We start from the raw sequence: 114068 nt of genomic DNA on the forward strand, positions 1-114068 counted from the left end.
TCGTCCGTCCGTTGCGAACAGGAGCGTCCCCGCATGCCGACGTGGTTCCCGAGGAGCGGTGCCGCGGCGCTGCGCCCCCTGCGTCTGCTGGTCCGGAGGTCGCCTGCGGCCGTCTCGGTCGTCCTGGTCCTCCTGGCCGCGAGCGCGATCACGGGGACGCTCGTCGCCCCCGCGGGAGCCGAGACGACGGCCTGGTGGGCGGCGGGCCCGATGACGACCCTCGACGGCCGTCCGTGGACGGCGGTGACCGCCCTCCTGATCGCGGCGGACCCGCTGCAGCTGCTCCTGGACGTCGTGCTGGTGCTCCCGATGCTCCTCGCCGCGGAGCGCCGCCTCGGCTCGGCCCGCACCCTCCTCGCCTTCCTCGTGACCGGCGCCGTCGGGATCGTCGTCGGGTCCTCCGTGCAGTCGATCGGCGCTCTCGCCGGCGAGTGGTGGGCGGGCGACACCGTCGGCGACCACACCTTCGACCCGCTGATCGGCGCGGTCGGCGCCCTCATCGCCTCGACCGCCTTCATGGGCGCTCTGTGGCGTCGCCGGCTCCGGGTGACCGTCTTCGCCGTCGTGCTGATGTTCGTGCTCTACGCGGGCGACTCCGCCGACGCGTACCGGCTCCTCGCGGGCGGCGCGGGGCTCGTGCTCGGCGCGGTGCTCGCGCGGGGAGCGTCGGGACTGCGTCCGCAGCGTCCGGCCCCGAGCTCGCACCGCGAGTCCCGGGGGCTGCTGGCGGCGGTCGTCGTCGTCACCGCCATCGGTCCGCTCGTCGCCGTCCTCTCGGACTCGGGCTACGGTCCGTTCTCGTTCCTCGGCCGACTGCTGCAGAGCGCCTTCACGGGGACGACGGACCTCGAGGACCCGTGCAGCCGCGCCCTCCGGCACTGCGCGCACCACGTGAAGCTGAGCCTGGTCGCCCCCGGGCCGATCCTGCTGACGTTCGTCCCGCTCCTCCTCCTGCTCGTCGCCGCCTACGGCCTGCGCTCCGGGCGCCGCCTGGGCCTGCTGCTGGCGGTCGGGGTGAACATCGCGATCGCGATCCTGGAGGTCTTCTCCCTCCAGCGCGCCGCCCGTCACCCCGAGTTCCTGTACTACGCCGAGTACCTGCTCTGGGTGGCGACGACGGTGCTGGTGCCGCTGGCCGTCGTGGCGATGCTCGTGATCGGGAGGAGGCACTTCCGCATCCGCGCGCCCCGTGCCGCTGCGAGGCTCTGGACGCGGGTCGTCGCCATCGCCTTCGTCGTGTCCCTCGGCGGCTACCTGGCGCTCTCGGCCGGCGTGCGCACGAGCTTCGAGCCGCTCCTGGGCCTCGGGAGACTCCTCCTGGACGGGCTGCTGCGCTTCGTCCCGGTGAGCTTCCTCGGCGGCGCCGGACTGCTCGCCGTGCCGCGGGAGCCCGTCGCGCGGATCGTCTTCGAGTGGGTCGGCCCGGTGTTCTGGCTCGTGGTCGTCGTCGCGGTGGTCGCCCTGCTCCGGGCCACCGACGTGCAGCGGAACCGCGGCGACGAGGCGCGGTACCGCGCGCTCCTGTCCCTGCACGGCGCCGGCAGCCTCGGCCATCAGGGGACCTGGGAGGGCAACGCGCACTGGATCTCGGCCGACGGGACCGGCGGAGTCGCCTACCGGGTGATCGGCGGCGTGGCGATCACCCTCTCCGACCCGGCCTGCGCTCCCGAGCGGCGGGAGGACGTCGTGGCCGAGTTCGTGCGTTTCTGCGACGAGCGCAGCTGGACGCCCGTCTTCTACAGCATCCACGACGAGCTCCTCCCCGTCTTCGACCGGCTCGGCTGGTCGCGCCTCTCGGTCGGCGAGGAGACGATCATCGAGCTCTCCTCCTTCGAGCTCACCGGCAAGCGGTGGCAGAAGGTGCGCTACCCGCTCACGCGCGGCATCAAGCTGGGCATCGAGGCGCAGTGGACCAGCTGGCCCGAGCTCTCCCTCGGCATGGCCAACCAGATCGTCGACCTGTCGGAGCGCTGGGTCGCCGAGAAGGCGCTGCCCGAGATGGGCTTCACCCTAGGCGGCATCGACGAGGTCCGCGATCCCGACGTCGCCCTCCTGCTCGCGGTCGGACCGGACGGCGTGCTGCAGGGAGTGACGAGCTGGCTGCCCGTGCATCGGGAGGGGCGCGTGGTCGGCTGGACCCTCGACTTCATGCGCCGCTCCGACGACTCGATGCCCGGCATCATGGAGTTCCTCATCGCCTCCGCGGCGCTGCGCGTCAAGGAGGAGGGCGCCGAGTTCCTCTCGCTCTCGGGCGCACCGCTCGCCACCGCACCGGTCGAGGAGGGGGAGGAGCCTCCGGAGCCGACGGTCCTCTCGCGCCTGCTCGAGTTCCTCTCGCGGACGCTCGAGCCGGCCTACGGCTTCACGTCGCTGTTCCGCTTCAAGGCCAAGTTCCACCCGCGCTACGCGGGCCTCTGGATGACCTACCCCGACGCGCTGCAGCTGCCCCGGATCGGAGCCGCGCTGGGTCGCGCCTATCTGCCCGACCTCTCCGCCGCGCAGGCGCTGGCGTTCGCGCGGGTGGTCGGGGCGAAGCCGGAGGAGAAGTCGTCCGAGGCGTCCGCGGCGAAGCCGGATGCTCCGGCCGCGAAGGCAGGCGCTCCAGCGGTGAAGGCGGGTGCTCCGACAGCCGAGCCGGACGGTCCTGGGGTGAACGCGGGTGGTCCTGCGGTGAAGGCGGGTGCTCCGGCTGCGAGGGCGGATGCCCGGGAAGCGGAGCCCGATTCCGCGACAGGGAAGCCGGACGCTCCGGCCGCGGAGCCGGACGCTCCCGTCGTGCGGCCCGATGCTCCCGCGGAGTCCGCTGCCCGACGGACCGGCCCCGGCTCCTCCGACTGATCGTTCCGCCCCTCCGCCCCGTGAGGAGGTGGGCGCAGCGGAACGCCGCGGCACGGACGGTCTCCCGTCTCCTGCCGCGGCGTCCGAGCAGGCCGGGTCAGAGCGGGATGTTGCCGTGCTTCTTCGCGGGCAGGTTGGCGCGCTTGGTGCGCAGCGCCCGCAGCGCCTTGATGACGGAGACACGCGTCGCCGAGGGCTCGATCACGCCGTCGAGCTCGCCGCGCTCGGCCGCGAGGAACGGGCTCGCGACGTTGTAGGTGTACTCGTTCGCCAGGCGCGTCCGGACGGCTGCGACGTCCTCGCCGGCCTCCTCCGCCTTGCGGATCTCGTTGCGGTAGAGGATGTTCACCGCGCCCTGGCCACCCATGACGGCGATCTCGGCGGTCGGCCACGCGAGGTTGATGTCGGCTCCCAGCTGCTTGGACCCCATCACGATGTACGCGCCGCCGTAGGCCTTGCGCAGGATGACCGTGACCAGCGGCACGGTCGCCTCGGCGTAGGCGTAGAGCAGCTTCGCGCCGCGGCGGATGACGCCGGTCCACTCCTGGTCGGTGCCGGGCAGGTAGCCCGGGACGTCGACCAGGGTCAGGATCGGCAGCGAGAACGCGTCGCAGAAGCGGACGAAGCGGGACGCCTTCTCGCCCGCCTCGATGTTCAGCGTGCCCGCCATGGCGCTCGGCTGGTTCGCGATGATGCCGACGGAGCGGCCCTCGACGCGGCCGAAGCCGATCACGATGTTCGGCGCGAACAGCGGCTGCACCTCGAGGAAGTCGCCCTCGTCGACGATGTGCTCGATGACGGCGCGCATGTCGTACGGCTGGTTCGGGCTGTCCGGGATGACCGTGTCGAGGAAGCGGTCCGCGTCGGTCGTCTCGAGGTCGACCTCGGTCTCGAAGACGGGGACAGGCGACAGGTTGTTGTCCGGGAGGAAGGAGAGAAGCGTCCGCGCGTAGTCGAGCGCGTCGTTCTCGTCGCTCGCGAGGTAGTGCGAGACGCCCGAGATCTTGTTGTGGGTCAGCGCACCGCCGAGCTCCTCCATGCCGACGTCCTCGCCGGTGACGGTCTTGATCACGTCGGGCCCGGTGACGAACATCTGGCTGGTCTTGTCGACCATGATCACGAAGTCGGTCAGGGCGGGGGAGTAGACCGCGCCTCCCGCGGCCGGGCCGCAGATGATCGAGATCTGGGGGATCACGCCGCTCGCCGCGGTGTTGCGGCGGAAGATCTCGCCGTACTTGCCGAGGGCGACCACGCCCTCCTGGATCCGTGCTCCGCCGGAGTCGAGGATGCCGATGATCGGGACGCCGGTCTTCAGGGCGAGGTCCATCACCTTGATGATCTTCTCGCCGGCCACCTCGCCGAGCGAGCCGCCGAAGATCGTGAAGTCCTGCGAGTACACGGCGACCTGGCGGCCGTGGATGGTGCCGGTCCCGGTGACGACGGCGTCGCCGTAGGGGCGCTTCTTCTCCATGCCGAAGGCGTGGGTGCGGTGGCGCACGAACTCGTCCAGCTCGACGAACGAGCCCGGGTCGAGGAGGGTGTCGATCCGCTCCCGTGCGGTCATCTTGCCCTTGGCGTGCTGCTTCTCGATCGCCGCCTCGCCACTGGCCGTGACGGCCTCGTGGTAGCGGTTCCTGAGGTCCGCGATCTTCCCCGCGGTCGTGTACAGATCGGGCGCGGGACGTTCGGTGTTCGCGGTCACCCGCTCACCCTACCGGCGGGGCGGACGCCTCCTCTTGTCGCACTCGCACAGGGAGGGCCGCTCCCGACGGGAGGATCCGGACAAGGGCGGGCCGTCGCGCGCGGCGCTCGGAGCGGCCTCGCGGGAGCCGCCGCTACCGTGGCGGCATGCTCCTCCCGCTCTCCTCCGCCGTCTCCCCCCGCGTCCTCGCGCTCGAGTCGGCGGGGTCGACGAACGACGAGCTCCGCGAGCGGGCTGCCGCCGACCCCGCCGTGTGGCCGCACCTCTCCGTCGTCGCCACCGGCGACCAGCGCGCCGGGCGCGGCCGGCTGGGGCGCGTCTGGCAGGCGCCCGCGGGCCGCACGCTCGCGGCCTCGACTCTGGTCGACGCCTCCGCCCTCGGCGCCGAGGCCTCCGGCTGGCTGCCGCTCGTGGCCGGCGCCGCTCTCGCCCGGGCCCTCGCACCCCTCGTCGACGGGGACGTCGCCGTCAAGTGGCCCAACGACGTCCTGATCGACGGCCGGAAGGTCGCGGGGATCCTCGCCGAGCGTCTGCCGGACGGACGGGTCGTCGTCGGCACCGGCGTGAACCTGCTGCTGACGGAGGCGGAGCTGCCGGTCCCGACCGCCACCTCGCTCGCCCTCGCCGGAGCACGGACGACGAGCGCCGACGAGGTGCTCGCCGCGTTCCTGACCGAATTCCAGGGGCTGCTGGCTCCGCTGCTCGCCCAGGGCGACGCCGAGGCCTCCGGAGCGGCCGCCGCCGTCCGCGCCTCTTGCGGCACCCTCGGAACGCGCGTCCGGCTCGAGCTGCCCGACGGCACGCAGGAGGAGGGGACCGCCGCCGCACTCGCCCCGGACGGCTCGCTCCTGCTCGAGCAGGGCGGCGCGCTGCGCTCGTTCACGGCCGGCGACGTCACGCACCTGCGCTCCTGATGGCCAGGACCGACCCCGCCGACCGCGAGCTGGCGCGGCTGACCCCGCGCGCCCGCCGGGCGGTCGCACCGGTCGTCGGCCTCCTCCTGCTCACCTGGACGGGCTTCTACTTCGCCGCGCAGTTCGAGCTCGCCCTGCAGCGCTGGATCATCGGGCTCGGCACCGCACTTCTGGTGCTGCTCCTCTGCGCTCCCGGGATCGCGGGCTGGGCGAGCGTGCGCTACCGCGTCACCGCCTCCGGCCTCAGCGCGCGCCGGGGCGTGGCGTCGATCCGGCGGGCCGAGGTGGTCTTCGATCGGAGGATGGAGGTCGTGGTCGAGCGCTCCCTCGGCCAGCGCCTCGCCCGGTGCGGGGACGTCCGGATCCTGCAGGCGGGAGCCGAGGTGTTCGTGCTGCGGGACCTGCCGGATCCGGAGCTAACGGCCGACCTGCTGCGGGAGGCGATCGGCGCGGCTCCCGCTCTCGAGCCGGAGTGGCCGCCGCCCGCGTGAGCGCGTCGGGGCCTCGGTAGCATGGAGCCGCCCCGCGCCAGCGGGCGGAGACGGAGGAGCGCCATGCGCGTCGGCGTGATCGGGGGCGGCCAGCTCGCCCGGATGATGATCCCCGCGGCGGTGGAGCTCGGCATCGAGATCGCCGTGCTCGCCGAGAGCGAGGGCGCCCCGGCGGGGCTCGCCGCGACACGGGTCGGCGACCACCGCGACGAGGCGACCGTGCTCGCCTTCGCCGAGACCGTGGACGTGGTGACGTTCGACCACGAGCACGTTCCCCAGCCGATCCTCCGCGAGCTCGTCGCCCGCGGCGTCGCCGTGCACCCCGGCCCCGACGCCCTGCTGTTCGCCCAGGACAAGCTGATGATGCGGCGCCGCCTGACCGAGCTCGGCGTGCCCGTGCCCGAGTGGGCCGAGGTCTCCTCCGCCGAGGAGCTGGGGGAGTTCCTGGCTGAGCACGGCGGCAGCGCCGTGGTGAAGACCGCGCGCGGCGGCTACGACGGCAAGGGCGTGCGCGTGGTGCGCGGCGCCCACGAGGCGGACGACTGGTTCACCGCCCTCGCCGAGGACGGCCGGGGCGGCTCGCTCCTGGTCGAGGAGCTGGTGGGCTTCCGCCGCGAGCTCGCGCAGCTCGTCGCCCGGCGTCCCTCCGGCGAGAGCATCCTCTGGCCGGTGGTGGAGTCGGTGCAGCGCGACGGCGTCTGCGCCGAGGTGATCGCTCCGGCCCCCGCGTCCGCCGGCCGGCTCGCATCAGCCGCGGCCGAGATCGCGCAGACGATCGCCGACAGCCTCGGGGTCACCGGCGTCCTGGCCGTCGAGCTGTTCGAGACGACGGACGACCGCATCCTGGTCAACGAGCTGGCCATGCGCCCGCACAACAGCGGCCACTGGACGATGGACGGATCGACCACGTCGCAGTTCGAGCAGCACCTGCGCGCGGTCCTCGACCTGCCGCTCGGCGCGACGGGCTGCCGCGATCCGTGGACCGTGATGGTCAACGTGCTCGGCGGCCCGGTGGGGGAGTCGCTGACCGACCGCTATCCGCGGGTGCTCGCCGATCACCCGGGCGTGAAGGTGCACAACTACGGCAAGGAGCCGCGACCGGGCCGCAAGGTCGGGCACGTGAACGCCACCGGCGACGACCTCGACCTCGTGGTCTACGAGGCTCGCGCGGCGGCGGCCGTTCTCACGGACTGACCCGTACGATGGTCGCCGTGACGAGCCAGCCGACCTCCCCGACCCCTGCCGGAGCCCTCTCGTGAGCGCGGACGCGCTCGTGAACGGGCCCGCGCCGCTCGTCGGCGTCGTGATGGGGTCGGACTCGGACTGGTCCGTCATGCAGGCGGCGTCCGCCGTCCTCGCCGAGTTCGGCGTGGCGCACGAGGTCCGGGTCGTCTCCGCGCACCGCACCCCGGAGGCGATGATCGCGTACGGCCGCGAGGCCCGCGGCCGCGGCCTGAAGGTCGTCATCGCCGGAGCGGGCGGAGCCGCCCACCTCCCCGGCATGCTCGCCGCCGTGACCTCGCTCCCCGTCGTCGGAGTGCCGGTCCCGCTCGCCCGACTCGACGGGCTCGACTCCCTCCTCTCGATCGTGCAGATGCCCGCGGGCGTCCCCGTCGCCACCGTCTCCATCGGCGGAGCGCGGAACGCCGGACTGCTCGCGGTGAAGATCCTCGCGACCGCGGACGACGCCCTCTCCGCAGCGCTCGACGCCTTCGCCGCCGACCTCGAGGTGCAGGTCGCCGCGAAGAACGACGCCCTGGTGGCGGGCCTGTGACGGCCGTCGCCCTGCCGCTGCGGCACCCGGACGTCGCCTCCCGCGCCTTCATGACGCGGCGGGCGTGGTGGCTGCTGATCGTCAACCTGCTGGTGCCCGGGTCCGCTCAGGTCCTCGCGGGCAACCGCCGGCTCGGGCGCCTGGGGCTCGGCTTCACCCTCGGGCTCTGGGTCGCCCTCCTGGTCGCGGTGCTCCTCTACTTCGTCTTCCCGACCGGCCTCTACACGCTCGCGACCTTCGACGTCTCGATGCTCGCGCTCCAGGCCGCGCTCGTCGTCTACGGGGTGGTCTGGGCCGTGCTGACGCTCGACACCCTCCGCCTGATCCGCGTCGTCCGGGTGCGCCCGCGGATGCGCGGCGTGCTCGCGTTCGCGACGATCGCGCTGATGGCGATCTCGGTCGGCACCACCGCCTACGGCACCTACCTGCTCGGCGTGACACGGGGGACGCTGTCGTCGATCTTCGGCGGCGGAGCGATCGAGCAGCCGATCGACGGCCGCTACAACGTGATGCTCCTCGGCGGCGACGCGGGAGAGGACCGCGACGGTCTGCGCCCCGACAGCATCTCGGTGGTCAGCATCGACGCGTCGAGCGGCAAGGCCTCGATCATCGGCGTCTCGCGCGAGTTCGTCGACTTCCCGTTCCCCGAGACCAGCCCGATGCACGAGCTCTACCCCGACGGCTACGACACCGACAACTGCGCCGTCGACGTCTGCAAGCTCAACTCGGTCTACACCGAGGTCGAGCTGAAGCACCCGGAGCTCTACCCCGACGCCGTCGACCACGGCAGCGAGCCCGGCATCGAGGCGATGCGCGACGCGGTCGAGGGCATCCTCGACCTGAGGATCCAGTACTACGCGCTGATCGACATGGAGGGCTTCGCCCAGCTGATCGACGCGCTCGGCGGCATCGACATCGACTACGTGGCCGACGAGCCGCTGCCCCTGGGCGGGCTGCCCGACTCCGACGGCGTGATGCAGGGCGTCAACCAGTGGATCGATCCCGGGCACTGGCACTTCAACGGCGAGCAGGCCCTCGCCTACGCCCGCTCGCGCTACACCACGAGCGACTACGACCGGATGGCGCGCCAGCGGCAGGTGCAGGAGGCGCTGCTCGCCCAGTTCGAGCCGGGCAACGTCCTCGCCAAGTTCCAGGACGTGGCGTCCGCCGGGTCCCAGGTCATCAAGACGGACGTCCCGCAGGGGATGCTCGGCTACTTCGTCCAGCTGGGGCTCAAGACGAAGTCGCAGCCGGTGGACCCGATCGAGCTGGTCCCGCCGGCCGTCGACCCGGAGGATCCGGACTACGACGTCGTGCACTCGCTGGTGAGCGCCGGACTGTCGGGCGACTCCGCGCCGTAGACGGCCGGGTGCCGCACGCCTCAGAGGTCGGCGTGCAGCGCCCAGACGCGCTCGGCGGAGTCGCGCCAGCTGAAGGCGCGGGAGCGGTCGCGGCCGGCCACCGACATCCGCTCGCGCAGCCCGGTGTCGGCGAGCACGCTGCTCATGGCGAGGGCGAGGCGGTCCGGGTAGTCCTTCGCGTCGCCGCGCTCGACGGCGACGCCGGCGTCCGCGGCGACCTCCATCAGCGCGGGGTCGTCGGAGTGCACCACCGGCACTCCGAAGTGCATCGCCTCGAGCACGGGCAGGCCGAAGCCCTCGGCGATGCTCGGGTAGACGAAGAGGGTGGCCCGCGAGAGGACGACAGCGAGGTCGGCGTCGCTGAGGACTCCCAGGGCGCGCACGCGCGTCTCGTCGAGGCCCTGCTCGTCGGCGACGGAGGCCACGTCCAGGTCGCCCCAGCCGGTCGGGCCGACCAGGAGCAGCGGGATCGCCGGCGCGGACGCTCCTCCGAAGGCCGCGATCAGCGAGACCAGGCCCTTGCGCGGCTCCAGCGTGCCGACGCTCAGCACGTACTCCGGGGGGAGGCCCAGCGCCGTGGCGCGCTCGTCGGCGTCCTCCGGGACGACCAGGCCGGAGCCGACGGCTCCGCCGATCACGCGCAGTCGATCACCGAAGTCCATCAGCTGGGAGAGCTGGTGGGCGACGGCGTGGGTGGGGACGACGACGGCGTCCGCGTGCTTGCGGGCGCGCTTGGCCATCGCCCGGTGCCATTTCGCGCCGTGCGGGGTGAGGGTCTCGGGATGCGTCCACGGCACCGTGTCGTGGATCGTGACGGCGATCTGCTCGCCCTCGCTCCCGTCGTGGCTGCGCAACGGGGCGAAGAGGCTCGGGGCGTGGATCATGCCGCCGCCGGCCGGGATGGCGATCCCGTACTGCCAGGCGCGCGAGAGCTCGCGGCGCCCGAGCGGCAGCCGGTGGATGCGCGCGAGGCCGGGCAGGCGCAGGCGCAGCTCCTCCTCCTTCTCGGGCGGGTGGGCGGAGACGACGGCCTCCACCTCGCAGTCGCGGGGAGCCGTCGCGATCAGCTCGCGGGTGAGCTCCTCGGTGTAGCGGCCGATGCCGCCGGGCACGCGGGCGAGCATCTGGTCGACGACGACGCGGAGAGTGGTGGTCACGGGGTCACCGCCTCGAGGGGTGCGGCGGCGAGCGCGTCCTGCCAGGAGCGCAGCGGCGGCAGGCCCGCCCGGCTCCAGCCGTCGTGTCCGAGGACCGAGTAGGCCGGACGCGGAGCGGGGCGGACGAACGAGCCGCTGTCGGTCGGGCGCAGGCGCTCGGGATCCAGGCCCGCCTTGGCGAAGACGGCACGGGCGAAGCCGAGCCAGGTCGTCTCGCCGGAGCTGGTGCCGTGGTAGACGCCGGCCGGGGCCTCCGCGTCGACCAGCTCGATCAGGCGCGCGGCGAGGTCGGCGGTCCAGGTGGGCTGGCCGTGCTGGTCGTCGACCACGGTCAGCGTCTCGTGCGCGCCCGCCAGTCGCACCATCGTCTTAGCGAAGTTGCCGCCGTGCTCGCCGTAGAGCCAGGCCGTGCGGACGACGTACCCGCGGTCCGGGTTGGCATCGAGCACCAGGCGCTCGCCCTCGGCCTTCGTGCGGCCGTAGGCCGAGATCGGGTTCCGGGGGTGGTCCTCGGAGTAGGGGGTCGTCGCGGAGCCGTCGAAGACGTAGTCGGTGGAGACCTGCACGAGTGCGGCTCCCGTCTCGGCGGTGGCGAGGGCGAGGTTGCGCGCTCCGACGGCGTTGACGCGGTGCGCCTCCTCCTCGTCGGTCTCGGCGTCGTCGACGCGGGTGTACGCGGCGCAGTTCACCACGGCGTCGTGTCCCGCGACGGCGGCGCGCACGGCGTCGAGGTCGGTCACGTCGAGGTCGGAGCGGCCGAGGGCGGTGCTGGGGCGGGAGCCGAGGGCCGCGCGCAGGTCGGTGCCGAGCATGCCGGAGGCGCCCGTGATGAGGAAGGTCACCTCCTCATCATGCCCGAGCGGTCCGTCGGCCGACGGTCGGCGCTCCGGCACGCCGCCGGGTGGCGCAGAGAGGCGTCGCGGGCCCGTGACACGCCGTCGTTAAACTGGCGACCGTGCAGATCCGAGAGCTCGACATCCCCGACGTCTACGAAGTGACTCCGCGCCAGTTCCCCGACGATCGCGGGGTCTTCTACGAGTTCTACCGCTTCGACCGCCTGGCCGAGAAGGTCGGGCACCCGCTCTCGCTCCGGCAGGGCAACACCTCCGTCTCGCGGCGCGGCACCGTCCGCGGCATCCACTTCGCGCAGATCCCGCCGTCGCAGGCCAAGTACGTCTCGTGCTTCTCCGGTGCGGTCCTCGACTACGTGATCGATGTGCGCGTCGGGTCGCCGACCTTCGGGCGCTGGGAGTCGATCCTGCTCGACGACGTCGACCGCCGCTCCGTCTACATCGCCGAGGGGGTCGCGCACGCCTTCGTGGCGCTGACCGAGGGCGCCGTGGTCTCGTACCTCGTGAACGCCACCTTCGACCCGGTGCGGGAGAAGGGTATCGACCCGCTCGACGAGCAGATCGGCCTGCGCTTCCCGGAGGAGGCCGGCGAGCTGCTCCTCTCGCCGAAGGACACCGACGCACCGACGCTGGCCGAGGCCGAGGCGCAGGGCCTGCTGCCGACCTGGGACGAGGCGCGGGCCTTATACACGGAGCTCGACTCCGCGTCCTGACCGCCGATCCGGTGGGCGGGCCGCCCGGCGCCGGCCAGGCGGCCCGCCCGATCGGAGCGGATCAGCTCTTCGAGCGCAGGCGCATCAGCGCGACCCGGGCGCCCAGCCCGGCGCGGACCGCCGCGCGGATCGGCGCCTGATACCAGGCGCCGTACTTCTGCGCGAGGTAGAGGTAGGCGCTGCGGTGGTGGACCGCGAGCATCCGCGCCGAGGCCAGGCGGGTGGAGTGCCCGCCGAGGTGGGAGACGACCGCGTCGGCGAGGTAGACGTTGGTCCAGCCGCGCTGTCCGAGCGAGTCGCCCAGCTGGACGTCCTCGAAGTACATGAAGTAGCGGTCGTCGAACCCGCCGATCTCCTCGAAGGCCGTGCGGCGCACCATCACGCAGGCGCCGGAGAGCCAGCCCGCCTCCATCCGGCCGTGGCGGAGGGTCTCGACCGCGCGCGAGCGCCGGTAGGTCGCCGACCACGGGTTGCCGGGCCAGACGTGGGCGAAGACGGCGTGCCCGACGCCCGTGCCGAGCGAGGGCAGAGCGCGGGCGGAGGGGTAGATCGTGCCGTCGGAGTCGAGGATCCGCGGCCCGATCGAGCCGATCCGGTCGTCCGCCGTCGCGGCGGCGTAGAGGGCGTCGATCGAGCCGGGGAGGAAGACCGTGTCCGGGTTGGTCACCAGGATCCACTCCACTTCGGGCCCGAGGCGGTCGACCGCGTAGTTGACGGCCCGGCCGTAGCCGAGGTTCTGCCCGGTCTCGTGGAACTCGACGTGGGGCAGGCGCTCGACGACGCTGCGGACGGAGTCGTCCGTGGTCAGGTTGTCGACCACCACGATGCGCACGTCGTGCTCCGTCGCCTCCGGCACGGACTCGAGGCACGCGCGGAGGACCTCACCCGAGAAGTGGGTGACGACGACGACCGCGATGGGCAACGTCGAGCGGGCGATGGGAGCCTCCGGGTGGTGCGGCGTCGACGGGAGGAGTGCCCCGTCGGAAGAACTCGACGAGGCTAGCACGCGGCTCGAGCGGGGCCCGGGAGCCTGCGGCCCTCAGCGGACGATGTCGACGGGCTCGGTGCTGACGGCCACGGCGGCGGGGGAGACCGTCTCGATCGCGGGCAGCGCATCGTGCGCCGGACGGCGGAAGACGACGAACTTGTACATGCAGAAGTTCCACACCAGTCCCACGAGGACGGCGACGGCCTTGGCGATGTTGATCGCGAGGAAGGCGTTCTCGCCGGAGCTGGGGAGGAAGAGCAGCGAGTTGCCGAAGCGGGTGTCGAAGAAGACCTCGAAGCCGTAGATGATGGCCGACTGCAGGACCAGCGAGCTGAACCCGGTGACGAGGAAGAACTTCGCGAACGTGGCGACCGAGACCCTGCCCGGGTGGCGGAAGACGAAGAAGTGGTTCAGCGCGTACGAGATCGTGATGCCGACCAGGACGGAGAAGACGTTGGCGACGAGGGTCGGCAGACCGAGCAGGAGCACGAGCGTGTTGAGGATGAGGAAGTCGATCGCCGTGTTGGTGCAGCCCGCGATGAGGAAGCGGACCTTCTGCGATTCGAGGAGTCTCTTCATCTGCGGTGCTCTTTCCCGTCCCCCTCTGGCGTCGATGCCCGACCGTCGGGCTCCGACGGGCGTCCATCGGGGCAGGCGAACAAGGGGTGAACCGCCGTGCACTGTCGTCCATCGTAACCGCGGACCCCTGCCGGGCGGTCGAACGGCCGGTGCCATGTTCCTGAGAGAGTGCGCGGGCGGGGCGGCGGGCTGCGGGGCGCGCTCGGAGGCTCGCGAGCACCGCCTCGTTATACTCGCAGGGCTCTCACCGGTCAGCCGGTGCACCGGAAGAACGGATCCTCCCCGCCTCATGCGCTCCCTCGCCGTCGTCGTCCCCACCTACAACGAAGTCGCGAACATCGCGACGGCGCTGCCGCGGGTCGCGCTCGCGGCGTCCCGCAACCCCGACTTCCACGTGACCGTCGCCGTCATCGACGACAGCTCCCCCGACGGCACCGCGGACCGCGCGCGCGAGCTCGCGGCCGAGCTCGGATCCGACACCTTCGAGGTCCTCGTGCTGTCGCGCGAGAAGAAGGAGGGGCTCGGCGCGGCGTACATCTGGGCCTTCCAGCACCTCCTCGCGGCCGAGCGCCGCTACGACTACCTGCTGCAGATGGACGCCGACCTCTCGCACGACCCGGACTACATCGACGCCTTCCTCCGCGAGGTGCGCGCGGGCGCCGACTTCGTGGTCGCCTCCCGCTACATCGCGGGCGGGGGCACTCCCGACTGGACGCTCGACCGCAAGCTGCTGAGCGGTGGCGGCAACCTCTACACGCGCCTCTTCCTCGGCTCGAAGATCACCGACTGGACCGGCGGCTTCAACCTCTTCAGCGCGGACCTCCTGCGCACCCTCCACCTCGAGACGATCCGCGCAGCCGGCTACGGCTTCCAGATCGTGCTCAAGTACCGGGCGCTGCGCCGGGCCCGCGGAGTGAAGGAGATCCCGATCGTCTTCCTCGACCGCACGGTCGGCAACTCCAAGATCCCGAGCGACACCCTCCTGAAGAACCTCCTGCTCGTCCTGGCCATCCGGTTCGGCGGGAAGCACCGGTGACGGCGGGTCCGACGGGATCCCCTCGGACCCGGAGGGCCCTCCTCGAGCTCGCCGCCCTCGCCGTCGTCGTCAGCGGGACCCTGCTCGTGCTCGGATTCATGGTCGGCACGCCGTGGCGGCCGCTGCTCTTCCGCGACGGCGACTCGCTGGCGCTGCCGCTGATCCTGCAGTCCTTCGCCGAGGGCCGCCCGGCGGCGTGGGTGATGACGAGCCAGCTCTTCCTCTTCCCCGAGCTCCCCGTCTTCGGCGTCGCGTGGCTGCTGACCGGTGGCGATCCCGCGGCGGCGCTCGCGGTCAACGCCGTGCTCAACGTCGTCCTCCTCTACGGCGTGCTCCGGATGCTCGCGCGACGGCTCGTCGCGGACCGGCACCGCCGGCTGCGGCCCGCGGCCGCGCTCGCCGGCACCGCCGTGCTGCTGGTGCTCTGCTTGACGGAGGGCCGCGCGCTCAACAACGAGGGGGCCCTGGCGACCACCTTCCTCCTCACGACCTACTACTACGGCGCGGTGCTCACAGGCCTCGCCGGGCTCGCCGTCGCTCTGGGCGCACTGCGCGAGCGCCGTCCGGCCGCGCGTCCGCTGCTCCTGGTCGGGGCGGCCGTCGCCGCGACGACTCTCTCCGATCCGCTCCTCCTGGTGCAGTTCGTCGGCCCCCTGCTGGTGGTCCTCGTCGTGCTGCTGGTGCTCGCTCTCGCTGCTCCCCGAGCGGTCCTGATCGTCGCGGGCACGGTCCTCGGGGCCGCCGCGCTCGGAGCCGCGCTGCGGGTCCCGCTCGGCTTCCTGATCGGGACCGACGCCGGCGGGTACCTCCGGCTGCCGCTCGCCGGGACGGCACTGGACGACCTGATCGTGCAGTTCCTGGTGCTGAAGGCGCCGCTGATCGGCAAGCTCGAGGTGGCGCTGCTGGGTCTGCTGCTGCTGGCGGCCCTCGCCGTCGTCGTGGCCGGTGCCGCCCGACTGGCGCGGGGAGCCGCCCTCGACGAGGCGGCCCGTGCGCGCTTCGCGGTGTGCGCGTTCCTGCCGGCGCAGACGGCGGTGCTCCTGGTGGTGCAGGTCTTCACCGGCAGCTCGGTCAGCCGCTACCTGATGCCGATCCCGGTGACCGCGACCGTGGTCGTGATCGCCCTGATCGGCGCCGCGGCGGCGCACCGGCGTGCTGCGGGCGCGCGGCTGGCGCCGGTCGTCCGCGTCGTCGCTCCGCTGGCTGCGGCAGGCCTCGTCGTGGCCGCCGTGCCGGCCACAACGGCGGTCGCCTCGGCGGCGGCCGAGGCGCGATCGGACCCGGACGCCGACTGCCTGGAGCGCTGGATCGACGGCCGCGAGCTCGCGGGCGTCGGCTCGTTCTGGTCCACGCGGCCGCTGGACCTCTACGGACCGGCCTCGCTGCACGTCCAGCAGGTCAACTTCGACTTCACGGTGCAGCTGTGGATGAACAACCTGAGCGACTACCGCGACCGGCAGTACAGCTTCGTCCTGGCCGACCGCTCGCCCGACTGGGCGGGGCTCGCGCGCGGGACGCTCGGCGCTCCCTCCGATATCGTCGCCTGCGGGGGGTTCGACATCTACGACTACGCGGGCACCGACGGCGAGACCGAGCTGAACCGGATCGTCCAGACCAGCGTGGAGGAGCAGCGCCGTGAGCGCGGCTACTGACGTGCGCGGCCCGCGGACGGCGAGTCGGCGGCGCCGGACGCTCGTCGAGCTCGGATGGGCCCTCGTCGCCGCCCTCGTCTCGGTCGTCGCCGCCGTGCTCGCGCTCGGGATCGGGCCGCAGGACCTGACGGGCCGCTGGACCGTGGGCGGCGACGACCAGATCCTGCACTACACGCTCTTCACCAGCGCCACGCAGGCGTTCCCGTTCGACGGCAACGCGGCGCTCGGCTTCCCCGACGGGTTCAACGCCTTCTTCAGCGCGCAGTTCGACGTCGCCTCCGCCCTCGCCGTGTCGGTCCTGGCCCTCGTGGTGCGCGACGGGACGACGCTCCTGAACGTCTTCTACCTGGGCACGTTCGCGACGGTCGCCGTCACCGGCTACGTGTTCTTCCGCGCCCTCCGCACGCGGCCCTGGGTCGCGGCGTTCTCCGCGGTCCTGCTGTCGCTGCTGCCGTACCACTTCCTCCGGATCGGATTCGGCCACGCGTTCCTCGCCAACTACTGGGCGATCCCGCTCCTGGGCGTGATGGTGCTGATGGTCGCCGGACCGCGCACCGATCCTCTCCGAGCCTGGGCCGAGCGGGGCGCGACGCGGAGGAGCCGCGTACTGCGCTCCGTCGTCCCGGGAGTCGTGCTCGGGCTCCTGGTGGCGAGCACGGGCGGCTACTACTACGTCTTCGCGGTCCTGGTCCTCGGAGCGACCTGGGCGGTGAGCACGGCCGCCGGGCTCCTCTCCCGCGAGCGGCTGCGCGTGCTCGCGGTCTCGTCGGTGCCGATCCTCGCGCTCGGCGTGTTCGTCGGGCTCTCGCTGCTGCTGCTCTCGCTCGACTTCGGGGAGCGCTACAGCCCGTACTTCACGTCGCGGACCGTGGGGGAGTCGGAGGCCTACGCCGGCAAGCTCGTGCTGCTGGGCCTGCCCTGGTCGGGGACCGGGCTGCCGCAGGGGTACGGCCTGCTCAACACCTACGCGGGCCAGTCCGGCGTGGCGCCGACGACGGAGCCGCCCGGGTTCTCGATCCTCGCCAGCGTCGCGCTCCTGATCACGCTCGTGGCGCTCCCGATCTCCGCGCTCGGCGGCGGACGGGCGCTCCGTGCGACCGCGGTCGGCCGGTTCTTCTCGGACGCCCGCGTGCGCGTCCTCGCCGTGGCGACACTGGCCGCGCTCCTCTTCTACACGGTGACGGGCCTGGGCGTCGTGGTCTCGCTGGTGGCGGGGCCGACGATCCGTGCGTGGGCGCGGATGTCGATCGTCATCGCGGTCCTCGTCCTCGGCGTGCTCGCGCTCCTGCTCGATCGGATCACGGCCCGTGGCGGTGTCCGGATCCTCGTGGCGGCGCTGCTCGCCGCCGTCGCCGTCATCGATCAGCTGGCCGGAGTATCGGCCGCGGTGCCGATCGCTCCGACCGACGACTCCGAGATGCGCTCGTTCGTGTCGGAGGCCGACGCGCAGCTGGACGACGGCTGCGGAGTAGTGGAGCTCCCCCTGAAGAGCTTCCCCGACAGCGGGCGGATCGGAGCGCTCTCCGACTACGACGAGGCGCTGCCCTACCTCGCGACCGAGGAGGGACGCCTCCGCTGGAGCTACGGGGCGGTGGAGGGCACCTACGGCTGGGACGTCTGGGGCGACGTCGACGACCCCGCGGAGTTCGCCGACGCCGTGGCGGGCAGCGGCGCCTGCGCCGTCTACGTGGACACCGCCGGCTACACCGACGACCCCGACGGCTGGCGGGCCTACGTCGAGGCGGCGACGGGGGACGTCGAGCCCGAGGTCGCCTCCGTCTCCGGGCGCTGGCTGCTGTTCACGACCCGGCGCTGATCAGCGGTCGTCGAAGGCCAGCTCGAGCAGGCGCCGGGCGGTGCGGTCCCACCCCGGGATGGGCTCCGGTGCGAGTCGCCGGGGACGGCGCAGCGCCTCTCCGATCGCGGCCGACCACCCGGTGCGGTCCGCCGGGTCGATGAAGACGGCGGTGGACTCCCGCCCGGCGAGCGCGTCGCGGAGGCCGGGGATGTCTGCCGCGAGCACCGGAGTGCCGCAGGCGACGGCCTCGAGGGCGGGCAGGCCGAAGCCCTCGTGCCAGGAGGGCATGGCGACGGCGTCGGCCCCCGTGAGCAGGGCCGGCAGATCCTCGTCGGCGACGTAGGAGGAGGCGAAGCGCACGTCGGCTCCTGCGGCCACCGCGCGGGCGACGGCGGAGTGGACGTCCTCGTTGTCCCAGCCGTCCCCGCCCACCAGGAGCAGGGTGTGGTTCTCCGGCCGCTCGGCCTGCCGGTACGCGTCCACCAGGGTGACGAGGTTCTTGCGGCGCTCGATCGATCCGACGAAGAGCAGGTAGGACCCGAGCCCGTGCTGCGCGCGGACCCGCGCCACCTCCTCCTCCCCACGGGCATGGAAGAGGTCGGCGTCGATCGTGGTCGGCAGCACGCGGACGCGCTCGAGAGCGACGCCCAGAGCGCTCTCGACCTCGGCTGCGGACGACGGGGTGCCGGTCAGGACCAGATCGCTGCGCCGGATCCACCGGGGCACCGACCGCGACAGCAGCTCTCGGCGCTCGCGAGGAACGAGCTCGGGCATCACAGCGAAGCAGACGTCGTGCACGAAGGTGAGCGAGCGGGAGCGGGCGAGCGGCCAGCTCCGGAAGTTCGGGAAGAAGTAGGCGCCACGGCCGAGCAGGAGGTCGATCCCCGGCGCGGGCAGTCGGGTCAGTGCGCTCCACACCGGCCGGGGCAGCGGCACCGGTCGGACGCGCAGCGTACGGAAGCCGAAGCGCTCGAGCGAGCCGGCCTCGCTCGCCGGCACGACGAGGAGCACCTCGACGTCTGCGGCGGTCGCGTCGGTGTCCAGGGCGTGCAGCAGGCCGAGCAGGACGCGGCCGACCCCGGTCAGGCGCGGCGCCGCGAGGGCGGTCGCGTCGACCAGGAGGCGGCGGCGCCGCGCGGTCACGGCCTGCTGAGGCGGACGGTGGAGTCGATGTCGACGACGCCGTCGTGCACGGAGGCCCGCTCGACCGTGAAGGTCGCGGCGACCGGGATCCGCATGGTCTCGCCCTGCGAGAAGGTGGCCGAGGAGGCGTGCACGGCGTAGTTGCCGGCGCCGAGGTGCAGGTCGGGGAGGGTGAACGTGACCGTCATCTCTCCGTCGACCGCGCTCAGCGGCGTGCCGATGCGCTCGGTGTTCGTCCCGAAGACGCGCTGGCCGAGGGGGGTGTCGATGCCCATGCCGATGTTCCAGTCGTCGACCGGGCGGCTGGTGCGCACCGTGACGTCGAACTCGAGGGTCTCGCCGCTGCGGACGACCGTGCCGCCGTGCTCGATCGATCCGCCGCGCAGTCGGCAGCCCAGGATCTCGATGAGCTGGGGGGCGGGCTCGTCCGCGGCCTCGGCGGCCTCGGCCTCGCGCTCCTGGCGGGCGGCCCGACGGTCCTCGAAGCTCTCGCGGAGGACCTGGAGTCCCTCGGAGGTCTCGCCGTCGAAGACGACGGTGCCCTTCTCGAGGACGATGGTGCGGTCGCAGAGCTCGCCGACCTGCTCGAGCGAGTGGGTGACCAGCACGATGGTCTTCCCCGCGCGCTGGAAGGCGCGGATGCGGTCCATGCACTTGCGCTGGAACGGCTCGTCGCCGACGGCGAGCACCTCGTCGACCAGCAGCAGGTCGGGATCGGTGTGGATCGCGATAGCGAAGGCGAGCCGCACGTACATGCCCGACGAGTAGAACTTGACCTGGGTGTCGATGAACTCGGCGATCTCGGAGAAGTCGACGATCGAGTCGAACTTGCTGTCCAGCTCGCTGCGCGAGAGTCCGAGGATCGCGCCGTTGAGGTAGACGTTCTCGCGCCCGGTGAGGTCGGGGTGGAAGCCCGCTCCGAGCTCGAGGAGCGCGGCGAGGCGTCCGCGGCGCTCCACGGTGCCGGTCGTCGGCTGCACGATGCCGCCGATGAGCTTGAGGAGCGTGCTCTTGCCCGATCCGTTCGCGCCGATGAGGCCGACGGTCGAGCCCAGTGGGATCTCGAGGTCGACGTCGCGGAGTGCCCAGAACTCGTCGCGGTGCTTGCGCCCGCGGCCGAAGTTGACGATCCGCTCCTTGAACGACTTGTCCTTGCGGATGACGAAGCGCTTGGAGGCGTTGCGCACCCGGACGACGGTCGGGGTGCCGGAGGAGGCGGGCACGGACTCCTGCTTGCTGGTGAGGGTCACGATCAGATCTCCTGGGCGAAGTTGCCCTCGAGGCGGCGGAAGATCCGGTGGCCGATCCACACGAACACCAGCCCGACGACGAGGACGATGAGAAGGCGCAGCTCCATGTCCGGCGGCCACACCTGGGGGGCGATCTCGTTGCCGTCGATGATGCTGACGCGCGAGCCGTCTCCCCAGATCGCGCGCTGGAAGGCGAGGATCGCGTTCGAGATCGGGTTGATGAGGTAGAGCTGCTCGGCCCAGCCGTGGCCCGCTCCGGTGGAGGCGGCGACGACGAAGTTCCACGCGTAGACGATGGGGGAGAGCCAGAAGAAGATCTGCAGCCCGACCTCGACGAGGAACTGGACGTCGCGGAGGTAGACGTTGAGGGCCGAGAGGGCCAGGGCCAGCGCGAGGCCGTACACGAGCACGATCGCCAGCGCGGGCACGATGTAGAGGAGCTGGACGCCGAAGATCAGCGAGCCCGTGAGGACGGCTCCCGCGATCAGGACGACGAACTGCACACCGAAGTTGAAGAGGGCCGAGCCGATGGCCGCCACCGGGAAGATCTCCCGCGGCAGGTACACCTTCTTGATCAGTCCGCCGTTGCCGAGGATCGACGTGGTGCCCGCGGTCACGATCTCGCTGAACAGGCCCCAGAGGGTGAGCCCCGAGAAGACGAAGATCGCGAAGTTCGGGACGCCGCGCGAGGCCCCGAGGATCTGGCCGATCGCCACGTAGTAGATGAGGAGCATGATCAGCGGCCGGACGAGGCTCCAGACGAAGCCCAGGCTGCTGTCCTTGTAGCGCGACTTCAGCTCGCGCCCCACGAGCAGGCGGAGCAGCTCGCGGTGCCGCAGGATCTCGGCGAGGGAGGCGACGAAGCCGCCCGAGCCGCCGCCGACGGCCGACGTGGTGCCGGCGATCTGGAACGGCTCGTCGGCGATCGCGCGCGCGCGATCCACAGCTTTGCTGGGCATGGAACTCCAAGCTCTCGGCCTCCGCCGGGCGACGGACCGCATCATTATACGTGCGGCCCACCCTGGAGCCCCCTGGCTGGCGTGCCGGTGCGCGGCGCATGGCGGGTAGTCTTGCTCCCGCTCGCCGACTGAACGACACGAACGAGGTGTTCGCCATGCCCACGCAGCCTTCCGACGTCCCCCTGGACCCGGCGCCGCAGAGCGCTGGGGACCCCGCCCCCGTCCTCGGCGGCACGGGCGAGGACGCTCCTCCCGCTCCCGACCCGAGCCTCGAGTCGGCCGTCGGCGACGCCGCTCCCGCAGCCGTCCCGGCGGAGCCCGCGCGCACATCCGGGGTTCCGGTGGAGCCCCGTCTCGCCGAGCCCGAGTCCCCGGACGAGGAGCTCGCCCGCCTGCGCGCGCAGGTCGACTCCCTCCTCAACGACCCCTTCGACGAGTGGGTCGAGCGGATCCAGGTGGGCGGAGTGACCGCCTCCGGCTTCGAGCGCACCCTCTCCTGGCGGGTGACGAAGCCGCTCCGCCTGGTGCGCACCTTCCAGATCCGCGTCGAGCAGCTCGGGCTGTCGGGCGCCGTCGGCCACAGCGCGCGCTTCGTGAAGCGCCGCCTGTCCGGTCGGGCGCGATGAGCGACCGGTCGCAGGTCTCGGCCGCCGGCGCGGCCGCCGCGCGCGCCCACCGCACGGAGGCGATGCTGCAGCGCCTGGAGCAGATCGGCGCGCTCCTCTTCGACGAGGAGCGCCGCGCCTCGCTGCGCACCCGCGGGCCCGGCCCGTACCTCGACGAGGTGGCCCGCGAGATCCGCTCGCGCCAGGACGACGAGTTGACCTGGGTCGCGCTGGTGTCGTTCACGGCCGCGTACCCGACGAGCGAGCTGTTCGACTGGTTCCGCCGCGCCCTCGAGCTCGCCCCCGAGGAGGCGGCGCTGCGCATCTTCCTCGAGGCGGGCTCCCGCACCGCGACCGGGTTCGCCGATCTGGACGCCCGTGTCGAGGTCGTCACCGGGGCCGTCCTGATCGACGTCGACTTCCCCGCCCGCCACGGTCACAACACCGGCGTCCAGCGGGTCGTGCGCCAGACCGTGTCCCGCTGGGACGCCGAGCACGAGATCGTCCCGGTCGCCTGGGTCCACGGATCGATGTCCTTCCGGCGCCTGAGCGCGATCGAGCACGAGCGCGTCGTCGACTGGTCCTCCGCCGGGCGGCGCGACTGGGAGCACGGCGATCCGGAGCGCATCGAGTTCGTCGTGCCCTACCGCAGCGTCGTCGTCATCCCCTCGGTGCCCGACTACAACCAGTGCGGGCCGCTCGCGGCCCTCGCCGAGTACTCCGGCAACGAGGTCGTCGTCCTCGGCCACGACGCCATCCCCGTCGTCAGCGCCGACACGGTGCCGCCGGAGGAGACGGTGCGCTTCGTCAACTTCCTCTCCGTGGTCAAGCACGCCGAGCGCGTCGCCACGGTGAGCGCCGCGGCCGCGCTGGAGTTCGAGGGCTTCGTGCGAGCGCTCCCCGCTCAGGGCCTCACCGGCCCGACCGTCGTCCCGGTCCCGCTGCCCGTGGAGCTCCCGGACGGCCTGCGCTCCGAGGGCCGGAGCGCGTCCGGCCTGCCGCTCGTGCTCTGCGTCGGCAGCCAGGAGCCCCGCAAGAACCATCTCGCGGTGCTGCACGCCGCCGAGGTCCTCTGGCGCGAGGGCCTGCGCTTCCGCGTCCGCTTCATCGGCGGGGCCAACCCCTGGGCGCACCAGGTCTTCGATCCCCGCGTGCGCGAGCTGGTCGCCGCCGGACGCCCGGTCGAGGTGCTCCGCGGAGCCGACGACGACGTCCTGATCGCGAGCTACCGGGAGGCGCTGTTCCTGGCGTTCCCGTCGCTGCACGAGGGGTACGGCCTGCCGGTCGCCGAGGCGCTGTCGATCGGGCTCCCCGTGCTGACCTCGCGCTACGGCAGCACGGCGCAGATCGCCGAGCACGGCGGATGCGTCCTGATCGACCCGGAGTCCGACGAGGAGATCACCGACGGCATGCGCCGCCTGCTGACGTCGCCGGAAGTCGTCGACGAGCTCCGCCTCGAGGCGGCAGAGCGGCCCGAGCGCACCTGGGACGACTACGCCCGGGAGCTGTGGGCCGCCCTGATCGGCCCCTCGGCCCTCATCGAGCACGAGGAGGCGCCCCGTGCGCTCTAAGCAGTACCTGGTCGACCGTCTCGCCACCCTGGTGCGCACCCTGGCCCCCTCCGTGGAGCCGCTGGGCAGCGTCGACGCCCTCACCGGACAGCTGAGCGTTCTGCTGCCCGCCCCCACCGACCGCGAGGTCTGGCTGGTGCTCGCCGTCCTCCGCGGCACGCTCCCGCGCCGGGAGGACGTCGTCGACGGCCGCCGCCGGGCCCGGCTGGACGGCACCGCCGGTCTGCTCACCCACGCCGCGTCCACCATCGCCTCGAACCGGGTCTTCGCCCGCTTCCACCACCCCGAGGTCGAGGTGGTCGTCGGCGCGGTCGTCGTCGACGTGCACCACACCGCGCGCACGGGGCTGGCCACGGGCATCCAGCGCGTGGTGCGCCAGAGCCTCGTCCGATGGACGCGCGACCACGAGATCCTGCTCGCCGGCTGGGACTCGACCCACGAGTCGCTCGTCATGCTCACCCCGGAGCAGAGCCGGAACGCCGTCTCGGGCGACGTGCCCGACGCCGCCGAGGACCGCTCCCGCGTGATCGTCCCGTGGCAGGGCACCTACCTCCTGCCCGAGCTCGCCGTGGAGGACGAGCGGACGTCGCGCCTCTCCGCTCTGGCCGAGTTCAGCGGCAACCGCACGGGCACCATCGGCTTCGACTGCGTGCCGGTCACCACCGCCGAGACGGCGAGCACCGGCATCAGCGCCGCCTTCTCGCGCACGCTCGTCGCCGTGTCGCACATGGACCGCATCGCGACCATCTCCGAGGCGGCCGCGACCGAGTACTCCGGCTGGCGCCACATGCTCGGCAGCGTCGGGATGCAGGGGCCGGACATCCGGCCGATCCTGCTGCCCTCGCAGCCGGAGAGCGTCTCGGACGAGGAGCTGGCCACCGCCGCGCGCTCGCTGGTGACCGGTGACCTCCCGCTCGTCGTCTGCGTCGGCAGCCACGAGCCGCGGAAGAACCACCTGGCTGTGCTCCAGGCGGCCGAGCTGCTCTGGCGCCGGGGCGTGCGCTTCAGCCTGGTCTTCATCGGCGGCAACGCCTGGAGCAGCGCCGAGTTCGAGTACCGACTCGAGGTCCTCGAGGGCCAGGGCCGTCCGGTCCGCTCGCTCTCCAAGATCACCGACGCGCTGCTCTGGAGCGCCTACCGCCTGGCCCGGTGCACGGTGTTCCCCTCGATCAACGAGGGCTACGGTCTCCCGATCGTGGAGTCGATCTCGGTCGGCACCCCGGTCGTGACCTCCGGCTTCGGCAGCATGCACGAGGTCTCCGCCTCGGGCGGCGCGCTGTTCGTCGATCCGCACGACGACCACGACATCGCCGCGGCCCTCGAGCGGCTGCTGACCGACGACGAGCTGCACGCGCGGCTCTCGGCGGAAGCGCTCGCGATCGACGGCGGCACCTGGGACGAGTACGCCGCCCGCGTCTGGTCGTACCTCGTCGAGGGCGAGGGCGTCGACGAGCGGGGCCGGGCCGAGCAGTCGGACGCGACCGCCTAGGCGTCCTCGACCCACCGCGTGCAGAAGGCCCCCGCTCCAGGAGCGGGGGCCTTCTGCACGCGGTGCGCGCGGCTCAGTTGGAGCGGCGCGCCAGCTCGAGGTCGTTCTCGACCATGCGGGCGACGATCTCCTCGAAGCCGACGGTCGGCGCCCAGCCGAGCACTTCGCGGGCCCGGGAGGCGTCCCCGCGCATCTCGGGGGCGTCCACGGGGCGCGCGAACCGCGGGTCGATCGTGACCCGCTGCTCCCAGTCGTCGATGCCGGCCGCGGTGAAGGCGGCACGGACGAAGTCGCGGACCGAGTGCGCGACTCCGGTCGCCACGACGTAGTCGCCCGCCTCCTCGGCGCGCGAGGCGCGCACGAGGGCGTCCACGTAGTCGGGAGCCCAGCCCCAGTCGCGGCGCGCGTCGAGATTGCCGAGCGAGAGCTCCGACTCGGCGCCCGTCGCGATCGCCGCGACTCCGGAGGTGATCTTGCGGGTGACGAAGCCGAGCGGCCGACGCGGCGACTCGTGGTTGTAGAGGATGCCGGACGAGGCGTGGAGCCCTCGGCCGCGGTAGACCGCGACGAGGTGGTGCGCGAACGCCTTCGCGGCTCCGTAAGGGGAGACGGGGCGGATCGGGGTCCGCTCGGTCTGCGGGTTCTCGGTCGCGGCCCCGAAGATCTCGGAGGAGGAGGCCTGGACGAAGCGGACCTCCCGGCCCGCCGACTCCTGGAGCGCCAGCGAGGCCTCCAGGAGCGCGGCGACCGCGGTGCCGGTCACCTCGGCCGTGAGCACGGGCTCCTTCCACGAGAGCGCGACGGAGGAGAGGCCGGCGAGGTGGAAGACCGTGTCCGGCTGCGCCTCCGCGACGATACGGCCGAGGCCGGAGGCGTCGCGGAGATCGCCCTCGAAGGCGCGGACGGCGGCGGGAAGAGCGGCGTCGTCGGTCCCGCGCACGAGCGCGGAGACCTCCCAGCCGTCGGCGAGCAGGCGCTCGACGAGGTAGCCCCCGTCCTGACCGCTCGCTCCGGTGACGAGAGCGGCAGGCATGACTACTTGATCAGCGCGGACTGCTCGGCGAGGTCGTTCTCGACCATCATCGCCACGAGCTCGGAGAACGAGACCTTCGGCTCCCAGCCGAGGACGTCGCGCGCCTTCGCCGGGTCGCCGATCAGCAGGTCCACCTCGGCGGGACGCATGAACGCGGGGTTCTGGGTCACGTACGGGGTCCAGTCCTCGATGCCGACGTGGTTGAAGGCGATGTCGAGGTACTCGCGGATCTCGTGGGTCTCGCCGGTCGCGACCACGTAGTCGTCGCCCTCGGGCTGCTGCAGCATGCGCCACATCGCGTCGACGTAGTCGCCGGCGAAGCCCCAGTCGCGCTTCGCGTCGAGGTTGCCGAGCTCCAGCGTCTCCTGGAGGCCGAGCTTGATGCGGGCGACCGCGAGGCTGATCTTGCGGGTGACGAACTCCGGGCCGCGGCGGGGCGACTCGTGGTTGAAGAGGATGCCGGAGGAGGCGTGCATGCCGTACGACTCGCGGTAGTTGATGGTCATGTAGTGGCCGAAGACCTTGGCCACTCCGTAGGGCGAGCGCGGCCAGAGCAGCGTCTCCTCGCTCTGCGGGACCTGCTGGACCTTGCCGAACATCTCGGAGGAGGAGGCCTGGTAGAACTTCACGCGCGACATGTCGGAGCCGGCGTAGAGGCGGGTCGCCTCGAGGATGTTGAGCACGCCCTTGCCGGTCACATCGGTGGTGAGCGACGCGTTCTCCCACGAGTAGGCGACGAACGAGATCGCACCGAGGTTGTAGACCTCGTCGGGCTGGGCGGCGGCGAGCACGCGCACGAGGCTCGACACGTCGGTCAGGTCGCCGGTGAGCAGGGTCACCTCGGGCACGGTGCGGCGGACCAGCTCGTACTTGGGGTTGTTCTGCCCGCGGACGAGCCCGAAGACCTCGTAGCCCTTCGAGAGGAGGAGCTCGGCGAGGTAGAGGCCGTCCTGGCCGGTGATTCCGGTGATCAAAGCGCGGGGCACGTGGTGGTCCAATTCGTCGGGGTCGATGACAGCGGGACACATACTACCCACGGGCACGGCCGGGCGCCGGGAGCGGTGCGGCCCGCCGGTATCCTGGCCGGGCTTCGGACCGATTGGACGCCATGCCGGAACTCCGCCCCGTCACGCTCGCCGTGCTCACCGTCGACCCGGGCGGGATGGGCGGCGGCGAGACCTACGCGCGCGCGCTCACGCGCCTCCTGGCGCCGCGGCCGGGGGAGGAGGGGCCCGCCGTGCAGGTGCTCGTCCCCGAGAACGCGCGCGGCTTCAGCGAGGGCGTGCCCGAGGTCGTGGCCGAGGGGGTCGTCAGCGGGGCGGGCCACCGCCGCCGGGCCGTGGGGATGCTCCAGGCGCTCCTGCGCACGCCGCGCCTGCGCCGGCGCCTCGGCCGGGACGCGGTGCTCTACTTCCCGTTCACGGTCCCGCTCCCGTGGCCGTCGCGGCGGCAGGGGCACGTGCAGATGCTGTTCGATCTGCAGCACCGCGACCTCCCGCACCTCTTCCCCCGCGTCGAGCGCGTCTTCCGCCGGCTCGCCTACGAGGCGACCGCTCGCCGCGCCGACGCGGTCATCACCATCAGCGCCTTCACCAAGGGGCGGATCGTCGAGCTGCTGGGCATCCCGGAGGAGCGGATCCACGTGTCGCATCTCGGCGTGGACACCCGGCGCTTCGTCGCGAATCTGGGCACACGCGAGGACTTCGTCTTCTACCCGGCGCGCGCCTGGCCGCACAAGAACCACGCCCGCCTGTTCGAGGCGGTGCGCCTGCTGCGGGAGGAGGGGCACGCCCTCCGGCTCGTGCTGACGGGAGGGGACCTGGACCGCCTCGGCCCGCTGCCGGACTTCGTCGAGTGGCGCGGCCACGTCACTCCGGAGGAGCTCGCCGACCTCTACCGCCGAGCCGCGGTGCTGGCGTTCCCGAGCCTCTACGAGGGCTTCGGCCTCCCGCCGATCGAGGCGATGGCGTCGGGATGCCCGGTGGCCGCCTCCGACGCGGGCTCGCTCCCGGAGATCTGCGGGGACGCCGCGGTCTACGTCGATCCGCTCGAGCCGCGCTCGATCGCGGACGGGATCCTCGAGGCGATCGAGCGGACCGGCGAGCTCGGCCCGCTCGGCGTCGAGCGTGCCCGGTCCTTCAGCTGGGAGCGCTGCCGGGAGGAGCACCTCGCCGTGCTCCGCCAGGTGGCGCGGCGGCGCGGGCGCTGAGGAGTCCGGTCAGTCCCGCGGGTGCAGGAGCCGGCGCCAGCTCAGTCCCTGGGCCGCGCGCATCGCGCAGAGCACCACGAGCAGCCAGCCGGCGTCGAGCAGGATCGAGCTCTCGGCCAGTGCGGTGACCATCAGCACGGTCAGCACCAGCACCGGCCAGACGTGCACGACCGCCTTGCGCTCGGAGGCGATCAGCCAGGAGCGCCAGAGCGCGAGGCCGATCAGCACGACGAAGAGGACCACCCCGACCGCGCCGACCTGCAGGGCCACGTCGAAGAGCGCGTTGAGGCTCGACGAGTGCGGGCGGCCCGAGAGGTAGTCGATGGCGGTGAAGGGGTAGAGGTCGGGCCGCCAGTAGCCCACCCAGCCCCAGCCGACGATCGGAGCGAGGTCCGTGAAGCGCCAGACCTGCTGCCAGAGCCGCAGCCGGAACTCGAACTCGCTGCCCGCGTTCAGCAGCTCGATCACCCGGTAGCGCAGGAGCCACACGGTGAGGGCGGCCGCGGCGGCGACGCCGAGCACCGCGAACTGCCGCCGACGGCGGTGGGTGCCGTCGCCGTGGCGCACCCAGCGCAGAGCGAGGGCGACAACGACGGCCACGGCGAGCACGCCCGCGCTCACGGCGGAGCGCGTGAAGAGGAGGGTGACCGCGGCGAGGGCGAGCGAGGCGACGGCCGGCCCGCGGGCGACGGAGCGGGTCATCAGCTCCACCGAGAACGTCACGATCGCCAGCAGGCAGACCAGCCCGAGCTGGTTGCGCGTGCCGACGAGTCCCTGGATCGGCCCGCCGACCGCGAGCAGGCCCTCCACGCCGAGGAAGCGCAGCGGCTGGTCGATCAGCACCCCCGAGAGCACCTCCACGGCCAGCGAGGCGATCAGCACGACCCGCAGCACGTCGCCGACCGAGCGGATGATCTGGATGATGTCGCGCGTGAGGCCGATCGCGATCGCCAGGAACGCCAGGGCGAACTGGTAGACGACGCTCGAGACCGTGGCCCAGGTGTAGTCGCTCCACAGCACGCTGAGCGCGATCCAGCCGAGGAACACCAGGATGCTCGTGGGCAGCAGGCCCTCCCAGTCGAGCCGCCCGCGCCGCAGGACGAGCATGACCGCGGCGAGGGCGGTGAGCGTGGCGACGGCGGCGATGTAGCCGGGCCAGCCGAGGAGCCCGCGGACCGCCGGGGCGCAGAGGACGGTGACGAGAGTGGTCTGCGCGAGGGCCGCCGCGAACTGCGGGGACGCCGTCGCCGACGCGACGGCGTCCCCGCAGTTCGCGGCGGCGACGGAGGCGGGGAGGGGGGGCGGGCGGGGGGGCCTCATCGCCTCGGGGAGGCGTCGGCGAGGGGGAGCGGGGTCGCGGCGAGGACCTCGGGCGTCTCGGTCGCCGGTCGCTTGGTCTGCACCGCGAAGAGGACGAGGAGCAGCCAGCCTCCCTCGATCAGGATCCGGCTCTCGAACAGCGACTGCGCCAGGAGGGCGACCACGATCAGCAGCGGAGCGAGGCTGACGGCCGTGTAGGGGAGGGTCGAGGTCGCGTCGCGCCGCGGGCGGTCGACCGCGCGGAACCAGGAGCGCCACAGCGTCGAGACGGCGAGCGCCGCGAAGAGGACGAGGCCGAACGCTCCGAGCTGGAGGGCGACGTCGAGCCAGGCGTCGTGGGCCTGCAGGTAGAGCACGCCCTTGCGCTCGGCGAGGGTGTCGAACGGGGCGGCCCAGGGAGCCCAGTAGCTGACCCAGCCCCAGCCGAGGACCGGGCGCTGCAGCGTGAGCGCGATCACCGAGTCCCAGATGTCGAGGCGGCCCGTGGCGTCCTCGCTCTTGCCGAGCAGGCCGAGGAGGGCGCCCCAGCCCGCGGCGCCTCCGGCGACGGCGGCCACCGCCAGCCCCGCGGCGGTCAGGTAGACGGGACGGCGGCGGGACTCGCCCCTCCGGCGAGCCCAGAGCGCGAACGCGGCCGCGAGGACGACGGCGACGAGGCAGAGCAGGACGGTGGCCGAGCGGGTGAGCAGGAGGGTCGCGACGAACAGGGCGACCCAGACCGCTCCCCAGCGGCGCCGGACCGAGTGGGCCGCCAGCTCGATCGCGATCACGATCAGGCCGAGCAGGGCGAGGAAGCCGAGGAGGTTGCGGTTGCCGACGATCCCCTGGACGGGCTCGCCGGTGAAGAGGGCTGCCTGCGACCAGTAGAAGGCGTCGGGCGTCGGTCCGTCGGCGGGAGGCTCGACGCCGAACGGCAGGACGGGCTGCCGCACGACGACCGCGATCACGAGCTCGAAGAGGAGCGAGAGGCCGACGGAGAGGCGCAGTGCCCGTCCGAGAGCCGTGAGCAGTTCCCGGCTGCTCAGCGTGACGGCGAGGACGACGCCGCCGAGCGTCGTCGCGAGCTGCGCCGTGACTCCGATCGCGCTCGCTCCCGGATAGGCGGACCACAGCAGCGAGAGCACCGCGAGCCCGAGGAAGAGGACCAGCGACTTCGGCGTGCGGGCCCAGCGCGGGCGGGGGCGGGCGCGGACGAGCACGGCGATCGAGGCGCCCAGGAGCAGCGCGACGACGACGCCCCAGCCCCACCATCCGGCGAGGTTCCGCAGCGACTGGCCGGCCAGCAGCACGGCCAGCACCGCCACCGCGAGCGCTCGGGGAGCGGCGGGGGCGGCGCGTCGGATCATGGCGACCAGTCTAGGGAGCGGGGGCGGCGCGGCGGCGTGCCGGGCGCGCCGCCGCTCGCTCCCCGGCCGGGGCGTCCCCTCGGGGAAGACGGCTTGGACGGGAGGCTCAGACGAACGCGGCGGTGCCGGTGATCGAGCGGCCGACGATCAGCGTGTTCATCTCGCGGGTGCCCTCGTAGGAGTAGAGGGCCTCCGCGTCGGCGAAGAAGCGGGCGACGCCGTAGTCGAGGACGATGCCGTTGCCGCCCATCACCTCGCGGCACCAGGCGACGGTCTCGCGCATCCGGGCCGTCGCGTAGGCCTTCGCGAGGGCGGAGTGCTCGTCGCGCTGCTCGCCGGCGTCGAGCATCTCGGACACGCGGGTCGCCAGGGCGATGCTGGCCGTGATGTTGCCGATGCTCTTGACCAGGAGGTCCTGCACCAGCTGGTGCCCGACGAGCGGCTTGCCGAACTGCACGCGCTCCTTCGCGTAGCGCAGCGCCGCGTCGTAGGCGCCGATCGCGACGCCGATGGCCTGCCAGGCGACCTCGGCACGGGTGAGCCGGAGCACCTTCGCGGTGTCGCGGAACGAGTTCGCGCCCTGCAGGCGCAGCGACTCCGGGACGCGGACGCCCTCGAGCACGATGTCGGCGTTCTGCACCGTGCGCAGGCTCTGCTTGCGCGCGATGGCGGTGGCGCGGTAGCCCGGCGTCGAGGTGGGGACGAGGAAGCCCTTCACCTGGCCGTCCTCCGCGTCCTTCGCCCAGATCACGGTCACGTCGCTGAAGGTCGCGTTGCCGATCCAGCGCTTCTCGCCGTCGAGGATCCAGTCGTCGCCGTCCCGGCGGGCGGTGGTGCGCAGGCCCTGGGCGGAGTCGGAGCCGGAGTGCGGCTCGGTGAGGCCGAAGGCGCCGACGACCTCGCCCGAGGCGAGCTTCGGCAGCCACTCGGCGCGCTGCTCCTCGGAGCCGGCGACGCCGACCGTGCCCATCACCAGGCCGTTCTGCACGCCGACGTAGGTCGCGATGCCCGCGTCCACCCGGCCCAGCTCGAGTGCCACCCAGCCGCGGAACACGGCGGAGTTCTCGATCGCGCGGGTCTCGGGCCAGGAGAGGCCGATGACGCCGGTGGCGTGGATCCCGGGGATCAGCTGCCGCGGGAACTCCGCGCGCTCCCAGTACTCGTCGGCGATCGGCCGCACCTGCTCCTCGAGGAACGCGCGGACGCCGACCAGCAGCTCCTTCTCGGCGGGCGTGAGCGCCGCCTCGAACCCGTAGAAGTCGGCCCCCAGGGTCTCGAAGGTCGTGCTGTCCATGCTCTGTGCTCCCTCGCTCGTCGGATGCGGCACGGCGACCGCTCCGACGGCGACAGTGCTGCGACTCCCAGCGTACGAAGCGCGCCTGCGAGTGCCGCGTCCTCTGGCGGAGAGCACCAACAGGCGGGCCCTCCTCCCGGGCCCGCGTTGTGGATCCTGCTAGCGTCGCAGCGGAGCGGCCCCGGCGCGTCCGGCTGAGCGGCTCGGACCCACCCCTCGGACGGAAGGCCAGCGCTCCCGTGTTCATCCCGATCGGCAACACCCCCCGCGACTACGCCTGGGGCTCGCTCACCGGCATCTCGGAGGCCCTCGGCACCGCGCCCTCCGGCGCCCCCGAGGCCGAGCTCTGGCTCGGCGCGCACCCGGGCTCGCCCGCGCGCATCCTCGACCCCGCCTCGGTCGGCGCCGGCACGCTCGCCGAGTGGATCGGCGAGCACCCCGAGGCGGCGCTCGCCGGAGTGGAGGGGTCGGTCGATCCGGTCTCGGGCGCTCCCCGTCTGCCGTTCCTGCTCAAGATCCTCGCCGCGGGCGGGCCGCTGTCGCTCCAGGCCCACCCCTCGTCCGAGCGGGCCCGGCGCCGGTTCGTCGAGGAGGAGGAGGCCGGCATCCCGCGGGACGCCGCCGATCGCAACTACAAGGACCCGTTCCACAAGCCCGAGCTGATCTACGCGCTCAGCGAGAGCTTCGACGCGCTCTGCGGCTTCCGCGAGCCGGCGGACGCCCGGGCGCTGCTCGCCGAGCTGGCCGGGCGCGCCCCGGCGGAGGAGGCGGCCGCGATCGCGCGGTTCGCCCGGACGCTCGAGGGCGAGCCCTCGGAGGTCCTCCGCGGCGCCCTGTCGTGGCTGCTCGCCGACGGCGACCGCGCCGAGGTCGCCGCGCTGGTGTCCGCGGTCGTCGCGGCGTCCACGGGCGACGACCGCCTCGAGACGACCACGGTCCGGGACCTGGCCGAGAGCTACCCGGGCGACCCCGGCATCGTGCTCTCGCTCCTGCTCAACCGCGTCCGCCTCGCCCGCGGCGAGGTGCTCTACCTGCCTGCAGGCAACATCCACGCCTACCTCGCGGGCACGGGCGTGGAGCTGATGGCCGCCTCCGACAACGTGCTGCGCGGGGGCCTCACGCCCAAGCACATCGACGTGCCCGAGCTGGTGAGCGTGCTGGAGTTCTCGCCGCTGCCCGTGCCCTACCTCCCGGCCGAGCAGGCCGGACCGGGCGTGCGCGTCTACCGTCCGGACGTCCCCGACTTCGTGCTCGCCGTCGTGCAGCCGGCGTCGGAGGAGCCGGCCCGCGTCGCCCTGCACGGGCCCGCCATCGCGATCGCGACCGAGGGCTCGTTCTCGCTCGAGGGCGCCGAGGGCTCGGTCCGCGTCGAGCGCGGCGGCAGCGTGTTCGTGACCCCGTCGGAGGGCGCTCTCGCCGTCACCGGACGGGGCACGCTCTTCGTCGCGACGGTCTGACCCCTCCAACGACCCGGCCGCTCAGGCGGCGAAGGTGCGGCGGTAGGCCACCGGCGTGGTCCGCAGGACGCGCGTGAAGTGGTGGCGCATCACCGCGGCCGTGCCGAAGCCGACCCGCGCGGCGACCGCCTCGAGGGTCAGCTCCGTCTCCTCCAGCAGCACCTGCGCCCGGAGGAGGCGCTGGCGGGTGAGCCAGGCGAGCGGAGTCGTGCCGAGGTCGGCCCGGAAGCGGCGCGCGAAGGTGCGGGGGGCCATCAGGGCCCGACGGGCCAGCGCCTCGATCGAGAGGTCCTCGTCGAGGTGCTCCAGCATCCACTCGGTGACCTCGGCCAGCGAGTCCGCGCGCGCCTCGGGAACGGGGGTCCGCAGGTACTGCGCCTGCCCGCCGTGGCGCTGCGGGGGTACGACCATCCGCCGGGCGACGACGCTCGCCGCCGTCGCGCCCAGCTCCTCGCGCACCACGTGCAGCGCCGCGTCGATGCCGGCCGCGGTGCCCGCGCTCGTCACGATGCGCCCCTCCTGCACGTAGAGGACCTCCGGGTCCACCGTGACGGAGGGGAAGCGCCGGGCGAGCTCCGCGGCGTGCATCCAGTGGGTGGTCGCGCGCCGACCGTCGAGCAGGCCCGCCTGCGCCAGGGTGAAGGCCCCGCTGCAGACGCTGAGGATCCACGCGCCGCGCTCGTGAGCCTCGCGGAGGAGGTCGAGCACCCGCTCGTCGGCGGGCCCGCGGCCGTGGGCGGGGACGGCGATCAGGTCCGCGTCCCGGGCCGCGTGGAGACCATCGGCGATCAGCAGGTCGAATCCGAGGCTCGTGCGGACGGGGCCCGGATCGGGAGTGGCGATCCGGAAGTCGAGGGCGGGACCTCCGTCGGCGCCGCGGTCGATCCCGAACACCTCGCAGACGACCCCGAACTCGAACGGCGCGAGGCCGGGCAGGGCGAGGAGGGCGACGGAGCGGAGCACGACGGCAGGATATCGCGTCCCGTCGTCATCCGGCCTATCCACGCCGTCGATCCCCGCCGCTAGGGTGTCTTCCGGCGCGCGGAGTCGCGGGCCCGCACCGAGGAGGATCCACATGGCATGGCTGGTCACCGGGGGAGCCGGGTACATCGGGGCGCACGTGGTGCGCGCGTTCTCGGAGCAGGGCATCGACCCCGTCGTCCTCGACGACCTCTCCTCGGGGCACGCGTCGTTCGTGCCCGAGGGCGTCCCGTTCCGCCAGGGCTCGATCCTCGACGAGGCCCTGCTCGACCGCGTGCTCGCCGAGCACGACATCGAGGGCGTCGTCCACGTCGCCGGGTTCAAGTACGCCGGAGTCTCGGTGCAGCGCCCTCTGCACACCTACGAGCAGAACGTCACCGGCACCATGCGCGTGCTGGCGGCGATGGAGCGCGCCGGGGTCTCCTCGATCGTCTTCTCCTCGAGCGCTGCCGTCTACGGCGCGGTCGACGTCGAGATCGTCACCGAGGACACCCCCAAGAGCCCGGAGTCGCCCTACGGCGAGTCGAAGCTGATCGGCGAGTGGCTGCTCGCGGACGCGGGGCGGGCGCACGGCGTCAGGCACGCCTCCCTGCGCTACTTCAACGTCGTCGGGTCCGGCTACCCGGACGTCTACGACACCAGCCCCCACAATCTCTTCCCCCTCGTCTTCGAGGCGCTGCTGGACGGCCGCACGCCCCGGATCAACGGCGACGACTACCCGACACCGGACGGCACCTGCGTCCGCGACTACATCCACGTCGCGGACCTGGCGCTCGCGCACGTCGCCGCGGCGCGCCGCCTGGCCGCCGGCGAGCCGATCGACCCGGTCTACAACCTGGGCAGCGGATCCGGGGCCTCCGTCGGGGAGATCATGCGCGCGATCGCCGACAGCACCGGCATCGCCTTCACGCCCGAGGTCGCCCCGCGGCGGCCGGGCGATCCGCCCCGCATCGTCGCCTCCGGTGAGACGGCGGCCCGCGACCTGGGCTGGGAGATGCGGCACACCGTCGCCGAGATGGTGGAGAGCGCCTGGCGCGCACGGAGCGCCGCGACGGCCTGATCGGATCTCACGTTCGCGACACGCCGGTGTGTCATGAACCCTCCACGGCGGGTTGAGGGTTTATGGTCCGCGACTTGACCTGAGCGAATGACACCGCTGTAATTACCTAGGCAGCGGCTCCGGGAGGAGCGGCCGCCGATCATCGGTTCGCAGGCGGGGTAGGAGACGGCATGACGCTTCCGGAACAGCACTCCGGAGTCCCCGAGGACTGGTTCGTCGATCCGGTCCGTCTGGGCGTGCCCGGGGTCCGACCCGGGATCGACACCGCGACCGAGGCGCCGGGGGGCGCGCTCTCCTGGCAGGTCGACTCGCTGTGCGCGCAGACCGATCCCGAGGCCTTCTTCCCCGAGAAGGGCGGCTCGACCCGCGACGCCAAGAAGATCTGCACCTCGTGCGAGGTCCGGGCGCAGTGCCTCGAGTACGCGCTCGAGAACGACGAGCGCTTCGGCATCTGGGGCGGCCTCTCCGAGCGCGAGCGCCGGAAGCTGCGCCGCCGGGCCTAGTCCCCTCCTCGCCGCGACCCGACCGACGGGGCGGCGAGCCGCAGGCGGGCGGCGCGGCGGCATCGCTTAGGGTTGTCCGCGATGTATCCACGAGTCACCGCCGTCCTCGTCGCGCGCAACGGCGCGGCCTATCTGGAACGAACCCTCGCGGCCCTGCGGGCGCAGACCCGTCAGCCCGACGCGACGGTGTTCGTCGACGGAGGCTCGAAGGACACGACCGACGAGCTCCTCGCGTCCTGGGGTCCGACGCAGCTCGTGCAGGTCGCCGAGCACCTCCCCTTCGGCCAGGCCGTGGCCCGCGCTGTCCGCGTGATGCAGCCGCCGGCCGGAGAGGACGAGTGGCTGTGGCTGCTCGCGCAGGACTCCGCCCCCGAGCCCGGCGCCCTCGCGGCGCTGCTGGGAGCCGTCGAGGTCGCCCCCTCCGTCGCCGTCGCCGGTCCCAAGATCATGGACTGGACGCGCTCCGGCTACATCCGCAGCTACGGCGAGTCGATCACCAAGCACGGCACGACCGTCCACCTCGTCGAGGACGAGCTCGACCAGGGCCAGCACGACTCCACGCCCGACGTCCTGACCGTCGCCGCCAGCGGCATGCTCGTGCGCCACTCCCTCTGGGAGGAGCTCGGCGGCTTCGACCCCGGCCTGCCGGTCGTCGACGACGCGCTCGACTTCTCGATCCGCACCCGGCTCGCCGGGCACCGGGTCAGCCGCGTGCCGGACGCCCGCGTCACCACCGCCCGCATCGGGCTGCAGCGCCCCGACGGCCGCCGCATCGACAGCGGGGAGCGGCGCCGCGCGCGCCAGCACCGCACCGCGCAGCTGCACCGCCGGCTCGCCTACGCGCCCGTCGCGCTCCTCCTCCTGCACTGGCTCTCGCTCGTCCCCCTGGCTATCGGCCGCGCAGTCGTGCGCCTGCTGCGCAAGCAGCCCGGGCTGGTCGGAGGGGAGCTGCTGGCGGCCCTCGTCGTCGCCTTCGGGGGGACGAAGGTGCTGCGGGCCCGCACCGTTCTCCGCTCGTCGAAGAACGTGGGCTGGAAGGCCGTCGCGCCGCTGCGCATCCCGCTGGACGTGGTGCGGCAGCTGCGCTCGGTGCGCCACGACGCCGTGCGCGTGCAGGCCGGGCGGGACCGCCATCCGCTGCACTTCTTCCAGGGCGGGGGAGTGTGGGTCGTCCTCATCGCCGCGCTCGCCGGCCTGGTGGTCTACACGCCGCTCCTCGCTGCTCCCGCGCTCAGCGGCGGCGGTCTGCTGACGCTCTCGCCGACCGTCGGCGAGCTGTGGCGCAACGCGGCCTACGGCTGGCGCGACCTCGGCTCGGGGTTTATCGGCGCGGCGGACCCGTTCGCCGCCGTCCTCGCCGTGCTCGGCTCGCTGACCTTCTGGTCGCCCAGCTACTCGATGGTGCTGCTCTATCTCGTCGCGCTCCCCGCTGCCGCCCTCGGCGCCTGGCTGATGATCGCGCGGCTCACCCCGCGCGCGACCGCCCGCGCCGCCGGAGCCCTCGTCTACCTCCTCGCTCCCGCCTTCTTCGCCGCGCAGGCCGACGGGCGCCCCGCCCCGCTGCTGGTGCACGTGCTGCTTCCCTGGCTCTTCTTCGCCGGGTTCGGCGCGTACCGCTCCTGGTCCGCCTCCGCGAGCGCCTCGATCCTGGCTGCGGCCGTCGTCGCGTGCGCGCCGGTGCTGGCCGTGCCGCTCCTGGTGATCTGGCTCGTCGTCGTCGCCACCTCGGGGCGGCGGATCGGCCGCTTCCTCGGCCTGCCGATCCCCGCGGCCGTCCTCCTCTTCCCGCTGGTGGTCGCCCGCGCACCGCGGGGCGACTGGCTCGGCGTCCTCGCGGATCCGGGCGTCCCGCTGCCCTCCGCGCAGTCGGACCTCGTCGCGCTGCTCGCCGGCTTCCCGGCCGGTCTGCCCGATGGATGGCTCGCGTTCCTCGGCGGTCTGGGGATCGGCGCCTCCGCCGCCCCGCTGGTCACGGCCGTGCTCGTCGTGCCGCTGATCGTCGCGGCGCTGGCCGCCCTCCTCCTCCCGAACAACCTCTCGGCCCTCGGCGGCGTCGGCGTCGCGGCGGCGGGTCTCGTGACCGCCTCGCTCGCCCAGGGCGTGCAGGTCGCGACCACCGGCTCCGAGGCGGTCTCCGTCTGGAGCGGCACCGGTCTCAGCCTCTACTGGCTCGGCCTGGTGATCGGCGCGTCGCTCTCGCTCGCCGCCGTGCGCTCGGTGCGCGTGGTGCCGGCGCTCGTCGTCACGGCCGCGGCGGCAGCACTAGTCGGTCCGCTCGTGGTGGCCTTCCCGACCGGCGCCGGCACGTCGGTGTCGACCACGTCGGACCGCTCGCTCCCCGCCTACGTGGCGGCCGAGGCCCGGAACGACCCGCGGGTGGGCACGATCGTGCTCGTCCCGCAGGCGGACGGCGGCGTCCTCGCCCGGCTGGAGCGCGGAGCGGGCGCGACCCTCGACCAGCAGTCGACCCTCGCGAACACCGGCGCCGAGAGCACGGACGCGATCGACGAGCTGGCGGGCAACCTGGTTTCGCGGACGGGCTACGACGTCCCCTCCGCGCTCGAGAGCCTCGGCGTGCGCTTCGTCGTGCTGACCGAGCCGGCCGGCACCCAGGTCGGCGACGCGGCCGCCGCCGTGCGCGCGCGGGCGGCCGTCTCCCTCGACGGCAACGCGGCGTTCTCGGCCGTCGGCGACACCCGCTACGGGCTCCTCTGGACGGCCGTCGACACGGAGGGGACCCGCACCGAGGCCGCTCCGTCCGGCGTGGTCGGACCCTTCGGGATCGCCTACACGATCGCCCTCCTCCTCGTCTTCGTCGTCGCCCTCCTGCTGGCGGTGCCCACCGGGCTCTCCCTCGAGCGGGGCCGCTCCAGCGGCGCGGTCGCCGGGATCGACGACGAGCCGGGCGAGGCCACCGGCCAGTTCGACGACGGGAACGACGATGTCTGACCCCGCCGACCAGGAGAAGCAGATGCCCGAGTCCTCCGCCCGCCGCTCCCGCGCGGAGCGCCGCGCCGATCGCGCCGCGGCCTCGACGCCCGATCGCGCACCCTCGGCCGCCCGTCGGCGCCGGACGGCCCTGCGCGGTGCGGTGGGCGCGGCCGGAGTCGTGATCGCCGCGGCCGCCGTGGTCGTGCCCCAGCTCCTCCCGTCCCCCCTGGTCTCGAGCGCCGCGGAGGGCGTCGTCGTGACGCCCGTCGCGGCCGACAGTTCGCTGGTCTGCGGCGGCGATCTGATCGACGCCGGAGAGCCGGAGCAGCTGCGCGCCCTCGACGGCGCGGCGACCGCGGTCCGGCCCGAGGGCTCCACCTCGGACCCCACGGTCCTCGACGAGGACGATGTCGCCGCACCGGGCACCGGCATCACCGGTCTGAGCGTGCCCGCGGGCTCCGACCCCGCTCCCGGTGGAGCCACCGTCCAGGCCATCGGCACGGACACCCTCTCCGGACTGTCCGCCCGCGCCTGCGCCGAGCCCTCGGCCGACAGCTGGCTCGTGGCCGGCTCGACCGACGTCGGGCGCACCTCCGTGCTGATCCTGGCGAACCCGAGCGAGGTCGCCTCCACCGTCGACCTCACGCTCTTCTCCGAGACCGGCACCGTCCAGGCCACCGGCGCCACGGGCATCGTCGTTCCGGCCGGAGCGGTCCGCGCGCTCCCGCTCGCGGGCCTCGCCCCCGGGGTCGTCCAGCCCGTCGTGCATGTGACCGCTCGCGGCGGCGAGGTCGCCGCGAGCATGCAGAGCAGCGCCATCTCCGGCCTCACCCCGGAGGGCGTCGAGACCACCGGCCCCTCCGCCGGCCCGGACACGCTCGCCGTGATCGCCGGCTTCACCGTCACGTCGCCTCCGGCCGAGACCGCGAGCGACGACGGCAGCGGTGGCGCGGGCAGCCCCGTGCTGCGCATCCTCACCCCCGGCGACGCCGACAGCACGGTCTCGGTCGAGGTCACCAACGAGGACCCGAGCGGGTCGGGCGCCTCCACCCAGGTCGTCGTCCCCGCCGGCCTCGTCGGCGAGGTCCCGCTCACGGGCCTGGCGGACGGCTCCTACCGCATCGTCCTGCGGGCCGATCAGCCGATCGTCGCGGCGGGGCGGACGACCTCGACCGGCTCGGCCGGCACGGACTTCGCCTGGTTCGCCTCCGGCACCGCGACCACGACGCCCTTCGGCGTCGCCGGCACGGGCGAGGGCGACGCGCGGCTGCACCTGGTCAACGGCAGCGACTCGACCGCCTCGGTCGAGATCGAGGCCCCGGGCGGCACCCGCACGCTCGAGCTCGGCCCGTTCGCGGCTCTCGCGACCCCGCTGGACGGCGACGGCGCGGTCGTCAGCAGCACCCAGCCGGTGCAGGCCTCGGTCTCGATCGCGCGCGACGGGCGGATCGCCTCGTACACGATCGTCCCGCCGGGACCGCTCTCCTCGCCGATCACGGTCTACTCGCACTGAGACGCGGGGCGGCGGCGCCTCGGCGGTGCCGGCGCCTCAGAGCTGCCGGCGCATCAGGGGTGCCGGTAGCGGTCCGGGGAGATGTCCCACGGGTCGCGGCCGAGCAGCTCCGCGACGGCGCGGAACACGTAGCTCTCGATCAGCATGCGCTGGTGCCACTCGTCGCGGCGGTGCAGCTTCGCCAGGCGCTCGATCGGCACGCGGTAGAGCGTGATGCGGCGCGCGGCGTGGTCGACGCGCCACCGCGCGATGCCCGTGCCCTGCAGCCGGTCGGGGTCGACGTCGGGAGTCGCCGCGACGTCGACGCGGATGCCGGCGAGCTCCTCCGGCCAGGTGCCGCGGAGGTAGTCGAAGGCCGAGCCGATCGTCGCCTCGAAGAAGTCGGAGCGGGTCTGCAGCAGGGGGAGGTGCGGACCGGTGATCGGCCCTCGTGCGCCGCGGCCGTGCCGGTCGCGGGAGCCTCCGCGCGACCCGCTCGTCGGGCGAGCGGCGGAACGACGAGCACGGGGCATGGCTCCAGCCTATTGCTACTGTGGGCGGCGATGACCGGACGGCACTGCTCGCGGACGGGCTGCCGCGCGCAGGCCGTCGTCACGCTGACCTACGACTACCGCGACTCGCTGGTGGCGGTCGGGCCGCTGAGTCCTGCGCCGGATCCGCACGGCTACGACCTCTGCGCCGAGCACGACCGGCGGCTCCTCGTCCCGCGCGGCTGGGAGACCGTCCGCTACGGCGCGGGGCCCGCCTAAGCCGCTGCCGCGCGCGTCAGGGCCGCTCGGGGAAGCCGCGCGGCGTGCTCGAGAGCACGGGGGCCAGCCGCTCGAGGCGCTGGTCGGACAGGAGCAGGGCGCGCTCCTCCCGCGCCCGGCGGAGTGCGGCCACGGCGAGGAGGAAGTCCTCCGCGGGCGCGGCGGGCAGCGGGGAGACGTGGACCGCGGTCTCGTCGGCCAGCGCGGCGGCGAGCTGCGAGCGCGACGGCTTCGTCATGCCGTGGCGCTGACGGAGGAACTGCGCCAGTCGGCGCGCCAGGGCGTCGGGGAGGCGCGCGGTGTCCGCTGTGACGGCCCAGCCCCGCAGCGGCTCCGGGATCTCGACGACCAGCGGCTCCGCGCGGGGAACGCGCTCGAGCTGGCTGTGCGTGCCCGCGAGGACGTCGCCGAGACGGCGCGATCGGCGCGAGAGGAGGCCGACGACCGCGGCGAGCCCGCCGAAGGTCATCAGGATCTCGAGGACGCCGGTGAGGCCGCGCACGAGGGCGTGCCGGAAGCCGATGGAACCGCCGTCGTCGCGGACGACGCGAGCGCCGACGGTGAGCTTCCCGAGCGAGCGGCCGCGACTGGCCGTCTCGACGGTGACCGGCACGATCACCACGGCGATGACGAGGGCCGCGATCGCCACGGCGGCCGAGGCGGCGGGGTCCAGGCCGCCGTCCCCGGAGAGGGAGGAGACCAGCAGGAACAGGCCCAGCGCGAGCAGGAGCTCCGCGATCAGGTCGATGATCGCGCCGACCGCGCGGAGCACGAACGAGGTGACGGGCACCTCGAGCGCGATCGCCTCGCCGGTGACCAGGTCGGCGTCGTCGAACTCGGTGCGCTGCTCCTCCACGGTGCTCCTCCCGGATGCTCGGCCTCGGCGGCGTGCCTGGCTATCCTGTCAGGAGATGGACATCGACGCTCTCTCGGCCGCCCGCACTGCGCAGTGGACCCGCCTCGACGAGCTCTCGCGCAGGCGCCGCCTGACCGGAGCCGAGGCGGACGAGCTGATCGAGCGCTACCAGGCGGCATCCGCGGACCTCGCCACGATCTCCTCCACCGCCGGATCGACGGCCGTCGGCACTCGGCTCGCCGTCTCGCTCTCGCGGGCTCGGGGACGCCTGACCGGCACGCGAGACGAGCCGCTCGCCGCGGTCTCCCGCTTCGTCGTCCTCTCGCTCCCGGCCGCTCTGCACCGGCTGCGCTGGCTGACGCTCGCCGTCGCCCTCGCGACCGCGGTGGTGGCGACGCTCTACGCGCTCTGGATCCTCGGCGACCCGCGCCTGCTCGCCGCGCTGGGCGACGACGAGGAGCTGCGGCGCTTCGCCCGGGGCGACTTCATCGACTACTACTCCGAGAACCTCGCCGCCTCGTTCGCCGGGCAGGTCTGGACGAACAACGCCTGGATCGCGGCGCAGTGCGTGGCCTTCGGGATCGTCGGCGTCTACGTGCCGTACATCCTGCTGCAGAACGCGCAGAACCTCGGCACGTCGATCGCGGTGATGTTCCATGTGGGGGAGGGCGACACGTTCTTCCTCTACATCGCGCCGCACGGACAGCTCGAGCTGACGGCCGTGTTCGTCGCCGCGGCCGCGGGCCTGCGGATCTTCTGGGCCTGGATCGCTCCCGGCGCGCGCACCCGCGGCCAGGCGCTCGCCGAGGACGCGCGGAGCCTGTTCACGGTGGCGATCGGCCTGGTCTTCGTGCTGCTCGTCTCGGGCGTGATCGAGGGGTTCGTCACTCCGGCACCCTGGCCCTGGTGGCTCAAGATCGGGATCGGGGCGCTCGCCCTCGGCGCGTTCCTCTTCTACATGATCGTCGTCGGCGGGCGCGCGGTGCGGGCGGGGGAGACGGGCGACCTCGACCGGTTCGAGGCCGGGTCGCGGAGCATCGCGGCCGGCTGAGCCGAGCCGGACGAGCGCGGCCGTCGGAGCGGGGCCGTCGATCAGCGCTCCCGGGACCGACGACGGCCCCTCTCGCAGGTCAGAGCCGTCCGGCCGCCTTGAGCGCGAGGTAGCGGTCCGCGAGCGCCGGCGGGAGCGCGGAGGGGCTGCCGAGCACGACGTCCCCGCCGAGACGGCGGACGGCGGCCGAGAGCCGGTCGACGTCCGCGAGCGAGCGCTCCGCGGCGGCGGCGGAGTAGACCGCGGCCCGGTCGCTCCGGTCCTCCGCCATCCGCTGCAGCTCGGGGTCGAGCGCGCAGGCGACCACGACCGTGTGCACGCGGGTGAGCTGCGGGAGCACCGCGAGGAGCCCCTCCGCCGAGCCGACCGAGTCGAGCGCGGTGAGCAGCACCACCAGCGAGCGCTGGGAGGCCAGGGTGCGCACCTGCGCGGGCACCGCCGCCCAGTCGGTCTCGATGAGCTGGGGCTGCACGGGGGCGAGGGCGTCCACGACGCGGGTCAGCACCTCCGTGCCGGTGGCGCCGTGCACGCGGGCTCGCCGGGTGCGGTCGAACGCGAGCACGTCGACCCGGTCGCCGGCCGAGGCCGCGAGGGCCGCCAGGAGGAGCGACGCCTCGATCGCCGTGTCCAGGCGCGGCTCGTCCTCGATCCGTGCGGCGGACGTGCGGCCCGTGTCGAGCACGACGATCACGCGCCGGTCGCGCTCCGGGCGCCAGGTGCGGACGACCGGCTCCCGGCGCCGCGCGGTCGCCCGCCAGTCGAGCGAGCGGACGTCGTCGCCGCGGACGTACTCGCGCAGGCTGTCGAACTCGGTCCCCTGGCCGCGGATCATCACGCTGGTCCGCCCCTCCAGCTCACGCAGCCGCGCCAGGCGCGAGGGCAGGTGGCGGCGGGAGCGGAAGGCGGGCAGCACCCGGACGACGGCCGGCGCGGCCCGCGTCGCCTGGCGGCCGGCCATCCCGAGCGGCCCGCGGGAGCGGATGGTGACGTGGAGTGCCCGGCGCTCGCCGCGGCGGATCGGCTCCAGGACCGTGGTCACCGCGCGGCGCTCGCCCGGCGGCAGACGCAGGGGCGACCGGGTCTCGAGGGCACCGGCCAAGGGCTCCCAGGCGTCGCGGAGGACCCCCGTGATCCTCCTGCGGCCGGTGCTCGTGACCAGGAGGGTCGCCTCCGCCCTCTCGCCGAGCCGCACCCGGTCCGGCACCCGCCGCTCGAGCACCACGGCCCGGGGCGAGCCCGCGACCGCGACGTCGATCCCGACGAGGACCGCCCAGGCCAGGAGCCAGAGGCCGAGCACGGCGAAGGCGACCTCGGGGCGGCCGCCCAGGAGGACGACCGGCACCAGGCCGACGAGGAGGACGAGGACGCTGCGTCCGGTGAGGTGCACGGCTCAGACCGGGACGCGGACCTGCTGCAGGATCCCGCCCAGGACGGCCTCGGTGCGGACGCCCTCGAGCTCCGCCTCCGGCTCCAGCTGGATGCGGTGGCGCAGCACGGGCAGGACCATCGCCTGCACGTGGTCGGGGGTGATCGAGCCGTAGCCGTTGAGCCAGGCCCAGGCGCGGGACGCCGCGAGCAGGGCGGTCGAGCCGCGGGGGCTGGTGCCGAGCTTGACGCTCGGGCTCTCGCGGGTGGCGCGGGCGAGGTCGACGATGTAGCCGAGGACGTCGGGACCGGCTCCGACTCGCCGGGCCGAGGCCTGGGCGGCGCGCAGACGGGCGGCGTCGAGCACGGGTCGCACGCCCGCGGCGTCGAGGTCGCGCGGGTCGAAGCCCGCGGCGTGGCGCGAGAGCACCTCCACCTCGACGTCGCGCGGCGGGATGTCGAGCACGAGCTTGAGCAGGAACCGGTCCAGCTGGGCCTCCGGGAGCACGTAGGTCCCCTCGTACTCGACCGGGTTCTGGGTGGCGGCGACGAGGAACGGGTCCGGCAGAGGCAGGGTGCGCCCGTCGACGCTGACCTGGCGCTCCTCCATCGCCTCGAGCAGCGCGGCCTGGGTCTTCGGCGGCGTGCGGTTGATCTCGTCCGCCAGCAGGAGATTCGTGAAGACCGGGCCCTCGCGGAAGGCGAAGCCGGAGGTGGAGGCGTCGTAGACGAGGGAGCCGGTGATGTCGCCGGGCATCAGGTCCGGCGTGAACTGCACCCGGCGGGTGTCGAGGCCGAGCGAGACGGACAGGGCGCGCACGAGCAGCGTCTTCGCGACTCCGGGGACGCCCTCGAGCAGGACGTGGCCGCCCGCGAGGAGGGCGATCAGGAGCCCGGAGACGGCGCCGTCCTGGCCGACGACCGCGCGGCCGACCTCCGAGCGGACCCGGTCGAGCTCGGCGCGCAGGTCGTCGTCGGAGACCGGCGCTCCGTCGCGGGCGGAGGGGGTGGTGTCGCTCATCGGGAGGGGCCTTCCGGTCGTCGGGCGGTCGTCGGGGAGAGGGCGGCGCGGAGCGCGCTCTCGAAGCGGAGGAGCTCGTCGGAGGCGGCCACGAGGGCGGCGTCGTCGCCCGGCAGGTCGTCGACGAGCAGCCGGCGCAGCGCGGCCTGATCGCGGCCGAGGCGCTCGGCGGCGACGGCGACGATCTCGTCGACCCCGGTCGCCGGAGCGAGTCCCAGAAGCGCGGCCGTCCGCCGGAGGGTGCCGATGCGCAGTGCGTCGAGGGCGCGGGGCCGCAGGGCTCCGCGCGCGTAGAGCCGCGCGCGGCCGCGGGCCGTCTCGCTCGCATGCACGACGACCGGCAGCGGCTCGACCGCGAGCGGGCCGAGCCGGCGGCCGCGCCAGACGGCGGAGGCGACGAACACGGCCACCAGCAGCAGGAGAGCCGGAGTCACCCAGCCGGGGGCGAGGTCGGCGGGTGCAGGGGCGGTGCTCGCCGAGTCGGCGGCTCCGGCGCGGTACCAGACCAGCCGGTCCTCACCGCCGAGCAGTCCGAGTGCGAGAGCGGCGCGGCCGTCCTGGCCGATGGTGCCGTTGCGGAGGAGGTCGGCGTCGCCGATCGCGGTGACGTCGGCGCCCTGCGGGAACCCTGTGCTCACGAGCAGGAAGCCGTCGTCGCCTGAGGGGAAGCAGCCGACCGCGTCGCCGTCGTCGAGGATCCGGTACGTGCTCCCTCCGGCGGGGAGCGTCCCGGCGCGCTCGGCCGCCGGGAGCGGGCACTCGGCGCGGAAGGGGCCGTCGCCGGCCGGGGAGCCGGCGAAGCGGACGTCCGGCAGCAGGGCGTCGAGCGCGGCTCCTCCCGGGGTCACCAGGACGAGCGAGGCCGAGGCGCGGGCGAGCCGGCGGTACTGGGCCTCGTCGAGGGCCACGTCCGGGTCGTCGACGAGCAGTGTCGCGTCCGGGGAGGAGGCGGCGAGAGCGGAGTCCAGGTCGTCGGCGCGGACGACCTCGACGCCCTGATCGCGCAGCACCTGGGCGAGCGCGCGGGCGCCGTCCGGGGTCGCGCTGTCGACGTCGAGGTCCGGGGCGACCACCCGGGTCCCGGTCGCGACGGTGAGCAGCAGAGTGCCGACCGCGACGATCACGAGCAGGAGCACCCACACCCGTCCGCGGCGCAGCAGCGCGCCGAGGGTCGGGCTGGAGACCGTGTCGGCGCTCACCGGGGCGCCGCCAGGGCGTCCAGGATCGGCGAGGCCGCGGCGAGCTCGCGGTCCAGAGCCGCGACCCGCTCGTACTCGGCCGGGCCGCAGGGCTGCCCGAGGTAGCGCACGCGGTCGAAGTCGTCGGCCGTGCGGCGCAGCGCGGCGGCGGAGGAGGGGAAGGCCGCAGAGGCGCGCGACGCCAGGCCGAGCGCGGTCGTGCCGGGCGAGACCCGCAGGACGGTCCGCTCGTCGAGGGAGCGCACCAGGGCGCGGAAGCGCTCGACGAGCGCCTCGTCCCAGTCCCCGCGGGCGGCCGCGGCCTCGGCGAGCGAGCGGAGGATCGCGGCCGAGCGGGTGTCGTCGTCGGCGAGCACCGCTCCCGTGACGGTGCTGCGGCGACCGGCGCGGGGCCGTCCCGCGATGACGAGCGCGGCGACCACGAGCGCCACCAGCACCAGCACGCCGATCACGGCGGCGATCGGCACCGGCGGGCCGTCGCCCTGCAGCGTGAGGGAGGCGAACCAGTCGCGCACCGCCTGCACCACCCGGTCGAAGAGGGTCGGCTCGGCCGCCCGGTAGCGCGGGTCGGCGAGCTCCTCGAGGAGGAGTCGGCGCGCCTGCTCCGCGTCGGGCTCGAGAGGGGCCGCGGCGAGGATCACGGGCGCTCCGGCACGGGGAAGGGATCGGGGGAGGGGCGGCCCGCCGCGCGCTCCTCGACGTGGCGCATCAGCACCAGGTCGAAGCCCTCGCGGCGCATCCGTCGGTCGAGGTAGACCAGGCCCGTCACGGCCGACTGGAGCACGGTGCCGACGGCGCCGATCACGAAGCCCACGGCGACGGAGGCGATCGTCACCACGAGCGAGGTGACGAGCTGCGCGTCCGGGTCGGTCGGGGCGATCAGGGCGCCGGCGATCGGGATGAGCAGGCTGAACGGCGTGGCCACGATCTGGCCGGCGACCTGGATGATCACGGTCATCAGCGCGAGCGCGCCGAAGGTGCGCCAGAAGCCGCCCGCCACCAGCCGCCAGGAGCGCGCCACCGCACGGCGCAGCGGCAGCCGCTCGACGACGATCAGGCTCGGAACCAGGGCGAGCTTCGTCGACAGCCAGACCCCCAGCGCGAGGGCGACCAGGCCGGAGCCGACGAGTACCAGGATCCCGCCGACGATCGCGCTCGACGTCCCGTCCATCGCTCCGATGACGAACAGCGGCACGGCGAGCGCCACGGCGAGGAGCACCAGGAGGAGGTAGCCGACGCCCTGCAGGACCGTCCAGCCGATCAGCGCCCAGAAGCGGCCCCGCAGCCGGGCGAGCAGCTGTCGGAAGGTCGCCCGCTCGCCGAGGACGCCGCGGGTGACCTCGAGCACGACCACGCCCTGCACGAGGGCACCGCTGGCGAGCGAGACGGCGAGGGGGATGAGGGCGGCCAGGACCACGACCGCGAGGGAGCCCGCGCCGACGGCGTCGCGGTCGGCGGACTCCGCCTGCGCGATGCGCCCGACGGCGAGCACCGCGATCAGGCCGTAGACCGCCAGAGCGAGCACCGACCCGAGGCCCTGCACCAGCAGGGCGACGCCCAGGGTCGTGCGGGGGCTGCGGCGGAGGACCTGGAACGGGGCGCCGAGCAGGGTGCCGAAGCCGAGCGGGCGCAGCGGCACGAGACCGGGCTTGGGCGGGGGAGTCCAGCCGGGCGCTGGGCGTCCGGGCGACCAGGGGCCGGCGCCGGCGGGCGACCAGGAGCCCCCGGCGGGACCGGGTGGTACGGGGCCTGCGCTCGGCGGCGCGGGCGACCAGGCCGGGGCGACGGGAGCGGGCAGCGGCCTGCGCCGGTCGCCGTCCTGCGCCGGGACGGCCGCGTCGTCCGGACGCCCTGCGGGCGGGGGCCACTGAGCTGCGTCGGTCATCCCCTCCATGCTGTCACAGGCGTGCGGGCGGGGTCCTCCCCCGAGCGGACCCCCTTAGCCCGCAGAGCCCGCTCCCCGCCCATGGAGAGGTGCGTCGGTTAGCCTGGGTCGGGTCACCGTGCGCGCCGTGGGCGGGCGCGACCCGAGACGAGGAAGAGCAGACCGATGAGCGCGCGCATTCTGGTGGTCGACGACGACGCCGCCCTGGCCGAGATGATCGGCATCGTCCTGCGCGCCGACGGGTACGACGTCTCCTTCTGCGCGGACGGCTCCGGCGCCCTCGAGGCCTTCCGGCGGGCCCGGCCGGACCTGGTCCTGCTCGACCTGATGCTGCCCGGGATCGACGGGATCGAGGTGTGCCGCGCGATCCGCGCCGAGTCCGGCGTCCCCGTCATCATGCTGACGGCCAAGTCCGACACCTCCGACGTCGTGCAGGGCCTCGAGTCCGGCGCCGACGACTACATGGTCAAGCCGTTCGACCCCAAGGAGCTCGTCGCGCGGATCAGGACGCGCCTGCGTCCCGCCACCGCCGCCGCGAACGCGGTGCTGCAGGTCGGGGACCTGAGCCTCGACGTCGCCGGCCACGAGGTCCGCCGCGGCGAGACGCGCATCGGCCTGACCCCGCTCGAGTTCGACCTCCTCCTCGCCCTCGCCTCCAAGCCCCAGCAGGTCTTCACCCGCGAGATGCTGCTCGAGCAGGTCTGGGGCTACCACTACAAGGCCGACACCCGCCTCGTGAACGTGCACGTCCAGCGCCTACGCGCCAAGGTCGAGAAGGACCCGGACGACCCCCGCATCGTGATGACCGTGCGCGGCGTCGGCTACCGCGCCGGCGCCGTCCTCCCGGGCTGACCGTGCCCCGCCTCGCCGCTCCCGACGTGCGCCGGTGGCCCCGCCGCGTGCTCGGGGTGTGGCGCACGTCGCTGCAGTTCCGCGCGGTCGCGATCACGGTCCTGCTCAGCGGCATCGCCATCGGCTCGACCGGCGTCTACCTCTCGTACAGCATCAGCGACAACCTGTTCCAGTCACGGCTGACGCAGGTCACGGGCGACACGTCGCGCGCGACCCGGGCCGCGCAGGGATACCTCGACGCCGCCACAGTCTCCACCCGCCAGGACATGGAGGAGGTGATGAGCTCGGTGCGCACCGCCGTCCGGGACGCCTCCTCCTCCGCGCTGATCGCCGTCGTGCGCTCGCCCGACCAGGAGGCGTCCTCGCTGGCGCCCCAGGACATCTACAACCGTGAGCTGCAGAACGGCGTGATCAGCGACGCGCTGCGCGAGCGGGTGCAGGCGGGCTCCGACGGGCAGTACTGGCAGTCGGTGACGCTCGACGCCTCCGGTCAGCAGCAGCCCGGCATCCTCGTCGGCTCGACCCTCGAGCTGCCGAGCTCGGCCGGGCGCTACGAGCTGTACATCGGCTACTCCCTCGCGGACGCGGAGCGCACGCTCCAGTTCGTGCAGCAGGTGCTCAACGTGGCGGGGATCCTGCTCATCCTGCTGATCGGAGCGGTCAGCTGGGTCGTCGTGCGGATCGTCGTCGCCCCGGTCCGGGTCGCGGCCGAGACGAGCCAGCGCCTCGCCGCCGGCGACTTCGACGTGCGGATCCCCGAGCGGGGCCAGGACGTGATCGCGACCCTCGCCCGGTCCTTCAACGGCATGGCCGACAGCCTGCAGGACCGGATCAGCGAGCTCGCGACGCTCAGCCAGGTCCAGCAGCGGTTCGTCTCGGACGTCTCGCACGAGCTCCGGACGCCGCTGACGACGATGAAGCTGGCCGGGGACGTGCTCTACGACCAGCGCGAGGACTTCGCCCCGGTCGCCGAGCGCACGGTCGAGCTGCTGCACAGCCAGATCGACCGCTTCGAGAGCCTCCTCGCCGACCTGCTCGAGATCTCCCGCCACGACGCGGGGTCGGCCGAGCTCGAGCTCGAGCCGGTCAACCTGGTGAAGCTGGCCGGCGACGAGATCGAGGCGATGCGCGGGATCGCGGAGGCGAACGGCTCCCGGCTCACTCTCTCCGCCCCGGGCGGCTACTTCGACGCCGACCTCGATCCGCGCCGCATCCGCCGGATCGTCCGCAACCTGCTGGGCAACGCGATCGAGCACGGCGACGGCCGCGAGGTCGTCGTCACCGTCGACAGCAACGCCAGCGCGGTCGCCCTCGCCGTGCGCGACTACGGGCACGGCATGAGCAGCGAGGAGGTGGTGCGCGTCTTCGACCGCTTCTGGCGCGCCGACCCGTCCCGCCGCCGCACGCTCGGCGGCACCGGCCTCGGCCTCTCCATCGCGCAGGAGGACACCGCCCTGCACCACGGCTGGCTGCAGGTCTGGTCAGTGCCCGATCGCGGCGCCTGCTTCCGCCTGACCGTGCCCCGCCACCGCGGCGAGCGGATCGAGGCCTCGCCGCTCCCGCTGCCCCCGGTCGACGCGGGCGAGCAGGCCTACAGCGGCCCGATCGTCCTCCCGCCGCTGCAGGCTCCTCCGGTCGGGGCCGCGGGGGTGCTCCCGTGAGGCGCGGCGTCCTCCGCGCCGTCGCGGCCGCCGCGCTGCTCGCGCTCGGGCTGGCCGGGTGCGCCGGCATCCCGCGGGACGGCGACGTCGGAGTCGGACGGCCCGACACCGCGCCGCAGGACCTCCAGTACGACTTCCTCCCGTCGGGACCCGCCGTCGGTGCGTCGCAGCGCGACATCCTGACCGGCTTCATCGACGCCGCGTCGAGCCCGCAGAACAACTACAAGATCGCCCGCGAGTTCCTCTCCACCGGAGCCGACTGGACGCCGGGCGAGCACGTGACGGTCGACGAGGGCCAGCGCTCCGCCTCGCCGCAGTCGGGATCCACGCTCTCGCTGACGATCACGCCCGTCGCCGAGGTCGACGCGACCGGCGTCTACACCGACGTCGCCACCACGGCCGGCCTGACCCTCGACTACGGCTTCGTCCAGGAGAACGGCGAGTGGCGCATCAGCGCGCCGCCGAGCGGCGTGGTGATCGACCGCACCACCTTCGAGCAGGTCTTCTCGACGCACGCGCTCTACTTCTTCGACCCCGCATACCAGTACCTCGTGCCGGACCTGCGCTGGTTCGCCTCGCGCGCCGACAGCTCCACCAGCACCACGATCGTCACCGAGCTGCTGCGCGGCCCCACGCCGTGGCTGCGGGACTCCGCCGCCGTCGTGTCGGCCTTCCCGACCGGGACGACGCTGGCGGCCGAGACCGTCCCGGTCGAGTCGCAGCGCGCCGTGGTCGACCTGAACCCGGCCGCTCTCGAGGCCGATCCGGCGCAGTGGCGGCTGATGGCGCTGCAGCTGAACCGGAGCCTCGCGAACGTCTCGAACGTCACCGGAGTCGCGCTCTCGGTCGAGCAGAACCCGATCGACGTCCCCTCCGAGGTCACCGGCCTGCCGACCTCGCCCCGCGTCGACACCCGGCCGCTCGTGCTGACCGACGACGCTTTCGGATTCCTCGGCTCCTCCGGGCTGGCCGGCCTCGGGATCTCGGATCGGATCGAGGCGCTGCAGCCGCGGGCCGCGGTCCTCGGCGAGCAGCGCGGGGCCGACTCGGACGCGTCGGCCGCCGTGCTCACCGCCGCGGGCGTGAGCCTCGTGGAGCCCGACGGCGCCGACGTCCTCCTCGACGCGCGGTCGGGCCTCGTCGCGCCGACGATCGATCCGCTCGGGTACGTCTGGTCGGTGCCGTCGGCCTCGCCCGGGCAGCTGGTGGCGTACTCCGCGGACGGCTCGCGCTCGATGCAGGTCGCGACGGCCTGGAGCGAGGTCGAGTCGCTCGCCTCGATCGCCGTGTCGCGCGACGGCACCCGGATGCTGGCGCTCGCCCAGGACGGGCAGCAGGCGACGGTGCTGGTGGCCGGCATCACCCGCTCACGGGACGGCGACCCGGTGGCGGTCGGCGAGCCGGTCGTCCTCCGCTCGACCCTGGGGACCGCGGTCGCCGCGGCCTGGACGGACGAGCTCGACGTGGTGTCGGTCGTCCGCGGCTCGACGGGAGAGGACGCCGTCACGATGAACCTGCTCGGCGGAGGCGCCACGGCGCTCGGCACGACGACGGGCACGGTCCAGATCGCCGCGGGCAACACCTCGACCCAGATCCGCATCCTCGCCGAGGGCGGGGAGCTCCGGCAGCAGCGGGGCTCGGCCTGGCAGACGACCGCGACGGACATCCGGCTGCTCGCGGCGCAGACCGGCATGGGGTCCTGACCGGTCCTGTCGGCGGCGACGAGCCCTTCCGACGGCGGCGCGCTCCGGATGCTCCTCCCCAGGCGCGTCGGGCAGGCGGATCGTCCCGATCCGACGGATCCACCCCCCGCGCCGCGGCCCGGACGGCGAACGTGGAGGCATGCTCTCCGATCACCTGCTCGACGCCCTCGCCGTCCTCCTCCCGCTGGAGTGCCCCGCCTGCGGAGAGCCGACGAGCCGGGCGCCCTGTCCGGACTGCTCGGCCGACGCGGCCGCCTCGGCCTGCCTGCTGACCCGCGTCGTCGGGCCGCCGGACGATCCGCTCCTCGTCGTCACCGGTGCCCCCTACGAGGGCACGGTGCGCCGCCTCGTCGTCGCGCTGAAGGAGGAGGGCCGCACGGCCTGCCTCGCCCCGCTCGGCGCGCTGCTGCGTCCGGCCCTCGGCGCGGCGCTCGCAGGCAGCCCCGCGATCCTGGTCGTCCCGCCCGGCTCCTGGCTCGGCCGCGTGCGGCGGGGCGCCGATCCCGTCGCGCAGCTGGTCGCCGCGGCGGGAGGGCGGGCGGCGCGTCCTCTCCGGCGGTCGCGGATGGTCCGCGACCAGGTCGGGCTCGGCCGCATCGAGCGGCGCGGCAACCTCGACGGGGCGTTCCGCGCCCGCCGTCCGCTCTCGTCGTGGCCGCCGGTGGTCCTCGTCGACGACGTGGTCACCTCCGGCGCGACCCTGCTCGAGCTCCGGCGCGCCGTGCGTGCGGCCGGCGGGACGGTCCGGGCCGCGGCGGCCCTGGCCGGCACCGCGCAACGAGGAGGGAACGTAGCAGCAGAATCCGGACGAACTCCCGGTGACGATCCGGTGGCCGGGGTCTACGGTGGGGGCACGGCGTGAACGGTCCGCCCCGGAGAAAGGCGGCACGCCGTACTCGACTGGGAGGTTGTCATGGACATCGACATCACAGGACGCAACATCGACATCACCGATCGCTTCCGCGCGTACGCGACGGAGAAGTCGGACAAGGTGGCGCACCTCGCCGATCGTGCTCTCGCACTCGAGATCAAGGCGAGCAGGCACGCCGAGGGCAAGGGCTCGGCCGGCGGCGACCGCGTGGAGCTGACGCTGATCGGCAAGGGGCCCGTGGTCCGGGCCGAGGCGAGCGGAGCCGACAAGTACGCGGCGTTCGACGTCGCCATCGGCCGGCTGCTCGAACGGGTGAGACGCGCGAAGGACCGGAAGAAGGTCCATCGGGGCCAGCATCGGCCGACCTCGCTCCGCGACGCGGCCGCCGACGACTTCAGCGTCGTCGCCATCCAGCCGGCCGACGCGGCGGTGCTGGAGCAGCTGAGCACGGGCGTCATCCCCGTGCAGGAGGCGCCGGTGCCGGTGGAGGACGAGGTCGAGGAGCCGTACTGCCCCGTCGTCATCCGCAAGAAGGTCTTCGCCTCCGTCTCGATGACCGTCGACGACGCCGTCGACTACATGGAGCTGGTCGGACACGACTTCTACCTCTTCATCGACTCCGACACGAACCGCCCGAGCGTGGTCTACCGCCGCAAGGGCTGGGACTACGGCGTGATCGGCCTCGGCGACGAGGCCGACGAGCTCGCCGAGCAGGCCGCCGGCTGAGATCCGACCCCGGGCCCCGGAGCATCCGCTCCGGGGCCCTCCCCGTGCCCAGGCAGGGAGTCCGCCCAGGGCGGACGCGTCGCCCCGACCGCTCGCCGCCCGCCCCGGCTAGGCTGGTCGCGGTCCGCGCTCCGGCGCGCGACTCCTGTCTTCTACTTTTTTGGAGTACCCCGTGGCCTCTGTCCTCGAAAAGGTCCTTCGCGTCGGGGAGGGGCGGGTTATCCGTCGCCTCGAGAACTACGCGAAGGCCGTCAACGCCCTCGAAGAGGACTTCACGCACCTCAGCGACGAGGAGCTGAAGAACGAGACCGTCGAGCTGCGCGAGCGCTACTCGAACGGCGAGTCCCTCGACGACCTGCTGCCGGAGGCGTTCGCCGCCGTCCGCGAGGCCTCGCGCCGGACGCTCGGCCTCCGCCACTTCGACGTGCAGCTCATGGGCGGCGCCGCCCTGCACCTGGGCAACATCGCCGAGATGAAGACCGGAGAGGGCAAGACGCTCGTCGCGACCCTCCCGGCCTACCTCAACGCGATCGCCAGCCGCGGCGTGCACATCGTCACGGTCAACGACTTCCTCGCGTCGTACCAGTCCGAGCTGATGGGGCGCGTGTTCCGCGCCCTCGGCATGACGACCGGAGTGATCCTCTCGGGCCAGACCCCGGAGCAGCGCCGCGAGCAGTACTCGGCCGACATCACCTACGGCACGAACAACGAGTTCGGCTTCGACTACCTCCGCGACAACATGGCGTGGCAGGCGCAGGACATGGTCCAGCGCGGCCACTTCTACGCCATCGTCGACGAGGTCGACTCGATCCTCATCGACGAGGCCCGCACCCCGCTGATCATCTCCGGACCGGCCTCGGGCGAGGCGAATCGCTGGTTCGCGGAGTTCGCCAACCTCGCCAAGCGCCTCGACGAGGGCGAGGACTTCGAGGTCGACGAGAAGAAGCGCACCGTCGGCGTCCTCGAGCCCGGCATCGAGAAGGTCGAGGACTACCTCGGCATCGACAACCTCTACGAGTCGGCGAACACCCCGCTGATCTCGTTCCTCAACAACGCCATCAAGGCGCGCGCGCTGTTCAAGAAGGACAAGGACTACGTCGTGCTGAACGGCGAGGTCCTGATCGTCGACGAGCACACCGGCCGCATCCTGGCCGGACGCCGCTACAACGAGGGCATCCACCAGGCCATCGAGGCGAAGGAGGGCGTGCAGGTCAAGGCCGAGAACCAGACACTGGCCACCGTCACGCTCCAGAACTACTTCCGCCTCTACGCGAAGCTCTCCGGCATGACCGGAACGGCCGAGACCGAGGCCGCCGAGTTCATGTCGACCTACAAGCTCGGCGTCGTCCCGATCCCGACGAACCGCAAGATGCAGCGCATCGACAACGCCGACCTCGTCTACAAGAACGAGCAGGTCAAGTTCGCCCAGGTCGTCGAGGACATCGCGGAGCGCCACGCGGCCGGGCAGCCGGTCCTCGTCGGCACGACCAGCGTCGAGAAGAGCGAGTACCTCTCGCGCCTGCTCGCCAAGAAGGGCGTGCGCCACGAGGTCCTGAACGCCAAGAACCACGCGCGGGAGGCGGCCATCGTCGCCCAGGCCGGCCGCCTCGGCGCCGTCACCGTCGCGACCAACATGGCCGGTCGAGGCACCGACATCATGCTCGGCGGCAACGCCGAGTTCCTCGCGGTCTCCGAGATGACGGCCAAGGGCCTGAACCCCTCCGAGACTCCGGAGGAGTACGAGGCCGCGTGGGACGAGGTCTTCGCCGCCGTCAAGGAGAAGGTGGGCGAGGAGGCCGAGAAGGTCCAGGCCGCCGGCGGCCTCTACGTGCTCGGCACCGAGCGCCACGAGTCGCGCCGCATCGACAACCAGCTCCGCGGACGCTCGGGGCGCCAGGGCGACCCGGGGGAGAGCCGCTTCTACCTCTCGCTCACCGACGACCTCATGCGCCTGTTCAACTCCGGCGCCGCCGAGGCGCTCATGGGCCGCGGCAACGTCCCGGACGACATCGCCATCGAGTCGAAGGTCGTCTCGCGCGCCATCCGCAGCGCCCAGTCGCAGGTCGAGGCCCGCAACGCCGAGATCCGCAAGAACGTCCTCAAGTACGACGACGTCCTCAACCGCCAGCGCGAGGCGATCTACTCGGACCGCCGCCACATCCTCGAGGGCGACGACCTGCACGAGCGCACCCAGAAGTTCCTCGTCGACGTGATCGACGAGATCCTCGAGGTGCACACCGGCGACGGCAACGGCGACGACTGGGACTTCGACGCCCTCTGGACCGAGCTGAAGACGCTGTACCCGATCAGCCTCACCATCGACGAGGTGGTGCAGGAGGCGGGCAGCCGCGGCCGCATCAACAAGGAGTTCATGCGCCGCGAGATCCTCTCGGACGCGCAGCTCGCCTACCAGCACCGCGAGGAGCAGCTGGGCTCTCCCGCCATGCGCGAGCTCGAGCGCCGCGTCGTGCTCTCGGTGATCGACCGCCGCTGGCGCGACCACCTCTACGAGATGGACTACCTCAAGGACGGCATCGGCCTGCGCGCGATGGCCCAGCGCGACCCGCTGGTCGAGTACCAGCGCGAGGGCTTCGCCCTGTTCCAGCAGATGATGGGGCAGATCCGCGAGGAGACCGTCGGCTTCCTCTTCAACCTCGAGGTCGAGGTGACCCAGAAGCAGGGCGAGGTCGCCGGAGTCGCGGCCAAGGGCCTCGCTCAGCCGGTCGCTCCGGCCGAGAAGCTCAGCTACTCGGCTCCGAGCGACACCGGCGGCGTCGAGGTCCGCGACCAGCGCGGACAGGTGCAGCAGGCGGCCACCGCGAAGGCCCGCGCCGAGGAGGCCCGCAAGGCGCTCCCCGAGGGCGAGGCGGAGGAGACTCCGACGACCGGCGCCTTCGGCCAGAAGCCGGGCGGCTCGGACGCCCCCGCCAACCGCGAGGAGCGACGCGCGCAGTCCAAGCGCCGCTGAGTCCTCCCCGGACGACGCCCTCGGCCCCGGTCCCGCAGCAGCGGGTGTCCGGGGCCGTCGGCGTTCCTGCGGAGGCTCGGAGCCCGGCCTCGCCCGCCGTCAGGACTCGCCGCGCGCGAGAGCCGAGACGAAGCCGCCGGCGAAGGTGTCGCCGAGGCCGATCGTCGTCGGCCGGTCCGTCTCGAGGACGAGCCCGGGGACGCAGCAGGCCTCGAGCGCCGACTCCACCGCTGCGCACACCGCTTGCGAGCCGGGCTGGGGAGGGAGTCCGCCGATGTGGTCGTAGTCGGCGGCGGTGAAGCCGTCCCCGAGGAGGTCGCGGAGCTCGGTCGCGCGGATCATCTCGTCACCGCCGCCCCCGGAGCTCGAGGAGGCCCTGCGCGACAGGGGAGTGGAGATCGTGCTCCCGGCCGGTGCGGCCGCCCCGGAGCGCTGACCCGCTCCTCACAGCACGTTGATCGCGGTGGCACGCCAGCGCGCGTCCGTGCCTTCGAGCCGGATCGCGACGGCCCGGCTCCGTGCGCGGTGATGCACCAGCACGACTCCCTCGACGACACCGTCCCGCGGCTCCGTGACGATCACCCGTCCGACCGTGAACGGGACGCGCTGCGCCGTCCGCTTCCGCAGGCTGCGGGCGCGGGCCGCGAGCACGACCCGCTTCTGCAGGTGGTGGTAGACCTCGTCGCTCAGCCACCGCGCGATCTGGTCGATCTCGCGCGAGCCCTCGAGGATCTCGATCACGAGGTGCGTGAGCCGGGCGAGCAGGGGCTCCGGTTCGGGCAGCTCCGCGCGGGTCGCAGGCTGCGGGGCGAAGAACTCCGCGAGGGTGAGCCGCTCCACGGCCGCCTCGGGGTCGAGGGGGAGGGTGCGGTAGTCGAAGGCGTGGAGGGGAAGGCTCATGCGGCGATCTCCTGGGGCAGGACGAGCTGTTCACGGGTCCGGGTCACCTCTCTGCTCGACGGGCGGGGCGCGCTGGGTCGGCACGCGAGGACGACCTCATCGAAGCAGTCGAGGGATGCTCATGGAAGGCAGAGGCGCAGACTGTGGATAATCGTCGGCCGTCCCGAGCTGTGGACAGCGAGCCCGGCGTGCGCCGCCCGGCCGCGCCCTAGGCTTGTCGGGTGTCGACCCTCAGTGACCTCGTCCTCTCCCACGGCCGATCCGACGAAGCGGACGTCGAATGGCTGCACCTGCTCGTCGGCGACCTGCAGCTGCTCGCCGACCTGGCCTTCGCCGACATCGTGCTCTGGGTGCCCACGGCCGACGACAGCTTCGTCGCCGTCGCCCACGCGCGCCCCAGCAGCGCGGCGACGCTCTTCTACCGCGACTTCGTCGGGCAGAGGATCAAGTCGGAGTGGCGCGCCCAGGTCGTCGAGGCGTTCGAGACCGCGCGGATCGTCGACACCTCCGCCCCGGACTGGTTCGAGGAGACGCCCACCCGCGTGCGCGCGGTGCCCGTCCTGCGCCGCCTGGGGGCCTCCGACGGCGGGACGACGGACCGCCCCATCGCGGTCGTCACGCGCCACACCAACCTCAGCGAGACACGCACGCCGAGCCGGCAGGAGCTGACGTTCAACGACTGCGCGAACGACCTCTTCTCGATGATCGCCTCGGGCGACTTCCCCGATCTGGGCGCGCCGACCGGTCCTCGCCGCGGGGCGCCGCGCGCGTCCGACGGCCTGATCCGCCTGGACGTCGACGGCGTCACCACGTTCGCGAGCCCCAACGCCCTCTCGGCGTTCAACCGCATCGGCTTCGCCGACGAGCTCGAGGGGGAGTCGCTCGCCGAGGTCACGACGAAGCTGATCGCGGGGAAGGTCGTCATCGACGAGTCGCTCCCGCTGGTCGTGACCGGCCGGGCGCCGTGGCGAACCGACATCGAGGCCCGCGGAGTGACGGTGTCGCTGCGCGCGATCCCGATCCGCGACCGCGGCGAGCGGGTCGGCGCCGTCGTCCTGTGCCGCGACGTGACGGAGCTGCGCCACCAGGAGCGGGAGCTCATCACCAAGGACGCGACGATCCGCGAGATCCACCACCGCGTGAAGAACAACCTGCAGACCGTGGCCTCGCTGCTGCGGATCCAGGCCAGGCGCACCCACTCCGACCTCGCCCGGGAGGCGCTCACGCAGGCGATGCGCCGCGTCGCCGCCATCGCGGTCGTGCACGACACGCTCTCGGAGGGGCTGAACCAGAACGTCGACTTCGACGCGGTCTTCGACCGGGTGCTGCTGCTGATCGCCGAGGTCGCCTCGACCCACAACACCACGGTGCACCCGAAGCTGACGGGGAGCTTCGGCAACCTGCCCAGCGAGTACGCGACTCCGCTCGCCCTCGCCCTGACCGAGCTGGTCACCAACGCCGTCGAGCACGGCCTGGCCGGACGGGAGGGCGACGTGGAGATCGTCGCCTCGCGCAGCGACGACGAGCTCACGGTGAAGGTGCGCGACACGGGCGTCGGGCTGCCGGAGGGCAAGGTCGGATCGGGCCTGGGCACGCAGATCGTGCGCACGCTCATCCAGGGCGAGCTCGGCGGCACCATCGACTGGCACACGCTGGTCGGGCGCGGCACCGAGGTCACCATCGAGGTGCCGCTGCGGTGGCTGGAGCGCGCCCGCTCCTGAGCCCGGAGACGACGCGACCCCCGCTGCCGAGAGGCGACGGGGGTCGGGGTCGTTCGTGCCGCCGAGCGGCTCGTGCACCTAGGAGGCGCGGCGTGCGCGAGCGGCGCGGCGCTTCAGGGCGCGACGCTCGTCCTCGCTGAGGCCGCCCCACACGCCCGAGTCCTGGCCGGTCTCGAGGGCGTACTGGAGGCAGACCTCGGTGACGGTGCAGCGTGCGCACACCGACTTCGCCTTCTCGATCTGGTCCACGGCCGGGCCGGTGTTGCCGACCGGGAAGAAAAGCTCGGGGTCTGCGGTGAGGCAAGCGGCCTTGTCGCGCCAGTCCATGCGGGTGCTCCTTGTGTGAAGGCGTGCGTGGAGGAACCACGCAGTGTTCGGGTGGGATGATCGATCCACGCCGACGATCCCGACCAGTACTCGACCTCCGCGCCCTCACCGGCGCACGCCACGAGGCCCCGTGCTGGAGCGCGGGGTGGATCGGGGTGGTGGACGGGAGAACGCTCGGTTCTTGCCGGTGCACTCGACGCGATGCGTGAGCACTGCGTCGGCCACCCGGCTCCAGTGCTGGTCATCCGGCTCGCCCCCTTGCCTGACGGCGCGGCGGGATCGGATGTTCACATCGGCGGAAACCCACGACCCTGTGAGCGGTGAAACGAACTGGACTAGCCTGTCACGGGGATGAGCCCGAATCAAGAGTCCTGGATGGGATGTGCCTGTGACCGCTGACGCGAACGGGTCCCGCGGACCCCGCCCGACCGCCTCCCGGCCGCTCGGTCTGGTGGTGCTGATCGCGGTCCTGGCCCTCGAGACGCTCGCCGTCGCCGGGGTCGCGGCGTGGCTCGTGCTCGAGCTGCTGACGACTAGGGCCGATACGGTCGGCGGCGGGATCGCCATCGTCGTCCTCGCGCTGATCGCCGTGTGCTGGGCCGCCGCGACGACGCTCGGCGCCGTGCGACGGCGAGGCTGGATGCGCGCGTCGGCGCTGACGATCCAGCTGGTGATGATGGCCGTGGCGCTCGGCGCCTTCCAGGGCCAGTACGCCGTGCCCGACATCGGCTGGGCGCTGCTGGCGCCGGCCGCGGTGGCCGTCGTCGCGCTGTTCCTCCCGAGCGTGGTCGCCGCCACTCGTCGCGATCCGGCCGTGTAGCCGGACGGCTGGCGCGCCGCCGCTCGCGGGTGCGACGCTGGAGGGACCCCCTCCTCGACACGGAAGCGACGCGCATGGACTCCACCCGACTCGGCTCCAGCGGCCTGCAGATCTCCTCGATCGTCCTCGGCTGCATGAGCTTCGGCGCTCCCGACCGCGGTGCCCACGGCTGGAGCATGGGCGAGGAGGAGTCGCGGACCTTCCTCCGGCGGGCGCTGGAGCTCGGCGTCACCACGTTCGACACGGCGGACGTCTACTCCGACGGCACGAGCGAGGAGTTCGTCGGCCGGGCGCTCGCGGACTTCGCGGTCCGCGAGGAGGTCGTGATCGCCACGAAGGTCCACGGGCGGATGCGCCCCGGCCCCAACGGCGGCGGCCTCTCGCGGCGGCACATCCTCAGCGCGATCGACGACAGCCTCCGGCGTCTCGGCACGGACTACGTCGACCTCTACCAGATCCACCGCTGGGACCCCGAGACGCCGATCGAGGAGACGATGGAGACGCTCCACGACGTCGTCCGCTCGGGCAGGGCGCGCTACATCGGCGCCTCGAGCATGTGGGCGTGGCAGTTCGCGAAGGCGCAGTACACCGCGGATCTGGGCGGCTGGACGCGGTTCGTCTCGATGCAGGACCAGTACAACCTGATCCAGCGCGAGGACGAGCGCGAGCTGCACCCCTTCTGCGTCGACCAGGGAGTCGGCGTGATCCCGTGGTCGCCGCTCGCCCGGGGCCGGCTCACCCGCGACTGGGACGAGACCACGGCGCGCACCGAGACCGACGTCTTCGGCGGCACCCTCTACCGCCAGCAGGAGGAGGCCGACCGGCGGACCGTCGCGACCGTCGCACGCATCGCCGAGCAGCGCGGCGTGCCCCGTGCGCAGGTGGCGCTCGCCTGGGTCCGGCAGCAGGAGGCGGTCACCGCTCCGATCGTCGGAGCCACGAAGCTCCACCACCTCGACGACGCGGTCGCGTCGCTGGACGTGGAGCTGACCGCCGACGAGCTGGAGGCGCTGGGCGCCGACTACGCACCGCGCGCCAACGAGGGGTTCTGATCAGGCCGATGCGCCACCGCTGATCCGCCCGAGCGGTCTCCGCTATGTTTCCTCTCGAAGATGACGGAAGCTCGGATCGGGAGGCGGCATGGCGAGGAGTGCTGGGGATCCGCTAGGGGCGCGCTACCGCCTGCTCGAGCGGATCGGCTCGGGTGCCGCGGGCGAGGTGTGGCGCGTCGCCGACGCGCAGGGGCCGGACCGCGCGGCGAAGCTCCTCCGCGGTGAGCACGTGCACGACGCGGGCCTGGTCGAGCGGTTCGTCCGTGAGAGGTCGGTGCTCACCCGTCTGCGGCACCCGCACGTCGTGGAGGTGCTCGACCTCGTCGTGGAGGGGGAGACGCTCGGGATCGTGATGGAGCTCGTCGGCGGTGGACCGCTGCGGGAGCTGCTGCGGGACGAGGGCACCCTCCCGGCGGTCGATGCGTTGCCCGTGGCGGCCTCGATCCTCGACGCTCTCGCCGCCGCGCATGCGATCGGCACGGTCCACCGGGACGTGAAGCCCGACAACGTCCTGCTCGCGGAGGGTGCGGACGATGCGGGCTCCGCCGTCCGCGTCTCCGACTTCGGCATCGCTCACGTGGTCGCCGAGGGGCCGCGCGCGACGACGGGTGTCATCGGGACGCCGGAGTACCTCTCGCCCGAGATGCTCGCCACCGGAGCGGCCGGCCCGCCGAGCGACGTCTACTCGACGGGGATCCTGCTCTACGAGCTGCTGTGCGGCCGGACCCCGTTCGCCGGCCCCGGCGCCGATGTCGCGGTCGCCTACCGGCACGTCGCGATGCTCCCGCCGCCGCTGGATCTGCCGCCGCGGCTCGCGTCGCTCCTGGACCGGATGCTCGCGAAGGATCCGGCGTCGCGGCCGACGGCTGCGGAGGCGGCGGGGATCCTGCGACGCCTCTCCCCGGCGCTGGCCGGGCTGCCGGCGCTGCCGCGCGCGGCGGGCGCGGCGGAGTTCGAGGAGGCCGAGCGCCCGGGCACGGTCCTCCGCGGGATGGCGGTGGAGATGTCGTCGGAGCCGGTGGAGGAGGGGCCCGCTCCCGAGCTCGGCCCGTCGTCGCAGGCGACCGTGCTCCGCCCGGTGCCGCGCCGCGAGCTGCGCCTGGCGGAACGGCCGTTCGAGGCTCCAGCTCGGCGGGGGCGCGGCGGACGTCTGCGGATGATCCTCGCCGCCCTCGGCGCCGGCGTCCTGCTCATCGGGGCGGTGCTCCTCGCCGTCCAGCCGCGCGGCGGCGGAGCACGGGCCTCGGCGCCGGATGCCGACCTGTCGGCCCGGCAGCAGGACCGGCCGCTGCCGACGGGCCTCGGAGTGACGCGATCGGCCACCTGGGACGCGGAGCGACGGGCCGTGGTCGTCGAGATCTCCTACTCCGCCCAGAGCGCGCCCCTCTCGGGGTCCTTCCTCGAGGTGCTGCCGGGCCCGGACGCCGCGGCGGCGTGCCCCGCGGCCAGCTGGTCCGGAGTGACGGCGGTGCGCAACCGGCCGAGCGTCACCGGAGTCGGGGTCGGCTGCGGTTGGAGCCTGACGGACCTGCACGTCCCGGCGCAGGGGATCGTCGACGTCACGGCGACCGTGCCGATCGCGGTGGCCGAGCAGAGCGCCCTGGACGGGTGGCTCGCGGCGGCCGCATCAGCGACGGCACAGGCGGTGGCCGACCCTGCGGTCACCGGGACGGCGTATCCCGTGCAGCGGCTGCGGGATGTGCGGATCGAGACTCCCGCGCGGACGGTCGGCCGGACCCCGCTGCCGGTGACGCTGGTGCCGGTCTGGCCGAGCGGGGCGGACCCCGTGAATCCCCTGCTGGCGACGCCGTCGTCCGCGCCGGCGAGCAGCATGCTCGACGCGATCGCGGGCGGAGTGGAGGGCGTGCGGTTCAGCGACGGCTGCAGCGGCGCGGTCGCCGTGTCGTCCGACGGGCTGACGGTGACCGCCCTCACGGTGACTCCGTCCTGCGAGCTGCGCGCCCGAGTGGGCGCGTTCTCGGACCTCTCGAGCAGTCCCTTCGCGATCACCACTCGCGAGTGAGTCGACCTCCCGCGCCAGTGTCGAGCCGTCGACGCCACGCGAGCCGTTTGTGCTGTCTTGCCTTCTACCATGACGAGACATCCTCATGAAACGACGGTGGAGTGGGGAGCGGGCGGGACGGTCCCGTCCGCAGGGGTAGAAAGGTGTGATCCATGTCACGTGTTCTCTCGACCGACGAGGCGAAGTCCGCGATCCAGCAGATCCAGTCGATCGTCAACGGCGGCCTCGCCGATCAGATCAGCCGGCTCGACGCACAGGGGCGGACACTGTCCGATCCGAACGTCTGGGACGGTCCGCTGGCCTCGCAGTTCCGCTCGTCGACCTGGCCGGAGACGAAGTCGGCCCTCGAGAAGGCCAAGCAGGAGCTCGAGGAGCTGCGCAGCCAGCTGGCGACGATCTCGCAGAACATCTTCGCCGCCGGCGGAGGGAGCTGACCGGCCGTCCCGCCCCTGCGTGCTCCGGCGAGCGGGGGCGGGACGTGCTCGTCGTCTCCGCGCTCCTTCCTCCGCGCACCTCCATCGGTGCGTCTCGGAGTGATCGGAGCGCTCTCGAGGAGGACGCGCCGATCGACTCGGTGGCGGAGGCGCGATCACCCGCCCGAGGGCGCTGATCAGCCGCCGTCCGCCGGCGTCGGCGAGACCGACTGCACGAAGTGGATCTCGCCGTCGAGGCTGACGAAGCCCCGGCCCACCGTGGGCGGGACGGGGAAGCGCCGCGGGATCTGCGCGCCGAGGAGAGTGCCGTCGTTGTCGACGTCGGGCTGGAGCAGCAGCACGGAGCGGGAGGCCGCCGCCTTCTTCGTCCAGTTCCCGAAATGGCTGCGGAGCTCGCTCGACCGGCCGGCCAGCACGACGCAGAGTCCCGGGCGACCCGACGAGACCAGCCTCATCAGCGCCTGGTCGGTGTCGTCCCAGCGCTCGGCGTCGTCAAGGAGGAGCAGCACGGGGCCCTCCTCCGTCGACAGCGACGCGAGGAGGGTGCGGAGCTCCTCCGCGCCCACAGCGAGTCGGTCGAGGTCGGCGCCCCTCAGCGGGGAGCGTCGATCGCACACTCCCCAGACGGCGACCGAGCCGGCGGCCCGCGCCGCCTCGGCCAGGGCGAGCAGCACGGTCGACTTGCCCGATCGGGCGGGTCCGGCGATGACGACGTGCTCGCCCTCGGAGACCTGGAACGCCAGCGGGGCGAGGTCCGACTCGCCGAGGCCGATCGGGAGCAGCCACGGCTCGCGATCGAAGCGGGCCTCGATCCCGAGCGCGCTCACGGCGACCCTGTCAGGAAGCGTGCCGACCGTGCTCGTCCTGCCGCGCGCATCCGGCCAGGCGGCCGCGAGCTCGGCGATCGCGTCGTCGAGACCGGCCCTCGGAGTCGCGACCTGCGTCTGCAGGAGCGACGAGGTGAGAACGCAGCGCCCCGGCACCGCTGCCGGCGCCTGCACCGGCTTCACCCCGGCGGCGGCGTAGTCCTGCGGGTCGGCGAGGCGGAACAGCCACTTCTGCGTCGTGACCTCCTCCATCACCGAGGGGATCGCCCTCGCCCGGGTGCTCGTCACCGCGAAGTGCAGGCCGAGCTCCGGTCCGTCGGCGTAGGCGCGGGTGAACGCCTCCATCAGAGCCAGGCCCTCCCAGTCCTGGAACTCGTCCTTCAGAGTGGCGAGACCGTCGACGAGCACCAGCGCACGACGGTGGCCCCCGGGCGATGCTCGGCGCCGGCGCACCTCGTCGCGCAGGTGACGGAGGAACCGGGTCTGCTTCTCGTGGGATCCGCCACCTGCGCCGACGTAGGAGACGGTGTGCGGGAGTCGCGCAAGCGGGGCGGAGTCGCGGGAACCGGCAGCGAGGACGTAGAGGTCGAGCTCGTCCGGGGGGAAGTGGCGGGCGGCCGTCAGCGCGATCGACGCGAGCGCCGTGCTGGTGCCGCTGCCGGGGATGCCGATGAGGAGCAGGTTCCCCTCGCCCAGATCCCAGCCGGTCGGCGTCCGGCGCTGCCGGTCGGGGTCGTCCGAGAGTGCGACGTGCAGGACGTCGCCGACGACGCGACCGAGGTCGGACTCCTCCGCACCGAACCCGCTGAGGGCCACGGTGTCCTCGAGCGGCTCCGGCCAGATCGGGCGGGGAGGGCCGAAGCCCGAAGCGGCGTCCGCCTCGACCACCGCGTCGATCAGGAGGTCGAGATCGGTCGGGGCCGTCTCGTCGGCGGCGACAGGGGAGGGGCCCTCGACGGGGACGCCCGTGGGTCCGACCGGGCGGACCTCGATCGCCTCGACGGCCGCCGCCTCCGCTCGACCGGTGACCAGCGCCGTCTGGACGGGCGAGATGTCGTTCTGGCCACGCTTCACATACGCCCGGCCGGTCTGGGAGCGGGAGATCCCGGCCGCGCTCGCGACTCCGATCACGTCGGCGGAGTCGTCCCGGCTCTGCACCCGGAGGGCGACGCGGAGGTTGGTGTTGGCGAGGATGTCGTCGTTCACCACTCCGGCCGGACGCTGGGTGGCGAGGATCATGTGCACGCCGAGCGTCCGGCCGACCGCGGCGACGCTCACGAGGGACGTCAGGACGTCGGGATGCTCTTTCGCGAGAACGGCGAACTCGTCGACGACGAGCAGGAGCCGCGGCATCGGCTCCGGCGGCGAGGTGGCCCAGTACGCGTCGAGGTCGTCGACACCCTCGCCGGCGGCGGCGAAGAGCCGCTGACGACGCCGCATCTCGGCCTCGAGCGAGCGCAGCGCGCGGTCGGCGAGCTGGGCGTCGAGGTTGCTGATGGTGCCGATCGTGTGCGGGAGCCGCTCGCAGGACGCGAACGCTGCACCCCCCTTGAAGTCGATGAGCACGAAGGTGAGGCGCGTCGGATCGTTCCAGGCCGCGAGGCCGGCCACGAAGGAGCGCAGGAACTCGCTCTTGCCCGAGCCCGTGGTGCCGCCGACCAGGCCGTGCGGGCCGTCGGCGACGAGATCGAGCACGAGCGGACCGTGCTCGGACGAGCCGACGGGCGCGCGCACGCCCCGGGCGCTCGACCACCACCCCCGGACGTCCGCGGCGGTCGGACGATCGGCGCCCAGGAGCGGCGGCAGCCGCACGAGCGCGGGGAGAGCCGCCCCCGCGGTGACGAGCTCCGGGTCCTCGAAGCGCGCCAGGTCGCGCGCACAGCGCTCGACCGTGGAGGAGGCGAGACCGGCGAGCACCACGTCCTCGACGGTGATCCGCTCGTCGGGCCGGGAGAGGACCGCTGAGGCGTCAGCTCCGACCCGGACGACGACCGTGCAGGAGGCGGGGAGCTGCTCCTCCGACGCCGCGAGGACGAGGCCGGAGATCCGGGTCGCCGCCTCGCGCTCGCCGCGGCCGAGTCCGAGGAGTTCGCGCGCCGGAGCGGCGCGTCCCTCGGTCAGCACGTCGGAGTCGAGCACCAGGAGCACGCGCGGCGAGTCCTCGTCGCGGAGGGCGCGGAGGAGCTCGGAGCTGCGGTCGCGCCGGTCGGAGAGGCGGCGTCCGCCCCCGGCCAGACGCGTGTGGGGGAGCCAGGAGGCCCAGCTCCAGTCGGAGTCGCGTCGCCGGTTGCAGAACACCCCTATCGCCAGGTCGGCCGGACCGCAGTGGACCGCCGCCTGGCAGAGCAGGCTCCTCGCCAGAGCGAGGCCGCCCTCGCGGTCGCCGACGATCCCGACGACGCCCGAGTCCGCGAGATCGATGGACACCGGCGCGCTCGGGACGACGCTCACCGCGAGGATCGCGCGCACCTCCTCCTCGAGCCGCGGCACTCCGCGCTGATCGAGCGGGGGAGACCACGGGACGTCGCCGACGCCGATGTGCAGGCGGAGCACATCGGCGGAGGTCGCGCGCCGCTGCCACAGCGACGTGGCGGGCAGCGCCGCCCGGCGGATCGTCGTCGCCGGGTCGGGCGCGTCCTCCTCGAGGCGGGCCCGTTCGACACGCGCGGAACGGGCGATGTCGTCGCGGAGCGTCTGCAGCGCCTCGCCGTAGCGCTGCTCCTCGGACCGGGTCGCTCGGGCGTGCCGGTGCCGCTGCTCGAACCACATGCCCACCCCGGCCACGGGGCTGAGCGCGGCGAAGAGGGCGTAGCGCGCATCGCCCATGATGAGGACCATCGCGAAGGCGAGGACGAGCGGCGCGGCGACGGTGATCACGCTGAAGGTCGTGGCGGAGGCGATCTCGAGGCGGGCCGGCGGGACGACCGCCTCGCCGGCCGCCGGACGTCCCGGTCGCGGCGGCCGGTTGAAGGGAACGGTCGCCGTCGCGGTGACGTTGTCCGTGCTCCCCGGCTCGGGCGCGAGGAGCTCGGGAGGCGCGGGGCGCAGTCGGAGAGCCGCCCCACCGGCGATCACGACCACGGCGTCGGAGACGAGGACCCCGTCCCCGGTCGCGGAGACGCCGTCGACCAGGGTGCCGTTGGTGCTGTCGGCGTCGTGCACCCGCAGGCCGTCGCCCTCGCGGGTCACCGAGAAGTGCTCCCAGGAGGCGCTCGCCGTGTCGAGGACGACGTCGGCGTGCGGGGAGCGGCCCACGATCAGCGCGCGGGCCCGCGGGATCTCGACCACGGCTCCCGCGCCGAGACCGCCCGACAGCACGGCCGTCCACCCGCGGGCCGCGGCAGGTCGGGGCAGGGGGGAGCGGGCGATCCGCGTTCCCTCGAGCAGCAGCAGATCGGCCAGCCGGGTCTCCACAGGGTGCAGGACGGTGTCGACGGCGAGGGCCGTCCCGGGCGGGAGGCGGTGCCCGGTTGCGGTGGCGATCAGCTCGCCGAGTGTCGCGGAGTCGTTGTGGCGGCCGAGGTCGATGTCGGAGCGGGTGCCGTCGAGGTCGAGGAGGAGTCGCACCGGGGGCTCACGGTCGGGGCTGTCCGGCGAACCAGAGCAGCGGCGGGTCGGCGGGCCGCAGGCCGAGGCGCTGCGGCGAGGAGTGGAGGGGGAGTGCCGGGGCGTCCAGAGCGTGCGCGGCGCCGAAGTCGAGCGGCGGACCGGCGAGCCCGTCCGCCGGTCCGATCGTGGATCCCCGAAGTGCGGCGGCGACCGCCGAGGGTTCCCTGCTGCCTGCGACGGCCGCGGCTCGCACGAGCGCCACGACGGCGTCGTGGCTGGGGGCGTCCACGACCGCGGCGAGATCGCGGAACGAACGGTCGCCGAGGAGGGTCGCCCGCGCGGCATCGTCGGCGGTCATCCGCACGGCCCCCAGGAACGCGGAGGCCGCGCGTCCGCGCTCGTCGCCGCGGAGGGCGACCGCGTCGCCGGAATCCGTGCCGATCGTCGTCAGATCTCCCGAGAGGGTGCCTCCGGCCGCGGCCAGGGCGGGAGCGAAGGCGGGGCTCAGCGCGTCGGGCGTGAGCAGGATCGGGACGGACGCCCCCGCCGCCTGCAGAGCGGCGACCGCCGTCGCCTGCGCCGCGGCGGGGCCGGACACGACGACGCGCTCGACCGCCAGCTCGCCCTCGAGGTGCGGGCGGGCGGCGGTGATGATCACGTCCGCGGCGGCGCCCGGATCGGCGGTCACCGTCGCGGCGGGCGAGAGACCGGTCGGGGTGCCTCCACCGGTGTCGACGAGGAGCACCCGGGCGCCTCCGCCGGCCTCCTCCACGAGTGCCGCGTCGGCCGAGGCGGTGTCGGGTCCGAGGGACCAGACGCCGTCGCCGGGCAGGGCGGGGCCGCCTCCGTACGGGAGGACGGCCGCTGTCCCCGCTGCCCGAGCGGCGTCCACGGCCGCAGCGGTGTGGGTGCCGTGGGTCGCGAGGACGAGGCCGGACACGCCCTGCCCCGTCAGCTCCTCGACGGCGGCGCGGGCACCCTCGGGCGTCCCGTGGTCGTCGACGGCGACGAGACCGATCTCGCAGCCGCCCATCGCTGACCGGTGCGCGGCGACGACGGCGCCGTTCGCCGCGTCCTTCCATTCCGCGCCCTCGCCCGGAGCCGAGCTGAGCGAGACCACCACCCCGAGCGTCATCCGCTCGGGCACCCGGGCGCACGAGAAGCCGACAGGCAGAGCGGCGACCTCCGTCATCGGAGCCGACTGCGGCGGCAGGAGGGAGACGAGGGCACCGCTGACGCCGAGGAGGGCGACCGCGCCGCCGACCAGCATCGTGGTCCGTCGAGCGGTGCGGGGGTGCTGCGCCGCGCGCCTGCCCAGGCGGGTCATCGCTCGTCCCCGATCCGGAAGGAGTAGACCGTTCGGGTCCGCGCGCCCTCGGGCAGGTCGAGGTGGAACGCGGGAAGCGCATCCCCGGCCCGGAGGGAGGCCCGCTCCTGGGCCTGCACCAGCAGGATGCCCGAGACGTCCTCGGACCGCACCGCGGCGTAGCCCCGCGCGCTCTGCGAGGCGAGGGCGAGCTGCACGTCGGCGGTGCCGACCTTCGCGGCACTCGTGGTCATCGATCCGAGCAGGCCGGAGCCGCCGACCGTCCGGTCGCCGAGGTCCAGGAGCACCTTGTGCAGATCGGCTGCGAGGAGCGCGGCGGCCGCGTCGGTGTCGCGGGTCTAGGCGTCGATCGTCGTCGCGATGCCGGCCAGGGAGGCGCGCGTCCGCTCAGAGACGGCCCCGCCGATCCGGGCCTCCGCGGTGCGGAGAGCCCGGTGCCCGGCGTCCACCGTCGCTGCACCGTCGGAGTGGATGCCGGAGGAGGCCGTGCGCAGGCTCGAGACCGACCGGTCGAACATCGCGACGACCGCGTCGGCGTCGGCGCCGGAGCGCGTCGAGATCCGCCGCACCTGCTCGTCGAGGAGTGCGGTGACCGCGGATGCGGCTGCCGTGTCCGCCTCGGCGAACGCATTCTGGATCGCCGGTGCGAGAGCGTCCTGCTGGGCACCGAGAGCGTCGATGCGGGTGCCGAGTGCGTCGCGCTGAGCGGTCAGCGCGTCGACGCCGGTGCGGAGGGAGGCGAGCAGGCCGGTGAGGCGCGTGTCGTCCGAGCCGGCCGTCGCGCCGGCCTCGGCCACGCCTCCGCGGACCGTGGCGAGCGCGGCGCGCAGGGCGGCGAGGTCGGCGCTAGCGCCGGTGCTGCCGACGGTGGAGGCGACGGCGGTCCACGCGTGGACCTGGTCGCTCAGCCGGTCGGCCAGGGGGGCCGGATAGCCGTCGGGAGCGTCGAGGCGGCCCGTGCCGGAGCAGGGCGTCGCGGTCAGGTAGGCGCGGAGCTCCTCGACGGAGCCCCGGGTCACCTCCACGGGTGCGCGCGTCGGGCGCCTGGTCGGCGTGGGTGCGGCAGCAGGGGACTGTGTCGCCGGCGACAGCTCGCAGAGCCGATCGGCCAGCTCCTGGTTCTGCGCCGACAGCGACCCCGTGCTGGTCGGCGTGCCGAGCTCGTCCAGGGCGGTCGTGGCGGCGGTGCCGACCGAGGCGACCGTCGTCTCCAGGCCCGCGGTGTCCGCGTCGAGCTCGTCCAGCGTCGCCGACAGGGCGGCGAGTGCCCGGGTGACGGATCCCTCCGGGTCGGCCAGGGTGTCCACCGAGGCCGACGCGGCGTCCACCCTGCTCGCGAGGGCGGCGAACCCGGCCTGCACGCCGTCCATCAGCTCCGGCTGCAGGGAGTCGACGAGGTCCTGCCCGCGATCGAGCATCCCGAGCAGCACGGTGTCGACGGCGGCTCCGGAGGCGGCGAGGGAGCAGGTGGTCGAGGGTGCCGTGCAGGTCTCGGCGGAGGGATGTGCCGGCCCCGCGGCAGCACGGACAGCCGCGACGACCTCGTCGCGGCAGGACTCGGCCGCCGCTCCGTACGCGTCGAGCTCGGCCGTGAGCCGCAGCAGCTCGGAGTGGATCGAGCCGGAGCGGCCGCCGTCGACGGCGACTCCGCATCCGCTGCCCGAGACCGTCGGCGGCGGCACCGCGGCCGATGTGTCGCCCAGCAGGGCGTCCACCGCGTCGATCGCCTCGGACAGCTGCGCCAGCAGGCCGGACTCGGTGCCCGAGACCGTCGACGACAGCTGCGCCCGGAGCGCGCCGAGCTGCCCGGAGAGGCTCTGCATCGAGGCCGCCGTCGAGGCGGCGCCGGCCCGCAGCTCCTCGGCCGTGCGGACACCGAGAGTCTCGGAGGTCGCGTCGAGCGAGGCCCGCACCTCGGCGACGGTGGTGCCGGCCTGCGTCAGCAGGTCGTCCACCGCGGTGACGACCTCGATCGTGCGGCGCTCGAGGGCGAGCGGCGAGGCGTCGGAGGAGTCGAACGCGGCGCCCAGCGCCCCCTCGGTGGTCGGGTCGGTGCTCAGGCCGGGCTGGACCGCCAGGTCGAAGGCGGGGACGGCGAAGTCGGCGACGTCGGCGACGAGGGTAAGCGTCGCCGTCGCGCCACCGCCCGGGGGAGCGAGGAGAGCGGCCCACTGCACGACGGCGTCTCCGTGCTCGTCACGGCTGAGCACGCCGTTGGTGACGGCACCCGACTCGCTCTCGGTGACGACGCGACTCGGCGAGACGCCCGGCAGGACCGCGGAGGCTGCGATCGTCAGCGGAGCGCCGACGAGTGCACTGCGGCGGGCTGCACGACCGGCCGCGTCGAACGCGACCTCCTCGGGCCGGACCGTCAGGTTCTCCACCGCGAGCGAGATCTCGATCCGACCCGAGCGCCCGGCGAGGTCGGCCGGATCGGTGCCCGAGGCGTCGGCGGTGCGCCACGAGGGCCGGACACGGACCGGCAGGTCGGCGGCGACCTCGGGGGGATCGTAGACGGTGGTGGTCGCCGAGGTGTCGGACGGGTCGTCGCCGACGGCGAGGGCCGTCCCCTCGATCGCACGGACACCCCCGTCGGACGAGACGGCGACGGACACCGCCTGCAGCACCCTGGCGGCGGTGAGCGCCGGCTCCGGTGGCGTGCAGCCCGCCAGTACAGCTGCCACGACCGCGATCGCCGCTGCGGCCGTCGTCCTGCGAGCATTCGAGCGCACCCTGACCACCCCTCGTCCCGACGGGGCACCGGGCGGTGCCGCTCACGTCGACATGAGAGATGCTCGCAGATGAGCGGAACCCCGAGAGCCGGTGGCGCGCGATGACCCGCACCGCGCGCCCCGGGGTCAGACGAGCTTCAGCTTCTTGCGGAGCGCCTGCACGTGCCCGGTCGCCCGGACGCCGTACTGCGCGAACTCGAGCGCTCCCTCGGCTCCGACGACGAACGTCGAGCGCAGCACGCCGACGACGGTCTTGCCGTAGAGGCTCTTCTCGCCCCACACCGCGTACGCGCGGTGCACGGTCATGTCGGGGTCGCTCAGCAGCGGGTACGCGATGCCCTGGGCGTCGGCCCAGCGGCGCAGCGCCTCCGGGGCGTCCCGCGAGATCCCGAGGACCTCGTAGCCGGAGTCGCGGAGGGACGCCGCGTTGTCGCGGAAGTCGCAGGCCTCCGTGGTGCAGCCGGGGGTGTCGGCCTCGGGGTAGAAGAACAGGATGACGCGCCGTCCGCGGTAGTCCGCGAGCGAGACGGGCTCGCCGTCCTGGTTCGGCAGCGTGAACTCCGGAGCGGAGTCGCCGGCGGCGCGGCGCGCCTCGGCGGGGAGGGGGGAGAGGTCGGTCATCGTCTGCTTCCGTCGGTCGTGGCGAAGGTGGTCAGGAGGCGCTGGAGCGAGTCGAGGCGCTCCGGTCCGCTGGCGCCCAGCAGTCCGCCCTCGACCGCCTCGATGATGGCGCAGTCGGGGGAGTCGGGCAGGTGCGTGCAGCCGCGCGGGCAGTCCCGGGCGATCACGGCGAGGGTCGTGAACGCGCCGAGGATGTTGTCGGTGTTCACGTGGCCGAGTCCGAACGAGCGGACGCCGGGGGTGTCGATGACCCAGCCGTGCCGGTCGCCGCGCTCCACGCGGAGCGAGACGGTGGAGGACGAGGTGTGCCGACCGCGGCCCGTCACGGTGTTCACGCGCCCGATGGCCCGGTGCGCGTCCGGGACGAGCTTGTTCACGAGGGTGGACTTGCCGACTCCGGAGTGCCCGACGACCACGGTCTCGTGGCCGAGGAGGGCGTCGGCGATCTCGTCGACCGGCGGCTCGTCCTGGCTCGAGAGGAACACGCGGAGGTCGAGCCCCTCGAAGTTGCGGAGGAACGGGGCCGGGTCCGCGAGGTCGGTCTTGGTGATGCAGAGCATCGGAGTGATCCCGGCGTCGAAGGCGGCGACCAGGTAGCGGTCGACCAGCCGGGTCCGGGGCTCGGGGTCGGCGGCGGCCACCACGCAGAGCATCTGGTCGGCGTTGGCGACGATCACGCGCTCGATCGCGTCGGTGTCGTCGGCGCTGCGGCGGAGGAGGGTCGACCGCTCGCGGATGCGGACGATGCGGGCGAGCGTCCCCTCGTCGCCGCTGGAGTCCCCGACCACGTCGACGCGGTCGCCGGCCACGATCGCCTGGCGCCGCAACTCGCGGGCCCGGGCCGCCGTGAACTCGTGCTCCTCGGGCGTCCCGTCGCCGATCATCACCGTGTAGCGACCCCGGTCGACGCCGAGCACCATCGCGATCTCGGCGTCCTCGTAGGCGGGCCTGTTCTTGGTCCGGGGCTTCGTGCCCTTCGGGTTCGGGCGCACCCGCGCGTCCGACTCGTCGTACCCGTCGAAGTCGTCGAGAGCACCGTCGGCGTCGAGGCCGCTGTCCGTCCACCACGACACGGGTCAGACCGATCCGGCGAGGGTCGTCCACAGCTCCGGGAACTGCGGGAGGGTCTTCGCTGTCGTCGCGACGTCCTCGATCAACACGCCGGGGACCACCAGGCCGATCAGAGCGCCGGCGTGGGCCATGCGATGGTCCGAGTAGGTGCGCCAGCGGCCGCCGTGGAGCTCGGCGGGCTCGATGCGCAGACCGTCCTCGAGCTCCGTGACCCGGCCGCCGAGGCCGGTGATCTCGGCGGCGAGGGCGGCGAGGCGGTCCGTCTCGTGGTGACGGATGTGGCCGATCCCGGTCAGGGTACTGGGAGTGGAGGCCAGCGCGGCGAGGGCGGCGAGGGCGGGGGCGAGCTCGCCTCCCTCCGACAGGTCGAGGTCCACGCCCAGGATCTCGTCGCCGCCCGTGACCACGAGGTCCTCGCCGTCGCGCTCGACGCGGGCGCCGAACAGCGGCAGTATCCGCTCGAGGTGCGCCCCGACCTGCGTGGTGACGGCCGGCCAGTGGCGAAGCCGGACGCGGCCGCCCGTGACGAGGGCCGCAGCGAGGAACGGCGCGGCGTTCGAGAGGTCGGGCTCGATCAGCACGTCGGCGCCGGCGATGGGCTGCGGCGCGACGGTCCACTCGCCGTCGGCGGGCGTGCCGACCTCGACGCCCCGTGCCGCCAGTGCGGCGACGGTCATGTCGATGTGGGGCCGGGAGGGGACGGCGCTGCCCTCATGGCGCAGGTGCAGTCCCTCCTCGAAGCGGGCGCCGGCCAGCAGGAGCGCCGAGACGAACTGGCTCGACCGCGAGGCGTCGACGACGACGTCGCCGCCCCGGACGGCCCCGGAGCCGTGGACGGTGAAGGGGAGCGCGCCGCGGCCGTCGTCGGCGACGTCGACGCCGAGCGCGCGGAGGGAGGCGATCGTCGCCCCCATCGGCCGCTTCGCCGCGTACGCGTCGCCGTCGAAGGTGGTGGGGCCGAGCGCGAGGCCGGCCAGCGGCGGGACGAAGCGCATCACGGTGCCCGCGAGCCCGCAGTCGATCGTCGTCGAGCCGAGCAGCTCCTCCGCGGGCTCCACGACCAGGTCGGCGCCGAAGCCGCCGGTCGAGCCGGACTCCCGGATCGTGGTGCCGAGCGAGCGCAGCGCCTCGATCATCAGGGCGCTGTCGCGGGAGTGCAGCGGCGCCCGCAGCGTGGAGGGTCCGTCCGCCAGAGCGGCGAGCACCAGCTCCCGGTTGGTCAGCGACTTGGAGCCGGGCAGGCCGACCTCGGCGTCGAGAGCGCCGGCCGCGAGGGGTGCGGGCCAGGCGTCGTCGCCGGGGAGCGCACGGGCGTCGCCGTACGGATCGAACTCGGGGGCGGAATAACGCGAGAAGACCATCGGTTGTCAGGATAGTCGGCGCGCAGGGCGTCGTCAGGAGCGTGACGGAGGCGGAGCATGACGGCAGCACCCCCGGTCCTCCGGAGCAGCAGGCCCGTCGCCCGGAGGCGCCCTCGTGCCGCAACCCCGGTCGTCCGCCGCGCCGCCGCTCTAGAATCGCTCGTGATGACTCGCGACGACGAACCCCGCACCACCCCCGCCGACGAGGCTCCCGAGCCCGCCGACGCGGAGCAGACGATCGTGGAGACCGTCGAGGAGTCGCTGGACGACGCCCCGGTCGAGGCTCCCGTCGATCTCCGCTCCCTCTTCGAGCAGCAGGCGCTGCCCTTCATCGACCAGCTCTACGCGGCCGGTCTGCGGATGACGAAGAACCCCTCCGACGCGCAGGACCTCGTACAGGAGACGTTCGCGAAGGCGTTCGGCGCGTTCCGCCAGTTCGAGCAGGGCACCAACCTGAAGGCCTGGCTCTACCGCATCCTCACGAACACGTTCATCAACTCGTACCGCAAGAAGCAGCGCGAGCCCTACCAGAGCGCGATCGACGAGCTCGAGGACTGGCAGCTGGGCGGCGCCGAGTCGACCACGGCCACCTCCAGCCGCTCGGCCGAGGCGGAGGCGATCGACCACCTCCCCGACACCGCGGTGAAGGAGGCGCTCCAGGCGATCCCGGAGGACTTCCGGCTCGCCGTCTACTTCGCCGATGTCGAAGGCTTCTCCTACCAGGAGATCGCGGACATCATGAAGACCCCCGTCGGGACCGTCATGAGTCGGCTGCACCGCGGCCGGCGCATGCTGCGCGAACGACTCACCGACTACGCACGCGAGCGCGGATTCCGCGCCGCATTCACTTCCGGGAGCACGAAATGACCGACAGCGGCTGCACGAAGGCGAAGGCCGAGCTCGAGGAATACCTCCACAACGAGCTGTGCAAGGAGGACGCCGCCGACATCCGCGAGCACATGGCGGGATGCGTCGACTGCGCCGATGAGGCGAAGGTCGGCGTGGTGCTGACGGTCGCCGTGCAGCGGGCCTGCAAGGAGACGGCGCCGGAGGACCTCCGCGCCCAGGTGCTCGGCATGCTCCGCGACGAGCACGCCGCGCACTCCCAGGCGCCCGCCCGCCTCTAGGCGCCTCACGACCCGGGGAGCCCCGGCCGTTCGAGACCTCCCGCGCACCGCGGGCCCTCGAAGGGCCGGGGCTCCGTCGTGTCCGGCGGCCTCCGGGCGCCGCGGCACCCGCACGTCGCGCGCGCTCCTGCCGGTCTCTGCGGGCCTGCGGTCAGGCACGGTCCGCCCGCAACGCGACGGGCCCGCCGGAACACGAGGTTCCGACGGGCCCGACCGCGTCGTGCGGACCGCGGGTCAGCGGGTGAGCGCCCGCGACAGCAGGTCGGCCTGCTCGGAGGCGTGCCGCTTGGCCGAGCCGGCCGCGGGGGAGGCCGCGGACGGCCGCGAGACCACGCGCATGGACCGGCCCAGCTTCGGAGCGACCTCGAGGGCCATGAACGGCCAGGCGCCCTGGTTCTCGGGCTCGTCCTGCACCCAGACGAGTTCCGCGTCCGGGTAGCGCTCGGCGATGCCGCGCAGCTCCTCGATCGGCGCCGGGTAGTACTGCTCGACCCGGACCAACGCGATGCCGTCGTCGGGCTTCTTCTCGAGCTCCGCCTTGAGGTCGTAGTGGACCTTGCCGGCGTGGAGCAGGACGCGCTTCACGGCGGAGGCGTCCTGGATCCGCGCGTCGTCGATCACCGGCTGGAAGCGGCCCGAGGTGAAGTCCTCGACCGGGCTCGAGGCTCCGCGCAGGCGCAGCATCGCCTTCGGGGTGAAGACGATCAGCGGGCGGCGGGGCCGGGAGTAGGCCTGGCGGCGCAGCAGGTGGAAGTAGGACGCCGGCGTCGACGGGCGCGCGACGGTCATGTTCCGCTCCGCGCACATCTGCAGGTAGCGCTCGATCCGCGCCGACGAGTGGTCGGGGCCCTGGCCCTCGTAGCCGTGCGGGAGCAGGAGCACGAGCGACGAGCGCTGGCCCCACTTCTGCTCGGCCGAGGAGATGAACTCGTCGATCACGATCTGGGCGCCGTTCGCGAAGTCGCCGAACTGCGCCTCCCACAGCACGAGCGAGTCGGGCCGCTCCACCGAGTAGCCGTACTCGAACGCCATCGCCGCGTACTCCGAGAGCAGCGAGTCGTAGATCCAGAGCCGGGCCTGCTGCTCGGACAGGTTCATCAGCGGCAGCCACTCCTGGCCGTTCTCGCGGTCGTGGAGGACAGCGTGGCGCTGGACGAAGGTCCCGCGGCGCGTGTCCTGGCCGACGAGGCGCACCGGGGTGTCCTCGAGCAGCAGCGAGCCGAGCGCGAGCAGCTCGCCGAAGGCCCAGTCGATGGAGCCGGAGCGGCTCATCTCCTGGCGCTTCGCCAGCAGCTGCTGGAGCTTGGGGTGCACGGTGAAGCCCTCGGGCGGCGTCGTGAACGCGTCGCCGATGCGGGTGACGACCTCGGTCTTCACGCCGGTCACCTCGGGCTCGCCCGGGTAGTCCTCGCCCTGCTGCGCGTCGGGCAGCTCGAGGTCGGCCACGGAGTCGCCGTCGGCGGTGATCACGGGGATCGCGCCGGTCTGCGCGGCGTGGGTCTCGGCGAACGCGCGCTCCAGGCGGTCCTGGAAGTCCTGGTGGGCGCGGTCGTACTCCTCCTCGGTGATGTCGCCGCGGCCGACGAGCGCCTCGGTGTACAGCTTGCGGACCGAGCGCTTGGCCTCGATCAGGCTGTACATCAGCGGCTGGGTCATCGAGGGGTCGTCGCCCTCGTTGTGCCCGCGCCGGCGGTAGCAGATCAGGTCGATGACCACGTCGCGGTGGAACCGCTGGCGGTACTCGAACGCGAGCTGCCCGACATGGACGACCGCCTCGGGGTCGTCGCCGTTCACGTGGAAGATCGGCGCCTGGATCGTCTTCGCGCCGTCGGTCGAGTAGATCGAGGTGCGGGCCTCGTGAGGGGGAGTCGTGAACCCGACCTGGTTGTTGATGTTGATGTGGATCGTGCCGCCGGTGCGGTACGCGCGCAGCTGCGACATCTGCAGGGTCTCGACCACCACGCCCTGACCCGCCATCGCGGCGTCGCCGTGCACGAGGATCGGCAGCGTGGTGAAGGTGCCGATGGGCTTGCGGTCCTGCTTGGCGCGGACGATGCCCTCGAGCACGCCGTTCACGGCCTCGAGGTGCGAGGGGTTCGCCGCCAGGTAGACCGGGATCTCCTCGCCCGCAGCACCGCGGAAGGTGCCCTCGGTGCCGAGGTGGTACTTCACGTCTCCGGAGCCCTGGACCGTGCGCGGGTCCTGGGTGCCCTCGAACTCGCGGAAGATCTGACCGTAGGTCTTGCCGGCGATGTTGGTCAGCACGTTCAGGCGGCCGCGGTGGGCCATGCCGATCGCCACCTCGTCGAGGTGCTCGTCGGCCGCGCCCTGCAGGACGGCGTCGAGCAACGCGATGAGCGACTCCCCGCCCTCGAGCGAGAAGCGCTTCTGGCCCACGTACTTGGTCTGCAGGAAGGTCTCGAAGGCCTCGGCCTCGTTGAGCTTGCCCAGGATGCGCAGCTGCTCGTCGTGGCCCGGCTTCTCGTAGCCGCGCTCGAGCTTCTGCTGCATCCAGGCGCGCTGCTCCGGGTCCTGGATGTGCATGTACTCGACGCCGACGGTGCGGCAGTACGAGTCGCGGAGGATCCCGAGGATGTCGCGCAGCTTGAGCTGGCGCTTGCCGCCGAAGCCGTCCGTGACGAACTCGCGGTCGAGGTCCCAGAAGGTGAGGCCGTGGCTCTCGATGGCGAGGTCGGGGTGCGAGCGCTGCACGTACTCCAGCGGGTCGACGTCGGCCATCAGGTGCCCGCGGACGCGGAACGAGTTGATGAGCTCCTGCACGCGGGCGGTCTTGGAGACGCGCTCGGCGAGGTCGACGGCGATGTCCGTGGACCAGTGGATCGGGTCGTAGGGGATGCGCAGCGCGGCGAAGATGTCCTCGTAGAACCCGCGGCCGCCGAGCAGGAGCTCGTGCACGATCTTGAGGAACTCGCCCGAGCCGGCACCCTGGATGACGCGGTGGTCGTAGGTCGAGGTCAGGGTGATGGTCTTGCCGATGCCCAGCTCGACCAGCGTCTTCTCGGACGCGCCCTGGAACTCCGCCGGGTACTCGAGGGCGCCGGCGCCGATGATGCAGCCCTGGCCCTTCATCAGGCGGGGGACGGAGTGGACCGTGCCGATGCCGCCGGGGTTCGTCAGCGAGAGCGTGGTGCCCGCGAAGTCGCCGGCGACGAGCTTGTTGCCGCGCGCGCGCTTGACCAGGTCCTCGTAGGCCGAGAGGTAGGCCGTGAAGCTGAGCGTGTCGGCGCGCTTGATGCTCGGCACGAGCAGGGCGCGCGTGCCGTCGGGCTTCGGCATGTCGATCGCGATGCCGAGGTTGACGTGCGCCGGGGCGACGACCGCGGGCTTGCCGTCGACCTCGTCGTAGAACACGTTCTGGCTCGGGAAGTCCTTGAGCGCGCGGATGAGCGCCCAGCCGATCAGGTGCGTGAACGAGACCTTGCCGCCGCGGGTGCGGCGCAGGTGGTTGTTGATGACGATGCGGTTGTCGATCATCAGCTTCGCCGGGATCGTGCGGACGCTCGTCGCGGTGGGGATGCTGAGGCTGGCGTCCATGTTGGTCGCGAGGCTCTTCGCCATGCCGCGGAGCGGGGTGACGACGTCCTCGTCCGGCGTCGAGTCCTCGGCGGAGGGCTTGCTCACCGGAGCGTCGGCCGGGATCGGCTGCGCCTTCGGCTGCTTCGACGTGGTGCGGGAGGCGGGGGTCGACTCGGAGGAGGAGGCCGCGGCGGGATGGGTCACGGCGCCTCCGCCGCTCGACGAGACGCGCTCGGCGGCAGCGGCGGGCTTCGAGGCGGCGGGCGCGGGGGCCGCGGCGGGAGCCGGAGCCGGAGCGTCCTTGCCGGAGTTCGCGAGCTGGGCGCCGTAGCGCTCCAGGATGGGCCACCAGGACTCGTCCACCGAGGCGCGGTCGGCGCTGTACTGCTCGTACAGCTCCTCCACGAGCCACTCGTTGGCTCCGAAGTCCTCCGCGCCCTGCTCTGTTCCTGCTCCGGTCAACTGGCTCGACACAGCCGATCGCCCACTCTCTCCGTTGATTCGTCCTCGATCATCCGGACGGGCCCGTCGCATCCCTCGGCGCCTGCCACCGCGGCGGAGGAGGTCGTCCTCGCACCAGCGGGAACCGGTGCCGTCGCCTGGTCCCGTCCCGGTCGCCAAGCCTAGCCCCGTTCCCTGCACGGCCGACCCGGGGCCGCGCCGGAGTAGCGTTTCCCCCATGCGTTTCTCCGGCGGAACACCCTCAGGCGACCTCACCTACTCGGACGTCTTCCTCGTCCCCGGCCGCTCGTCGGTGACGAGCCGCCTCGACGTCTCGCTCGCCCCGGGCGACGGCACCGGGGCGACGATCCCCGTCGTCTCCTCCAACATGAACTCGGTCACCGGTCAGCGCCTCGCAGCGACGCTCGCGCGCCGGGGCGGGCTCGGCGTCCTCCCGCAGGACATGCCTCTGCAGGCGCTGGACGCCGCGATCCGCTGGGTGAAGCGCCAGCCGGTCGCCTTCTCCGGCGCCCTCACCGCCTCGCCGGCGACGACCGTGGAGGAGGCGCTGCGCATCCTGCCGGCCGTCGCCGGCCACGGCTTCGTGGTGCAGGAGGAGGGCGGCGCGATCCTCGGCTGCGTCCCGGCCGCGCGCCTGGCGACCGCGCTGCCGGACGCGCGTCTGGGCGACCTGGTGCACTCCGCCACGCCCTCGATCGACGCCGACGACGTGCCCACCGCGCGGGCCGCCTTCGACCTCATGGTGGCCGCCGACCTCGACTTCGCCCCGGTGCTGCACCACGGCGCCCTGGTCGGCACGCTGTCGCGCACCGGCGCCCTCCGCTCCACCGTCTACGACCCGGCGCTCGACGCGGACGGGCGTCTGCGCGTCGCGGCGGCGATCGGCATCAACGGCGACGTCGAGGCGAAGGCGCGCGCGCTCGTCTCCGCGGGCGTCGACGTCCTCGTCCTCGACACCGCGCACGGCCACCAGGAGGGGATGCTCCGGGCGCTCCGGACGGTCTCCGCGCTCGATCTCGGAGTGCCGATCGCGGCGGGCAACGTCGTCACGGCCGACGCGGTGCACGACCTCGTCGACGCGGGAGCGGACATCCTCAAGGTCGGCGTCGGCCCCGGCGCGATGTGCACCACCCGGATGATGACCGCGGTCGGCCGCCCGCAGTTCTCGGCCGTCCTCGAGACGGCCGAGCGCGCGCACGAGCTGGGCGCCCACGTCTGGGCGGACGGCGGTGTGCGCTACCCGCGCGACGTCGCCCTCGCGCTGGCCGCGGGCGCCGCCTCCGTGATGATCGGCTCCTGGTTCGCCGGCACGATCGAGGCTCCGGGGGAGCTGCGCAGCGACGCGGCCGGCCGGGTCTACAAGGAGAGCTGGGGCATGGCCTCGGCCAAGGCGGTGCAGGAGCGCTTCGACCGCCTCGACGCCTACGAGCTCGCCCGCAAGCGCCTCTTCGCCGAGGGCATCTCCTCCTCCACCATCTACCTCGACCCGTTGCGGCCCTCGGTCGAGGACCTGCTCGACATGATCACCTCGGGGGTCCGCTCGTCCTTCACCTACGCCGGCGCCCGGAGCGTGGCCGACTTCCACGAGCGGGCGCACGTGGGCCTGCAGTCGGCCGCGGGCTACGAGGAGGGCAAGGCGCTGCCGGTCAGCTGGTGAGCGGGCGCCGCGTGCTAGAACCGAGCCCATGACCATCGTCGACAACGCCGTGTACGTCGACGGCCGCCGCATCCGGAACCCCGACTCGCTCGAGGACACCTTCGAGCTGATGCGCGACGAGCACGGCATGGCCTGGATCGGCCTCTACCGCCCGACGCGCGAGGAGGTCGAGGCGGTCGCCGAGGAGTTCGGGCTGCACCCGCTCGCCGTCGAGGACGCGCTCAGCGGGCACCAGCGGGCCAAGCTCGAGCGCTACGACGACGGGCTCTTCGTCGTGCTGCGGCCGGCGCGCTACGCGGACGCCGCCGAGACGGTCGTCTTCGGCGAGCTGCACGTCTTCGTCGGCCCCGACTTCGTGGTCACCATCCGGCACGCCGATTCCCCGGACCTCGCCCGCGTGCGCCGCCGCCTGGAGGAGGATCCGGCCCTTCTCGCCCGAGGGCCCGAAGCGGTGCTCTACGCGATCCTCGACCAGGTCGTCGACGAGTACGCGCCGGTGGTGTTCGGCGTCCAGGGCGACGTGGACGAGATCGAGGACCAGCTCTTCGGCGACGACTCGGACGACGGGCTCTCGGAGCGCATCTACCGGCTCTCGCGCGAGGTCATCCACTTCCAGCGCTCGGTGCAGCCGCTGACCGCCCTGCTGCACGAGCTGCTGCAGGAGTCGACGCCCGTGGAGGGGGAGCCCTCGCCCTCGCCGGAGCGGATCGAGCTGCGCCGGTCACTCCGCGACGTGCTCGACCACACCATCCGCGTGACGGAGGCGGTCGACTCCCTGCGCGCGATCCTCGACAAGGCGCTCACGGTGCACTCGACGCTCGTCTCGCGCCGGCAGACCGAGACCGGGCTCGCCCAGAACGACGTGGTCCGCAAGATCTCCTCGTGGGCGGCGATCCTCTTCGCCCCGACGCTCGTGGCCGGCATCTACGGGATGAACTTCGACGACATGCCGGAGCTGCACTGGCGCCTCGGCTACCCCTGGGCGCTGGGCCTGATGGTGCTGTTCGGCTTCGCGCTCTACGCGGTGTTCAAGCGGAAGAAGTGGCTCTGAGCCGCGGCATCGGAGCACGCCCGGCGGCGCTCCGCGGCGGGTAGACTCGGCGCCACAATGGACGACCCTCCCTCTGCGCATCCGGCCCGTTCCGCTCGCCGCCGTGCTCCTCGGACTCCCGCTCGACTCTCCGGTGCCGCCGCTCCGCCGGCCCGCACTGTCCGGCTCTCCTCGCACCACCCTCTCGTGACCGGGGGCGACCACCGTGGGAACTGAGTGGCTCCTCCTCGGCGTCGGCCTGCTGCTGACCCTGGGCACCGGCGTCTTCGTCGCCAGCGAGTTCGCGCTGGTGAACCTCGACCGGGCCGATCTCGAAGCCCGTCGCGACCGCGGCGAGACACGCCTGGGCATGACCATCGCGGCCCTGCGCGTCACCTCCACGCACCTCTCGAGCGCGCAGCTGGGCATCACCCTCACGACGCTGCTCACCGGCTACACGATGGAGCCCGCCCTCTCGACGCTGCTCCAGGAGCCGTTCAGCGGATTCGGCATCCCGGAGGAGGCGCTCGCGCCGGTCATGACGGTGGTCGCCATCGTCATCGCGACCCTGCTGTCGATGATCCTCGGCGAGCTGGTCCCCAAGAACTTCGCCCTCGCTCTGCCGCGGGCGACCGCGAAGCTCGTCGTGCCGCTGCAGACCGCGTTCACGACGGTGTTCCGCCCGGCCGTCGCCCTGCTGAACGGCAGCGCGAACGCCCTGCTGCGCCTGGTCGGCATCGAGCCGAAGGAGGAGCTCTCGGGCGCCCGCAGCGCCGAGGAGCTCTCGAGCCTCGTGCGCCACTCCGCCAGCGCCGGACTGCTCGAGGAGGACACGGCCGACCTGCTCGGGCGCACCCTCCGCTTCTCCGCCCTCACCGCGGGCGACGTGATGACGCCGCGCCTGCGCCTGTCGACGGTCGAGCGCGCGAGCACCGCGCAGGACGTGCTCGACCTCGCCCGAACCACCGGGTTCTCGCGCTTCCCGATCACGGACGACGACATCGACGACATCGTCGGAGTCGTGCACGTCAAGCAGGCCGTCGCCGTGCCCCGCGGCAAGAGGTCCGACGTCCCGGTCACGGCGCTGCGCTCCGAGCCGCTCCGCGTCCCCGAGACCATGAAGCTCGACGTGCTGCTCACCGAGCTGCGCGGACGCGGCTTCCAGCTCGCGGTCGTCGTCGACGAGTACGGCGGCACGGCGGGCGTCGCCACGCTCGAGGACCTGGTCGAGGAGCTGGTCGGCGAGGTCGCCGACGAGCACGACCGCTCCCGGGCCGACGTGGTCAAGCTCCCCGGCTCCACCACCTTCCCCGGCATGCTCCGCCCCGACGAGGTCCTCGACCGCGCCGGCGTGCACATCCCCGAGGAGGGGCCCTACGAGACGGTCGCCGGGTTCGTGATGAGCGAGCTCGGCCGCCTCCCCGCCGTCGGCGACCGGGTCGACGTCGAGGGCGGCTCGCTGCGCGTCGAGCGCCTGGACGGCCGCCGCATCGACCGCCTCCGCTTCACCCCCGACCCCGACGCGGATCCCGACGGGATCCCCGACCCGCTCGCCGACGTCGCCCGCGGACACCGCGGACGGAAGGAGTCCGACGATGAGTGACTGGGCCGGAATCGCCTGGCTCGTGGTGCTCCTCGCCGCGAACGCCTTCTTCGTCGGAGCGGAGTTCGCAGTCATCTCCGCGCGCCGCTCCCAGATCGAGCCCCTCGCGGAGAGCGGACGCCGCAGCGCGATCACCGCGCTCGCCGCGATGGAGCACGCCACACTGATGCTCGCGACCACGCAGCTGGGCATCACCGTCTGCTCGCTGCTGATCCTCAACGTGAGCGAGCCGGCGATCCACCACCTGCTCGAGGTGCCGCTGCACGCCGTCGGCATCCCCGACGAGCTCTCCGGCACCGTCGCCTTCGTCATCACGCTGCTGATCGTGTCGTTCCTGCACGTGGTGCTCGGCGAGATGGTCCCCAAGAACATCTCGTTCTCGATGCCCGACCGCGCCGTGCTCCTCCTGGCGCCGCCGCTCGTCGCCATCGCCCGGGTCCTCCGCCCGATCATCGTCGCCCTCAACGCGGTCTCGAACGGAGTGCTCCGCCTCTTCAAGGTGGAGCCCAAGGACGAGGCGAACAGCACCTTCACGCTCGAGGAGGTGCAGACGATCGTCGACCAGTCCACCCGCGAGGGCACGCTCCGCGACTCGACCGGGACCCTCCTCGCCGCGTTCGAGTTCACCGAGAAGAAGGTCCACGACGTCGCCCTGCCCCTCGACGGGATCGTCAGCCTCCCCAGCGGAGCGACTCCCGCCGACGTCGAGCGCGCCGTCGCCAAGCACGGCTTCTCGCGCTACGTGATCCTCGGCGAGGACGGCACCCCCGAGGGCTACATCCACCTCAAGGACGTCCTCGACCTCGACGGCGACACGGAGGGCGCCAAGTTCCGCCTCCCCGTCCCCGCCAAGCGCATCCGCCAGCTCGCCTCGATCTTCGAGGCCACCGACCTCGAGGACGCCCTCGCGATCATGCGGCGCACCGGCGCCCACCTCGCCCGGGCGTTCGACGAGCAGGGCCGCGCCACCGGAGTGCTGTTCCTCGAGGACATCATCGAGGAGCTCGTCGGCGAAGTCGACGACGCCACCCGCCGCTAGGCGCGGGCCGCGGAGGGGCCGTCTGCGGCGTTGTCGTCGGGCGCGATACCGCCGGTATCGCTTCCTCCTCCGCCTTGCATCCGACCCCTCCGCGGCCCGCGCCCGCGGGTGCTGGAGGATCGTTCGCGGCGTTGTCGTCGGGCGCGGTACCGCCGGTACCGCTTCCTCCTCCGCCCAGCGACTGCCCCCTCCAGCACCCGCGCCCCCCTGGAGAAAGGGGAGAGGGGTGCGGCTGCGCCGGCACCAGTGCGCTGCGCCGGCACCAGTGCGGCTGCGGCGGCACCGGGCGGCTCCGCCGCAGGGCGACGTAGGGTGGCGGGATGGGTGAGCGGGTCGGGACGGCGGAGGCGGCGCGGAGCATCAGGGTGCCGCGGGAGGACGACGACAAGTACACGCGCGGGGTGCTGGGGATCGCGACCGGGTCGGAGCGGTACCCGGGAGCGGCGGTGCTCGGCGTCGAGGCGGCGGTGCGGACGGGAGTCGGCATGGTCCGCTACCTCGGACCGGAGCGGCCCGCGGGACTGGTGCTCGCCCGGCGGCCGGAGGTCGTGACCGCGGTGGGACGCGTGCAGGCCTGGCTCGTCGGCTCCGGCACCAGCGCCGAGGACCGCAGCGACGAGGAGCGGCGCACCCTGATCGAGCAGCTGCACTCGGGAGTCCCGGTGGTGCTCGACGCGGGCGCGCTCGACCTGATCGACGAGGCCGCAGGCCCGGTCGTCATCACGCCGCACTACCGCGAGCTCGCCGGAGTGCTCGGCCGAGCGGGTCTGGACGCGGACGCCGCGACGATCGCCGAGGCCCCGGGGGAGTGGGCGCGCCGGGCGGCGGGCCGCCTCGGAGTCTGCGTGCTCGTCAAGGGCGGCACCACCCACGTCGTCGCGGGCGGCGTCGAGCTCGAGGTCTCCGGATCCACGCCCTGGCTGGCGACCGCGGGCAGCGGCGACGTCCTCGGCGGCGTGCTCGGCGCACTCCTCGCCGGTCGGGCCGCGGACGCCGAGGCGGCCGGGGCGACTCTGACCGCGGAGGACCTCGCCCCCGTGGCCGCCGCGGCCGCCGTCCTGCACGCGGAGGCCGGACGGAGCGCCTCCGCCGGCGGCCCGATCGCCGCGCTCGACATCGCGGAGCACCTGCCCGGAGTGGTCGCCGCACTCCTGCGCTGACACGCCCGTCGGACGAGCGCTGAACCGAACCGGGACCGCCGCCGTTGTCCTGGAGGAAGCGACGCCCGCGGCCCGGCTCACCGGCTCCGCACCGCCGCCTCATCGGGTGCTCGAAGCGAGCACCTCTACCGTCGGATCCGCCGCGTCCGCCTTGACCAGGAGAACAGACATGACCGCGAAGACCACGACTCCCGCCCGCTACGCCCTGACCCTCCTCGCCGGCGCCGGCACCCTCGCCGCGCTCGCCGCCTGCTCCAGCACCACCACGACCGGGAGCGACGCCGCCGACGCGGCGACCACCACCGCTCCGAGCACCGCCACCAGCTCCGCCCCCGAGGCGACCGGCGCCGCGTCCTCCGCCGCGAGCGGCAGCAGCTACGCCGACGGCACCTACGAGGCCGAGGGCGCCTACACCTCGCCCGGAGGGAACGAGAAGGTGGGCGTCTCGCTGACCCTCGCCGACGGCGTCGTCACCGACGTGACCGTGACCCCGGAGTCGGAGAACCCCACCGGCCAGCAGTACCAGTCGCGCTTCGCGGGCGGCATCGCGGGCGAGGTCGTCGGCAAGCAGCTCGACGAGCTGAAGGTCTCCAAGGTGTCGGGGTCCTCCCTCACCTCCGGCGGCTTCAACGACGCCGTCGAGACCATCAAGGCCGATGCCACGGCCTGACGCCCCGACGGTCCTCGGGCACGCGTGGCGGTTCGACGCGATCGGCACCGGCTGGCAGATCGACACCGCCGAGCCGCTCGAGCCCTCCCACCGCTCGCGGGTCGAGGCGCGCATCGCGGAGTACGACCGCACCTGGTCGCGGTTCCGTGACGACTCCGCCGTCTCGCAGCTGCGGGTCGGAGGCGAGCACGTCTTCCCCGACGAGGCGGCCGACCTCTTCGCACTGTACGACGTGCTCGACGAGCTGACCGGCGGGGCGGTCACCCCCTTCGTCGGCGGCTCTCTCGAGCAGCTCGGCTACGACTCCGCGTACACCCTCGTCCCGCGCGGACCCGCCGTCCCCGCTCCCTCCTGGGCCGCCGCCCGACGCGGGGCGGCGGGACTGCGGGTCGAGCCCGGGACCGTCGTCGACGTCGGCGCCGCGGGCAAGGGCCAGCTCGTCGACCTCGTCCTCGAGGAGCTCGACGGAGTCGGGCCCGCCGTCGTCGACGCGAGCGGCGACCTCCGGGGCATCGGAGCCGGACCCGTCCGGGTCGGCCTCGAGCACCCGTGGGACCCGAGCAGCGCACTGGGCGTGGCGGTGCCCGGCGACCGCGCGCTCTGCGGCTCGGCGAGCAACCGCCGCGCCTGGGGCAGCGGCCTCCACCACGTCCTCGACGGGCGGACCGGAGCTCCGGTCGAGAGCATCGTCGCTACCTGGGCGGTGGCCGACACGGCCCTCGTCGCCGACGGGCTCGCGACCGCGCTGTTCGTCTGCCCGCCCGAGACCCTCGCCGAGCGCTTCGACTTCGAGTTCGTCCGCGTCCGCAGCGACGGCACCCTCCACTACTCGCCTTCCTTCCCCGGAGAGGTCTTCCGATGATCGGCACCTTCGACCGCGCCCTCGGCCGCGTCACCACCTACCGGCTGGTCTGGATGACGCTCGCCGCGCTCCTGCTCGTCGCCGTCGGCTACGCCGCAGCCGGCCTGATCTTCTCGACGCCGCTCGAGATCCTCGGCACGACGCTCGTCGCCGTCGCCTCGACGGCCCTGGTCAGCGCGGTCCTCGCGAGGCTGTTCCGGAGCCGCGCGCACCTGGAGTCCTCGCTCGTCACCGGTCTGCTGATCGCCTGCCTCCTCTTCCCGACGGCCGATCCCCGCGGGCTCGCCGTGATCGCGCTCGTCGGCGCGATCGCCGCCGCGTCCAAGTACGTCCTGGCCTGGCGGGGCCGCCACCTCTTCAATCCGGCCGCGGTCGCCGTGCTGATCATCGGCTTCACCGGGCTCAACGCCGGAGCCTGGTGGATCGCCAGTGGCGCGATCTGGCCGTTCGTCGTCGTGGGTTCCCTCCTGATCGTCGCGCGGGTCCGCCGCTGGGCCGTCTTCGCCGTCTTCGTCGTCGTCGCCGGCGGGGTGTCCGTGCAGCAGGCGGTGCAGAACGGCCAGGACCTCGGCGCCGCGGCGGCTCTGGTCCTCACGGCCTACCCCTTCGTCTTCGCCGGCGCCTTCATGCTGACGGAGCCGCTCACGCTCGCGCCGCGCCGCTCGCAGCAGCTGATCATCGCGGTCGTCGCAGCGCTCGTGGCGAGCGTCCCCTTCCACATCGGCGTCGTCTCCGCCACTCCGGAGCTGGGCCTCGTGGTCGGCAACGCCCTCGCGTTCGCCTTCGCATTCCGCCAGCGTCGGCGGCACACGCTCGAGCTCGCCTCGACCCGCGTGCTGGCGCCGGGCATCGCGGAGTACCGCTTCCGCTCCCGCTCGCCGCTGACCTTCGAGCCGGGCCAGTGGCTCGAGCTCGACCTGCCGCACCGCGCCGACAGTCGGGGCAGCCGGCGCACCTTCTCGGTCTCCTCCGCTCCGTCCGACGGCGAGATCGCGATCGCCCTGCGGATGCCGGAGAAGGCGAGCAGCTTCAAGCGCGCCCTCGCCGCGCTGGAGCCCGGCGACTCGCTCCGGGCGACGAGCGTCGGCGGTGACTTCGTCCTGCCGGCCGATCCCACCGTGCCGCTGCTGCTTGTGGCGGGCGGCATCGGGATCACCCCGTTCGCCAGTCAGCTCCGCTCGCTCGCGGACGGCCCGCGGCGGGACGTCGTCGTCGTGGTCGCCGCGCCGAGCCTCGCCGAGGTCGCGTACCGCGACCTGCTGCAGGAGTCGGGGGCCCGGGTCGTGCTCTGCTCGAAGGAGACGCCGACCGACCTGCCCGCACGGTGGTCGCACGTCACAGGCCGACTGACCGCCGAGCTGCTCGCGGACGCGGTGCCGGACGCCGGCCGCCGCGTGGGCTACGTCTCCGGGTCGCCGTCGTTCGTCGACTCGGTCCGCGGCGCCCTGCGCGGTGCCGGGGCGAAGCGGATCCGCACCGACGCGTTCGCCGGCTACTGAGTTCGTCGGGTCGCGACGCCGTCTGCTGACGCCCGGCGGCGACCGACGCCGCCGGGGGACCGATGCCCGGCGGGAGCGGCGCTCTCAGGCGGGCTCAGGTGCTGCCAGGGTCCCGTTCAGCGGCCCCTCTACAATGACGCGGTGCCGTCCTCCCCTCCTCGAGCGTCCTCCCGCCCCCTTGCCCGGCTGCGCGAGAACCGCGACTCCGTCGCCGTGCTCTGGGGCGCCTTCGCGCTGGTGCACGTGGTGCTCTCCCTCCTGGCGCTGTTCGCTCCGGGTCTGCCGATGGGCGACGTCAGCATCGTCTACAAGGAGTGGATGAGGACCGCCGTCGAGGGCGGCGGCATCGCCGGGATCGACAGGGGCTGGGTCTACCCGATCCTCGCCTGGGGCCCGATCGCCGCCTCCTGGCTCTTCGGCTCGGCGGGCTACGACCTGATGTGGCTCGTCCTCGTCGCGCTCGCCGACGCCGCCGCCTTCGCCCTGCTGCTGCGCGGCCGGTCGGCACCGCGCCTCGCGGCGGCGCGCTGGTGGCTGCTGTTCCTCGTCCTCCTCGGGCCGATCGCCATCGGCCGCATCGACGCCTTCACCGCGCCGCCGGCCATCGCCGGGATGCTCTGGGCGGCGACCCGTCCGGGCGTCGCGGCGCTGCTGCTGACCGTGGCCACCTGGATCAAGGTGTGGCCGGCCGCGATCCTCGCCGCTGCCGTGCTGGTCCTGCGCGGACGGCTGCGGATGATCCTCGTCCCCGCGGTCGCCTCCGTGATCATCGTGCTCGCGGTCGTCCTCGTCGGCGGCGGGGACCAGGTCTACAGCTTCGTCACCGACCAGACCGATCGGGGCCTCCAGATCGAGGCCGTCGTGAGCACTCCCTGGATGTGGCTGTCGGTACTCCCGGGATCGGGGAGCTACGTCTACTACGCCGCCGACATCAACACCTTCGAGATGCACGGGCCCGGCACCGAGTTCGCGGCGAGCCTGATGACCCCGCTGCTCGCTCTGGCCATGCTCGGCGTGGCCCTGCTGGGTGCCCGTGCTCTCGCCCGCCGGGCCGACCCCGCCAGGTTGTTCCCGCTGCTCGCGCTGACCTTCGTGGTCGTGTTCATCGACACCAACAAGGTGCTCTCGCCGCAGTACATCGTCTGGCTCGCGCCGCCGGTGATCGCCGGGCTGATCGCGTGCCGCGACGGCGCATTCGACCGGCCCGCGAAGCTGACGCTCGTCACTGCGGCTCTGACCCAGGTGGTCTACCCGTACCTCTACCTCTTCCTCCTCTGGTCGCACTGGTGGATGGTGCTCGTGCTGACCGTGCGGAACATCCTCCTCGTGGTGCTGCTCGGCTGGCTGCTGCGCGAGCTGTGGAGGATGGGGACGGCGCGGGTCGTCGCACCCGGCGCCACGACTTCCGCGTCGTCGCTGACCGGCGAGACCCGCCTGGCGCCCCAGGGCTCGTAGGCTCGGAGGGCGCGGGGCCGGCACGCGGTGCGCGCAGTCAAGGAGGCACCCATGCTCGTCGCATTCTCGGTCGCACCGTCCGGGGGCGAGGCGCCCGACGCGTCCGTCCATGACGCCGTCGCCGCCGCCGTCCGCATCGTCCGCGAGAGCGGCCTGCCGTCGCGGACGACCTCGATGTTCACCGAGATCGAGGGGGAGTGGGACGAGGTCTTCGACGTCGTCAAGCGCGCGACGGAGGCCGTCGGAGCGTTCGGGACGCGCGTGTCGCTCGTCCTGAAGGCGGACATCCGCCCCGGCTACTCGGGCGAGATCGACGGCAAGATCGCCCGGCTGAACGACGCGCTGGGGGAGTAGCGGGTCCGCGCCACGACCTCTCGTGTCCGGGCGTGCTCGAATCGATTCGACATCCGTCCGATCCTGAGTAGCCTTGACCGGTGACGCTCTCGCCCGCTCGGACCCGCCTCGCCCTGCTCGCCCTCGCGATGGGGGGCTTCGGCATCGGCTCGACCGAGTTCGTCGCGATGGGGCTCCTCCCGCAGCTCGCCGCCGACCTCCTCCCCGGGGTCTGGGCCGCGAGCCAGGAGCAGGCCGTCTCGCAGGCGGGGATGCTGATCTCGGCCTACGCGCTCGGTGTCGTGGTCGGCGCCCCCACCATCGCCGCCGCAGCGGCGCGCTGGCCGCGCAAGAGGCTCCTCCTGACCCTCCTCGTCGCCTTCACCGTCGGGACGATCGGCTCGGCGCTGCTCCCGAGCTTCCCGCTCGTCCTCGCCGCGCGCTTCGTCGCCGCGCTTCCGCACGGCGCCTACTTCGGCATCGCCTCCCTGGTCGCCGCCGACCTGATGGGTCCCGGCAAGCGCGGCAAGGGAGTCGCGTTCGTCCTCTCCGGGCTCACGATCGCGAACGTCGTCGGCGTGCCCGCGATCACCTGGGTCGGGCAGGTGGCCGGCTGGCGCAGCGCCTACCTCGTGGTCGCGGTGCTCTTCGCGCTGACCGTCGTGGCCGTCCAGCTGCTGGTGCCCGCGCAACCCGGGAATCCGGCGGCGACCGTCCGCAACGAGCTGCGGGCGTTCGGGCGCCTGCAGGTCTGGATGACCCTGCTCGTCGGCGCCATCGGCTTCGGCGGACTCTTCGCGATGTACAGCTACATCTCGCCGCTCGCGACCGAGGTGACGGGCCTGCCGCTCGGCGCGGTCCCGTGGATCCTGGTCGTCATCGGCCTCGGGATGACCGTCGGCAACCTCGTCGGCGGCTGGGCCGCCGACCGCGACGTGCGGCGGGCGCTGGTGGTGTTCTTCGCCGGCGTCGGCGTCTCGCTGATCGGACTCGCGCTGTCGGCCTCGTCGGTCGTCGGCCTGGTGGTGTTCGCGTTCCTCTCGGCGGGCTTCTCGGCGGCCGCGTCGCCCGCGATCCAGACCCGGCTGATGGACGTGGCGCGCGACAGCCAGACGATCGCGGCCGCGCTCAACCACTCCGCCCTCAACATCGGCAACTCGGTGGGTGCCGCGCTCGGCGGCCTGACGATCGCCGCCGGACTGGGCTACCTGTCGCCCATCTGGGTCGGCGTGGGCCTGACCGCGGCCGGGATCGTGCTCGCCTTCGGCAGTATCGCGATCGACCGCGCCCGAGGCACGGTCTACCCGGTCCACCGCGAGCCCGCCCAGCCGGGCACCGGCGGCATCCCGGTCGACGCGCTGTAAGCAGAGCGCGGCCAGGGCCTCTGGAAGACTCTCGGCATGCGCGCCGTGAGCTACTCGTCCTTCTCCGCCCTCCCCGCGATCGTCGAGGTCCCGGAGCCCGTCTGCCCCGTCGACGGCGTCGTCGTCCGCGTCGCGGCGACCGGGGTGTGCCGGAGCGACTGGCACGCGTGGAAGGGGCACGACGACTCGGTCGTCCTGCCGCAGATCCCCGGGCACGAGTTCGCCGGGACGGTGATCGCGACGGGAGCCCAGGTGTCGCTCTTCGCGGTCGGTGACCGGGTCACGGCGCCGTTCGTGTTCGCCTGCGGCGACTGCGAGCAGTGCCGGGAGGGGGCGACGCAGGTGTGCCTCCGGCAGCAGCAGCCGGGATTCACCCTCGACGGGTCGTTCGCCGAGGCGGTGGCCGTGACGGGTGCGGACCTGAACCTGGTGCGCCTGCCCGACTCCGTCGGCTTCGTCGAGGCGGCCGGTCTCGGCTGCCGCTTCGGGACCGCGTACCACGCCCTGCACGAGCGCGGCCGGGTCGCCCCGGGGGAGTGGGTCGCGGTGCTGGGCTGCGGCGGAGTCGGCCTCTCCGCGGTGATCGTCGCGCTCGCGGCCGGGGCCCGCGTGGTGGCGTCGGACGTCTCCGCCCCGGCGCGGGAGGCCGCGGCCGCGCTCGGGGCGGTGACCGTCCCCGGAGGCGAGGGTGCCGCCGAGGCGATCCGGGCGGCGACCGGAGGAGGTGCCCATCTGGCGGTCGACGCCGTCGGAAGCAGCGTCACGGCGGAGGCGTCGATCGCCGCCCTGCGTCCGCGCGGCCGGCACGTGCAGGTGGGTCTGCTCCTCGGGCCCGACGCGGCACCGGCGATCCCGCTCGGCCGGGTCATCGCCCAGGAGCTGGAGCTGCTGGGCAGCCACGGCATCGCCCGGAGCGGCTACACGGCCCTCCTCGACGACATCGTCGCCGGCCGTCTGCGCCCCGCCGACTCCGTCGGCCGCACCATCGCCTTCGAGGACCTGCCCGCCGCTCTCGCCGCGATGGACGCCCCCGCCGCGACGCCCGGCATGACGGTCGCCGTCCTGGCCCCCTGACGCGGGCCCGCAGGAGCACTCGCAGTCCCGGTCCGGTGGGTCTCGATGCCCAGCGTCCCGCGGCATCTCGACCAGCATCGACCCGTTGTCCGTGCCTGGCGGGTCCCGATACGCCGCGTCCCGCGGCGACTCGACCGGCACGACTCGGGCACGCCCGCCCGGCTCGACTGCAGGAGCAGGTGGCCGCCGCTCGACGAGGTGGAGTCCGCCGACAGCGATCCGCGTGCCAGCGGATCGATGCCGGGCGACGCACCTCGCTCCGCGGAACGCACCACGTCGTGAAGCCGACCGCGCCGTGGCGGGCGGGGACCGCCGCCCCCCCCCCTGGAGCCCGCCGACAGTGATCCGCGTGCCAGCGGATCGATGCCGGGCGTCGCACTCCGCTCTGCGGAACGCACCACGTCGTGAAGCCGACCGCGCCGCGGCGGGCGGGGACCGCCGCGCCCTCGTGGAGCCCGCCGACAGCGATCCGCGTGCCAGCGGATCGATGCCGGGCGACGCACCTCGCTCCGCGGAACGCACCACGTCGTGAAGCCGACCGCGCCGCGGCGGGCGGGGACCGCCGCGCCGTCGTGGAGCCCGCCGACAGTGATCCGCGTGTCAGCGGATCGATGCCGGGCGACGCACCCCGCTCTGCGGAACGCACCCCGTCGTGAAGCCGACCGCGCCGCGGCGGGCGGGGACCGCCGCGGAAGAGGACTCAGTCCGTCTCGATGAGGATCCCGTCGTGGATGGCGCGCTTGCGGAGCGCCACCTTCGTGCCGACGTCGATGCCGACGACGCGGTACTTCTCGCGGATCCGCTTGAGGTACGACTTCGCCGTCTCCTCCGAGATGCCCAGCTCGAACGCGACCGACTTCACCGGCTCGCCGCCGCCGTAGAGAGCCATCACGCGGCGCTCCTGCGCGCTGAGCTTCGGCGCTCCGTCGGAGTCGCCGGTGGAGAGCGCCATGTCGAGCTCGTGCGAGATGTAGGAGTGGCCGTCCTTGGCCGCGCGGATCGCCTCGACGATCATGTCCGCGTCCTCGGTCTTCACGAGGTAGCCGAGGGCTCCGGAGGCGAGTGCCTCGCGGACCACGGCGGGCTCGGAGTAGGTGCTCATCAGCACGGTCTTCACCCCGGTGGTCTTGAGGGTCGAGAGCTTCACCGAGATCGGGATGTTGTCCTTGAGGTCGAGGTCGAGGAGCACGACGTCGACGGGGAACTCGGGGTGCGTGAGCAGCTCGGGCCAGGAGGCGACCGCGGCCACCAGCTGGATGTCGGAGGCGGCTCCGCGGATCCACTCCGTGAGCGCTCCGAGGAGCATCTTGTGGTCGTCCACGACCGCGAGAGTGATCTTCGCGTCAGCGGTGGGTGTCATCGGTGTCCTTCGGTCGGCGGTCGTCGGCGGTCTCTCGGCGGCTGCTCACCGGTCGGCGGGATTCTCGACCAGGCAGTCGATCTCGATCCGGAGCTCCCCGTCGCGCGAGGTGTCGCGGAAGACGCCGACCTGAGCGATAGCCTCCCACGTCGCAGGATCGACGCCGCGCAAGGGCGCGCCTGAGGAGCGGAGCGTGATCGGCACGAGCAGTCCTCGGGCGGCCGTCCCGGCTCCGGGATCGCGGGGGCTGCCCGACTCGACGTGGAGGACCACGGCGAGTCCGGTCGCGCTGTCGGCCATCAGCCAGATCGCCGAGAGGAGCCCGTCGCGCTGCTGGTGCCCGAGGAGTCCGGCGGTGCCGTCCGGGTCGTCGAGCTCGACGAGCGGCGCGAGCAGCTCGGACTCGAGCACGGCATGGTGCAGCCAGGTCTCGCGCCGCCCCTCGATGAGGTGGAGGCGGAGCTGGGTGGCGAGCGAGGTCGCGTGGGCGGCGCGCTGGGCGTCGAGGGGCAGGCGGACCGAGCCGTCGCCCACCTCGGCGAGGAGGCGCTCGGCGGCGAGGTCGAGCCGTGCGAGCTCCTCCGAGGCGAGCATCCCGACCGCGTAGCGCGGGCCGAGCGTGGTGCTCTGCACGAGGGCGCGGTCGATCTCGAGCTGGACCATCCGGCGGAATCCGCGCATCATCACGACCACGACGACGGCCGGCGCGATCGTCACCACGAGGGCGCTGATGCGCACCGAGAGCGCGCCTGCGCCGCCCGACTCCATCGAGAGGAACGCGATCACCTCGGCGATCGCGACGAGGGCGCTCACCGCGAGGATCTCGATCCCGCGCCGGTGGACGATCAGCGCGGCGTGCGCGACGGCGCCCGCGACCGCGGCGGTGGGGACGGTGCGGGCCGCGCCGGAGTCGGTCACGGCCACCAGGTCGAGCACGACGGCGGCTCCGACGGCGACGAGGAAGCAGAGGTAGACCGGGAGCGGCAGGCGGCGTCCGCCGAGGTGGATCGCGAGGACGGTGGACCCGAAGGCCAGGACGACGAGGACCCAGGCGATCGCCGCGGGTGCGAGGTCGCTGTAGCGGGCGGAGGTCGAGAGGAAGATCAGCAGCTCGTAGGCGAGGATCGCGGCGGCGATGCCGTTGAGGCCGCTGCCGAGGTAGTTGGTGCCGAGCCCCTCCTGCTGGCGGCGGACCGAGCGGGCGGACCGGGAGGAGCGGCCGTGCGTCGCGGGCACGCGTCCCAGCAGCGGGGCCCGCGACTCCGGCGCGGGGCTCACTTGGGGACCTCCAGCACCACGGTCGTCCCCGATCCGGGGGCGCTGAACAGTCTGGTGCGGCCGCCGACGTCGCCGAGCCGGGCGATCACCGACTCCTTGAAGCCGAGCTTCGTGTCGGGGACGGTCGCGATGTCGAAGCCCGCGCCCGCGTCCGTGACCATCGCGCGGACGGTCGTCTCGTCCTCGGTGATCGTCACGTCGGCCGAGGCGACGCCGGAGTGGCGGCGCACGTTCTCGAGGCACTCCGCCAGGGCGAGCACGAAGGAGTCGAGGGCCGCGCCGGTGAGCGCCACCTGGCCGGAGCCGTGCCAGATCACGTCGAGCCCCATCCGGCCGAAGCGGTTGCGGACGGTCTCGAGGGTGTTGGCCGCGGGGGCGGAGGTGACGCTGGTCAGCTGGTAGGAGCCGGACGCGCTCGGGGTGGGGGTCCCGCCGAGCCGGAGCTGGCGCAGGAGCTGCGCGTCCTGCGCCGCCTGCTGCCGGAGCGCGTCGACCGACACTCCGCGGCCCGAGTGCGCGAGGAGCGTGAGGGTGGCCAGCACCGTGTCGTGCAGGAGCCGCGCGCCCTGCCGGCGCTGCGCCTCCGTCTCGCTGGCGAGGCGCTCCACGCGGTGGGCGTTGCCGATGCTGTCGATCCGCCGCACCACCCGCGGGACCGCTGTGCCGATCCAGAGGGCGAAGCCGCAGAGCGTGCCCCAGGGCAGCAGGCTCTGGACGACCACGGTGGGGATCATGGTGCCGCTCGAGACGAGCACCGACGGGATCAGGCTCGGGAGGAGCACCGGCAGCAGCAGGAGCAGGCGGCGCGCGGACGTCGTCACGACCACGGCGATGCTCGCGGTCACGGCGTTCGCGGTGTTGACCAGGACGAACCCGGCGAAGTCGGCGCCCGGAGCGAGCCCCAGGGCGAGGCCCCAGCCCAGCAGCAGGCCGCCGACGGCGACCGCGATCACGCGGCTGCGGCGCCCCGTCCGGGCGAGCTCGACGTGGGCGGCCATCATGCCCAGGAGCAGCGCGACGGCGAACGGCACGGCGGCGGGCTGGAGCGTTCCGGGGATGAGGGCCATGCCGAGCGCCCCCGCTTCAGTGAGCAGGCCGATCCCGCAGGCGGAGTGGCGCAGCAGCCGGTCGCGCTCGCGGGCGCTGCGGATCATCGGCACGCTCTGGCCCCCTCCGGTCGTGGCGCGGGGCTGGCCCCCGTCTCACGATAGCCACTGCCCGGGCCGGTCGGAGCGGTTCGGGGCGTCGAACCGCGCCGGGGTCGGGCGGGTCAGGCCGTCGCGGGATGCGCCAGCAGCCGGGCGAGGTGCGCGCCGACCGCGTCGTCCTCGATGAGGAACCCGTCGTGGCCGAACGTCGAGGTGATCACCGCGACCTCTCCGCCGTCGAGGGCGCCGGGAGCGTGCGCCGCGATGATCCGCTGGCCCTCGACCGGGAAGAGCCGGTCGCTGTCGATGCCGAGGACGAGGGTCGGGCTGGTGATCCGGGAGAGGGCGGCCGCCTCGCCGCCCCGGCCGCGGCCGACGTCGTGCGAGTTCATCGCCTCGACGAGCGTGATGTAGCTGTTCGCGTCGAAGCGGCGCGTGAACTTGTTGCCGTGGAAGTCGAGGTACGACTCCACTGCGAAGCGGCCGCCGCCGCCGAGCGGGCTGAGCCCCGACTGCCAGCTGCGCTCGAAGCGGTCGTTGAGCTCGGAGGGGCTGCGGTAGTTGAGCAGTGCCATCCGGCGGGCGAGCGCGAGGCCGTGGTACGGGCCCTGGCCGTCGCCGGCGTCGTAGTAGGAGCCGCCCGCGAAGGCCGCGTCGTTGCGGATCGCCTCGAGCTGCACGAAGTTGAGGGCGATCTGGTCGGCCGTGGCCCGCGGGGGAGCGGCCAGGACCGCGAGGCGCGCGACCCGCTCCGCGTGGTCGATCCCCCACTCCAGCGCTTGCATCCCGCCCATCGAGCCGCCGATGACGGTGTACCAGCGCTCGACGCCGAGCAGGTCGCTGAACTGCACCTGCGCCCGTACCTGGTCGCGGATGCTCGTGTACGGGAACCGTGCGCCCCACTCGTGGCCGTCGGGGGCGAGGGACGCGGGACCGCTGGAGCCCTGGCAGCCGCCGAGCATGTTCGGGGCGACCACGAAGAAGCGGTCGGTGTCGATCACGAGGCCGGGGCCGACGAGTCCCGACCACCAGCCGTCCGTCGCGTGGCCGGGATCGCCGCGGCCGAGCAGGTGGGAGTCGCCGGTCAGCGCGTGCAGGACGAGGACGGCGTTGTCGCGGCGCTCGTTCAGCGCGCCCCAGCTCTCGTAGGCGATGCGGGCGTGGGGGAGGCGGCCGCCCGCCTCGAAGTCGAACGGGCCGAGGTCGACGAAGCGGCGCCCGCCCGGGTGGTCGCCGTCGCGCCAGGCTCCGGTGGCGGGCGGCTTGCCGATGACCGAGAGGAGCTGGCGCTCGGTGACGAACGCCGACGGGACCGTGTCCTCGAGTGTCTGCTGCCAGTCCATAGCGCTGTCCATCGTGTCAGAGCGCCGCGGGGCGGAGCCGTTTGTTACGCCCTGCTCCCCCGCTCCTCCGCCCGCGCGCGGAGCGCCCCGACGTGGTCCCCGAGGACGGGGACCCCGTCAGGGCGCCGAGGGGCCTCAGGCGTTCGCGCGGGAGGCCTCGACGACGGCGCGCGCGGCGCGGAGGGCCTGGTCGAGGTCGGCGCGGAGGTCGTCGACGTTCTCGAGTCCCACCGACAGGCGCACCAGGCCCGGAGTGACGCCGGCGGTCAGCTGCTGCTCAGGCGAGAGCTGCGAGTGCGTGGTCGACGCGGGGTGGATGACGAGCGAGCGGACGTCGCCGATGTTGGCCAGGTGCGAGAACAGCTCCAGCGAGTCGACGAAGGCCCGGCCGGCGTCCACTCCGCCCTTGAGCTCGAACGAGAGCACCGCGCCCACGCCCTTCGGCGCGTAGCGGTTGGCCGCGGCGTACCAGGGCGAGGTCGGCAGGCCCGAGTAGTTCACCGAGGCGATGTCGGAGTGGTTCTCGAGGTACTCCGCGATCTCCTGCGCGTTCTGCACGTGGCGCTCGATCCGGAGCGAGAGGGTCTCGATGCCCTGGATGAGCTGCCAGGCGCTCGCCGGGGCGATCGAGGCGCCGAGGTCGCGCAGCAGCTGCACGCGGGCCTTGATGATGTAGGCGAGGGAGTCGCCGACCGCGGCTGTGTAGACGGCGCCGTGGTACGACTCGTCCGGCGTGGTGAGGCCGGGGAAGCGCTCGGCGTTCGCGGTCCACGAGAAACGGCCGCCGTCGACGATCGCTCCGCCGATGACCGTGCCGTGGCCGCCGAGGAACTTCGTCGCCGAGTGCACGATGATGTCCGCGCCGTGCTCGAAGGGGCGGATCAGGTAGGGCGTCGCGATGGTGTTGTCCACGATCAGGGGCACGCCGGCGTCGTGCGCGACATCGGCCACGGTGCGGATGTCGAGGATGTTGATCTTGGGGTTGCCGACGGTCTCGGCGAAGAACAGCTTCGTGTTCGGACGGACGGCGCGGCGCCACTCCTCGCGGTCGTCCTGGTTCTCGACGAAGGTCGTCTCGATGCCGAGCTTGGCGAGGGTGTACTTGAAGAGGTTGTAGGTGCCGCCGTAGATCGAGGACGACGAGACGATGTGGTCGCCGGCCTGGGCGATGTTCAGCACGGCCGCGGTCTCGGCGGCCTGGCCCGAGGCGAGCAGCAGGGCGCCGGAGCCGCCCTCGAGGGCGGTGAGCCGCTCCTCCACGACCGCCTGGGTCGGGTTCTGGATGCGGGTGTAGATGTTCCCGAATTCGGCCAGCGCGAACAGGTTCTGGGCGTGCTCCGCGTTGTCGAAGACGTAGGAGGTGGTCTGGTAGATCGGCGTCGCGCGGGCCTTGGTCACCGGGTCCGGCGCGGCGCCCGAGTGGATCTGCTTGGTCTCGAACTGCCACTTCTCGGAGTCGGTCATGGTGCTTCCCATCGGATCGTCGGGGTCGGGGACGGGGCCGTTCTCCGTCGCGACGAGCGTACGCGGGGGCCCGCCGGGCGGCCAGGACCGCCGACACACGGGGTAACGGCCGTCAGCGCCGCTCGGGCTGCCGGTCGCGCTTGGCGCCCGTGGGGTCGGCGCGGTCCGGGCGCCGGGGCCTCTCGTCGGCCGCCGGGGCGAAGAGCCAGGCCGCGCGGGGCTCGACCAGCCGGTGGAAGACGGTGCGGGTCCAGCCCAGTGAGAGCGCGACCGAGACCGCGATGCAGAACACGATCATCAGCGCGAGGGCGAGCGTGCTCTCCGTCCGCGAGAGGATCCCGGACTCCCGCAGCGGATAGAGGACGAAGCTGTGGAGGAGGTAGACGTACATCGTCGACTGCCCCCAGGTTGTGAGCGGGGTGCGGCGGCGCGGAACCAGCGCGAAGAGCGCGAGCGAGAGCACGACCGCTCCGGCCATCAGGGCCAGCCGCACCAGCCCGGCCCACCACTGGGTCTCGCCGAGGGCGTCGTAGGGGCGGTCGTAGAAGAACCAGTAGCGCAGGTCCGCCGCTCGGAACGCCTCGATGTTGACGGTCATGACGACCGCCGTGACCGCGAAGAGGACGACGGCGAGGATCCGGGCGAGGAGGACCCGCGACGGCGGCTGATCGAGCCAGCGCTCGACGGCGGAGCGGCCGCCGGGGGCGAAGCCGCGCAGGCGCCAGCCGAACACGAAGAACGGCAGGATCCCGATCGCGCGTGCGAGCGAGAAGGTCGAGTCGATGTTGTCGTAGTAGCTGACCCCGACCGCGAGCACCACGCTGATCAGCAGCGGCCAGCGCAGCAGCGCCAGGTAGGGGAGGACGAGGCGGAAGATGCCCAGCGCGAGCAGGAACCACAGCGTCCAGCTCGGCTTCGTCGGGTTGAACTCCTGCTTGCCCTCGACCAGGAACTGCACCAGGGTCCAGATCGTCTCCATGATCAGGTAGGGCAGGAGGATGTCGGTCAGCACCCGCCGCATCGCGCGCCCGCTCGGGGCGCCGCTCTTGGAGAAGTAGCCCGAGATGATCGCGAACGCCGGCATGTGGAAGGCGTAGATCGTCAGGTAGACGATGAGCGAGGTGTCGGAGTTGGCCGTCAGCCTCTGGACGCCGTGCCCGATCACGACGAGGGTCACGCAGACGAAGCGCGCGTTGTCCCAGAGGGGAACGCGGCGCTTCGGGGTGACGGCTGTCCCGGCGGTCGCGGGAACCGGGTCGGCGGGCGGCACGCGGCCAGACTAGCGTTGGGCTGCGACGACGGAGTCGAGGGTGTCCGAGGCTTGACGGAAGGGGACGGGCGTGGATCGACGCGTTGTCGTGACAGGAGCGAGTTCAGGGATCGGGGCGGCCGCGGTCCGCCTGTTCCGCGAGCACGGCTGGGAGGTCGTCGCCGTCGCGCGCCGGCGCGACCGGCTGGAGGCGCTCGCCGCCGAGACCGGCGCCGGGTACTTCGCCGCCGACCTCACCGACGCCGCCCAGGTCGACGCTCTGCGCGACCACCTCGCCTCCTCCGGGCCCGTGCACGCGCTCGTGAACAACGCGGGCGGCGCGCTCGGACTCGACTCGGTCGAGAGGTCCGACCCCGAGGACTGGCGCCGCATGTTCGAGATCAACGTGCTCTCGGTGAAGCTCGTGACCAGCGCGCTGCTCCCGCTGCTGCGGGCCGGGATCCGGGGGAGCGGCACCTCCGCGGACATCGTGACGGTCACCTCGATCGCCGGCCACGTCGCCTACGAGGGCGGAGGCGGGTACAACGCCGCCAAGCACGCCGCGCACGCGCTGGTCGCCGTGCTGCGGCTCGAGCTGGCCGGCGAGCCGATCCGCGTGATCGAGATCGCGCCGGGGATGGTGCACACGGACGAGTTCTCGCTGGTCCGCTTCCGCGGCGACCGGGAGCGCGCCGACGCGGTCTACGCCGAGGTCCCCGACCCGCTGGTCGCGGAGGACGTCGCCGCTGCGATCGTCTCCTCGGTGGAGCTCCCCGCCCACGTCAACCTCGACCTGGTGACCATCAAGCCGGTCGCGCAGGCGGCCCCGCACAAGGTCGCGAAGGGACCCCTGGCCCCGCGCGCCTGACCGATGTGACGCGGAGGCCCGCGACGGCCTAGCCTGTCCCTCATGGTTTCCGACGCCGACGACTCCGCCGCCCTCCTCGCCGCCACGGAGAAGGAGGTGCTCGGCTGGCTCGAGTTCGGCGACGCCGCTCGGCACCTGGCCGACGACGTGGTCGCGTCGGGCTACCGGCCGGAGCTGGTCGTCGCCATCGCGCGCGGCGGTCTGCTCCTCGCGGGCGCCGTGGCCTACGCGCTCGGCATCAAGAGCTGCGGCGCGCTGAACGTCGAGTTCTACACCGGCGTCGAGGCGCGCCTGGCGGAGCCGGTGGTGCTGCCGCCGCTGCTCGACGAGGCGTCCGTGCGCGGCAAGCGCATCCTCCTGGTCGACGACGTCTCCGACTCCGGCCACACCCTCGCCCTCTCGGTGAAGCTCATCCGCGCGATGGGTGCCGAGGTGCGCACCGTGACCCTGTACACGAAGCCGCGCACGGTGCTCGAGCCCGATTTCTTCTGGCGCCGCACCCCGCGCTGGATCGTCTTCCCCTGGTCGGCTCTGCCCCCGGTGGACGGAGCCCTCGCCGAGGACGACGAGTGAGCGTCCACCTCATTGGCGGCGGAGGCGGCGTCGAGCACGACCAGCAGCTGTACGGGGCGTTCCTCGCGGAGGCGCGCGCCCACGCGGTCGACGCCGGCCGGATCGAGGGCCCGCGCATCGCGATCGTCGTCGTCCACGACGGGCTCGGCCCGGAGGCCTACGCCGGCTACGCGGCACTGCTCGCGACGGTCGGCCCGCTCGACGCGTTCGCCGTGATGAAGCCGGAGGGCGGCCGGATCGATCCCGCGGTCTTCGACGACGTCGACGGGATCTTCGTCGGCGGGGGGCTGACCCCGGCCTACCGCGACGCGCTCGAGGCCTGCTTCCCGCGGCTGCGCGATCTCGTCTCCTCCGGAGTGCCGTACGCCGGCTACTCGGCGGGAGCCGCCGTCGCGGCCGACCGCGCCCTCGTCGGCGGCCACCGGATCGGCGGCGTCGCCGTCGTCCCGGAGGGCGCGGCGGAGGAGCTCGACGAGGTCACGGTGCTCGAGGGCATCGGCCTCATCGACGTGACGGTCGACGTGCACGCGGCGCAGTGGGGGACCCTCGGCCGCCTGGTCGCGGCCGTCGAGGCGGGCCTGGTCGACGGCGGCGTCGCGCTCGACGAGTCCACCGTGCTGATCGTCGGCACCGGCGCGCTCCGCGTCGGCGGCGCCGGCTCGGTGTGGCGCGTGAGCGGCGGCGACGCCGGAGTCGTCGTCGCGACGCTCGCGGCGGGCTGACTCGGTGGACCTCGCTGAGCTCGCGGCCTCGGGACTGATCGACAGGGGCTGGGCGGAGGCGCTCGCCCCCGTCGCCGGGGACATCGCCGCGATGGGCGACTTCCTCCGCGGCGAGGTCGCGGCCGGCCGGCCCTACCTCCCCGCGGGCCGCGACGTGCTCCGCGCCTTCGCCGCACCGCTCGCGGACGTGCGCGTCCTCATCGTCGGACAGGACCCGTACCCGACGCCCGGGCACCCGATCGGGCTGTCCTTCGCGGTCGACCGCCACGTGCGCCCGCTGCCGAGGAGCCTGCAGAACATCCATCGCGAGCTCCGGGACGACCTCGGCGTCGAGCCACCCGAGCACGGCGACCTCAGCGGCTGGACCTCGAGCGGCGTGATGCTGCTCAACCGGGTCCTCACCGTCGCCCCCGGCTCTCCCGCCTCGCACCGCGGGAAGGGCTGGGAGGCGGTCACCGAGCACGCGATCCGCACGCTGGCCGCTCGGGACGCGCCTCTCGTCGCGATCCTCTGGGGCCGCGACGCCGCGTCCCTCCGCCCGATGCTGGGGGAGGCCGGAGTGATCGAGAGCGCGCACCCCAGCCCGCTGTCGGCCTCGCGCGGCTTCTTCGGCTCCCGGCCGTTCAGCCGCGCCAACGCCCTCCTGGAGGAGCGCGGCGCGGAGCCGGTCGACTGGAGCGCTCTCGCGTGACCGGGTGCTCGCCCGCGGGGCGGCTACGCTGGCCCGGATCGATGGGCGGAGCCGAAGGAGAGCCGGATGCTTGAGGAAGAGTACGAGAGCCGGCGCGTCCTGCCGCCGCACCTGCGGAAGGCGCCGCCTCCCGAGCCCGGCTTCTCGTTCGAGATCCGCGACGCCCGCGACGCCGACCTCCCGGACATCCGCGAGATCTACAACCACTACGTGCGCAACACGGTGGTGACCTTCGACGAGGACGACTCGACGCTGAAGGAGTGGCGGACGAAGTTCACCCGCAACCAGAAGCTCGGGCTGCCCTTCATCGTGGCCGTCTCGCCGTCGGGCCAGATCCTCGGCTACGCGATGGTGTCGCCGTGGTCCTCCAAGCGGGCGTACCGCTTCACCGTGGAGAACTCGATCTACCTGCGGGCGGCCTCCACCGGCAAGGGCCTCGGCCGGGCGCTGATGGCCGAGCTCCTCGAGCGCGCGAAGGCCGTGGGGATCCGTCAGATCATGGCCGTCATCGCCGACAAGGGCGCAGAGGCGTCGCTGGCGATGCACGCGCAGTTCGGATTCGTCGAGGTCGGCCGGATGGGCCGCGTCGGCTTCAAGTTCGAGCGCTGGCTCAGCACCGTCCTGCTGCAGAAGACCCTCAAGTAGGGCCGACCCGCCCCTGCGAATGCGCCTCATCGACAGGTGCCGGGGAGCGCGCCGTCCCTACACTGGACGGCATGGAATGGCTCGTCCCGCTCATCGTCGTCGTCGCGCTCGTGGTCATCCTCGGGGTCTACCTCTGGGCGACGTACAACTCGCTGGTCACCCTCAACGTCCGCGTGGACGAGGCGTGGAGCGACATCACCGTCCAGCTGAAGCGCCGCGCGGATCTGATCCCCAACGTGATCGACTCCGTGAAGGGCTACGCCTCGCACGAGCGCCAGGTCTTCGAGTCGGTGACGCAGGCTCGCGCCGAGACGCTCCAGGCCCAGGGCCCGGCGGAGGCGTCGGTCGCCGAGGACCACATGCAGAGCGCGCTCAAGTCGATCTTCGCGGTCGCGGAGGCGTACCCCCAGCTGCAGGCGAGCCAGAACTTCCTCCAGCTGCAGGGCGAGCTGGTCGACACCGAGGACAAGATCCAGTCGGCCCGGCGCTTCTACAACGGTGGCGTGCGCGAGATGAACACCAAGGTGAAGGTCTTCCCGAACACGCTCTTCTCGCGCCGGCTCGGCTTCTCGGAGCGCGAGTTCTTCGAGGTCGGCGATCTCGCCGCGATCTCGGAGCCCCCGCGCGTCCAGTTCTAGGCAGACGCCGTGTACAGCGCGATCGCCCGCAACAAGCGCAACACGGTCCTGATCCTCGTCCTGTTCCTGGTGATCATCGGCGGCCTGGGCGCCCTGGCGGCAGCGGTCTACCGCAGCACGACGATCGTCGTGGTGGTCCTCGTGATCGCCGCCGGGTACGCGTTCTTCCAGTACTTCTTCGCCGCTCGCCAGGCGGTCGCGCTCAGCGGCGGCGTGGCGGTGGAGAAGGCGGACGAGCCGAGGCTGTACCGCATCGTCGAGAACCTCTCGATCGCGACGGGCACGCCGATGCCGAAGGTGTACCTGATCGACGACCCGGCGCCGAACGCGTTCGCGACCGGCCGTGATCCCGAGCACGCCGTCGTCGCTGCGACGACGGGCCTGCTCGCGATCATGGACGACGCCGAGCTGGAGGGCGTGATGGCCCACGAGCTGGGCCACGTCCGCAACTACGACATCCGCGTCTCGATGATCGTCTTCGGTCTCGTCGTCGCGGTGGGCTTCCTCTCGGACGCCTTCCTCCGCCTGGCCTTCTTCGGGCGGGGCGGCAACGGCAACGGCGGGGGCAACCCGGCGCTCCTGATCGTCGGGCTGGTGTCGATGGTCCTCGCGCCGATCGTCGCCTCGGTCGTGCAGCTCTCGATCTCCCGTCAGCGCGAGTACCTCGCCGACGCGACCAGCGCGCTGACGACCCGCCACCCCGACGCCCTCGCCCGCGCCCTGCTCAAGCTCGAGTCCGCGGGCCGGCCGATGCAGCGGCAGAACAGCTCGATGGCGCACCTCTGGATCGCCGACCCGTCGAAGCCGGGGGTGGTCGCGCGCCTCTTCGCGACCCATCCGCCGATCGCGGACCGCGTCGCCCGCCTCTCCGAGATGGGCTCGCGCTTCTAACAGGCCGATCCGGCCGACGCCCCGTCGACGATCGCCGCCCCGTACCGCATCCCGCTTCGGTCAGAGGTGCACGCGCCACCGCGCCGGACGGGACGTCATCCGGTCGGAGCCGCCAGCGGACCGCCGTCGACGGTCGTCAGGTACTCGGCGAAGACCGGCGCCGGGTCGATGCCGCTCGCGGCCGCGTCGACCAGCGCCCGCCGGACCAGGGCGAGGACGACGGTGGCCAGGACGGCCGCCCGGTGCGGGGACATGCGGTCGAGCCCCATCCGCTCCGCGAGGAACGGCGTCAGCTCCTCCTCGCCGTCGTGCAGCGACTGCGCCCAGACGGCGCGCATCGCCGAGGTCTCGGTGAGCAGGGGGATCAGCCGGAGGGTGCGGTCGAGGTGGGGACCGGAGGCCGCCGCGGCGAAGGCGTGACCGAGCGCCGCGTTCAGCGGCTCGGCGGCCGGGCGCTCGAGGAGGGCGCGTCCCATCGCGGCGATCGCGGCGGCGAGCACCGGGCGCACGCAGTCCTCCTTCCCGCCGAGGTACCGGTGGAAGGTCCGGAGGGAGACGCCGGCCGCGTGGGCGAGCTCGCCCGTGCCGACCCCGACGACGCTCCCGCGCTCGAGCAGACGGGCGACGCAGCGCTCCGAGAGCGCCAGCGCCAGGACGCCGCCGGGCGCGCTCACGCGATCCTCCTCAGTGCTGCGGCGAGGGCGGCCGCGAGGTCGCCGCGACCGACGACCTCGACGGCGTCGAGGCCCTGCCAGGCCGCCGCCTCGACCAGCAGCGCGGCGAGCTGCTCCGGCGTGTCGGCCGGGGCCCCCGGCTCGAGCCAGGCGGCCTGCACGAGGAGGACCCGGCGCTTGCGCTCGCTCTTGAGGTCGACCCGTGCAGCGATCACGTCGTCGAGGAGCACGGGGAGGACGTAGTAGCCGTGGACCCGCTGCTCGGCCGGAGTGTAGATCTCGATCCGGTAGTGGAAGCCGAAGAACAGCTCGGCCCTCGGCCGGTGCCAGACCACGGGGTCGAACGGCGAGAGGAGCGCGTCCGCCCGGAGCGTGCGGGGGCGTCGGGCGTCGACGTGCCGCCAGAGCGGCACGGGACGCCCACCCCGCTCCCAGCCGCGCACCTCGACGCGCTCGAGCTCGCCCGCCTCGACCAGCTCGTCGATCGCGACGCGCGTGGGGGACTGGAGCAGCCGGTGGTAATCGGCCAGGTCGCCGAGGGTGCCGATCCCATGGGCCCGGGCCGCCCGGCGCACGAGCTCGCGGACGGCGTCGGGGAGGGGCACGTCGGCATCGAGCACCGCGCTCGGGAGGAGCCGCTCGGCGAGACCGTAGGAGCGCTCGAAGCGCGTGCGCCCCGCCGTCACCACCTCGCCCCAGCGGAACAGGACCTCGAGGCCGCGCTTGATGTCGGACCAGCCCCACCAGGGGCCCGTGCGGACGTTGGCCTCGTGCTCGATCTCGGAGGCGCGGAGGGGACCGTCGGCGAGCGCGGAGCGGAGCCAGTCGAGGGTGGCGCGGTTCTCGTGGGCCCAGCCCTCGTGCTCGGGCAGGCGGACCCGGCGGTAGTGCTCCATCCGCCAGCGGTAGAGCGGGAGGTCCTCGCGGCGGACGAGGGCGGCCTCGTGGGCCCAGTACTCGACGTAGGAGCCGTCGGGGGAGAAGGCCGCGGCGTCGAGGAGGGAGCGCTCGTAGGGGCCGAGCCGCGCGAGCAGCGGCAGGTAGTGGCTCCGCTCGAAGACGTTCACCGAGTCGAGCTGGAGCGGGCGGATCCCGTCCACGGCGGCGCGCACCCGGCGCCCGTCGACCCGGGAGGGACGGGGGACGCCGAACCCCTGCGCCGCCAGGGCGATGCGGCGCGCCAGCGCGGGGGAGAGCTGCTCGGTCATGGTCCGCCCACGCTAGCGAACGCCCCCGACATCGCCGTCTCCGATTCGGCCCCCGGCGTTCGCCCGGCATTCACCGCCGCGCTCCCTCGCCGTCTCGCGGCGCTCCTACCGTTCCCGAGGCCGTCCCACCGGGGCGGCCCACCCGACTCCTGGAGGACCCTTGACCATTCAGCGCCTGTCGCGCACCGCCGCGGTCGCCGCCGCCGGCACCGCCCTCGTCTTCACGCTCTCGGCCTGCTCCGGCGGCGCCACCGCCTCGTCCGACGGCGGCGGCGCGGACGCGGCGTCCGCCACATCCGCCGCGGACCTCGGCGGGCTGGACGCCCTGGTCGAGGCCGCGAAGGCCGAGGGCGAGCTCAACGTCATCGCCCTGCCCGACACCTGGGCGAACTACGGCGAGCTGATCAGCGGCTTCGAGGACGAGTACGGCATCACCGTGAACTCCGCCGACCCCGACGTCTCCTCCGCGGAGGAGATCAGCACGGCGGAGAACCTCGCCGGGCAGGACACCGCTCCCGACGTGTTCGACCTGGGGCCGGCCGTCGCTCTGGCGAACACGGACATGTTCGCGCCGTACAAGGTCGAGTCCTGGGACGACATCCCCGAGGGGAACAAGGAGGAGTCGGGCCTCTGGGTGAACGACTACACCGGCCTGATGTCGATCGGGTTCGACGCGGCCGCGGTGCCTGCGCCCACGTCGCTCGAGGACCTCCTCGGCGCCGACTACCGCGGCTCGGTCGCGATCAACGGCGACCCGACCCAGGCGGGAGCCGCCGCGGCCGCAGTGCAGCTCGCGGCTCTCCAGTCCGGCGGCTCCGCCGACGACGTCCAGGCGGGGATCGACTTCTTCGAGAAGCTGAACGACGCCGGCAACTTCCTGCCGCTGGACCCGACCGACGCCACCATCGCCTCGGGCGAGACCCCGGTCGTCTTCGACTGGAGCTACAACAACCTCGCCGCCGGGAAGGCGAACGAGGGCACCCGCGAGTGGACGACGACCGTCCTCCCGGGCTCCGCCGTCGGCAGCTACTACAACCAGGCGGTCAACGCCGACGCTCCGCACCCGGCGGCCGCGCGGCTCTGGCAGGAGTACCTCTACTCCGACGCCGCGCAGAACCTCTACCTCGCCGCCGGCGCCTACCCGGTGCGCCTGGCCGCGATGACCGAGGCCGGCACTGTCGACCAGGACGCGCTCGACGCCGTCGGCGCCGCTCCCTCCGACCTCGTCCAGTTCACGGAGGAGCAGACCGAGGCGGCCTCGTCGCTCCTCGCCGAGAAGTGGGCCGCGGCGATCCAGTGACCACCGCTCCCGCCGAGGCCGTCTCCGGGGCGTCCGCGCCCCGGGGACGGCGCGGCACCCCGGCCGTGCTGGGCGTCGCCCCCTTCGCGCTCTACGTCCTGCTGTTCCTGGCCGTCCCCACGGTCCTCGCAGTGGCGACCGGATTCACGGACGGAGACGGCCGCTTCGCCACGGCGAACGTGCTGGCGCTCGGGGATCCCGTCGTGCTGTCCGCCTTCGGCGCGTCGCTCGGGCTCTCGGCCGTGACCGCCGTCGTCGGCGCGGTGCTGGGCGCGGTCGTGTGCCTGGCCCTGCTCGGCTCCGATCCGCGCGGGGCGCTCCGAACCGTCGTCGATGCGGCGGCGAGCGTCCTCGCGCAGTTCGGCGGTGTGATGCTCGCGTTCGCCTTCATCGCGACGATCGGCGTGCAGGGGCTGGTGACCACCCTCCTCGCGGGAGCGGGCGTCGACCTGTACGCCGACGGCGTGTGGCTCTACCAGCTGCCCGGGCTCGTCCTGCCCTACCTCTACTTCCAGGTGCCCCTGATGGTGCTCACGTTCCTGCCCGCGCTCGAGGGTCTGCGCCCGGAGTGGGCCGAGGCGAACGCGGTGCTCGGCGGGGGCCGGCTCGGCTACTGGCTGCACGTCGCCCTCCCGGTGCTGGCGCCGTCGTTCCTCGGCTGCGTGCTGCTGCTGTTCGCGAACGCGTTCTCCTCCTTCGCCACCGCGGCGGCGCTGATCAGCCAGGGCGCGCAGATCGTCCCGCTGCAGATCCGCGCCGCGCTGGTCAGCGAGACGGTGCTGGGCCGCGAGAACTTCGCGGGCACCCTCGCGCTCGGGATGCTCGCGGTGATGGTGGTCCTGATGTCCGGGTACGCGCTGCTGCAGCGCCGGGCCCGGCGGTGGCAGCGATGAGGCCCGCGCGGCTCCTGTCCGGGGCGGTGCTCGTGATCACCGGGCTGGTGTTCGCCGTTCCGATCGTCGCGATGGCGGAGTTCACGCTCCGCGGCGCCGGCGGCCACGACCTCTCGCACTGGACGGCGATCCTCGACCCGGAGAACGAGCGCGCCTACCGCTCGCTGTTCCAGGGGATCGGAAACTCGCTGGTCCTCGCCGTCGTCACCGCCCTCATCGTCCTGGTCCTGCTGGTGCCGACGATGCTGCTCGTCGAGATCCGGCTCCCGCGCCTGCGCCGGGCTCTGGAGCTGGTCTGCCTGCTCCCGCTGACCGTGCCCGCCATCGTCCTCGTCGTCGGCCTCGCGCCGGTCTACTCCGTGGTCACCCGGCTCGCCGGCTCCGCGCCGTGGACGCTCGCTCTCGCCTACGGGGTGCTGGTCCTGCCCTACGCCTACCGCGCCGTGGCGGCGGACCTCGCCGGTCTCGACGCCGTGACGCTCTTGGAGGCGGCCCGCTCGCTCGGCGCGGGCCCGCTCGCGGTGCTCGGGAGGGTCCTCCTGCCGAACCTGCGCCGGGGCCTGGTCGCGGCCGCGCTGATCACCGTCGCAGTCGTTCTCGGCGAGTACACGATCGCCTCGCTCCTCAGCCGCACCACCCTCCAGACCGGCCTGGTGCAGGTGTCGAAGTCCGACGCCTACGTCGCCGTGATCTTCTCGCTGCTCTCGCTCCTCTTCGCCTTCGCCCTCCTGCTCGGGATCGGCCGCCTCGCGCGGATCGGCCTGCCGACGGGCCGGGCGCGCTCCTCGAAAGGCTCCTCGTGACCGCTCCCACCCTCCCCGGCGCCCGCGTGCGCTTCGTCGACGTGGAGCGGCACTACGGCTCCGCGCGAGCGCTCGACGGCGTCTCGTTCGACGTGGCCCCGGGTGAGTTCATCGCGCTGCTCGGCCCCTCCGGCTGCGGCAAGACCACAGCCCTGCGCGCCCTCAGCGGTCTCGAGCGGATCGACGCGGGGCGGATCCTCGTCGACGAGGAGGACGTCGCCCACGTCCCCGTCGCGAAGCGCGACATGGGCATGGTCTTCCAGTCGTACTCGCTCTTCCCGCACCTCCGGGCGCGCGAGAACGTCGAGTTCGGGCTGCGCACCCGGGGAGTCGGGGCGCGCGAGCGCCGGGCGGCCGCGGGGGAGGCGCTGGAGGTCGTGGGCCTCGGCGCCCTCGGCGACCGCTACGCGCACGAGCTCTCCGGCGGCCAGCAGCAGCGGGTGGCGCTCGCGCGCGCCCTCGTCACGCGGCCGCGGGTGCTGCTGCTGGACGAGCCTCTGTCGGCACTGGACGCGAAGGTCCGCGTCCAGCTGCGCGACGAGATCAAGCGCCTGCAGTCCGAGATCGGCATCACCACGTTCTTCGTCACGCACGATCAGGAGGAGGCGCTCGCCGTCGCCGACCGCGTCGCGGTGATGAACGCCGGGCGGATCGAGCAGCTGGGTGCACCGGAGGACCTCTACGCGCGCCCGGCGACCGCCTTCACGGCCCGCTTCGTCGGCCTCTCGACGGTGGTCGCGGGGACGGTCTCGTCGGGATCGGTCCTCGCGCTCGGTGTGCGCCTGCCGCTCGTCGACGCGGCGGCGGCCGACGGGCCCGTGTCGGTGTTCCTCCGCCCCGAGGACCTCGCCGTCGTGGCCGACGGCGCTCCCGACTCCCTGCCCGGAGTCGTCCTCGCCTCGAGCTTCCTGGGGCCGGTGCGGCGCTCGACAGTCCGGCTGTCGACGGGCGAGGAGGTCACCGTCCAGCACGCGTCGGGGCACCGCCTCGAGCCGGGGGAGCGGGTCGGCGTGCTGCCCGCGCGGCGCCCGGTCGCCGTCGGTCCGGCACCGGAGCAGGCGGCGGTCGGCGCCGCCGCATGAGCACTCCCCGGGGATACCGCGCGGGGTATGCGCCGGGGCCTAGTCTGGGCAGATGAGACTCGGCAGGTCCCGCCGCACCTCCGGCCCGCGCGGTATCCCCGGGGAGTGCTCATGCGGCGGCGCCGACCGCCGCCTGCTCCGGTGCCGGACCGACGGCGACCGGGCGCCGCGCGGGC

Annotated in this window: 97 protein-coding genes; 57 read left to right on the forward strand and 40 right to left on the reverse strand. The window is 73.3% G+C overall.

The genetic code is table 11. From position 1 onward, the window contains the following. The first annotated feature begins 33 nt into the window (after positions 1-33). On the forward strand, positions 34-2838 hold the full coding sequence (locus C5C56_RS02495) for a bifunctional lysylphosphatidylglycerol flippase/synthetase MprF (protein WP_181137548.1): 2805 nt from the start codon (positions 34-36) through the stop codon (positions 2836-2838). A gap of 97 nt (positions 2839-2935) precedes the next feature. Here the strand turns inward: C5C56_RS02495 and C5C56_RS02500 are convergent, their stop codons facing one another. After that, entirely contained in the window at positions 2936-4540 is a 1605-nt protein-coding gene (locus C5C56_RS02500; protein WP_104223164.1) for an acyl-CoA carboxylase subunit beta, read from the reverse strand. A gap of 146 nt (positions 4541-4686) precedes the next feature. Between C5C56_RS02500 and C5C56_RS02505 the strand changes: the two genes are divergently transcribed. The 5 genes from C5C56_RS02505 to C5C56_RS02525 all read left to right on the forward strand — a co-directional run bounded on the left by C5C56_RS02505 (position 4687) and on the right by C5C56_RS02525 (position 9080). Continuing rightward, complete coding sequence (locus C5C56_RS02505) at positions 4687-5454, forward strand: biotin--[acetyl-CoA-carboxylase] ligase (protein WP_104287654.1); 768 nt, start codon at positions 4687-4689, stop codon at positions 5452-5454. Continuing rightward, positions 5454-5945 (forward strand): PH domain-containing protein, encoded by a 492-nt coding sequence (locus C5C56_RS02510; RefSeq protein WP_104246680.1) that lies wholly within the window; start codon positions 5454-5456, stop codon positions 5943-5945. The genes C5C56_RS02505 and C5C56_RS02510 overlap by 1 nt, the downstream gene beginning before the upstream one ends. A gap of 63 nt (positions 5946-6008) precedes the next feature. Then, the gene (locus C5C56_RS02515) at positions 6009-7139 is read left to right on the forward strand and encodes a 5-(carboxyamino)imidazole ribonucleotide synthase (RefSeq protein WP_104246679.1); all 1131 of its coding nucleotides are present in this window, start codon (positions 6009-6011) and stop codon (positions 7137-7139) included. 112 nt (positions 7140-7251) lie between these two features. Then, complete coding sequence (purE, locus tag C5C56_RS02520; RefSeq protein WP_104249647.1) at positions 7252-7719, forward strand: 5-(carboxyamino)imidazole ribonucleotide mutase; 468 nt, start codon at positions 7252-7254, stop codon at positions 7717-7719. After that, positions 7716-9080, forward strand: coding sequence for an LCP family protein (locus tag C5C56_RS02525; protein ID WP_258062231.1), 1365 nt, complete (start codon positions 7716-7718; stop codon positions 9078-9080). The genes purE and C5C56_RS02525 overlap by 4 nt, the downstream gene beginning before the upstream one ends. A gap of 20 nt (positions 9081-9100) precedes the next feature. Here the strand turns inward: C5C56_RS02525 and C5C56_RS02530 are convergent, their stop codons facing one another. Further along, positions 9101-10237, reverse strand: a complete 1137-nt coding sequence (locus C5C56_RS02530) for a glycosyltransferase family 1 protein (protein WP_244229467.1) — start codon at positions 10235-10237, stop codon at positions 9101-9103. Beyond that, positions 10234-11079 carry a dTDP-4-dehydrorhamnose reductase gene (gene rfbD / locus C5C56_RS02535; protein WP_104246678.1) on the reverse strand — a complete coding sequence of 282 codons (846 nt, stop codon included), beginning with the start codon at positions 11077-11079 and terminating at the stop codon, positions 10234-10236. The genes C5C56_RS02530 and rfbD overlap by 4 nt, the downstream gene beginning before the upstream one ends. Positions 11080-11192: 113 nt before the next feature. On the opposite strand from rfbD, the gene C5C56_RS02540 reads away from it, so the two are divergent. Beyond that, complete coding sequence (locus C5C56_RS02540; RefSeq protein ID WP_104319058.1) at positions 11193-11801, forward strand: dTDP-4-dehydrorhamnose 3,5-epimerase family protein; 609 nt, start codon at positions 11193-11195, stop codon at positions 11799-11801. A gap of 61 nt (positions 11802-11862) precedes the next feature. On the opposite strand, the gene C5C56_RS02545 is transcribed toward C5C56_RS02540, so the two are convergent. Next, a complete protein-coding gene (locus tag C5C56_RS02545) occupies positions 11863-12723 on the reverse strand; it encodes a glycosyltransferase family 2 protein (RefSeq protein WP_258061235.1) in 861 nt (286 codons plus the stop codon). A gap of 117 nt (positions 12724-12840) precedes the next feature. Next, entirely contained in the window at positions 12841-13368 is a 528-nt protein-coding gene (locus C5C56_RS02550; protein WP_104223158.1) for a GtrA family protein, read from the reverse strand. A gap of 289 nt (positions 13369-13657) precedes the next feature. Here C5C56_RS02550 and C5C56_RS02555 point away from each other — a divergent pair, with 289 nt between their 5' ends. Genes C5C56_RS02555 through C5C56_RS02565 form a run of 3 tightly spaced genes read left to right on the forward strand, consistent with a single transcriptional unit; the run spans position 13658 to position 17872 of the window. After that, positions 13658-14404, forward strand: a complete 747-nt coding sequence (locus C5C56_RS02555) for a polyprenol monophosphomannose synthase (protein WP_104223157.1) — start codon at positions 13658-13660, stop codon at positions 14402-14404. Continuing rightward, entirely contained in the window at positions 14401-16056 is a 1656-nt protein-coding gene (locus C5C56_RS17710; RefSeq protein ID WP_181137549.1) for a hypothetical protein, read from the forward strand. The genes C5C56_RS02555 and C5C56_RS17710 overlap by 4 nt, the downstream gene beginning before the upstream one ends. Continuing rightward, the gene (locus tag C5C56_RS02565; RefSeq protein WP_146085203.1) at positions 16040-17872 is read left to right on the forward strand and encodes a hypothetical protein; all 1833 of its coding nucleotides are present in this window, start codon (positions 16040-16042) and stop codon (positions 17870-17872) included. Before C5C56_RS17710 ends, C5C56_RS02565 begins: the two co-directional genes overlap by 17 nt. Here C5C56_RS02565 and C5C56_RS02570 read toward each other — a convergent pair whose 3' ends face one another. From C5C56_RS02570 to C5C56_RS02580, 3 genes are read right to left on the reverse strand one after another with little or no spacing between them, the layout of a single operon-like run. Beyond that, complete coding sequence (locus tag C5C56_RS02570) at positions 17873-18997, reverse strand: glycosyltransferase family 1 protein (RefSeq protein WP_104260497.1); 1125 nt, start codon at positions 18995-18997, stop codon at positions 17873-17875. It lies immediately after the preceding gene. Further along, positions 18994-20247, reverse strand: a complete 1254-nt coding sequence (locus C5C56_RS02575) for an ABC transporter ATP-binding protein (protein ID WP_244229465.1) — start codon at positions 20245-20247, stop codon at positions 18994-18996. The genes C5C56_RS02570 and C5C56_RS02575 overlap by 4 nt, the downstream gene beginning before the upstream one ends. 2 nt (positions 20248-20249) lie before the next feature. After that, the gene (locus C5C56_RS02580; RefSeq protein ID WP_104223153.1) at positions 20250-21206 is read right to left on the reverse strand and encodes an ABC transporter permease; all 957 of its coding nucleotides are present in this window, start codon (positions 21204-21206) and stop codon (positions 20250-20252) included. Positions 21207-21361: 155 nt separating this feature from the next. On the opposite strand from C5C56_RS02580, the gene C5C56_RS02585 reads away from it, so the two are divergent. The 3 genes from C5C56_RS02585 to C5C56_RS02595 are packed head-to-tail and all read left to right on the forward strand — an operon-like array spanning position 21362 to position 24871. Continuing rightward, positions 21362-21832, forward strand: coding sequence for a hypothetical protein (locus tag C5C56_RS02585; RefSeq protein ID WP_104283350.1), 471 nt, complete (start codon positions 21362-21364; stop codon positions 21830-21832). Then, the gene (locus C5C56_RS02590) at positions 21829-23382 is read left to right on the forward strand and encodes a glycosyltransferase (protein WP_104260496.1); all 1554 of its coding nucleotides are present in this window, start codon (positions 21829-21831) and stop codon (positions 23380-23382) included. The genes C5C56_RS02585 and C5C56_RS02590 overlap by 4 nt, the downstream gene beginning before the upstream one ends. Beyond that, entirely contained in the window at positions 23372-24871 is a 1500-nt protein-coding gene (locus tag C5C56_RS02595; protein ID WP_104319059.1) for a glycosyltransferase family 1 protein, read from the forward strand. Before C5C56_RS02590 ends, C5C56_RS02595 begins: the two co-directional genes overlap by 11 nt. 73 nt (positions 24872-24944) lie before the next feature. Here the strand turns inward: C5C56_RS02595 and C5C56_RS02600 are convergent, their stop codons facing one another. Then, complete coding sequence (locus C5C56_RS02600) at positions 24945-25904, reverse strand: GDP-mannose 4,6-dehydratase (RefSeq protein WP_104225475.1); 960 nt, start codon at positions 25902-25904, stop codon at positions 24945-24947. Between the two features lie 2 nt (positions 25905-25906). Then, complete coding sequence (locus C5C56_RS02605; RefSeq protein ID WP_181137550.1) at positions 25907-26890, reverse strand: GDP-mannose 4,6-dehydratase; 984 nt, start codon at positions 26888-26890, stop codon at positions 25907-25909. A gap of 122 nt (positions 26891-27012) precedes the next feature. On the opposite strand from C5C56_RS02605, the gene C5C56_RS02610 reads away from it, so the two are divergent. Then, positions 27013-28113: a glycosyltransferase family 1 protein gene (locus C5C56_RS02610; protein ID WP_104246673.1), complete on the forward strand. Its 1101-nt coding sequence runs from the start codon at positions 27013-27015 to the stop codon at positions 28111-28113. 9 nt (positions 28114-28122) lie between these two features. On the opposite strand, the gene C5C56_RS02615 is transcribed toward C5C56_RS02610, so the two are convergent. The 3 genes from C5C56_RS02615 to C5C56_RS02625 all read right to left on the reverse strand — a co-directional run bounded on the left by C5C56_RS02615 (position 28123) and on the right by C5C56_RS02625 (position 32073). Next, positions 28123-29433, reverse strand: a complete 1311-nt coding sequence (locus C5C56_RS02615) for an O-antigen ligase (RefSeq protein WP_104319061.1) — start codon at positions 29431-29433, stop codon at positions 28123-28125. After that, on the reverse strand, positions 29430-30779 hold the full coding sequence (locus C5C56_RS02620) for an O-antigen ligase (RefSeq protein ID WP_104319062.1): 1350 nt from the start codon (positions 30777-30779) through the stop codon (positions 29430-29432). The genes C5C56_RS02615 and C5C56_RS02620 overlap by 4 nt, the downstream gene beginning before the upstream one ends. A gap of 106 nt (positions 30780-30885) precedes the next feature. After that, positions 30886-32073, reverse strand: a complete 1188-nt coding sequence (locus C5C56_RS02625; protein ID WP_104255244.1) for an acyl-CoA dehydrogenase family protein — start codon at positions 32071-32073, stop codon at positions 30886-30888. A gap of 239 nt (positions 32074-32312) precedes the next feature. Between C5C56_RS02625 and manA the strand changes: the two genes are divergently transcribed. Continuing rightward, a complete protein-coding gene (manA, locus tag C5C56_RS02630; RefSeq protein ID WP_104246670.1) occupies positions 32313-33530 on the forward strand; it encodes a mannose-6-phosphate isomerase, class I in 1218 nt (405 codons plus the stop codon). Between the two features lie 21 nt (positions 33531-33551). Here the strand turns inward: manA and C5C56_RS02635 are convergent, their stop codons facing one another. Further along, entirely contained in the window at positions 33552-34493 is a 942-nt protein-coding gene (locus C5C56_RS02635) for a GlxA family transcriptional regulator (protein ID WP_104246669.1), read from the reverse strand. A 112-nt stretch (positions 34494-34605) separates the two neighbouring features. Between C5C56_RS02635 and galE the strand changes: the two genes are divergently transcribed. The 4 genes from galE to C5C56_RS02655 all read left to right on the forward strand — a co-directional run bounded on the left by galE (position 34606) and on the right by C5C56_RS02655 (position 40518). After that, positions 34606-35571: a UDP-glucose 4-epimerase GalE gene (gene galE / locus C5C56_RS02640; RefSeq protein WP_104246668.1), complete on the forward strand. Its 966-nt coding sequence runs from the start codon at positions 34606-34608 to the stop codon at positions 35569-35571. Positions 35572-35741: 170 nt separating this feature from the next. Further along, positions 35742-36074 (forward strand): WhiB family transcriptional regulator, encoded by a 333-nt coding sequence (locus C5C56_RS02645; protein WP_104224145.1) that lies wholly within the window; start codon positions 35742-35744, stop codon positions 36072-36074. Positions 36075-36155: 81 nt separating this feature from the next. Continuing rightward, positions 36156-39023 carry a glycosyltransferase family 2 protein gene (locus C5C56_RS02650; protein WP_104319063.1) on the forward strand — a complete coding sequence of 956 codons (2868 nt, stop codon included), beginning with the start codon at positions 36156-36158 and terminating at the stop codon, positions 39021-39023. Then, positions 39016-40518, forward strand: coding sequence for a DUF5719 family protein (locus tag C5C56_RS02655; RefSeq protein ID WP_146076848.1), 1503 nt, complete (start codon positions 39016-39018; stop codon positions 40516-40518). The genes C5C56_RS02650 and C5C56_RS02655 overlap by 8 nt, the downstream gene beginning before the upstream one ends. 53 nt (positions 40519-40571) lie before the next feature. Here the strand turns inward: C5C56_RS02655 and C5C56_RS02660 are convergent, their stop codons facing one another. Beyond that, positions 40572-41030: a metallopeptidase family protein gene (locus tag C5C56_RS02660; protein ID WP_104224142.1), complete on the reverse strand. Its 459-nt coding sequence runs from the start codon at positions 41028-41030 to the stop codon at positions 40572-40574. A 30-nt stretch (positions 41031-41060) separates the two neighbouring features. Between C5C56_RS02660 and C5C56_RS02665 the strand changes: the two genes are divergently transcribed. Beyond that, a complete protein-coding gene (locus C5C56_RS02665) occupies positions 41061-41267 on the forward strand; it encodes a DUF3499 family protein (protein ID WP_104224141.1) in 207 nt (68 codons plus the stop codon). Positions 41268-41283: 16 nt separating this feature from the next. Here C5C56_RS02665 and C5C56_RS02670 read toward each other — a convergent pair whose 3' ends face one another. After that, entirely contained in the window at positions 41284-42123 is an 840-nt protein-coding gene (locus C5C56_RS02670) for an RDD family protein (protein ID WP_104319064.1), read from the reverse strand. 55 nt (positions 42124-42178) lie between these two features. Between C5C56_RS02670 and C5C56_RS02675 the strand changes: the two genes are divergently transcribed. Then, on the forward strand, positions 42179-43174 hold the full coding sequence (locus tag C5C56_RS02675) for a stage II sporulation protein M (RefSeq protein ID WP_104319065.1): 996 nt from the start codon (positions 42179-42181) through the stop codon (positions 43172-43174). A 79-nt stretch (positions 43175-43253) separates the two neighbouring features. Here C5C56_RS02675 and C5C56_RS02680 read toward each other — a convergent pair whose 3' ends face one another. Genes C5C56_RS02680 through C5C56_RS02700 form a run of 5 tightly spaced genes read right to left on the reverse strand, consistent with a single transcriptional unit; the run spans position 43254 to position 48644 of the window. Next, entirely contained in the window at positions 43254-44561 is a 1308-nt protein-coding gene (locus C5C56_RS02680) for a DUF58 domain-containing protein (RefSeq protein ID WP_104319066.1), read from the reverse strand. Positions 44562-44564: 3 nt separating this feature from the next. Continuing rightward, complete coding sequence (locus tag C5C56_RS02685) at positions 44565-45560, reverse strand: MoxR family ATPase (protein ID WP_104224137.1); 996 nt, start codon at positions 45558-45560, stop codon at positions 44565-44567. Beyond that, positions 45557-46759, reverse strand: a complete 1203-nt coding sequence (locus C5C56_RS02690) for a DUF4350 domain-containing protein (protein ID WP_104297199.1) — start codon at positions 46757-46759, stop codon at positions 45557-45559. Before C5C56_RS02690 ends, C5C56_RS02685 begins: the two co-directional genes overlap by 4 nt. Further along, entirely contained in the window at positions 46756-47400 is a 645-nt protein-coding gene (locus C5C56_RS02695; protein WP_104319067.1) for a DUF4129 domain-containing protein, read from the reverse strand. The genes C5C56_RS02690 and C5C56_RS02695 overlap by 4 nt, the downstream gene beginning before the upstream one ends. After that, positions 47397-48644: a hypothetical protein gene (locus tag C5C56_RS02700; RefSeq protein ID WP_146078410.1), complete on the reverse strand. Its 1248-nt coding sequence runs from the start codon at positions 48642-48644 to the stop codon at positions 47397-47399. Before C5C56_RS02700 ends, C5C56_RS02695 begins: the two co-directional genes overlap by 4 nt. 165 nt (positions 48645-48809) lie before the next feature. On the opposite strand from C5C56_RS02700, the gene mtrA reads away from it, so the two are divergent. The 6 genes from mtrA to secA all read left to right on the forward strand — a co-directional run bounded on the left by mtrA (position 48810) and on the right by secA (position 57425). Continuing rightward, the gene (gene mtrA / locus C5C56_RS02705; protein ID WP_104224133.1) at positions 48810-49496 is read left to right on the forward strand and encodes an MtrAB system response regulator MtrA; all 687 of its coding nucleotides are present in this window, start codon (positions 48810-48812) and stop codon (positions 49494-49496) included. A 2-nt stretch (positions 49497-49498) separates the two neighbouring features. Continuing rightward, complete coding sequence (mtrB, locus tag C5C56_RS02710; protein ID WP_244229464.1) at positions 49499-51157, forward strand: MtrAB system histidine kinase MtrB; 1659 nt, start codon at positions 49499-49501, stop codon at positions 51155-51157. Next, complete coding sequence (locus C5C56_RS02715; RefSeq protein WP_104319068.1) at positions 51154-52860, forward strand: LpqB family beta-propeller domain-containing protein; 1707 nt, start codon at positions 51154-51156, stop codon at positions 52858-52860. The genes mtrB and C5C56_RS02715 overlap by 4 nt, the downstream gene beginning before the upstream one ends. Positions 52861-52999: 139 nt before the next feature. Further along, positions 53000-53722 carry a ComF family protein gene (locus tag C5C56_RS02720; RefSeq protein WP_104283366.1) on the forward strand — a complete coding sequence of 241 codons (723 nt, stop codon included), beginning with the start codon at positions 53000-53002 and terminating at the stop codon, positions 53720-53722. 51 nt (positions 53723-53773) lie between these two features. After that, on the forward strand, positions 53774-54457 hold the full coding sequence (gene hpf / locus C5C56_RS02725) for a ribosome hibernation-promoting factor, HPF/YfiA family (RefSeq protein ID WP_104319069.1): 684 nt from the start codon (positions 53774-53776) through the stop codon (positions 54455-54457). A 172-nt stretch (positions 54458-54629) separates the two neighbouring features. After that, positions 54630-57425 carry a preprotein translocase subunit SecA gene (gene secA / locus C5C56_RS02730; protein WP_104268421.1) on the forward strand — a complete coding sequence of 932 codons (2796 nt, stop codon included), beginning with the start codon at positions 54630-54632 and terminating at the stop codon, positions 57423-57425. A gap of 99 nt (positions 57426-57524) precedes the next feature. On the opposite strand, the gene C5C56_RS02735 is transcribed toward secA, so the two are convergent. Continuing rightward, positions 57525-57767, reverse strand: coding sequence for a hypothetical protein (locus tag C5C56_RS02735; RefSeq protein ID WP_104224129.1), 243 nt, complete (start codon positions 57765-57767; stop codon positions 57525-57527). Between the two features lie 102 nt (positions 57768-57869). Further along, the gene (locus C5C56_RS02740; protein ID WP_219812255.1) at positions 57870-58325 is read right to left on the reverse strand and encodes an Rv3235 family protein; all 456 of its coding nucleotides are present in this window, start codon (positions 58323-58325) and stop codon (positions 57870-57872) included. A 221-nt stretch (positions 58326-58546) separates the two neighbouring features. Here C5C56_RS02740 and C5C56_RS02745 point away from each other — a divergent pair, with 221 nt between their 5' ends. Continuing rightward, on the forward strand, positions 58547-60046 hold the full coding sequence (locus C5C56_RS02745; protein ID WP_104224128.1) for a sensor histidine kinase: 1500 nt from the start codon (positions 58547-58549) through the stop codon (positions 60044-60046). 78 nt (positions 60047-60124) lie between these two features. Here C5C56_RS02745 and C5C56_RS02750 read toward each other — a convergent pair whose 3' ends face one another. Continuing rightward, complete coding sequence (locus C5C56_RS02750) at positions 60125-60373, reverse strand: WhiB family transcriptional regulator (protein WP_055788231.1); 249 nt, start codon at positions 60371-60373, stop codon at positions 60125-60127. A gap of 388 nt (positions 60374-60761) precedes the next feature. Between C5C56_RS02750 and C5C56_RS02755 the strand changes: the two genes are divergently transcribed. From C5C56_RS02755 to C5C56_RS02770, 4 genes are all read left to right on the forward strand, one after another. Next, positions 60762-61193, forward strand: coding sequence for a hypothetical protein (locus tag C5C56_RS02755; RefSeq protein WP_104246659.1), 432 nt, complete (start codon positions 60762-60764; stop codon positions 61191-61193). Between the two features lie 74 nt (positions 61194-61267). Continuing rightward, complete coding sequence (locus C5C56_RS02760; protein WP_104257096.1) at positions 61268-62245, forward strand: aldo/keto reductase; 978 nt, start codon at positions 61268-61270, stop codon at positions 62243-62245. Positions 62246-62333: 88 nt separating this feature from the next. Then, complete coding sequence (locus tag C5C56_RS02765; RefSeq protein WP_104297197.1) at positions 62334-64268, forward strand: serine/threonine-protein kinase; 1935 nt, start codon at positions 62334-62336, stop codon at positions 64266-64268. Between the two features lie 152 nt (positions 64269-64420). Then, on the forward strand, positions 64421-64702 hold the full coding sequence (locus tag C5C56_RS02770) for a pyrophosphorylase (protein WP_104224124.1): 282 nt from the start codon (positions 64421-64423) through the stop codon (positions 64700-64702). 176 nt (positions 64703-64878) lie between these two features. Here the strand turns inward: C5C56_RS02770 and C5C56_RS02775 are convergent, their stop codons facing one another. From C5C56_RS02775 to aroA, 7 genes are all read right to left on the reverse strand, one after another. Further along, complete coding sequence (locus C5C56_RS02775) at positions 64879-69096, reverse strand: FtsK/SpoIIIE domain-containing protein (protein ID WP_104319070.1); 4218 nt, start codon at positions 69094-69096, stop codon at positions 64879-64881. 7 nt (positions 69097-69103) lie between these two features. Beyond that, positions 69104-70405: an ABC transporter substrate-binding protein gene (locus tag C5C56_RS02780; protein ID WP_104319071.1), complete on the reverse strand. Its 1302-nt coding sequence runs from the start codon at positions 70403-70405 to the stop codon at positions 69104-69106. Then, positions 70402-70692, reverse strand: coding sequence for a hypothetical protein (locus tag C5C56_RS02785; protein ID WP_104319072.1), 291 nt, complete (start codon positions 70690-70692; stop codon positions 70402-70404). The genes C5C56_RS02780 and C5C56_RS02785 overlap by 4 nt, the downstream gene beginning before the upstream one ends. Positions 70693-70743: 51 nt before the next feature. Then, positions 70744-73089, reverse strand: coding sequence for a hypothetical protein (locus C5C56_RS02790; protein ID WP_146086437.1), 2346 nt, complete (start codon positions 73087-73089; stop codon positions 70744-70746). A 174-nt stretch (positions 73090-73263) separates the two neighbouring features. Next, positions 73264-73758, reverse strand: a complete 495-nt coding sequence (gene bcp / locus C5C56_RS02795; RefSeq protein ID WP_104319074.1) for a thioredoxin-dependent thiol peroxidase — start codon at positions 73756-73758, stop codon at positions 73264-73266. After that, positions 73755-74831 carry a ribosome small subunit-dependent GTPase A gene (gene rsgA, locus C5C56_RS02800; RefSeq protein WP_104224119.1) on the reverse strand — a complete coding sequence of 359 codons (1077 nt, stop codon included), beginning with the start codon at positions 74829-74831 and terminating at the stop codon, positions 73755-73757. The genes bcp and rsgA overlap by 4 nt, the downstream gene beginning before the upstream one ends. A gap of 3 nt (positions 74832-74834) precedes the next feature. Beyond that, a complete protein-coding gene (gene aroA, locus C5C56_RS02805) occupies positions 74835-76190 on the reverse strand; it encodes a 3-phosphoshikimate 1-carboxyvinyltransferase (RefSeq protein WP_104309081.1) in 1356 nt (451 codons plus the stop codon). Positions 76191-76355: 165 nt separating this feature from the next. Between aroA and C5C56_RS02810 the strand changes: the two genes are divergently transcribed. Next, the gene (locus tag C5C56_RS02810) at positions 76356-77057 is read left to right on the forward strand and encodes a sigma-70 family RNA polymerase sigma factor (protein WP_104224117.1); all 702 of its coding nucleotides are present in this window, start codon (positions 76356-76358) and stop codon (positions 77055-77057) included. Continuing rightward, positions 77054-77317 carry a zf-HC2 domain-containing protein gene (locus C5C56_RS02815; protein WP_104224116.1) on the forward strand — a complete coding sequence of 88 codons (264 nt, stop codon included), beginning with the start codon at positions 77054-77056 and terminating at the stop codon, positions 77315-77317. The genes C5C56_RS02810 and C5C56_RS02815 overlap by 4 nt, the downstream gene beginning before the upstream one ends. A 234-nt stretch (positions 77318-77551) precedes the next feature. On the opposite strand, the gene C5C56_RS02820 is transcribed toward C5C56_RS02815, so the two are convergent. Next, positions 77552-81328, reverse strand: coding sequence for a multifunctional oxoglutarate decarboxylase/oxoglutarate dehydrogenase thiamine pyrophosphate-binding subunit/dihydrolipoyllysine-residue succinyltransferase subunit (locus tag C5C56_RS02820; protein WP_181068290.1), 3777 nt, complete (start codon positions 81326-81328; stop codon positions 77552-77554). Positions 81329-81533: 205 nt separating this feature from the next. Between C5C56_RS02820 and C5C56_RS02825 the strand changes: the two genes are divergently transcribed. The 12 genes from C5C56_RS02825 to C5C56_RS02880 all read left to right on the forward strand — a co-directional run bounded on the left by C5C56_RS02825 (position 81534) and on the right by C5C56_RS02880 (position 95062). Continuing rightward, positions 81534-82973 (forward strand): GuaB1 family IMP dehydrogenase-related protein, encoded by a 1440-nt coding sequence (locus tag C5C56_RS02825; RefSeq protein ID WP_104246650.1) that lies wholly within the window; start codon positions 81534-81536, stop codon positions 82971-82973. Positions 82974-83001: 28 nt separating this feature from the next. Continuing rightward, positions 83002-84024 (forward strand): magnesium/cobalt transporter CorA, encoded by a 1023-nt coding sequence (corA, locus tag C5C56_RS02830; protein ID WP_104224113.1) that lies wholly within the window; start codon positions 83002-83004, stop codon positions 84022-84024. Positions 84025-84229: 205 nt separating this feature from the next. Beyond that, positions 84230-85606, forward strand: a complete 1377-nt coding sequence (locus C5C56_RS02835; protein ID WP_104224112.1) for a hemolysin family protein — start codon at positions 84230-84232, stop codon at positions 85604-85606. Beyond that, positions 85599-86645, forward strand: a complete 1047-nt coding sequence (locus C5C56_RS02840; protein ID WP_104224111.1) for a hemolysin family protein — start codon at positions 85599-85601, stop codon at positions 86643-86645. The genes C5C56_RS02835 and C5C56_RS02840 overlap by 8 nt, the downstream gene beginning before the upstream one ends. 320 nt (positions 86646-86965) lie before the next feature. Further along, a complete protein-coding gene (locus C5C56_RS02845) occupies positions 86966-87805 on the forward strand; it encodes an ADP/ATP-dependent (S)-NAD(P)H-hydrate dehydratase (RefSeq protein WP_104319075.1) in 840 nt (279 codons plus the stop codon). A gap of 169 nt (positions 87806-87974) precedes the next feature. Next, entirely contained in the window at positions 87975-88475 is a 501-nt protein-coding gene (locus tag C5C56_RS02850; protein WP_104224453.1) for an FMN-binding protein, read from the forward strand. After that, positions 88462-89337, forward strand: coding sequence for an FAD:protein FMN transferase (locus tag C5C56_RS02855; RefSeq protein WP_104319076.1), 876 nt, complete (start codon positions 88462-88464; stop codon positions 89335-89337). The genes C5C56_RS02850 and C5C56_RS02855 overlap by 14 nt, the downstream gene beginning before the upstream one ends. Beyond that, complete coding sequence (locus C5C56_RS02860) at positions 89334-90836, forward strand: oxidoreductase (RefSeq protein WP_104225502.1); 1503 nt, start codon at positions 89334-89336, stop codon at positions 90834-90836. The genes C5C56_RS02855 and C5C56_RS02860 overlap by 4 nt, the downstream gene beginning before the upstream one ends. Positions 90837-90977: 141 nt before the next feature. After that, positions 90978-92291: a glycosyltransferase 87 family protein gene (locus tag C5C56_RS02865; RefSeq protein ID WP_146086438.1), complete on the forward strand. Its 1314-nt coding sequence runs from the start codon at positions 90978-90980 to the stop codon at positions 92289-92291. Between the two features lie 51 nt (positions 92292-92342). Continuing rightward, positions 92343-92645 (forward strand): thiamine-binding protein, encoded by a 303-nt coding sequence (locus C5C56_RS02870; protein WP_104224449.1) that lies wholly within the window; start codon positions 92343-92345, stop codon positions 92643-92645. Between the two features lie 128 nt (positions 92646-92773). Then, the gene (locus C5C56_RS02875; protein ID WP_104246745.1) at positions 92774-93988 is read left to right on the forward strand and encodes an MFS transporter; all 1215 of its coding nucleotides are present in this window, start codon (positions 92774-92776) and stop codon (positions 93986-93988) included. A 36-nt stretch (positions 93989-94024) separates the two neighbouring features. Further along, positions 94025-95062, forward strand: a complete 1038-nt coding sequence (locus C5C56_RS02880) for an alcohol dehydrogenase catalytic domain-containing protein (RefSeq protein ID WP_104272598.1) — start codon at positions 94025-94027, stop codon at positions 95060-95062. A gap of 700 nt (positions 95063-95762) precedes the next feature. Here C5C56_RS02880 and C5C56_RS02885 read toward each other — a convergent pair. The 6 genes from C5C56_RS02885 to C5C56_RS02910 form a co-directional block, all read right to left on the reverse strand. Further along, the gene (locus C5C56_RS02885; protein WP_104224447.1) at positions 95763-96422 is read right to left on the reverse strand and encodes a response regulator; all 660 of its coding nucleotides are present in this window, start codon (positions 96420-96422) and stop codon (positions 95763-95765) included. Positions 96423-96467: 45 nt separating this feature from the next. Further along, entirely contained in the window at positions 96468-97658 is a 1191-nt protein-coding gene (locus tag C5C56_RS02890) for a hypothetical protein (protein WP_146085725.1), read from the reverse strand. Between the two features lie 38 nt (positions 97659-97696). Further along, complete coding sequence (locus tag C5C56_RS02895; protein ID WP_104224445.1) at positions 97697-98854, reverse strand: sensor histidine kinase; 1158 nt, start codon at positions 98852-98854, stop codon at positions 97697-97699. A 116-nt stretch (positions 98855-98970) separates the two neighbouring features. Next, the gene (locus C5C56_RS02900) at positions 98971-100191 is read right to left on the reverse strand and encodes a homoserine O-acetyltransferase (protein WP_104287625.1); all 1221 of its coding nucleotides are present in this window, start codon (positions 100189-100191) and stop codon (positions 98971-98973) included. A gap of 135 nt (positions 100192-100326) precedes the next feature. Beyond that, positions 100327-101655, reverse strand: coding sequence for a bifunctional o-acetylhomoserine/o-acetylserine sulfhydrylase (locus tag C5C56_RS02905; protein WP_104225507.1), 1329 nt, complete (start codon positions 101653-101655; stop codon positions 100327-100329). A 112-nt stretch (positions 101656-101767) separates the two neighbouring features. Continuing rightward, entirely contained in the window at positions 101768-102925 is a 1158-nt protein-coding gene (locus C5C56_RS02910) for an acyltransferase family protein (RefSeq protein WP_104287624.1), read from the reverse strand. Between the two features lie 70 nt (positions 102926-102995). Between C5C56_RS02910 and C5C56_RS02915 the strand changes: the two genes are divergently transcribed. The 7 genes from C5C56_RS02915 to C5C56_RS02945 all read left to right on the forward strand — a co-directional run bounded on the left by C5C56_RS02915 (position 102996) and on the right by C5C56_RS02945 (position 107932). Further along, entirely contained in the window at positions 102996-103772 is a 777-nt protein-coding gene (locus C5C56_RS02915; RefSeq protein ID WP_258065546.1) for an SDR family NAD(P)-dependent oxidoreductase, read from the forward strand. A gap of 42 nt (positions 103773-103814) precedes the next feature. After that, a complete protein-coding gene (locus C5C56_RS02920; protein ID WP_104224441.1) occupies positions 103815-104345 on the forward strand; it encodes a phosphoribosyltransferase in 531 nt (176 codons plus the stop codon). Further along, complete coding sequence (locus C5C56_RS17455) at positions 104342-105067, forward strand: peptidase S51 (protein WP_104272600.1); 726 nt, start codon at positions 104342-104344, stop codon at positions 105065-105067. Before C5C56_RS02920 ends, C5C56_RS17455 begins: the two co-directional genes overlap by 4 nt. 4 nt (positions 105068-105071) lie before the next feature. After that, positions 105072-105758 (forward strand): uracil-DNA glycosylase, encoded by a 687-nt coding sequence (locus C5C56_RS02930; RefSeq protein ID WP_104319079.1) that lies wholly within the window; start codon positions 105072-105074, stop codon positions 105756-105758. Positions 105759-105824: 66 nt separating this feature from the next. Next, on the forward strand, positions 105825-106403 hold the full coding sequence (locus tag C5C56_RS02935; protein ID WP_104262462.1) for a GNAT family N-acetyltransferase: 579 nt from the start codon (positions 105825-105827) through the stop codon (positions 106401-106403). Between the two features lie 71 nt (positions 106404-106474). After that, positions 106475-107041 (forward strand): LemA family protein, encoded by a 567-nt coding sequence (locus C5C56_RS02940; protein ID WP_104225511.1) that lies wholly within the window; start codon positions 106475-106477, stop codon positions 107039-107041. 9 nt (positions 107042-107050) lie between these two features. Continuing rightward, positions 107051-107932, forward strand: coding sequence for a M48 family metalloprotease (locus tag C5C56_RS02945; RefSeq protein ID WP_104272601.1), 882 nt, complete (start codon positions 107051-107053; stop codon positions 107930-107932). 95 nt (positions 107933-108027) lie between these two features. Here C5C56_RS02945 and C5C56_RS02950 read toward each other — a convergent pair whose 3' ends face one another. After that, complete coding sequence (locus C5C56_RS02950) at positions 108028-108606, reverse strand: TetR/AcrR family transcriptional regulator (RefSeq protein ID WP_104319080.1); 579 nt, start codon at positions 108604-108606, stop codon at positions 108028-108030. Then, complete coding sequence (locus C5C56_RS02955) at positions 108603-109814, reverse strand: winged helix-turn-helix domain-containing protein (protein ID WP_104319081.1); 1212 nt, start codon at positions 109812-109814, stop codon at positions 108603-108605. The genes C5C56_RS02950 and C5C56_RS02955 overlap by 4 nt, the downstream gene beginning before the upstream one ends. Positions 109815-109974: 160 nt before the next feature. On the opposite strand from C5C56_RS02955, the gene C5C56_RS02960 reads away from it, so the two are divergent. The 4 genes from C5C56_RS02960 to C5C56_RS02975 are packed head-to-tail and all read left to right on the forward strand — an operon-like array spanning position 109975 to position 113892. Continuing rightward, a complete protein-coding gene (locus tag C5C56_RS02960) occupies positions 109975-111114 on the forward strand; it encodes an ABC transporter substrate-binding protein (protein WP_104283387.1) in 1140 nt (379 codons plus the stop codon). Next, complete coding sequence (locus C5C56_RS02965; RefSeq protein WP_104319087.1) at positions 111111-112007, forward strand: ABC transporter permease subunit; 897 nt, start codon at positions 111111-111113, stop codon at positions 112005-112007. Before C5C56_RS02960 ends, C5C56_RS02965 begins: the two co-directional genes overlap by 4 nt. Then, complete coding sequence (locus tag C5C56_RS02970) at positions 112004-112810, forward strand: ABC transporter permease (protein WP_104319082.1); 807 nt, start codon at positions 112004-112006, stop codon at positions 112808-112810. Before C5C56_RS02965 ends, C5C56_RS02970 begins: the two co-directional genes overlap by 4 nt. Further along, positions 112807-113892 carry an ABC transporter ATP-binding protein gene (locus tag C5C56_RS02975; protein ID WP_104249531.1) on the forward strand — a complete coding sequence of 362 codons (1086 nt, stop codon included), beginning with the start codon at positions 112807-112809 and terminating at the stop codon, positions 113890-113892. Before C5C56_RS02970 ends, C5C56_RS02975 begins: the two co-directional genes overlap by 4 nt. The last annotated feature ends 176 nt before the right edge of the window (positions 113893-114068 follow it).

The organism is Rathayibacter sp. AY1D1, from assembly GCF_002932635.1.
In the GTDB taxonomy this organism is placed as follows: Bacteria; Actinomycetota; Actinomycetes; order Actinomycetales; family Microbacteriaceae; genus Rathayibacter.

Coding starts and splice junctions, on each gene's coding strand:
- C5C56_RS02940 (WP_104225511.1), top strand. CDS start 106,475: ATGGAATGGCTCGTCCCGCTCATCGTCGTCGTCGCGCTCGTGGTCATC.
- C5C56_RS02850 (WP_104224453.1), top strand. CDS start 87,975: ATGACCGCGAAGACCACGACTCCCGCCCGCTACGCCCTGACCCTCCTC.
- C5C56_RS02600 (WP_104225475.1), bottom strand. CDS start 25,904: ATGCCTGCCGCTCTCGTCACCGGAGCGAGCGGTCAGGACGGGGGCTAC.
- C5C56_RS02660 (WP_104224142.1), bottom strand. CDS start 41,030: ATGCCCCGTGCTCGTCGTTCCGCCGCTCGCCCGACGAGCGGGTCGCGC.
- C5C56_RS02495 (WP_181137548.1), top strand. CDS start 34: ATGCCGACGTGGTTCCCGAGGAGCGGTGCCGCGGCGCTGCGCCCCCTG.
- C5C56_RS02845 (WP_104319075.1), top strand. CDS start 86,966: ATGGGTGAGCGGGTCGGGACGGCGGAGGCGGCGCGGAGCATCAGGGTG.
- C5C56_RS02750 (WP_055788231.1), bottom strand. CDS start 60,373: ATGGACTGGCGCGACAAGGCCGCTTGCCTCACCGCAGACCCCGAGCTT.
- C5C56_RS02920 (WP_104224441.1), top strand. CDS start 103,815: ATGGTTTCCGACGCCGACGACTCCGCCGCCCTCCTCGCCGCCACGGAG.
- aroA (WP_104309081.1), bottom strand. CDS start 76,190: ATGGTCTTCTCGCGTTATTCCGCCCCCGAGTTCGATCCGTACGGCGAC.
- purE (WP_104249647.1), top strand. CDS start 7,252: ATGGGGTCGGACTCGGACTGGTCCGTCATGCAGGCGGCGTCCGCCGTC.
- C5C56_RS02870 (WP_104224449.1), top strand. CDS start 92,343: ATGCTCGTCGCATTCTCGGTCGCACCGTCCGGGGGCGAGGCGCCCGAC.
- C5C56_RS02585 (WP_104283350.1), top strand. CDS start 21,362: ATGCCCACGCAGCCTTCCGACGTCCCCCTGGACCCGGCGCCGCAGAGC.
- C5C56_RS02700 (WP_146078410.1), bottom strand. CDS start 48,644: ATGACCGACGCAGCTCAGTGGCCCCCGCCCGCAGGGCGTCCGGACGAC.
- C5C56_RS02505 (WP_104287654.1), top strand. CDS start 4,687: ATGCTCCTCCCGCTCTCCTCCGCCGTCTCCCCCCGCGTCCTCGCGCTC.
- C5C56_RS02740 (WP_219812255.1), bottom strand. CDS start 58,325: ATGAGCCTTCCCCTCCACGCCTTCGACTACCGCACCCTCCCCCTCGAC.
- C5C56_RS02780 (WP_104319071.1), bottom strand. CDS start 70,405: ATGACCCGCCTGGGCAGGCGCGCGGCGCAGCACCCCCGCACCGCTCGA.
- C5C56_RS02810 (WP_104224117.1), top strand. CDS start 76,356: ATGACTCGCGACGACGAACCCCGCACCACCCCCGCCGACGAGGCTCCC.
- C5C56_RS02885 (WP_104224447.1), bottom strand. CDS start 96,422: ATGACACCCACCGCTGACGCGAAGATCACTCTCGCGGTCGTGGACGAC.
- galE (WP_104246668.1), top strand. CDS start 34,606: ATGGCATGGCTGGTCACCGGGGGAGCCGGGTACATCGGGGCGCACGTG.
- C5C56_RS02735 (WP_104224129.1), bottom strand. CDS start 57,767: ATGATCCGCGCGACCGAGCTCCGCGACCTCCTCGGGGACGGCTTCACC.
- C5C56_RS02815 (WP_104224116.1), top strand. CDS start 77,054: ATGACCGACAGCGGCTGCACGAAGGCGAAGGCCGAGCTCGAGGAATAC.
- C5C56_RS02770 (WP_104224124.1), top strand. CDS start 64,421: ATGTCACGTGTTCTCTCGACCGACGAGGCGAAGTCCGCGATCCAGCAG.
- C5C56_RS02625 (WP_104255244.1), bottom strand. CDS start 32,073: ATGGACAGCACGACCTTCGAGACCCTGGGGGCCGACTTCTACGGGTTC.
- C5C56_RS02665 (WP_104224141.1), top strand. CDS start 41,061: ATGACCGGACGGCACTGCTCGCGGACGGGCTGCCGCGCGCAGGCCGTC.
- C5C56_RS02555 (WP_104223157.1), top strand. CDS start 13,658: ATGCGCTCCCTCGCCGTCGTCGTCCCCACCTACAACGAAGTCGCGAAC.
- mtrA (WP_104224133.1), top strand. CDS start 48,810: ATGAGCGCGCGCATTCTGGTGGTCGACGACGACGCCGCCCTGGCCGAG.
- C5C56_RS02610 (WP_104246673.1), top strand. CDS start 27,013: ATGCCGGAACTCCGCCCCGTCACGCTCGCCGTGCTCACCGTCGACCCG.
- C5C56_RS02615 (WP_104319061.1), bottom strand. CDS start 29,433: ATGAGGCCCCCCCGCCCGCCCCCCCTCCCCGCCTCCGTCGCCGCCGCG.
- C5C56_RS02510 (WP_104246680.1), top strand. CDS start 5,454: ATGGCCAGGACCGACCCCGCCGACCGCGAGCTGGCGCGGCTGACCCCG.
- C5C56_RS02620 (WP_104319062.1), bottom strand. CDS start 30,779: ATGATCCGACGCGCCGCCCCCGCCGCTCCCCGAGCGCTCGCGGTGGCG.
- C5C56_RS02860 (WP_104225502.1), top strand. CDS start 89,334: ATGATCGGCACCTTCGACCGCGCCCTCGGCCGCGTCACCACCTACCGG.
- C5C56_RS02825 (WP_104246650.1), top strand. CDS start 81,534: ATGCGTTTCTCCGGCGGAACACCCTCAGGCGACCTCACCTACTCGGAC.
- C5C56_RS02590 (WP_104260496.1), top strand. CDS start 21,829: ATGAGCGACCGGTCGCAGGTCTCGGCCGCCGGCGCGGCCGCCGCGCGC.
- C5C56_RS02650 (WP_104319063.1), top strand. CDS start 36,156: ATGTATCCACGAGTCACCGCCGTCCTCGTCGCGCGCAACGGCGCGGCC.
- C5C56_RS02955 (WP_104319081.1), bottom strand. CDS start 109,814: ATGACCGAGCAGCTCTCCCCCGCGCTGGCGCGCCGCATCGCCCTGGCG.
- C5C56_RS02970 (WP_104319082.1), top strand. CDS start 112,004: ATGAGGCCCGCGCGGCTCCTGTCCGGGGCGGTGCTCGTGATCACCGGG.
- C5C56_RS02900 (WP_104287625.1), bottom strand. CDS start 100,191: ATGGACTGGCAGCAGACACTCGAGGACACGGTCCCGTCGGCGTTCGTC.
- C5C56_RS02935 (WP_104262462.1), top strand. CDS start 105,825: ATGCTTGAGGAAGAGTACGAGAGCCGGCGCGTCCTGCCGCCGCACCTG.
- C5C56_RS02580 (WP_104223153.1), bottom strand. CDS start 21,206: ATGCCCAGCAAAGCTGTGGATCGCGCGCGCGCGATCGCCGACGAGCCG.
- C5C56_RS02840 (WP_104224111.1), top strand. CDS start 85,599: ATGAGTGACTGGGCCGGAATCGCCTGGCTCGTGGTGCTCCTCGCCGCG.
- C5C56_RS02720 (WP_104283366.1), top strand. CDS start 53,000: ATGCTCTCCGATCACCTGCTCGACGCCCTCGCCGTCCTCCTCCCGCTG.
- C5C56_RS02760 (WP_104257096.1), top strand. CDS start 61,268: ATGGACTCCACCCGACTCGGCTCCAGCGGCCTGCAGATCTCCTCGATC.
- hpf (WP_104319069.1), top strand. CDS start 53,774: ATGGACATCGACATCACAGGACGCAACATCGACATCACCGATCGCTTC.
- bcp (WP_104319074.1), bottom strand. CDS start 73,758: ATGACCGACCTCTCCCCCCTCCCCGCCGAGGCGCGCCGCGCCGCCGGC.
- C5C56_RS02855 (WP_104319076.1), top strand. CDS start 88,462: ATGCCACGGCCTGACGCCCCGACGGTCCTCGGGCACGCGTGGCGGTTC.
- C5C56_RS02655 (WP_146076848.1), top strand. CDS start 39,016: ATGTCTGACCCCGCCGACCAGGAGAAGCAGATGCCCGAGTCCTCCGCC.
- C5C56_RS02645 (WP_104224145.1), top strand. CDS start 35,742: ATGACGCTTCCGGAACAGCACTCCGGAGTCCCCGAGGACTGGTTCGTC.
- C5C56_RS02515 (WP_104246679.1), top strand. CDS start 6,009: ATGCGCGTCGGCGTGATCGGGGGCGGCCAGCTCGCCCGGATGATGATC.
- C5C56_RS02550 (WP_104223158.1), bottom strand. CDS start 13,368: ATGAAGAGACTCCTCGAATCGCAGAAGGTCCGCTTCCTCATCGCGGGC.
- C5C56_RS02905 (WP_104225507.1), bottom strand. CDS start 101,655: ATGACCGACTCCGAGAAGTGGCAGTTCGAGACCAAGCAGATCCACTCG.
- C5C56_RS02880 (WP_104272598.1), top strand. CDS start 94,025: ATGCGCGCCGTGAGCTACTCGTCCTTCTCCGCCCTCCCCGCGATCGTC.
- C5C56_RS02765 (WP_104297197.1), top strand. CDS start 62,334: ATGGCGAGGAGTGCTGGGGATCCGCTAGGGGCGCGCTACCGCCTGCTC.
- C5C56_RS02895 (WP_104224445.1), bottom strand. CDS start 98,854: ATGATCCGCAGCGCCCGCGAGCGCGACCGGCTGCTGCGCCACTCCGCC.
- C5C56_RS02675 (WP_104319065.1), top strand. CDS start 42,179: ATGGACATCGACGCTCTCTCGGCCGCCCGCACTGCGCAGTGGACCCGC.
- C5C56_RS02875 (WP_104246745.1), top strand. CDS start 92,774: ATGGGGGGCTTCGGCATCGGCTCGACCGAGTTCGTCGCGATGGGGCTC.
- corA (WP_104224113.1), top strand. CDS start 83,002: ATGACCATCGTCGACAACGCCGTGTACGTCGACGGCCGCCGCATCCGG.
- C5C56_RS02685 (WP_104224137.1), bottom strand. CDS start 45,560: ATGAGCGACACCACCCCCTCCGCCCGCGACGGAGCGCCGGTCTCCGAC.